Annotated in this window: 107 protein-coding genes and 1 tRNA gene (1 of these 108 only partly in view); 57 read left to right on the forward strand and 51 right to left on the reverse strand. The window is 70.6% G+C overall.

From position 1 onward, the window contains the following. Nucleotides 1-58 precede the first annotated feature (58 nt). A complete protein-coding gene (locus ACWFR3_RS16720) occupies nt 59-493 on the reverse strand; it encodes an SRPBCC family protein (protein WP_453735301.1) in 435 nt (144 codons plus the stop codon). Between the two features lie 133 nt (nt 494-626). Continuing rightward, entirely contained in the window at nt 627-1,373 is a 747-nt protein-coding gene (locus tag ACWFR3_RS16725) for a hypothetical protein (protein ID WP_453735302.1), read from the reverse strand. A 194-nt stretch (nt 1,374-1,567) separates the two neighbouring features. On the opposite strand from ACWFR3_RS16725, the gene ACWFR3_RS16730 reads away from it, so the two are divergent. Both ACWFR3_RS16730 and ACWFR3_RS16735 read left to right on the forward strand, forming a co-directional pair. Further along, nucleotides 1,568-3,613 carry a SpoIIE family protein phosphatase gene (locus ACWFR3_RS16730; RefSeq protein ID WP_453735303.1) on the forward strand — a complete coding sequence of 682 codons (2,046 nt, stop codon included), beginning with the start codon at nt 1,568-1,570 and terminating at the stop codon, nt 3,611-3,613. A 134-nt stretch (nt 3,614-3,747) separates the two neighbouring features. Continuing rightward, nucleotides 3,748-4,254, forward strand: coding sequence for a carboxymuconolactone decarboxylase family protein (locus ACWFR3_RS16735; protein WP_453735304.1), 507 nt, complete (start codon nt 3,748-3,750; stop codon nt 4,252-4,254). On the opposite strand, the gene ACWFR3_RS16740 is transcribed toward ACWFR3_RS16735, so the two are convergent. The 5 genes from ACWFR3_RS16740 to ACWFR3_RS16760 form a co-directional block, all read right to left on the reverse strand. Further along, complete coding sequence (locus tag ACWFR3_RS16740) at nt 4,235-5,230, reverse strand: MBL fold metallo-hydrolase (protein WP_453735305.1); 996 nt, start codon at nt 5,228-5,230, stop codon at nt 4,235-4,237. The two genes, ACWFR3_RS16735 and ACWFR3_RS16740, sit on opposite strands and share 20 nt — an antisense overlap. Nucleotides 5,231-5,480: 250 nt before the next feature. After that, entirely contained in the window at nt 5,481-7,001 is a 1,521-nt protein-coding gene (locus ACWFR3_RS16745) for a catalase (RefSeq protein ID WP_453735306.1), read from the reverse strand. A 278-nt stretch (nt 7,002-7,279) separates the two neighbouring features. Next, on the reverse strand, nt 7,280-9,010 hold the full coding sequence (locus ACWFR3_RS16750) for a thiamine pyrophosphate-dependent enzyme (protein WP_453735307.1): 1,731 nt from the start codon (nt 9,008-9,010) through the stop codon (nt 7,280-7,282). An 87-nt stretch (nt 9,011-9,097) separates the two neighbouring features. Beyond that, complete coding sequence (locus tag ACWFR3_RS16755) at nt 9,098-10,681, reverse strand: FMN-binding glutamate synthase family protein (protein ID WP_453735308.1); 1,584 nt, start codon at nt 10,679-10,681, stop codon at nt 9,098-9,100. Between the two features lie 91 nt (nt 10,682-10,772). Beyond that, the gene (locus ACWFR3_RS16760; protein ID WP_453735309.1) at nt 10,773-11,630 is read right to left on the reverse strand and encodes an alpha/beta fold hydrolase; all 858 of its coding nucleotides are present in this window, start codon (nt 11,628-11,630) and stop codon (nt 10,773-10,775) included. Between the two features lie 57 nt (nt 11,631-11,687). Between ACWFR3_RS16760 and ACWFR3_RS16765 the strand changes: the two genes are divergently transcribed. The 4 genes from ACWFR3_RS16765 (at nt 11,688) to ACWFR3_RS16780 (ending at nt 16,968) form a co-directional block, all read left to right on the forward strand. Further along, nucleotides 11,688-12,290 (forward strand): sigma-70 family RNA polymerase sigma factor, encoded by a 603-nt coding sequence (locus tag ACWFR3_RS16765; protein ID WP_453735310.1) that lies wholly within the window; start codon nt 11,688-11,690, stop codon nt 12,288-12,290. A 63-nt stretch (nt 12,291-12,353) separates the two neighbouring features. Continuing rightward, nucleotides 12,354-13,451 carry a barstar family protein gene (locus ACWFR3_RS16770; protein ID WP_453735311.1) on the forward strand — a complete coding sequence of 366 codons (1,098 nt, stop codon included), beginning with the start codon at nt 12,354-12,356 and terminating at the stop codon, nt 13,449-13,451. Nucleotides 13,452-13,936: 485 nt separating this feature from the next. Further along, nucleotides 13,937-15,901, forward strand: coding sequence for a ricin-type beta-trefoil lectin domain protein (locus ACWFR3_RS16775; RefSeq protein WP_453735312.1), 1,965 nt, complete (start codon nt 13,937-13,939; stop codon nt 15,899-15,901). A gap of 35 nt (nt 15,902-15,936) precedes the next feature. Then, nucleotides 15,937-16,968, forward strand: coding sequence for a hypothetical protein (locus ACWFR3_RS16780; protein ID WP_453735313.1), 1,032 nt, complete (start codon nt 15,937-15,939; stop codon nt 16,966-16,968). A gap of 31 nt (nt 16,969-16,999) precedes the next feature. Here the strand turns inward: ACWFR3_RS16780 and ACWFR3_RS16785 are convergent, their stop codons facing one another. Beyond that, the gene (locus ACWFR3_RS16785) at nt 17,000-17,515 is read right to left on the reverse strand and encodes a hypothetical protein (protein WP_453735314.1); all 516 of its coding nucleotides are present in this window, start codon (nt 17,513-17,515) and stop codon (nt 17,000-17,002) included. Nucleotides 17,516-17,601: 86 nt separating this feature from the next. Here ACWFR3_RS16785 and ACWFR3_RS16790 point away from each other — a divergent pair, with 86 nt between their 5' ends. The 3 genes from ACWFR3_RS16790 (at nt 17,602) to dgoD (ending at nt 20,284) form a co-directional block, all read left to right on the forward strand. Beyond that, nucleotides 17,602-18,102, forward strand: a complete 501-nt coding sequence (locus ACWFR3_RS16790; protein ID WP_453735315.1) for an N-acetyltransferase family protein — start codon at nt 17,602-17,604, stop codon at nt 18,100-18,102. Nucleotides 18,103-18,260: 158 nt separating this feature from the next. Continuing rightward, on the forward strand, nt 18,261-19,037 hold the full coding sequence (locus ACWFR3_RS16795; RefSeq protein ID WP_453735316.1) for an SDR family NAD(P)-dependent oxidoreductase: 777 nt from the start codon (nt 18,261-18,263) through the stop codon (nt 19,035-19,037). A gap of 101 nt (nt 19,038-19,138) precedes the next feature. Next, nucleotides 19,139-20,284, forward strand: coding sequence for a galactonate dehydratase (dgoD, locus tag ACWFR3_RS16800; RefSeq protein WP_453735317.1), 1,146 nt, complete (start codon nt 19,139-19,141; stop codon nt 20,282-20,284). Nucleotides 20,285-20,323: 39 nt separating this feature from the next. Here dgoD and ACWFR3_RS16805 read toward each other — a convergent pair whose 3' ends face one another. After that, complete coding sequence (locus tag ACWFR3_RS16805) at nt 20,324-20,776, reverse strand: Lrp/AsnC family transcriptional regulator (RefSeq protein WP_453735318.1); 453 nt, start codon at nt 20,774-20,776, stop codon at nt 20,324-20,326. Between the two features lie 111 nt (nt 20,777-20,887). Here ACWFR3_RS16805 and ACWFR3_RS16810 point away from each other — a divergent pair, with 111 nt between their 5' ends. Beyond that, entirely contained in the window at nt 20,888-21,508 is a 621-nt protein-coding gene (locus ACWFR3_RS16810; RefSeq protein WP_453735319.1) for a LysE family translocator, read from the forward strand. Between the two features lie 57 nt (nt 21,509-21,565). Here ACWFR3_RS16810 and ACWFR3_RS16815 read toward each other — a convergent pair whose 3' ends face one another. Then, nucleotides 21,566-22,123 carry a GNAT family N-acetyltransferase gene (locus ACWFR3_RS16815; RefSeq protein WP_453735320.1) on the reverse strand — a complete coding sequence of 186 codons (558 nt, stop codon included), beginning with the start codon at nt 22,121-22,123 and terminating at the stop codon, nt 21,566-21,568. Nucleotides 22,124-22,275: 152 nt separating this feature from the next. Here ACWFR3_RS16815 and ACWFR3_RS16820 point away from each other — a divergent pair, with 152 nt between their 5' ends. Further along, nucleotides 22,276-22,827 carry a TetR/AcrR family transcriptional regulator gene (locus ACWFR3_RS16820; protein WP_453735425.1) on the forward strand — a complete coding sequence of 184 codons (552 nt, stop codon included), beginning with the start codon at nt 22,276-22,278 and terminating at the stop codon, nt 22,825-22,827. A 31-nt stretch (nt 22,828-22,858) separates the two neighbouring features. Then, the gene (locus tag ACWFR3_RS16825) at nt 22,859-23,530 is read left to right on the forward strand and encodes an ankyrin repeat domain-containing protein (RefSeq protein WP_453735321.1); all 672 of its coding nucleotides are present in this window, start codon (nt 22,859-22,861) and stop codon (nt 23,528-23,530) included. A 24-nt stretch (nt 23,531-23,554) separates the two neighbouring features. Here ACWFR3_RS16825 and ACWFR3_RS16830 read toward each other — a convergent pair whose 3' ends face one another. Next, on the reverse strand, nt 23,555-24,157 hold the full coding sequence (locus ACWFR3_RS16830) for a response regulator transcription factor (protein WP_453735322.1): 603 nt from the start codon (nt 24,155-24,157) through the stop codon (nt 23,555-23,557). Further along, nucleotides 24,154-25,317, reverse strand: a complete 1,164-nt coding sequence (locus ACWFR3_RS16835; protein WP_453735323.1) for a sensor histidine kinase — start codon at nt 25,315-25,317, stop codon at nt 24,154-24,156. The genes ACWFR3_RS16830 and ACWFR3_RS16835 overlap by 4 nt, the downstream gene beginning before the upstream one ends. A 298-nt stretch (nt 25,318-25,615) precedes the next feature. Here ACWFR3_RS16835 and ACWFR3_RS16840 point away from each other — a divergent pair, with 298 nt between their 5' ends. The 3 genes from ACWFR3_RS16840 to ACWFR3_RS16850 all read left to right on the forward strand — a co-directional run bounded on the left by ACWFR3_RS16840 (nt 25,616) and on the right by ACWFR3_RS16850 (nt 29,293). Then, the gene (locus ACWFR3_RS16840; protein WP_453735324.1) at nt 25,616-26,500 is read left to right on the forward strand and encodes an ABC transporter ATP-binding protein; all 885 of its coding nucleotides are present in this window, start codon (nt 25,616-25,618) and stop codon (nt 26,498-26,500) included. 37 nt (nt 26,501-26,537) lie between these two features. Beyond that, nucleotides 26,538-27,257 (forward strand): ABC transporter permease, encoded by a 720-nt coding sequence (locus ACWFR3_RS16845; protein ID WP_453735325.1) that lies wholly within the window; start codon nt 26,538-26,540, stop codon nt 27,255-27,257. Nucleotides 27,258-27,331: 74 nt separating this feature from the next. Further along, complete coding sequence (locus tag ACWFR3_RS16850; RefSeq protein WP_453735326.1) at nt 27,332-29,293, forward strand: PE-PGRS family protein; 1,962 nt, start codon at nt 27,332-27,334, stop codon at nt 29,291-29,293. A gap of 32 nt (nt 29,294-29,325) precedes the next feature. Here ACWFR3_RS16850 and ACWFR3_RS16855 read toward each other — a convergent pair whose 3' ends face one another. After that, complete coding sequence (locus ACWFR3_RS16855; protein ID WP_453735327.1) at nt 29,326-30,105, reverse strand: NAD(P)H-dependent oxidoreductase; 780 nt, start codon at nt 30,103-30,105, stop codon at nt 29,326-29,328. Between the two features lie 194 nt (nt 30,106-30,299). Then, on the reverse strand, nt 30,300-30,842 hold the full coding sequence (locus ACWFR3_RS16860; protein WP_453735328.1) for a MarR family winged helix-turn-helix transcriptional regulator: 543 nt from the start codon (nt 30,840-30,842) through the stop codon (nt 30,300-30,302). Between the two features lie 118 nt (nt 30,843-30,960). Between ACWFR3_RS16860 and ACWFR3_RS16865 the strand changes: the two genes are divergently transcribed. After that, nucleotides 30,961-32,460 carry an MFS transporter gene (locus ACWFR3_RS16865; RefSeq protein ID WP_453735329.1) on the forward strand — a complete coding sequence of 500 codons (1,500 nt, stop codon included), beginning with the start codon at nt 30,961-30,963 and terminating at the stop codon, nt 32,458-32,460. 12 nt (nt 32,461-32,472) lie between these two features. On the opposite strand, the gene ACWFR3_RS16870 is transcribed toward ACWFR3_RS16865, so the two are convergent. Beyond that, nucleotides 32,473-33,489, reverse strand: coding sequence for a LacI family DNA-binding transcriptional regulator (locus tag ACWFR3_RS16870; protein ID WP_453735330.1), 1,017 nt, complete (start codon nt 33,487-33,489; stop codon nt 32,473-32,475). A 280-nt stretch (nt 33,490-33,769) separates the two neighbouring features. Here ACWFR3_RS16870 and ACWFR3_RS16875 point away from each other — a divergent pair, with 280 nt between their 5' ends. The 5 genes from ACWFR3_RS16875 (at nt 33,770) to ACWFR3_RS16895 (ending at nt 39,875) form a co-directional block, all read left to right on the forward strand. Beyond that, the gene (locus tag ACWFR3_RS16875) at nt 33,770-35,137 is read left to right on the forward strand and encodes an extracellular solute-binding protein (protein WP_453735331.1); all 1,368 of its coding nucleotides are present in this window, start codon (nt 33,770-33,772) and stop codon (nt 35,135-35,137) included. A 104-nt stretch (nt 35,138-35,241) separates the two neighbouring features. Then, nucleotides 35,242-36,150, forward strand: a complete 909-nt coding sequence (locus ACWFR3_RS16880) for a carbohydrate ABC transporter permease (protein ID WP_453735332.1) — start codon at nt 35,242-35,244, stop codon at nt 36,148-36,150. 2 nt (nt 36,151-36,152) lie between these two features. Then, nucleotides 36,153-37,040: a carbohydrate ABC transporter permease gene (locus tag ACWFR3_RS16885; RefSeq protein WP_453735333.1), complete on the forward strand. Its 888-nt coding sequence runs from the start codon at nt 36,153-36,155 to the stop codon at nt 37,038-37,040. A 65-nt stretch (nt 37,041-37,105) separates the two neighbouring features. Next, nucleotides 37,106-38,626, forward strand: a complete 1,521-nt coding sequence (arfA, locus tag ACWFR3_RS16890; RefSeq protein WP_453735334.1) for an arabinosylfuranosidase ArfA — start codon at nt 37,106-37,108, stop codon at nt 38,624-38,626. A 49-nt stretch (nt 38,627-38,675) separates the two neighbouring features. Then, entirely contained in the window at nt 38,676-39,875 is a 1,200-nt protein-coding gene (locus tag ACWFR3_RS16895) for a sialidase family protein (RefSeq protein WP_453735335.1), read from the forward strand. A 62-nt stretch (nt 39,876-39,937) separates the two neighbouring features. Here the strand turns inward: ACWFR3_RS16895 and ACWFR3_RS16900 are convergent, their stop codons facing one another. Continuing rightward, on the reverse strand, nt 39,938-41,515 hold the full coding sequence (locus tag ACWFR3_RS16900) for a carbohydrate-binding protein (protein ID WP_453735336.1): 1,578 nt from the start codon (nt 41,513-41,515) through the stop codon (nt 39,938-39,940). 259 nt (nt 41,516-41,774) lie between these two features. Between ACWFR3_RS16900 and ACWFR3_RS16905 the strand changes: the two genes are divergently transcribed. After that, the gene (locus ACWFR3_RS16905) at nt 41,775-42,212 is read left to right on the forward strand and encodes a hypothetical protein (RefSeq protein WP_453735337.1); all 438 of its coding nucleotides are present in this window, start codon (nt 41,775-41,777) and stop codon (nt 42,210-42,212) included. A 16-nt stretch (nt 42,213-42,228) separates the two neighbouring features. Beyond that, nucleotides 42,229-42,648, forward strand: a complete 420-nt coding sequence (locus ACWFR3_RS16910) for a hypothetical protein (protein WP_453735338.1) — start codon at nt 42,229-42,231, stop codon at nt 42,646-42,648. A 46-nt stretch (nt 42,649-42,694) separates the two neighbouring features. Here the strand turns inward: ACWFR3_RS16910 and ACWFR3_RS16915 are convergent, their stop codons facing one another. Continuing rightward, the gene (locus tag ACWFR3_RS16915; protein WP_453735426.1) at nt 42,695-43,189 is read right to left on the reverse strand and encodes a nucleotidyltransferase domain-containing protein; all 495 of its coding nucleotides are present in this window, start codon (nt 43,187-43,189) and stop codon (nt 42,695-42,697) included. A gap of 23 nt (nt 43,190-43,212) precedes the next feature. Beyond that, nucleotides 43,213-43,614, reverse strand: coding sequence for a winged helix-turn-helix transcriptional regulator (locus ACWFR3_RS16920; protein ID WP_453735339.1), 402 nt, complete (start codon nt 43,612-43,614; stop codon nt 43,213-43,215). A 123-nt stretch (nt 43,615-43,737) separates the two neighbouring features. Between ACWFR3_RS16920 and ACWFR3_RS16925 the strand changes: the two genes are divergently transcribed. Beyond that, entirely contained in the window at nt 43,738-44,577 is an 840-nt protein-coding gene (locus ACWFR3_RS16925) for an NAD(P)H-binding protein (RefSeq protein ID WP_453735340.1), read from the forward strand. Nucleotides 44,578-44,605: 28 nt separating this feature from the next. Here ACWFR3_RS16925 and ACWFR3_RS16930 read toward each other — a convergent pair whose 3' ends face one another. Further along, nucleotides 44,606-45,622: a helix-turn-helix transcriptional regulator gene (locus tag ACWFR3_RS16930; RefSeq protein ID WP_453735341.1), complete on the reverse strand. Its 1,017-nt coding sequence runs from the start codon at nt 45,620-45,622 to the stop codon at nt 44,606-44,608. A gap of 91 nt (nt 45,623-45,713) precedes the next feature. On the opposite strand from ACWFR3_RS16930, the gene ACWFR3_RS16935 reads away from it, so the two are divergent. After that, the gene (locus ACWFR3_RS16935) at nt 45,714-46,112 is read left to right on the forward strand and encodes a VOC family protein (RefSeq protein WP_453735342.1); all 399 of its coding nucleotides are present in this window, start codon (nt 45,714-45,716) and stop codon (nt 46,110-46,112) included. A 44-nt stretch (nt 46,113-46,156) separates the two neighbouring features. Here the strand turns inward: ACWFR3_RS16935 and ACWFR3_RS16940 are convergent, their stop codons facing one another. The 5 genes from ACWFR3_RS16940 to ACWFR3_RS16960 form a co-directional block, all read right to left on the reverse strand. Beyond that, the gene (locus ACWFR3_RS16940; RefSeq protein WP_453735343.1) at nt 46,157-46,906 is read right to left on the reverse strand and encodes a dienelactone hydrolase family protein; all 750 of its coding nucleotides are present in this window, start codon (nt 46,904-46,906) and stop codon (nt 46,157-46,159) included. Between the two features lie 81 nt (nt 46,907-46,987). Continuing rightward, entirely contained in the window at nt 46,988-47,878 is an 891-nt protein-coding gene (locus tag ACWFR3_RS16945; protein ID WP_453735344.1) for an RNA polymerase sigma-70 factor, read from the reverse strand. Then, a complete protein-coding gene (locus ACWFR3_RS16950) occupies nt 47,875-48,972 on the reverse strand; it encodes an NAD(P)/FAD-dependent oxidoreductase (protein ID WP_453735345.1) in 1,098 nt (365 codons plus the stop codon). The genes ACWFR3_RS16945 and ACWFR3_RS16950 overlap by 4 nt, the downstream gene beginning before the upstream one ends. A gap of 193 nt (nt 48,973-49,165) precedes the next feature. Then, nucleotides 49,166-50,050 carry a DUF2382 domain-containing protein gene (locus ACWFR3_RS16955; protein ID WP_453735346.1) on the reverse strand — a complete coding sequence of 295 codons (885 nt, stop codon included), beginning with the start codon at nt 50,048-50,050 and terminating at the stop codon, nt 49,166-49,168. A 272-nt stretch (nt 50,051-50,322) separates the two neighbouring features. Next, a complete protein-coding gene (locus tag ACWFR3_RS16960; RefSeq protein ID WP_453735347.1) occupies nt 50,323-51,255 on the reverse strand; it encodes a YihY/virulence factor BrkB family protein in 933 nt (310 codons plus the stop codon). A 317-nt stretch (nt 51,256-51,572) separates the two neighbouring features. Between ACWFR3_RS16960 and ACWFR3_RS16965 the strand changes: the two genes are divergently transcribed. The 4 genes from ACWFR3_RS16965 (at nt 51,573) to ACWFR3_RS16980 (ending at nt 56,246) form a co-directional block, all read left to right on the forward strand. Then, nucleotides 51,573-52,163, forward strand: coding sequence for a hypothetical protein (locus ACWFR3_RS16965; protein ID WP_453735348.1), 591 nt, complete (start codon nt 51,573-51,575; stop codon nt 52,161-52,163). Nucleotides 52,164-52,389: 226 nt separating this feature from the next. Beyond that, nucleotides 52,390-53,196 carry an ABC transporter ATP-binding protein gene (locus ACWFR3_RS16970; protein ID WP_453735349.1) on the forward strand — a complete coding sequence of 269 codons (807 nt, stop codon included), beginning with the start codon at nt 52,390-52,392 and terminating at the stop codon, nt 53,194-53,196. Continuing rightward, a complete protein-coding gene (locus tag ACWFR3_RS16975) occupies nt 53,193-54,173 on the forward strand; it encodes an ABC transporter substrate-binding protein (RefSeq protein WP_453735350.1) in 981 nt (326 codons plus the stop codon). Before ACWFR3_RS16970 ends, ACWFR3_RS16975 begins: the two co-directional genes overlap by 4 nt. Nucleotides 54,174-54,179: 6 nt before the next feature. Continuing rightward, on the forward strand, nt 54,180-56,246 hold the full coding sequence (locus ACWFR3_RS16980; RefSeq protein WP_453735351.1) for an iron ABC transporter permease: 2,067 nt from the start codon (nt 54,180-54,182) through the stop codon (nt 56,244-56,246). A 22-nt stretch (nt 56,247-56,268) separates the two neighbouring features. Here the strand turns inward: ACWFR3_RS16980 and ACWFR3_RS16985 are convergent, their stop codons facing one another. The 3 genes from ACWFR3_RS16985 to ACWFR3_RS16995 all read right to left on the reverse strand — a co-directional run bounded on the left by ACWFR3_RS16985 (nt 56,269) and on the right by ACWFR3_RS16995 (nt 59,208). Then, nucleotides 56,269-56,712: an NUDIX hydrolase gene (locus tag ACWFR3_RS16985; protein ID WP_453735352.1), complete on the reverse strand. Its 444-nt coding sequence runs from the start codon at nt 56,710-56,712 to the stop codon at nt 56,269-56,271. Nucleotides 56,713-56,946: 234 nt separating this feature from the next. After that, nucleotides 56,947-58,494, reverse strand: a complete 1,548-nt coding sequence (locus ACWFR3_RS16990) for a SulP family inorganic anion transporter (RefSeq protein ID WP_453735353.1) — start codon at nt 58,492-58,494, stop codon at nt 56,947-56,949. Between the two features lie 54 nt (nt 58,495-58,548). Next, on the reverse strand, nt 58,549-59,208 hold the full coding sequence (locus tag ACWFR3_RS16995; RefSeq protein WP_453735354.1) for a carbonic anhydrase: 660 nt from the start codon (nt 59,206-59,208) through the stop codon (nt 58,549-58,551). A 441-nt stretch (nt 59,209-59,649) separates the two neighbouring features. Here ACWFR3_RS16995 and ACWFR3_RS17000 point away from each other — a divergent pair, with 441 nt between their 5' ends. Then, nucleotides 59,650-60,180, forward strand: a complete 531-nt coding sequence (locus ACWFR3_RS17000) for an HAD domain-containing protein (RefSeq protein ID WP_453735355.1) — start codon at nt 59,650-59,652, stop codon at nt 60,178-60,180. On the opposite strand, the gene ACWFR3_RS17005 is transcribed toward ACWFR3_RS17000, so the two are convergent. After that, entirely contained in the window at nt 60,181-60,624 is a 444-nt protein-coding gene (locus ACWFR3_RS17005; protein WP_453735356.1) for a hypothetical protein, read from the reverse strand. It abuts the gene before it with no gap. A gap of 57 nt (nt 60,625-60,681) precedes the next feature. Continuing rightward, nucleotides 60,682-61,578 (reverse strand): NAD(P)H-binding protein, encoded by an 897-nt coding sequence (locus ACWFR3_RS17010; RefSeq protein ID WP_453735357.1) that lies wholly within the window; start codon nt 61,576-61,578, stop codon nt 60,682-60,684. A 156-nt stretch (nt 61,579-61,734) separates the two neighbouring features. Between ACWFR3_RS17010 and ACWFR3_RS17015 the strand changes: the two genes are divergently transcribed. Both ACWFR3_RS17015 and ACWFR3_RS17020 read left to right on the forward strand, forming a co-directional pair. Next, nucleotides 61,735-62,577 (forward strand): LysR family transcriptional regulator, encoded by an 843-nt coding sequence (locus ACWFR3_RS17015; RefSeq protein WP_453735427.1) that lies wholly within the window; start codon nt 61,735-61,737, stop codon nt 62,575-62,577. Continuing rightward, entirely contained in the window at nt 62,567-63,139 is a 573-nt protein-coding gene (locus ACWFR3_RS17020) for a GNAT family N-acetyltransferase (RefSeq protein WP_453735358.1), read from the forward strand. Before ACWFR3_RS17015 ends, ACWFR3_RS17020 begins: the two co-directional genes overlap by 11 nt. Before the next feature lie 16 nt (nt 63,140-63,155). Here ACWFR3_RS17020 and ACWFR3_RS17025 read toward each other — a convergent pair whose 3' ends face one another. Continuing rightward, nucleotides 63,156-63,641, reverse strand: a complete 486-nt coding sequence (locus ACWFR3_RS17025; RefSeq protein ID WP_453735428.1) for a DUF5709 domain-containing protein — start codon at nt 63,639-63,641, stop codon at nt 63,156-63,158. A gap of 132 nt (nt 63,642-63,773) precedes the next feature. Beyond that, nucleotides 63,774-65,033: a PP2C family protein-serine/threonine phosphatase gene (locus ACWFR3_RS17030; RefSeq protein WP_453735359.1), complete on the reverse strand. Its 1,260-nt coding sequence runs from the start codon at nt 65,031-65,033 to the stop codon at nt 63,774-63,776. Between the two features lie 252 nt (nt 65,034-65,285). Between ACWFR3_RS17030 and ACWFR3_RS17035 the strand changes: the two genes are divergently transcribed. Both ACWFR3_RS17035 and ACWFR3_RS17040 read left to right on the forward strand, forming a co-directional pair. Beyond that, nucleotides 65,286-65,465, forward strand: coding sequence for a hypothetical protein (locus tag ACWFR3_RS17035; protein WP_453735360.1), 180 nt, complete (start codon nt 65,286-65,288; stop codon nt 65,463-65,465). A 103-nt stretch (nt 65,466-65,568) separates the two neighbouring features. Continuing rightward, nucleotides 65,569-66,591: a PHP domain-containing protein gene (locus ACWFR3_RS17040; protein ID WP_453735361.1), complete on the forward strand. Its 1,023-nt coding sequence runs from the start codon at nt 65,569-65,571 to the stop codon at nt 66,589-66,591. A 24-nt stretch (nt 66,592-66,615) separates the two neighbouring features. On the opposite strand, the gene ACWFR3_RS17045 is transcribed toward ACWFR3_RS17040, so the two are convergent. The 3 genes from ACWFR3_RS17045 to ACWFR3_RS17055 are packed head-to-tail and all read right to left on the reverse strand — an operon-like array spanning nt 66,616 to nt 70,266. After that, a complete protein-coding gene (locus tag ACWFR3_RS17045) occupies nt 66,616-68,712 on the reverse strand; it encodes a xanthine dehydrogenase family protein molybdopterin-binding subunit (protein WP_453735362.1) in 2,097 nt (698 codons plus the stop codon). Between the two features lie 34 nt (nt 68,713-68,746). Further along, complete coding sequence (locus ACWFR3_RS17050; protein ID WP_453735363.1) at nt 68,747-69,736, reverse strand: FAD binding domain-containing protein; 990 nt, start codon at nt 69,734-69,736, stop codon at nt 68,747-68,749. Next, nucleotides 69,733-70,266 carry a 2Fe-2S iron-sulfur cluster-binding protein gene (locus ACWFR3_RS17055; RefSeq protein ID WP_453735364.1) on the reverse strand — a complete coding sequence of 178 codons (534 nt, stop codon included), beginning with the start codon at nt 70,264-70,266 and terminating at the stop codon, nt 69,733-69,735. Before ACWFR3_RS17055 ends, ACWFR3_RS17050 begins: the two co-directional genes overlap by 4 nt. Before the next feature lie 165 nt (nt 70,267-70,431). Here ACWFR3_RS17055 and ACWFR3_RS17060 point away from each other — a divergent pair, with 165 nt between their 5' ends. Next, nucleotides 70,432-70,776, forward strand: a complete 345-nt coding sequence (locus ACWFR3_RS17060) for a hypothetical protein (RefSeq protein WP_453735365.1) — start codon at nt 70,432-70,434, stop codon at nt 70,774-70,776. 98 nt (nt 70,777-70,874) lie between these two features. Here ACWFR3_RS17060 and ACWFR3_RS17065 read toward each other — a convergent pair whose 3' ends face one another. Both ACWFR3_RS17065 and ACWFR3_RS17070 read right to left on the reverse strand, forming a co-directional pair. Beyond that, nucleotides 70,875-71,837: a phosphotransferase family protein gene (locus ACWFR3_RS17065; protein WP_453735366.1), complete on the reverse strand. Its 963-nt coding sequence runs from the start codon at nt 71,835-71,837 to the stop codon at nt 70,875-70,877. Between the two features lie 225 nt (nt 71,838-72,062). Next, complete coding sequence (locus ACWFR3_RS17070; protein ID WP_453735367.1) at nt 72,063-72,878, reverse strand: SAM-dependent methyltransferase; 816 nt, start codon at nt 72,876-72,878, stop codon at nt 72,063-72,065. Nucleotides 72,879-73,110: 232 nt separating this feature from the next. Between ACWFR3_RS17070 and ACWFR3_RS17075 the strand changes: the two genes are divergently transcribed. The 3 genes from ACWFR3_RS17075 (at nt 73,111) to ACWFR3_RS17085 (ending at nt 75,626) form a co-directional block, all read left to right on the forward strand. Beyond that, a complete protein-coding gene (locus tag ACWFR3_RS17075; RefSeq protein WP_453735368.1) occupies nt 73,111-74,016 on the forward strand; it encodes a glycoside hydrolase family 16 protein in 906 nt (301 codons plus the stop codon). Between the two features lie 102 nt (nt 74,017-74,118). Beyond that, a complete protein-coding gene (locus ACWFR3_RS17080; RefSeq protein ID WP_453735369.1) occupies nt 74,119-75,084 on the forward strand; it encodes an LLM class F420-dependent oxidoreductase in 966 nt (321 codons plus the stop codon). A 119-nt stretch (nt 75,085-75,203) separates the two neighbouring features. Beyond that, nucleotides 75,204-75,626 (forward strand): hypothetical protein, encoded by a 423-nt coding sequence (locus tag ACWFR3_RS17085; RefSeq protein WP_453735370.1) that lies wholly within the window; start codon nt 75,204-75,206, stop codon nt 75,624-75,626. A 116-nt stretch (nt 75,627-75,742) separates the two neighbouring features. Here the strand turns inward: ACWFR3_RS17085 and ACWFR3_RS17090 are convergent, their stop codons facing one another. From ACWFR3_RS17090 to ACWFR3_RS17105, 4 genes are all read right to left on the reverse strand, one after another. After that, nucleotides 75,743-77,155 (reverse strand): NADP-dependent succinic semialdehyde dehydrogenase, encoded by a 1,413-nt coding sequence (locus ACWFR3_RS17090; RefSeq protein ID WP_453735371.1) that lies wholly within the window; start codon nt 77,153-77,155, stop codon nt 75,743-75,745. 315 nt (nt 77,156-77,470) lie between these two features. Continuing rightward, nucleotides 77,471-78,304, reverse strand: coding sequence for an aldo/keto reductase (locus tag ACWFR3_RS17095; RefSeq protein ID WP_453735372.1), 834 nt, complete (start codon nt 78,302-78,304; stop codon nt 77,471-77,473). Between the two features lie 140 nt (nt 78,305-78,444). Next, on the reverse strand, nt 78,445-79,032 hold the full coding sequence (locus ACWFR3_RS17100; RefSeq protein WP_453735373.1) for an HPP family protein: 588 nt from the start codon (nt 79,030-79,032) through the stop codon (nt 78,445-78,447). 266 nt (nt 79,033-79,298) lie between these two features. Continuing rightward, nucleotides 79,299-80,129 carry a class I SAM-dependent methyltransferase gene (locus ACWFR3_RS17105; RefSeq protein WP_453735374.1) on the reverse strand — a complete coding sequence of 277 codons (831 nt, stop codon included), beginning with the start codon at nt 80,127-80,129 and terminating at the stop codon, nt 79,299-79,301. Between the two features lie 73 nt (nt 80,130-80,202). Between ACWFR3_RS17105 and ACWFR3_RS17110 the strand changes: the two genes are divergently transcribed. Further along, nucleotides 80,203-80,805: a TetR/AcrR family transcriptional regulator gene (locus tag ACWFR3_RS17110; RefSeq protein ID WP_453735375.1), complete on the forward strand. Its 603-nt coding sequence runs from the start codon at nt 80,203-80,205 to the stop codon at nt 80,803-80,805. Here ACWFR3_RS17110 and ACWFR3_RS17115 read toward each other — a convergent pair. Next, nucleotides 80,802-82,376 (reverse strand): MFS transporter, encoded by a 1,575-nt coding sequence (locus ACWFR3_RS17115; protein WP_453735376.1) that lies wholly within the window; start codon nt 82,374-82,376, stop codon nt 80,802-80,804. The genes ACWFR3_RS17110 and ACWFR3_RS17115 overlap by 4 nt on opposite strands. A gap of 116 nt (nt 82,377-82,492) precedes the next feature. Between ACWFR3_RS17115 and ACWFR3_RS17120 the strand changes: the two genes are divergently transcribed. Next, complete coding sequence (locus tag ACWFR3_RS17120) at nt 82,493-83,446, forward strand: TetR/AcrR family transcriptional regulator C-terminal domain-containing protein (RefSeq protein WP_453735377.1); 954 nt, start codon at nt 82,493-82,495, stop codon at nt 83,444-83,446. 24 nt (nt 83,447-83,470) lie between these two features. On the opposite strand, the gene ACWFR3_RS17125 is transcribed toward ACWFR3_RS17120, so the two are convergent. The 3 genes from ACWFR3_RS17125 to ACWFR3_RS17135 form a co-directional block, all read right to left on the reverse strand. After that, a complete protein-coding gene (locus tag ACWFR3_RS17125; RefSeq protein WP_453735378.1) occupies nt 83,471-84,802 on the reverse strand; it encodes an enolase C-terminal domain-like protein in 1,332 nt (443 codons plus the stop codon). 49 nt (nt 84,803-84,851) lie between these two features. Next, the gene (locus ACWFR3_RS17130; RefSeq protein ID WP_453735379.1) at nt 84,852-86,189 is read right to left on the reverse strand and encodes a gluconate:H+ symporter; all 1,338 of its coding nucleotides are present in this window, start codon (nt 86,187-86,189) and stop codon (nt 84,852-84,854) included. Nucleotides 86,190-86,277: 88 nt separating this feature from the next. Beyond that, nucleotides 86,278-87,243: a 5-dehydro-4-deoxyglucarate dehydratase gene (locus ACWFR3_RS17135; RefSeq protein WP_453735429.1), complete on the reverse strand. Its 966-nt coding sequence runs from the start codon at nt 87,241-87,243 to the stop codon at nt 86,278-86,280. Between the two features lie 119 nt (nt 87,244-87,362). Between ACWFR3_RS17135 and ACWFR3_RS17140 the strand changes: the two genes are divergently transcribed. From ACWFR3_RS17140 to ACWFR3_RS17180, 9 genes are all read left to right on the forward strand, one after another. After that, entirely contained in the window at nt 87,363-88,178 is an 816-nt protein-coding gene (locus tag ACWFR3_RS17140) for an IclR family transcriptional regulator (protein ID WP_453735380.1), read from the forward strand. Nucleotides 88,179-88,271: 93 nt separating this feature from the next. Further along, nucleotides 88,272-88,565 (forward strand): ArsR/SmtB family transcription factor, encoded by a 294-nt coding sequence (locus tag ACWFR3_RS17145; protein ID WP_453735381.1) that lies wholly within the window; start codon nt 88,272-88,274, stop codon nt 88,563-88,565. Next, the gene (locus tag ACWFR3_RS17150; protein ID WP_453735382.1) at nt 88,562-88,954 is read left to right on the forward strand and encodes a VOC family protein; all 393 of its coding nucleotides are present in this window, start codon (nt 88,562-88,564) and stop codon (nt 88,952-88,954) included. Before ACWFR3_RS17145 ends, ACWFR3_RS17150 begins: the two co-directional genes overlap by 4 nt. 74 nt (nt 88,955-89,028) lie before the next feature. Next, complete coding sequence (locus tag ACWFR3_RS17155) at nt 89,029-89,589, forward strand: DinB family protein (RefSeq protein WP_453735383.1); 561 nt, start codon at nt 89,029-89,031, stop codon at nt 89,587-89,589. Nucleotides 89,590-89,845: 256 nt separating this feature from the next. Further along, nucleotides 89,846-91,147, forward strand: a complete 1,302-nt coding sequence (locus tag ACWFR3_RS17160) for a PP2C family protein-serine/threonine phosphatase (protein WP_453735384.1) — start codon at nt 89,846-89,848, stop codon at nt 91,145-91,147. A gap of 82 nt (nt 91,148-91,229) precedes the next feature. Further along, the gene (locus ACWFR3_RS17165; protein WP_453735430.1) at nt 91,230-92,771 is read left to right on the forward strand and encodes a sensor histidine kinase; all 1,542 of its coding nucleotides are present in this window, start codon (nt 91,230-91,232) and stop codon (nt 92,769-92,771) included. Continuing rightward, complete coding sequence (locus tag ACWFR3_RS17170) at nt 92,768-93,217, forward strand: response regulator (protein ID WP_453735385.1); 450 nt, start codon at nt 92,768-92,770, stop codon at nt 93,215-93,217. Before ACWFR3_RS17165 ends, ACWFR3_RS17170 begins: the two co-directional genes overlap by 4 nt. Before the next feature lie 127 nt (nt 93,218-93,344). Next, nucleotides 93,345-93,893, forward strand: a complete 549-nt coding sequence (locus ACWFR3_RS17175) for a SigE family RNA polymerase sigma factor (protein WP_453735386.1) — start codon at nt 93,345-93,347, stop codon at nt 93,891-93,893. Continuing rightward, nucleotides 93,890-95,245, forward strand: a complete 1,356-nt coding sequence (locus ACWFR3_RS17180; protein WP_453735387.1) for an outer membrane protein assembly factor BamB family protein — start codon at nt 93,890-93,892, stop codon at nt 95,243-95,245. The genes ACWFR3_RS17175 and ACWFR3_RS17180 overlap by 4 nt, the downstream gene beginning before the upstream one ends. Nucleotides 95,246-95,353: 108 nt before the next feature. Here ACWFR3_RS17180 and ACWFR3_RS17185 read toward each other — a convergent pair whose 3' ends face one another. Continuing rightward, on the reverse strand, nt 95,354-96,136 hold the full coding sequence (locus ACWFR3_RS17185; RefSeq protein ID WP_453735388.1) for a TSUP family transporter: 783 nt from the start codon (nt 96,134-96,136) through the stop codon (nt 95,354-95,356). Nucleotides 96,137-96,291: 155 nt separating this feature from the next. Between ACWFR3_RS17185 and ACWFR3_RS17190 the strand changes: the two genes are divergently transcribed. The 3 genes from ACWFR3_RS17190 to ACWFR3_RS17200 all read left to right on the forward strand — a co-directional run bounded on the left by ACWFR3_RS17190 (nt 96,292) and on the right by ACWFR3_RS17200 (nt 98,734). Continuing rightward, nucleotides 96,292-96,411, forward strand: a tRNA-OTHER gene (locus ACWFR3_RS17190). 57 nt (nt 96,412-96,468) lie between these two features. Beyond that, nucleotides 96,469-96,954, forward strand: coding sequence for a cupin domain-containing protein (locus ACWFR3_RS17195; protein WP_453735389.1), 486 nt, complete (start codon nt 96,469-96,471; stop codon nt 96,952-96,954). 64 nt (nt 96,955-97,018) lie between these two features. After that, the gene (locus ACWFR3_RS17200; protein ID WP_453735390.1) at nt 97,019-98,734 is read left to right on the forward strand and encodes an ABC-F family ATP-binding cassette domain-containing protein; all 1,716 of its coding nucleotides are present in this window, start codon (nt 97,019-97,021) and stop codon (nt 98,732-98,734) included. On the opposite strand, the gene ACWFR3_RS17205 is transcribed toward ACWFR3_RS17200, so the two are convergent. After that, the gene (locus tag ACWFR3_RS17205; RefSeq protein WP_453735391.1) at nt 98,731-99,441 is read right to left on the reverse strand and encodes a heparin lyase I family protein; all 711 of its coding nucleotides are present in this window, start codon (nt 99,439-99,441) and stop codon (nt 98,731-98,733) included. The two genes, ACWFR3_RS17200 and ACWFR3_RS17205, sit on opposite strands and share 4 nt — an antisense overlap. A 308-nt stretch (nt 99,442-99,749) precedes the next feature. Here ACWFR3_RS17205 and ACWFR3_RS17210 point away from each other — a divergent pair, with 308 nt between their 5' ends. Continuing rightward, nucleotides 99,750-101,525 carry an alpha-L-fucosidase gene (locus ACWFR3_RS17210; RefSeq protein WP_453735392.1) on the forward strand — a complete coding sequence of 592 codons (1,776 nt, stop codon included), beginning with the start codon at nt 99,750-99,752 and terminating at the stop codon, nt 101,523-101,525. Here ACWFR3_RS17210 and ACWFR3_RS17215 read toward each other — a convergent pair. Both ACWFR3_RS17215 and ACWFR3_RS17220 read right to left on the reverse strand, forming a co-directional pair. Beyond that, nucleotides 101,518-102,174, reverse strand: coding sequence for a maleylpyruvate isomerase N-terminal domain-containing protein (locus ACWFR3_RS17215; protein WP_453735393.1), 657 nt, complete (start codon nt 102,172-102,174; stop codon nt 101,518-101,520). The two genes, ACWFR3_RS17210 and ACWFR3_RS17215, sit on opposite strands and share 8 nt — an antisense overlap. Before the next feature lie 132 nt (nt 102,175-102,306). Further along, nucleotides 102,307-102,987, reverse strand: a complete 681-nt coding sequence (locus tag ACWFR3_RS17220) for a hypothetical protein (RefSeq protein WP_453735394.1) — start codon at nt 102,985-102,987, stop codon at nt 102,307-102,309. Between the two features lie 172 nt (nt 102,988-103,159). Here ACWFR3_RS17220 and cbiE point away from each other — a divergent pair, with 172 nt between their 5' ends. The 3 genes from cbiE (at nt 103,160) to ACWFR3_RS17235 (ending at nt 105,724) form a co-directional block, all read left to right on the forward strand. Beyond that, entirely contained in the window at nt 103,160-104,446 is a 1,287-nt protein-coding gene (gene cbiE / locus ACWFR3_RS17225; RefSeq protein ID WP_453735395.1) for a precorrin-6y C5,15-methyltransferase (decarboxylating) subunit CbiE, read from the forward strand. Then, on the forward strand, nt 104,443-105,192 hold the full coding sequence (cobM, locus tag ACWFR3_RS17230; RefSeq protein WP_453735396.1) for a precorrin-4 C(11)-methyltransferase: 750 nt from the start codon (nt 104,443-104,445) through the stop codon (nt 105,190-105,192). Before cbiE ends, cobM begins: the two co-directional genes overlap by 4 nt. A gap of 70 nt (nt 105,193-105,262) precedes the next feature. Then, nucleotides 105,263-105,724, forward strand: a complete 462-nt coding sequence (locus ACWFR3_RS17235; RefSeq protein ID WP_453735397.1) for a GNAT family N-acetyltransferase — start codon at nt 105,263-105,265, stop codon at nt 105,722-105,724. Nucleotides 105,725-105,744: 20 nt separating this feature from the next. Here ACWFR3_RS17235 and ACWFR3_RS17240 read toward each other — a convergent pair whose 3' ends face one another. Then, the gene (locus ACWFR3_RS17240; protein WP_453735398.1) at nt 105,745-106,860 is read right to left on the reverse strand and encodes a cobalt-precorrin-5B (C(1))-methyltransferase; all 1,116 of its coding nucleotides are present in this window, start codon (nt 106,858-106,860) and stop codon (nt 105,745-105,747) included. Nucleotides 106,861-106,871: 11 nt separating this feature from the next. Between ACWFR3_RS17240 and ACWFR3_RS17245 the strand changes: the two genes are divergently transcribed. Beyond that, complete coding sequence (locus ACWFR3_RS17245; protein ID WP_453735399.1) at nt 106,872-107,627, forward strand: cobalt-precorrin-6A reductase; 756 nt, start codon at nt 106,872-106,874, stop codon at nt 107,625-107,627. A gap of 13 nt (nt 107,628-107,640) precedes the next feature. Here ACWFR3_RS17245 and ACWFR3_RS17250 read toward each other — a convergent pair whose 3' ends face one another. Both ACWFR3_RS17250 and ACWFR3_RS17255 read right to left on the reverse strand, forming a co-directional pair. Beyond that, complete coding sequence (locus ACWFR3_RS17250; RefSeq protein WP_453735400.1) at nt 107,641-109,164, reverse strand: precorrin-2 C(20)-methyltransferase; 1,524 nt, start codon at nt 109,162-109,164, stop codon at nt 107,641-107,643. After that, a protein-coding gene (locus ACWFR3_RS17255) for a precorrin-8X methylmutase (protein ID WP_190079552.1) crosses the window boundary here: on the reverse strand, nt 109,161-109,572 show its 3' portion. The gene runs 215 nt beyond the window's last position; the window shows 412 of its 627 coding nt (coding positions 216-627); its start codon lies beyond the right edge, outside the window; the stop codon is at nt 109,161-109,163. Before ACWFR3_RS17255 ends, ACWFR3_RS17250 begins: the two co-directional genes overlap by 4 nt.

The raw sequence follows: 109,572 nt of genomic DNA on the forward strand, positions 1-109,572 counted from the left end.
CTGTGGAAGCGGGCGCGACGCCGTGGTGCGTTGTGTTTCTGGTCCCCCTTCTCAGGGTTCAGGAGAGGGCTTGCTGCGCCGTCTTCTCGGCGAGCTTCTGGAACTCACCCAGGTCGTAGTTGGCCAGGGTGGAGTCGAGATTGGTGAGCGCGCCGAGGTGCTCCACGAAGCCCTTGGGGTCGTACTCGATCTGGAGCGTCACCCGGCTGGCGGTGTCGCTGAGGCGGTGAAAGGTCACCACACCCGCGTGATCCACCCCCTCGACGGTGTGCCAGGCGATCCGGTTCCCGGGCAACACTTCGGTGAGCTCGGCGACGAAGTTCTTCTCCGCGCCGGGCAGTTCCAGCTGCCATGCGAATCGGCGCTCGTCCATCGGCTCGACAAGACGCACGTGACTGAGGAAGGAGGGCCACCGTGTCACGTCGCTCCACAACTCCCAGGCGACGGAAACCGGCGCCTTGATGTCGACGGACTCGAGCAGGGACGCGGACATACGCACCTCTTTCTGGACGGGGGAGTGGCCGCGGACTGTCCGGGCCGGTGCAACCTTCGGCGGAAGCTGACCTCCGCCTCCGGTACCCCTTCGCGCGCGGACCATGCGAAGGCGTCACAGCACTGCGCGGGCGTCAGGCCTTCGCACCGGCCGCGGCGAGCTTCTTGAGGTCGACGGTCTCGTCGGCCGCGGGCTCCTGCGGGCTGACCGACTTGCCGTAGTCGCTGAAGGTGGTGGTGTTGGGGGCCTTGCCGCCGGTCGTCTTCGACCGCAGGATGTACGGCTTGCCCTCGGTGGCGACGTACAGCGTCATGGTCTCGCCGCCGGACGTCTTCTTCGTCAGCCGGATCGCCTCGGTGCCGTCGACGGTCGCCGTCGAGCCCTTCTTCATGCCTTTGCGCTCGGACTTGTCCTTGTCCAATTCGGCCATGAGCGCCTGCTTGTCGCACATGTTCTTCGTCGTCGCGTCGTCAGCGGGTGCCTTCACCCACTTGTCCGCCACCTTCGGCACGATCTTGTCGCTGCCGGGCTGGCCCTTGAGCGCGGCCGTCCAGTACTTCTCGTCGCCCCGCAGATAGAACGTCCCCTTGGTGTTGCGCACATCGGCGGACGCACCCTCCGCCTCGATGGAGCCGTCACAGTTCTTGCTCTTGTCCACCGACAGGTCGATGGTCATCGGGGCACCCGACTGCTGCATGGTGCCCTTCATGTGCATCGAGTCGGCCGCCTTGGTCGCCTTGACCGCGTCAGCGGCGATCTGATCGGCGCTCTTGCCCTCGAACGGCTTGCTCTTGCCGTCCGAATCGTCGCCGCCGCACCCGGCCAGGGCCACTAATGCCATCCCGGCTACCGCGGCCGCCATGGTTCTGCTGCCCCTCACCACGTCTGCTCCTCTCCGGGGGCGCGCCTGCGCCCTCCGCTCGTTCCCCGGCCTTCCGGGCCGCGGAAACACCCGGTTACCCCTTTGCTCACACAGATCACCGGAACGCCGGTGCTCACTTTTTGTGCGAGTACGAGACCGCGCGCCCGGGACGCCTGGCGCTTATGGTGACCGAGCGGCATACGGAGACAGCCATGACGTCAGCCAAGAAGTCACACATCGACCTGGAACAGCGCCTGCTCCTGACCGGTATGGGCAGCTTCGACTGGGACCTGGACAGCGGTGAGCTCACTCTCGACGCCGGTGCTCTCGCGGTGCTCGACCTGCGCCCCGACGAGTTCCACGGCCTGGTGGCCTCACTGGATCGAAGCGTGCCTGCCGATGAGATGGTGCGCATCACCTACGCCGTCACGGAAGCGTGCACCACCGGTGCCGACCTCTACGGCGTCTACTTCCGTGTCCGCCACCGCGACAGGTCGATGCATCTCAGCCATGCGCGGGGGCACGTCCGACGCGACGACGCGGGCCGGCCCGTGCGCGTCGTGGGAATCATACGGACGGCCGCGAACGACGGGACGGAGCTGGCGGCCACCGATCCGCGAGAGGAGCGCCGGCAGGGCATCGCCCTCATGGTGCAGGGCACCACGGAAGCCCTCTCCCGGGCCGTCACGGTCGACGACGTGGTGGCCGTGCTGTCCGGCGCGAGCGGCCTGGACCGGTTCGCCGCCGACGGCCTTGTCCTCGGCCTGGTCGACGGGGAGGACCTGAAGCTGATCGCCCTGGTGGGCCAGACGATGCAGGCCCTCGACGAACTCAAGCTGCACAAGGTCGACGAAAAGCTGCCGCTGGCCGAGGCCGTCCTGACCCGGCAGCCCCGCTTCGTGGGCTCGCTGCCCGATCTCGGCAGCCGCTTCACCCGCCTGGGGCCCTACATCGAGCACATGAAGCTCGACTCGGCGGCTTTCCTGCCACTGGTCGCGCAGGACCGCGCCATTGGCGGGCTCGCGCTGTTCTACCGCGGCCGGAAGGAATTCACCGACGCGGACCGCAACCTGTGCATCGGTCTTTCCGGCATCGTCGCCCAGTCGCTGCAACGCGCCATGCTCTTCGACGAGGAACGCGACCTGGCCAAGAGTCTGCAGGCCACGATGTTGCCGCGGGGCATCCCCGACGTCGCGGACTCCGAGGTCGCCGTGCGCTATCACGCCGCCTGGGGCGGTCGTGAGGTCGGAGGCGACTTCTACGACGTCATCACCCTGCCCCGCGGGCGCATCGGCGTGGTCGTGGGCGACGTACAGGGACACGACACCCACGCCGCGGCCATCATGGGGCAGCTGCGCATCGCCCTGCGGGCCTTCGCCGGTGAGGGGCACGCGCCCGCGACGGTGCTCTCGCGCACCTCCCGTTTCCTGGCCGAGCTGGACACCGAGCGGTTCGCCACCTGCACCTACGCCCAGTTCGACCCCGCCACCGGCATCGTGCGCGCCGTACGGGCCGGACATCTGCCGCCGTTGGTACGGCATGTGGACGGCCGGGTGGGCGTGCCGCGGGTGCCCGGCGGCCTGCCGCTGGGTCTTGCCACCGAGTTCGGCATGGAGGACTACCCCGAGGTACGGCTCGATCTCGTGCCCGGCGAGACCCTGGTGCTGTGCACGGACGGCCTGGTGGAGGACGCAAGTCTCGATCTCGACACCGGGATCCAGAACCTCGCCGAGGTCCTTGCCGCAGGCCCCGAGGGGGCCGGGGAGCTGGCGGACCATCTCTCTCGCGCGCTGTGGGAGCGCTGGGGCAGCAGCGACGACGTGGCGCTCCTGGTCCTGCGCCGCCTGCCCGACCCCGGCACGCTCCAGGAGCCGCGCATCCATCGCTATGTCCACCAGGCCGACCCCGAAGGACTCGCCGACGCACGGGCGGCGCTGCGGGAACACCTCGCGTTGTGGGGCCTGGGGGCGGTCGCCGACGACGTCGAGGTGGCGGCGGGCGAACTCCTCGTCAATGCCCTGGTCCACACCGACGGGGGCGCCATCCTCACCCTGGAGGTGCTCACCGGACCGCCCCGCCGTGTCCGCCTCTGGGTGAAGGACCGCTCCAGTACCCGCCCCCGCAGGGGTTCCCCGGTGGAGACCGCCACCTCCGGACGCGGACTGCTCCTGGTGGAGGCGGTCACGACGCGCTGGGGAGTCGAGCCGCGCGGCGAGGGCAAGGCCGTCTGGTGCGAATTCGCTGCGCCTGAGGCGTGATCGAGGCCTTGGGTCGGCACGGATCGAGGCCTTGGGCCGGCAGGCCGGAAACCGCTGGGCCGCCCGCGGTCACATCTTCCCGTCGCGATCCGTCAGAGCAGTGACAGCATCACAAAAGCTCTGAGGAGACAGCAATGGAAACACGTTCGATCACGGCGCCGGTTCCGATGGGTCCGCGGATGAGCGAGGACCCCGCCGAGCTCGTTCCCGAGCTGGCAGCGGTGTCGGCGGCCCTGTTCAAGGTAACCGGCAACGGTTCGGTGCCCCGTTCCACGATCAGTCTGCTCCAGCTGCGGGCGGGCCAGATCGTCGCCAGCACCTACCTGACCGTTCTGCACACGGGCTTCCTGCGCAAGGCCGGGGAATCGGAGGAGCGCATCACGTCGGTGTCCTCATGGCAGGACTCTCCGTATTTCACCGAGGCCGAGCGTGCCGCGCTGGCGCTGACGGAGGCCGTCCTGCAGCCGTCCACACACGGCGAGAGGGTCTCCGACGAGCTGTACGCGCGGGCGGCGGAACACTATGAGCCCACGGCGCTGAGCACCCTGATGTTCGCGATCGGACAGGTCAGCTTCTTCATCGCCGTCGCGCTCATCGCCAAGCCGGTGCCCGGCCGCTCGTTCAGCGACCCGTGGAACTAGGACCGCTCGGCTGCCGGGCCGGCCACGCGCGAGGGTAGGGAACCCGCATTGATTCCGCCGTGACCGGGGTGTGTTCGGCGGCGGCGTGCAGGCGTCCCTCGCGCAGGACGACGGCGCGCTTGCGAAGCATCGTGTCGACCAGTTCGGCGGCGAGAGCCTCGGGTGTGCGGGCCAGGAGCCGTGCGGCGTCGGTCAGCCATGCCCGCGCGAGCAGGTAGGACTCGACCTCGCCGGCGGGCATGCCGCCGCGGATCATCAGGGCGAACGCGAAGATCCGCCGTGCGCCGTACCAGACGGCGCCGGCCGGATCCTCGACGAGGCGCCGGGCACGGCGGAAAGCCGTGTCGAAGGCCTCGCCGGGATCCGCGGGAACGGGGCCGTGCGAGGGGAGGATCACGCGCGGGGCGAGGTCGGCCATCCGCTTCAGGGACATCAGCGCGGTGGCCGCCGCGTCGGGTCCGTCGAGGGCGAGGTTCACCCAGCCGACGTCGTAGTCCGACAGCGCGTCCCCGACCACGAGCAGGCGCTCCTCCGGCTGCCACAGCGCGAGGTGGCCGGGGGTGTGGCCCGGCGTGCGGACGATCTCCCAGTCCGCGTCGCCGAGCCGCAGGATCTGCCCGTCGTCGAGCGGCACGTCGACCGCGTACGGCGCGACCGGCTGGTCGAGATACTCGGCCAGACAGCAGCCGGGATCCCTGCGCTCGATGGCCTCGGCTTCCGGAGCCCCGGCCGCGATGCCCGAACCACCCGCCTGCAGAAGGGCGTTGCCGCCCACGTGGTCGGAGTGCCAGTGGGTGTTCACGACCAGGTCGACGGAGCCGGCGTGCGCACGTGCCCAGTCGGCCGTCTGTGCGGCGTGGCCGACGAAACCGCTGTCGACCAGGGCCGGTCGGCGTCCGTGCAGCAGAAGCAGGTTGGCGTCGGGAAACGGCCGCTGCCGCCAGGTCAGCCAGGACGGCAGCGGCTGCGGGCTCAACTCGCGGCGCCGTTCACGCGGATGCGCTCCTGCGCTTCGGGGCTCGCCGGTTCGTACTGTGCCTGATCTGCCACGCGCTCTCCTTCGACGGCCCGCACGGTCGTTGGACGGTGGGATCAGCGTAGACACCACCGGGGCTGCCTTCGCAGGGGGCTGCGGGCGGCTGCGGCACGGCACGCCTGTCGGCCGCTGCCCTTGCGCGGGCGGCGGCCGACAGGTGGGGGTGGCTCAGGCCTTCAGGTGCGGGTGCTCAGGCCTTGTGCTGCATGCTGCTGCGGGCCGGGTTGGCCTGCTCGCCGGCCTTGGGGTCCTTCTCGCCCGCCTTGGCGCGCACTCCCTGCTGAATGCGCTCACCGATGGACTTGTCGACGTTGGACCAGTACTCGAAGGCCCTGACGAGCACGGGCTCGCTCACGTCGTTGAGCAGGTGTCCCACGACGTTGTCCACGAGACGGTCGCGCGCCGCGTCGTCGAGGACCTCGCGGACCATGGTGCCCGCCTGGCCCCAGTCGTCGTCCTCGGCGTGGTCGACGTAGGCGGCGCGGGTGATGTCACCGTCCGCGTACCAACTCGGCGGGGCATAGCGGCTGGTGTCGGCTGCCGGGCCGCCCTTGGAGTTCGGTGCGTAGACCGGATCCTCGGTCTTGTTGTAGGCCATGGCTCCGTCTTTGGAGTACGTGCGCAAGGGCGCGACGGGAGCGTTGACCGGCAGCTGCTGGTAGTTGCCGCCGATGCGGTGGCGGTGCGCGTCGGCGTAGGAGAACAGCCGCGCGAGGAGCATGCGGTCGGGGCTCGGGCCGATGCCGGGGACCAGGTTGTTCGGCTGGAACGCCGCCTGCTCGATCTCGGCGTGGTTGTCCGTGGGGTTGCGGTCCAGGGTCATCTTGCCGACCTCGATCAGCGGGTAGTCCGCATGCGGCCACACCTTGGTCAGGTCGAAGGGGTTGAAGCGGTAGGTCGCCGCATCGTCGTACGGCATGACCTGCACGTGCAGCGTCCAGCTGGGGTACTCCCCGTCACGGATGTGCTCGAAGAGATCCCGTGTGTGGTAGTCCGTGTCGGCCGCGGCCATCTGGTCACCCTCGTGCTGGGTGAAGTGCTCGACGCCCTGGTCGGTCTTGAAGTGGTACTTCACCCAGAACCGCTCGCCCTGTGCGTTGATCCACATGTACGTGTGCGAGGTGTAGCCGTTCATGTGGCGCCAGGAGCGCGGGATGCCCCGGTCGCCCATCAGCCAGGTGACCTGGTGCGCCGACTCGGGCGAGAGGGTCCAGAAGTCCCACTGCATGTCGTGGTCGCGGAGGTTGTTGTCCGCCCGGCGTTTCTGGGACCGGATGAAGTGCTGGAACTTCATGGGGTCCTTCACGAAGAAGACCGGGGTGTTGTTCCCGACCATGTCGTAGTTGCCCTCGGTGGTGTAGAACTTCACCGCGAATCCGCGCGGGTCGCGCCAGGTGTCCGGGCTGCCGCGCTCGCCGGCCACGGTGGAGAACCGTGCCACCAGGTCGGTCCGCGTACCCGGCTGGAAGAGGGCGGCTTTCGTGTACGCGCTGACGTCCTGTGTGACCTCGAAGTGGCCGAAGGCGCCGCTGCCTTTGGCGTGCGGCTGCCGCTCGGGAATCCGCTCCCGGTTGAACTGCGCCATCTGTTCGATCAGATAGGAGTCCTGCAGGAGGATCGGCCCACCGGCGCCGACGGTGAGCGAGTGTTCGTCGCTCTCGACCGGAGCACCGGCGTCCGTGGTGGTCGCCTTACCTGTCACGTCGCTCATGGTTTACGAGTGCCTTTCGGTGGGTGGTGTGCTCTGCGCCGCAAGGGGCTGGGCAGCGGTGGTCCGTCGCCGGCTCGGCGGATTCGGCGGCGTGCCGGTGTCGAGTCCATCTTGCGGCTTTTGTGCCAGTGTGGCCATTTGTTCGCACCCTTCCGCCCGCGTGGTCCTGCCGTCCGCGTCTGCCGTTTTTGTGCGGATCTTTCGCCGGACAGGCACCGGGTGCCCGACTTGGCGCCGTCAATACGTGGTGAGCGCTTCCGTTTCCTGCGCCCGGCCGCTCAGCGGCTGCCGGGACTGGTGAGGTTCTCGCGGATCTTGGCGATGGCGAATCCCCAGCCCTGCTGGACGGTCGGCTTGCCCGGCACGGCGATCTCCTCGGGGTTGGTGAGGACGTCAAGGAGGACGGGGCCCGGCGTGGCGAAGGCCTTGCCGACGCCCTCGGCGAGATCCTCCGCGCGGCTCACCCGAATGCCGGTGATGCCAAGGGCCTCGGCGACCGCGGCGAAATCCGGGTTGTCGAGTTCGGTGCCGAACTCCGGAAGGCCCGCTTGCTCCTGCTCCAGCTTGACCATCCCGAGCCGCTGGTTGTCGAAGACGACGAGCTTGACCGGCAGCTGCAGGCTGCGGATGGTCATCAGGTCGCCAAGGAGCATCCCGAGCCCGCCGTCGCCGCAGAAGGCGACGACCTGCCGGTCGGCGTCCAGAAGCTGCGCGCCGATCGCCTGCGGCATCGCGTTGGCCATCGAGCCCAGGTTGTACGAGCCGAGCAGCCGGCGTGAGCCGCGCATCTCGACGAAGCGCGAGAGCCACACGGTGGCCATGCCGGTGTCCGAGGTGAACACGGCATCGTCGGCCGCCAGGGCATCCACCGCCGCGGCCAGCGCTTCCGGACGTACCAGGTGATCGCGGTTGTCGAAGGCGGAGCGCACCTTGCCGATCAGGCCGCGGTCGTGCCCCGGCGCGGCAAGCCGCTGCTGCCCCTCCTGCCACTTGGTGAACTTCTCCCGCGCCTCGTCCAGATGCTTGCGCTCGGTCCGCCGCTCCAGACGTTCGAGGAGCCCGCGCACCGTGGGCCCGACGTCCGCGGCAAGGGGCACGTCGACCGGGACGCGCCGCCCGATGTGCTCGGCGACCCGGTCGACCTGGACGACCTTCTTGCCCTGCGGATACCACTCCCGGTAGGGAAAGTCGGTGCCGAGCAGCAGCAGCGTGTCGGCGTGGTCCATGGCGTGCGAGGCGGCCGGGTTGCCGATCAGGCCCGTCTGGCCGACCTGGTAGGGGTTGTCGCCCTCGAAGCCCTCCTTCGCCTTGAGCGTGAGCACCATGGGCGCGGCAAGGCGCTCCGCGAGGGCAAGGACCTCCTCGCGAGATCCGCGCGCCCCGCGCCCGACGAGCATGGTGACCTTGCCTCCGTCGGAGAGGGCGGTGGCCGCCTCGTCGAGGGCCGGGTCGTCGGGCCGGTTGGCCGAGCCGACGACGGAGAGCCGGGACGGCCGGTCGTCCGGCAGTTCCTTGCCGCCGATGTCGCCCGGGATCGTCAGGACGGCGACGCCGCGCCGCCCGATCGCGTTGCGTACGGCGATCTCGAGCAGGCCCGGCATCTGCTCCGGGGAAGTGACGGTGGCGCGGAAGACGGCGACGTCACGGAAGAGGAGGTCGTTGTCGACCTCCTGGAAGTAGTCGGTACCCACCTCGGCCAGCGGCACCTGGCCGGCGATGGCGAGCACCGGGGTTCCGCTCTTGGCGGCGTCGTACAACCCGTTGAGCAGGTGCACGGAGCCGGGCCCCACGGTGCCCATGCAGACCCCGAGGGTGTCGGTGAGCTGGGACTGGGCGCCGGCGGCGAAAGCCGCGGCCTCCTCGTGGCGGCAGCCCACCCATTCGACGGACTCGGTGTCGCGGATGGCGTCGGTGAGGGGGTTCAGCGCATCCCCCACCACGCCGAACACATGGCTCACTCCGAGTTCTTCCAGGCCGTCGATCACGACGCGGGCAACAGTGCGGGACATCAGGGGGTTCCTCTCGGAGGATCGGTGCGTACGGGAGTGTCTGTGCGTACGGGTTGTCTGTGCGTACGGAGGACAGGGGAGTGGCCGTCAGGGGGCGAAGGTGTCCGGATCGGCCGCATGCCAGTCGGCGGCCCAGCTGCCGGGCGGTGCGGCGAGCAGTTCGCCGGGGGAGAGCCACTCGTACAGCTCGGCGTAGGAGCGGAAGCGGCCGTGGTCCTCGCGGCGGCGCAGCAGACGCGGGCTGAGGTCCGCGGCGCTGCTTACGCCCATCGCGGCCAGGATCTGCAGCGCGCTCTGGACGGTGTTCCGCTGGAAGCGCTCGACGCGGGCGGCCTTGTCCACGACGTCCAGGGCACGGGCACGGTGCGGATCCTGGGTGGTGACGCCGGTCGGGCAGTGGTTGGTGTGGCAGCGCTGGGCCTGGATGCAGCCGACGGCGAACATCATCGCGCGGGCCGCATTGGTGTAGTCGGCGCCCATGACGAGGCGCTTGACGATGTCGGAGCCCGTCGCCACCTTGCCGCTCGCACCCAGGCGGATACGGTCGCGCAGCCCCGCGCCGGTCAGCGCACTGTGCACCATGATGAGTCCCTCGGTGAGCGGCATGCCCACGTGATCGGCGAACTCGAGCGGAGCCGCGCCCGTGCCGCCCTCCGCGCCGTCCACCACGATGAAGTCAGGGGTGACTCCTTCCGCCGCCATGGCCTTGCACACGGCAAGGAACTGGGTTCGGGAGCCGGGACACAGCTTGAAGCCCACCGGTTTGCCGTCCGCCAGTTCCCGCATCCGGGCCAGGAAGAGGACGAGCTCGCGAGGGGTGGAGAAGACGCGGTGGTAGGGGGGAGAGACGACCGTCTCGCCTTCGGGCACGCCTCGGACCGAGGCGATCTCGGCGTTGACCTTGCTGCCGGGCAGGACGCCTCCGATGCCCGGTTTCGCGCCCTGCGACAGCTTGAGCGACACACAGCGCACGGCGGGGTGGGCGGCCTTCTCGGCGAACTGCCGCGCGTCGAAATCCCCGTCACGGGTGCGGCAGCCGAAGTAGCCGGTGCCGATCTCCCAGATGAGGTCACCGCCGGGCCGCAGGTGGTACTCGGACAGGCCGCCCTCGCCGGTGTCATGGGCGAAGGCGCCGCGGGCCGCGCCCGTGTTCAGCGCCACGATGGCGTTGGAGGACAGCGCGCCGAAGCTCATCGCCGAGACGTTGAGGAGAGCCATGTCGTACGGCTTGGTGCAGTCGGGGCCGCCGATGCGGACGCGGGGCGGCTCCTCGGGCACTTTCGCCGGCGCCATGGACGGCACGAGGAACTCGTAGCCGCGTTCGTCCATGTCGCGTTCGCTGCCGAACGGCTCCTCGGCGGCGACGCCCTTGGCGCGTTCGTAGACGATGCTGCGGGTGTCGCGGTCGTAGGGCCTGCCGTCGTAGTTGCGCTCCACGAAGTACTGCTGCAGCTCCGGGCGCAGCTTTTCCATGAGGAACCGCAGATGGCCGAGCACGGGGTAGTTCCGCAATACGGAGTGCCGTCGCTGGACGAGGTCGTACGTGCCGGTCAGGGCCGCGGCCACGAAAGGAGCCCCGGCGAACCACCACCACGGGGACACCAGGAGGGCCAGAAGCACACTGCCCACTGCGCAGGCCATCAGCAGGCCGACCGCTGCGAAACGCGTCATGATCCCCATCTGACCCGAATTCAGCCGGTCACACATGCGCACGTCCGACGTATGGCCGGATGCGTCCGGGGGCGGGCCGCGACTGCGGGGCCTACCCCAGAAACGCCGCGGTGCTGGCCGTGAACCGTTCGGCGTCGTCGAGCCAGGGATAGTGGCCCGCTGCCGCCTGCACCACGCAGGTGGCGTCCGGGAAGAGCGCCGCGAACTCGGCCACCGGCTCAGGGGGACTGTTCACGTCGAACTCCCCGGTGTGCAGCAGCACGGGTACCTCACAGCGCGCGAGCCCGGCACGTGTGGCTGCCGGGTCGAAGGCGCCCTCTGCCGCGAAACCGGCGACGGCTTCCTCGTTGCCCGGCCGGCTCGCCGCACAGTGGCGGCGGGCAGCGGTGTCCCACCGGCCGTAGAAGAAGGGGCTTATGGCCTCCCAGTCCGTGCCGGTGCCCTCGGTTATCGCCTCCAGTGCGGCGAAGGCGGGCGGGAACCACGGCTCGTTCTTCCGCAACCGCACCAGCTCACGTCGCGTCTCACCGGTGATCTCGATACCGACGGCCCGGGTCCCGGGGCTGATCAGGGCGAGCTTGCTGACGCGGTGCGGGTGGCGAGCCGCGTACTGGGCCGCGATGTTCGCGCCGCCGGAGTGAGCGAGCAGGTCCATCCGGGGGAGTCCGAGGTGCCGGCGCAGGGTTTCGACGTCCTCGACGAGGCGGTCGCACCGGTAGGTGGCGGGGTCCGCGGGGATCGTGGACCGTCCGGTGCCGCGGGTGTCCGGGACGATCAGCCGCCGGTGCGCGGACAGGCCGCCGAGGTCGCCGAGGTAGCGGGAGTCCGCCGGGCCGCCGGGGATGCAGACGAGCGGGGCGCCGTCGCCGTGGAGGCGGTAGGAGAGTCGGGTTCCGTCAGATGCGGAGTACGTGCGGTAGGTGGGCATGCCCCGGATCCTGGCAGTCATAACCTGGTTATACAACCCGGTTATGACGACGGGAGTGCAGACCTGTATAACCGAGCCATGGCAGGTACAGAGGACACGCGCCAGAACTCCGGGGCACTGACCGAGGGGCAGGCCGCGCGGATGCTTGCCGGGATGAACGAGGTCATCCGCGCGGGCGAGGAGATGCGGAAGCTGCGCGCGGAAATGATCAAGCTGTTCGCCGGGTTCGGCTGGACGCAGGACAAGATCGCCGAACTGGCGGACATGAGCCAGCCGGCCGTGTCCAAGCAGATGACGAAGTACAAGGCGGTCGACCTGCCGCCGCCGATGGAGCTTCACCTCGACCAGCGGGACATCCCTTGGCTCGAAGGACGCCTGTGGGGCCTGGCCGAGATGGTCTCCGAGGCCCTGGACGGCAGCGCCCACTGCACCCGCTGCGTCGACGCCCTCAGCCGGGGAAGGAAGCGCTTCACCCCCCAGAACGCCGACGAGCTGCGGCGCCTGCTCGAAGAGGACTTCAGGCAGCATCAGGCACAACTGCCGGGCAGCTACCGGGGTGCGTACGACGAGATCAGCCGCCGCCTCGACATTCCCGCGAAGGTCAGCGTCACCGGTTCGGCCTCCGTGCGCCGCGCCCTCGCCCGTGAGATCCAGCGCGATCAGCTCGCGGGCGACGCCTGAGCCCAACAGCTCTGCGTACGGGCCCGTTGGAAAAGAGCTTCGCGGCGAAGGCCCGGGCCGGGCATGATTTCGGCCGTGCATGGGGACAGCGACTCTCGCGGGTACGGGCGGTACACGCTGACGGAAACGGAGCACGACCAGGTCCTGGGCGTGTGCGCCGAGGCGGACGGACTGTTCGGGGAGCCCCGGCGAGGGACGTACGAACTCTTCGGCTGGGTCCCGGAAGACGGCGCGGTGCAGGGCTGGGTCGGCAGCCGGGTGTGGCTCGTGCCGGACGACGAGCCGCTCGACGCCTGGCTCATCGAGGACGCGGAGAGCCCGGGGCGATCCCCCGGTGCGCACAGCCTCGTACTCACCGGCCTGGACGACTACGAAGGCCCGCCCGAGGGATACAGGGGTTCCGTACGAGTGCACGACGGCCACCGGTGGCTGGGCTCCTGCCGGGAGTTCACCCTCGTGCTGCCGTCCGAACGCAAGCCGCCCCCGCTCGTACTGCGTGGGCTCCTCCCCAGTGATCTGTTGCGGACGGCCCTGGCGAAGGGCACTCGACGGGCGCTGGACCTGGCGGAAGTGGCTCTCGAAATACGCGACGACCAGGGCGAGTTGCTTGCCGAACGGACCTTCTGGACCGAAGTCAGGGCCTGGCGACCCTCCGCCTACGGGAAGAACTTGATCGACCTGGAGCTCGGTGTGGAGCTCCACCCGCCCGTGCCCGATCACGCCCGTCCCCTCTGGGAGCGGTGGTTCGCCGGGCCGCCGGACAGCCCGGGCGCCTGGGCCGCCCTGGACGCCCGGCGCCGCGGAGCCTGGCTCGATCTCGTCCGCGAGCGCGGCTGCCGACGCCCTCGCCACGACCGGCCCGCCGGGCATGCCTACGAACTCGACGGCAGGCACATCACCGACGAACCGAGCCTCTACCTCGCGCTCGGCGAGGCGGTGAACGGGCCCGGCGGCTACTTCGGCGGCTGCCTGGCGGCCCTCGACGACTGCCTGCGCGGCACCTTCGGCTACACCGCCCCCGCGACCCTGCTCTGGCGGGACGCCGTGACCGTCCGCCGGCACCTGTCCCGCGGGCTGACGCCGGAGGGTGATGCCTACGACCTGTTCGCCGAAGTCCTCGATGTCCTGGCCGGGGGCGGCATGCGGGTCACCCTGGCGTGACCCGCGCCACGGCGAGCTCAACGGAGTCGCGTGTGCTGCTCGTTGAGGATGTGACGCGGTAGCTTTCGAAAGCGGGTGCGAGTACTGGCGGTAACGCCACGGTTCCTCCCCGGTGTCGAATGCAAGTCACTCGAACTTCTTGTTTCCTGTGAGTCGGCTGTGCCAGGGTGAGCTTCCTCGCGCCGAGGCAATGGTCAAGCCCGCTTTTCTTGTCCGGGATCTCGTCCGGTCGACCCACAAGGTCTTCCGCCGGTCGTATGCGGACAGTTCGCGGTTTGCTGATGCGTTTTTCCGCCCCGGCGAGTCCTAGGTATGCACCAATCAGTCGCCCGCTTTTCGGTGGGTGCGTTTTCCGTGTGCCGCCTTTCGGCTTGGAAGGAAAAGGATCCGTGCAATCCCCGCACCCCCCACGCCCGACCCACCCTCCTCATCCCGGTGCCGATCCCGCAGAATCCGATCTGAGTCTCGCCGCCCGACTGCGGGGCGTGCCGGAGGGGGAGCCGGGCCGGCCCGTCGCGCTCCTGCTCGCGCGGCACTGGCAGTCGACGCACGACTACGCGGCCATCTGCCTGGCCTCGCGGACGAGTTCGGCCTCGATGGTCGCCACGGCGTCCTTCCACCAGATGCTCGGACAGCTGGCGCGCGGCGAGCCGGGCGGTGCCCTTCGTCCGTACCTCCTTGTGACCGTCCGGGAGACGGTCAGGGGGTGGACCGTCGACGACCGCATATCCGCCTTCATGCCGGAACTCCGCAAACCGACCGGCGGTCGCGGCATGCGGGCGGCGACCTCCATGACGCCCGAAAAGCGGCAACTCGCCGCGCGCTCCTTCTGGGCGCTTCCGGCACTCGCCCAATGCCTGTTGTGGCACACCGAGGTCGAGGCCGAGCACATATCCATACCCGCCGGTTTGTCGGGCTTGAGCGCCGACGTCGCGGCCGACACCCTCGACCAGGCGCGTGAACAATTCCGGGCAGGCATCGTCCGCGCTCACCGGGAACTCGCGCCGACCAAAGAATGCTCTCTTTACAATCGGCTCCTCGATGTCGCGATGCGCCGTGGCGGTGGCTTGCTGCGCGACCTCCAGCAGCATCTGACGGAATGCCGCCACTGCCGAGACGTGGCCGACCAGCTCAGCCATTGCGAAAGCCGCCTCGGCACTCTTCTGGCCGAAGCGGTACTCGGCTGGGGCGTGCGTCGCTACCTGGAGTCGCGTCCGGGGCGCGGAGGTTCGGCGAAGCGTGGCGCAGGTCCCGCGAAGCGCGGCGGAGGAGCCGGACACGGCGGCAGACACTCGGGCGGCGGCGGACGCCACCGTCCCGCGTCGCACACCCCTCTGCCGGGCGCCGGTCCGCTCGCCTCCGCGCGGACGCGCTCACGGGCGCTGCGCACCGGAGCGGTCCTGGGGTCAGCCGCCCTGCTCGCGACCCTGCTCGTCATCACTCTCGCGCCGGGCGACGGCGGCGACGGCGGATCTGTGCCACCCACCGGCATGGCCGGAGGCCATCACGCGGGCCCGGGCGCGGATACCGATGAGCCGCCCGCGGGCTCTTCCCCTCCCACCGACACGGAATATCCCGGCAGTTCCGACCGGGGCAGGCTGCGCAACACGGCAGCGGACCTGTGCCTCGACGTCCGGGGCGGCAAGGTGAAGCCCGATGCCGGGACGAAGCTGGCCAAGTGTTCGGCCAAGGCGAGCCAGCAGTGGTCGTACGAGGAGAACGGGCTGCTGAGCAGCGTCACCCGCCCCGACCTCTGCCTGGATTCCGGCGCGGACGACGGCGTGCTCGCCCTCGGTGCGTGTGCGGCGCCCTCGGCCGCGCATGCCGATGAGGTGCGCTACGACCTGACCGTGCTGGGGGAGTTGCTCCCCCGATGGCACGAAGGACTGGCGGTCGTGCCCTCCTCCTTGCGCAAGGGTGCGGATGTGCTGGTCAAAGTCCGTGACGGAGCCGCGAAAGAGCGATGGATGCTCGACTCCCCGACCACGGCTCGCGGGCCCCGGTCGATCGACGGCAAGGGCGGCCCCTCCGCGAAGAGCGGCCCCGACTCCCCGCGCGGGGAGGGCGACGCCTGTACCGGCTCGGCCTGCGAGCCGTCATCGCCCAAGGAGCAGAGGCCGGGGCGCAGAGGAGAGGGCAACAAGGGTCAGGGCAACAAGGGCCAGGGCCGGCAGCCCGCGCCGGACTCGACCCGGAGCGGCGACATCGAAAAGCGGTACGCCGAGGTCGGCTGCTGCGACGGATCCGCCCCGGTGACGGCGAATCACCCCGGTGGTGGTCTCCGTACTCCCGCCGTACGGGAGAGGGTTGGGGACTCGGTGCCATCGCACGTGGACCTGACGGGGCGTGTGTTGCCCGCTGTCGCAGCGGACAACACCCTCGATGCCGGTCAGGGCTTCAGGGGCAAGGGGGCCCGGGGACAAGAGGGTACGGAGGCACAGGGGCGCTGAGCCGGTGACACCCCCTGATGTCTAGGGTCGACCCCATGACGAGGACCACACCGCCGCGGCCACTGGACGTCGAGTCACTCTTCCCCGAACTCGCCGCGTACCGGGGCACCACCACCCGACTGCACCCGAAGCCGGGAGCCCCGGACGTGACGGCCAGTTCCGTGGGCGGGCCGATGCTGTGGCCGGCGGACGAGCCGTGGCCGGTGTGCACCGAGGCCCACAAGCGCGGGAGCGGCCTGCGTCCTGCGGACATCCACCGCGCCCGACAGGTGCTGGCCGACGCGTGGGACCGGGCACCGCACTCGGGCCCCACGGAGGAAGAACGCCTGCTCCTGGACGAATTGCGCCGCAGACATCGCATCCCCGGTGTCTCCGACACCGATCCGCTCCCGATGATCGGCCTTGCGCAGCTCCACCGGCGGGACATCCCCGACCTGCCGGCCGGTCCGGTCGGCTCGGACCTGCTGCAGGTGTTCTGCTGCCCGTTCGACGCGCACGGGCGCTACAGGTGCGAACTGCTGCTTCACCTGCGCTGGCGCAGGTCGGCGGAGGTCGGCGAGGTGCTGGCCTCGCCGCCGCAGCCTCAGGTCGTCGGCGCGGAAGGTTACGTGCCCGAGCCCTGTGTGCTGCACCCGGAGCAGGTGGTCACCTACCCCTTCGCGGGGCTTCTGCCCGAGGACCTGTGCGAGCGGATCTACGCCAGGGAGGACGCCCATGACGAAGCGGCCGAGGAGCTGGAGGACGAGGACGCGGATGACCTGATCCGCTATCAGTACGACCTGTCGATCCCGCCCGGCTGGCGCGTCGGCGGCTTCGCCTCATGGCACACGACCGACCCGTCCGCCATGAACTGCCTGACCTGCGCCACCCCCATGGAGCTGCTGCTGACCATCGACAGCTGCGAGTGGGACGGCGGCAGCGGAAGCTGGAAACCGCTGGAACAAGCGGACTTGCACCCGCACCCGGCCGCCCTGCCCACCCGGGTCGTCGTGGGCCGCGCCGGCGAGATGAACATTTTCGCCTGCCCCGCCGAGCCCGGCCACCCGCACCGCTTGAGCGTTCAGTAGGCCGACCTGGCTTGTGCCGTGTGGGATGCCGTCAGTGATCCACATTCCATACGCCGGGCAGATCACCGCCGCAGAAGACACAGACGAAGTCGGCCTCGCGCACGATGTTGTGCTCCCGGCAGCCGGGACAACGCCGGAACACCACCTCGTGCGTAAAGCCGGACGGCCGTCCGAGCCCCGCACGGTCGAGGGCCCGGCACACCGACGGCCATGAGCTGACGTCCGGGCAGTAGCCGGTCGACTGGTTGCTGACGTCGTCCACGACCCAGCGGTCCGCCTCGCGGGTGAAGCCGATCTCGCCCGCGCTCAGGACCGACTCGCCCTCGGCGCAGGCCACATGCTCGCTCCGGCGCGGCGCCAGCCGCAGCACGCCATCAGTGCCGACGACAAAGGTGAAAGGCTCCGCCAGCTCCGCCGCGGACTGCTCGGCGACCCAGCCGCCGAAGTCAGCCGTCGAGCCGATCCGGCGGCCACCGCTGCCGGGCCGGATCGCGGCCTTCAGATCGGCCGGCCCCACATACCGATAGGTCCGCTCCCGAACGCTCACGTGAGCCAACGTAGAACACGCCCGATACTGGCCGGTACCGAGAATTGGCGTAGCGGCGTGGCCGGTCCCGATGACAGACTTCGCCGATGATCGACGACCTTCCCGGTGGACTGACGGCACGACACCTTGTCGAGGACGACCATCAGCGGGTGCTCGCGGTGACGGACACGTGGTGGGGCGGCCTGAAAGGACAGGCGGGCGCGTTGGAGCGTGCGCTACTCCTGCCCCGCCTCTACTTCCAGCACTTCACCACCACCAGCTATGTGATCGAGCGCGACGGAGGCCAGCTCTCGGCCTTCCTGGTCGGTTTCCTGTCGCAGAGCGAACCCGACGCCGCCTACGTGCACTTCGTCGGCGTCGACCCGCAACTGCACGGACAGGGCATCGGACGCTCCCTCTACCGGGCCTTCTTCGCCCTCGCCGAATCACACGGCCGCCGTTACGTGCACTGCATCACCAGCCCGCAGAACACCGCGTCGCGGTCCTTCCACACCCGTCTCGGTTTCACGGCCTCGGCGGTGAAGCCCGACTACGACGGCCCCGGACTCGACCGCGTGACGTTCACCATCGACCTCGCCGCGAGCTGAGGGCGGGGGACGCGACCTGAGGACGCGGCACGGACAGAGCCCCGCCCGACATGATTCGGGGGTGATCGGGTGTTGGCGGCGGCATGTCGGGTGATGGTTAATGGCGTGCGGGGGATGTCTGTTGCCGTGTGTGCCGGTAGCGAGGGCGGGAGTTGTCTGTGAGTGGTGAGTCGGTGGATTCCGGGCAGCGGTTCGGCGGGCGTTGTGTGGTGGTGAGCGGGGGAGCCCACGGGATCGGCGCGGCGACGGCCCGGCGGCTCGCGGCCGAAGGCGCCGGGGTGGTGATCGCCGATGTGGACGCCGAAGAGGGCGAGCGCACCGCGGAGGCCATCCGTCAGGACGGCGGGCGTGCGGTGTTCGAGGTGTGTGATGTGGTTGAAGAGGAAGCATGGGCGCGGACGGTGGAGGTCGCCCGCGACCGCTTCGGGCCGGTCTCCGGGTTGCTCAGCAACGCCTACACCGTGCGCGGCGGCGCGGCCGACGCCATCCAGCCGGAGGACTGGAACCGGCAGCTGTCGGTCATGCTCACCGGTGCGTTCCTCGGCGTACGGGCCTGCCTGGACGACCTGCGCGCCACGCGGGGCGCGGTGGTCCTGGTCTCGTCCGTGCACGCCGTCATGGGTCTGCCGGGCCGTCCCGCCTACGCGGCGGCGAAAGCGGGCCTGACCGGCCTGGCACGCCAGCTCGCGGTGGAGTACGCGCCCGGCGTACGGGTCAACGCGCTCCTGCCGGGGCCCGTCCTGACCCGTGCCTGGGACGATATCGGCGCGGACGACCGGGCGCGCAGCATCGAACAGACCCCGGCGGGCCGGCTCGGGCGCCCGGAGGAGGTCGCGGCGAGCGCGGCGTTCCTGCTCAGTGACGAGGCGTCCTTCGTCACCGGGGCCAGCCTCGTGGTGGACGGCGGGTGGAGCGTGTACAAGACGTCCGCCTGAGCCGGGACAGCCCCCCGACGCCGCCCCGAGATCTCCGCCGCCCGCAAGCCCTCATCGCCCCCAAGCCCTCATCTGCCGTGCCGCTCAAGGAGGTTCACGCCATGAAGGTCACCCGTGTCGAGACGTTCTCGGTGCCGCCCCGCTGGCTGCTGTGCCGCGTGGAGACCGACGAGGGAGTGGTCGGCTGGGGTGAGCCGGTGGTCGAGGGGCGCGCGGCCACCGTCCGTACGGCCGTCGAGGAGCTGTCCGAACTCCTCATCGGCAAGGACCCCTCCGGCATCGAGGACCACTGGCAGGTGATGACCAAGGGATCCTTCTACCGGGGCGGCCCGGTCCTCTCCAGCGCGGTGGCCGGCCTCGACCAGGCGCTGTGGGACATCGCGGGCAAGCGGCTCGGGGTGCCGGTGCACGTGCTTCTGGGCGGCCCGGTCCGCGAGCGGGTACGCGCCTACAGCTGGGTGGGCGGTGACAGCCCCGCACACATCACCGAGCAGGTGACCGCCCAGGTCGAGGCGGGCTTCACCGCGGTCAAGATGAACGCGAGCGGCCGCATGAACCGCCTTGCCACCGTCGCCGACATCGACGAGATCGTCACCCGCGCCACCGCGGCCCGCGAAGTCCTCGGCTCCGGGCGGGACTTCGCGCTGGACTTCCACGGCCGTTTCCACGCCGCGAACGCCCGCCAGTTGCTGCCCCACCTGGCGCCGCTCGCCCCCATGTTCGTCGAGGAACCGATCCTTCCGGAGTACGGTCACCTGCTGCCGGGCCTGGTGGCCTCCTCGCCCGTGCCGATCGCCACCGGCGAGCGCCTCTTCTCGCGGCAGGACGTGCTGCCCGCCCTGCAGGCCGGGGTCGCGGTCCTGCAGCCCGACCTGTCCCACGCGGGCGGCATCTCCGAGGTCCGCCGCATCGCCTCGCTCGCCGAGACCTTCGACACCCTCATCGCCCCGCACTGCCCCCTGGGCCCCGTCTCCCTGGCCGCCAGCCTGCAGATCGCCGTCAGCGTGCCCAACTTCCTCATCCAGGAGCAGTCGATCGGCATCCACTACAACACCGGCGCCGACGTCCTGTCCTACCTCGCGGACACCGAGGTCTTCCGCTTCCACCAGGGCCATCTGCTGCGCCCCACCGGACCGGGGCTCGGCATCGAGATCGACGAGAAAGCGGTGCGCGCGGCCGACGACAGCCAGGCGGACTGGCACAACCCGGTGTGGCGGCACGAGGACGGCTCGTTCGCCGAGTGGTGACCTCTCGGCATCTTCGACCCCGTGGAACACCGCCGGCATTCACAGCGGCAGGGCGCGCTCGTTCACCACGTGCTTCATGACGAGCGTGGAGCTCAGCCGCTGCACGCCCGGCAGCGTGGCGAGCTTGTCGTCGTAGAGCCGCTGGAAGGCGGGCAGATCCTTGCTGACGATACGTACGAGATAGTCGGGATCCCCGAAGAGGCGCTCGGCCTGCAGGATCTCGGGGATCTCCGCGAGGGCGTGCTCGAAGGAGGCGACGGTGTCGCGGTCCTCCTGGCGCATGGTGACGAAGACGAGCGCCTCGAAGCTCAGGCCCACGGCGGCCGCGTCCAGGATCGCGCGGTAGCCGCGGATGGCACCGCTGCGTTCGAGTTCGCGCAGCCGACGGTGGCAGGGCGAGAGGCTGAGCCGCACGCGGGCCGCCAGTTCCGTCACCGTCAGACGGCCGTCGTCCTGGAGCTCGGCAAGAATCTTCCGGTCCACATCATCCATGGGGTAGATCCTGCCACCAGAGCGGTCGTAATGGGCAATACTTGGAAACACCTTCGGGCATATCGCAACTAATCTCCTCCTCAGAACCTGTTTGAGAGGGAGAAGCACGTCGTGGCCGTCAGTTCCATAACCGCCTTCTGGGCGGTCTCAGTCCTGCTCATCCTCGTGCCGGGAGCGGACTGGGCCTACGCGATCAACGCAGGGCTCCGCGACCGGTCCGTGGTGCCCGCCGTCAGCGGCCTGCTGCTCGGCTACCTCGCCCTGACCGCCGTGGTCGCCGCCGGAGTGGCGGCCGTCGTGGCGCGCACCCCGTCCGTCCTGACCGCCCTGACGGTCCTGGGCGCCCTTTACCTGGTGTGGCTCGGCGCCACGACACTGGCCAGGCCCGCCGTCGCCGGGACCGGAGCGCAGGACGCCGAGAGCGGGCCGGTGGGGGCCAGGGTCCTCAAGGGGGTGGGGATCAGCGGCCTCAATCCCAAGGCGCTCCTGCTCTTCCTGGCCCTGCTGCCGCAGTTCACCGCCCCGCACGGCGGCTGGCCCCTTGCCGCGCAGATCGGCACGCTCGGCCTGGTCCACACGCTCAGCTGCGCCGCGATCTACCTGTGCGTGGGCGTGCTTGCCCGCACCATCCTGCGGGCGCGCCCCGCGGCCGCGCGCGCCGTCACCCGCGTCTCGGGCGCCGCCATGATCGTGATCGGCGTACTGCTGCTCGTCGAACGCCTCGCGGCCTGAGACGGGTGCCTCACGGCGGTCTGAGACGGGTACCTGATGCCGTCTGCGACGGTTACCTCACGCGGCGTCCGGCTCGCCCTGCCACTCGTGTGCCAGCAGCGACCAGACCTCCATGTCGTGGCGGACCCCCCGGTACAGGGACTGCTCGCGCAGGGTGGCGTCCAGGTGCATGCCCATCCGCTGGGCGACGGCCCGGCTGCGGGTGTTGCCGGCGCTGTTCCACCACTCGACGCGGTGCATGCCGCGCTCACCGAAGGCGTACGCGATCAGGTGCCGGACCGAGGCGCTGATCAGGCCGCGCCCCTCACCCGCGGGCTCGGCCCAGACGCCGATCTCGCAGTTGCCGGTCTTGGCGTCGAACTGCACGAACATCACGCCGCCGATCAGCGTGCCGTCCCGCCAGATCCCGTAGATGCGCCCGGCATCGGCGGCCTGCTTGTCCGCGTAGTTCTGCAGGGTGGCGCGGGCGGACTCCAGATCGGTGGAGCGCGTCGCCCAGGGGATCCACGGGTCGGTGTGGGCGCGGGCCCGGTCGATGTGGGCCAGGAACTCGGCGTCCTGCCAGGGCTCAAGGGTGCGGAGCTCGGCATCGTCGGTCAGCGGTATGGCGTACATGGCTCGTCCTCGGCGGTGGTCCGGCTGGGCGCGCGCGGTGTCGGGCCCAGCGCATCCAGGTACGTAACGAACGTTGGGTATGTACTCTAACCGCTATGACGCCGCCAGCCAGGACCGACCATGACGCCCGCCGGACCGAGGTCTCGCAGGCCGTGTGGCGAGTCCTTGCCGCCCACGGCTTCGGCGGCCTCACCCTGCGCGCGGTTGCCGCGGAGATGGGCGCCACCACCGGCCTGCTCACGCATTACTTCCCCAGCAAGCGCGCCCTCCTGAGACACGCCCTGGAGGTCCTGGACCGGCGCTCGGCCGACCGCCCGCGCCCCGCGGCCGAGCGCGCCGGTCAGGCAGCCGGCCTGGTGATGCTGCGGGCGACGCTGCTCGACATCCTCCCGCTGGACGACGGGAGCGCGGCGAGCAACCGGATCTGGGTGGCCTCCTGGGACGTGGCCCTCGCCGACCCGGAGCTGGCACAGGAGCACGCCGAGCGCTACCGCCGCGCCCGCGAGCGGATGGCCGGGCACGTCGCGGAGGCCGAGCGCCTGGGCGAACTGCCGCCCGGCACACGGACCGAGGACGTCGCAGCGGCGGCCCAGAGCTTTGTCCTGGGGCTGGTCGTCCAGGCACTGTTCGCGCCCCGGGAGTTTCCCGCCGAGCGCCAGATCACCCTTGTCGACGACTACTTGGCGGGTCTGGGGCACCAGTGAGCGGCAGACGGGCCTCGGTTGGCGTGGTCGGATGATCTACGCGGAGCGGATGGAGTGGGACGGCCTCACCGACCACGAGGGGTACAACGACTGGTACCGCAAGGAGCGGGACCTGGTGTCGGACCTGGCCAGGGACGGCAACTGGAACGGCCTGTTCGAGGAGATGAGCAAGGCTCCGGAACGGGTCAACCTCCCGCGGATCGGGTTCCGCAGCGGCTTCGCCCCACTGCACCAAGCGGCCTGGCACGGCGCGGACTTCGCCGTCGTCTCCCGCCTTATCGCGTTCGGCGCCTGGCGCACGATGCGCGCCCGTGACGGGCGGCGCCCCGTGGACATCGCGCGCGACCAGGGCCACACGCATCTCCTTGAGCTTCTGGAGCCGGTCGCGGTGCGGCAGCTCTCCGCTCCGGCGGACGTGCTGGACCGGCACTTCCACGCGTTGCTGCGGGAGAGCACCGGCAACTACTTCGACGAGGTCGAGCACGTGCTGCCGCCGGTCTCCCCCCTGACGGAGCGACCGGCCATGGAGATCTACTTCCGGGTGGTCGGGATGATGGGCGGCTTCGGCTACTGGCTCGACGAGGACGTCCTGCGGGTGAACGCCCGCTCGCGGATGGACGGCGACGACGGGAGCCACTACCGCGTGACCCCCGAGGGCTGGTCCAAGATCGAACGCTACCGAACCCCGCCGCCTCCGGCCTGACGGCGCAGGCCCGGCCGACCGCCGCTAAAGCCAGTCGTGCTCGCGCGCGTAACGCGCCGCATCGTGCCGGGTGCGCGTCTGGGTCTTCTGCATGGCGTTCGAGAGGTAGTTGCGTACGGTGCCCTGCGCCAGGCGCAGGCGAGTGGCGATCTCGGCGACGGAGTAGCCGTCGCCGGTCACGCGCAGCACGTCGATCTCCCGGTCGGTGAGCGGGCAGTCGTCGACCACGGCGAGCGCCGAGACGTCCGGGTCGATCCAGCGCTTGCCCTGGTGCAGGGTGCTGATCACCGACGTGATGTGCGCGGGCTCCGCCGACTTGCTGACGAAACCCTGGACGCCGAGCTTCAGGGCCTTGCGGAGCACCCCCGGTCGGGCATGGCGGGTCAGCATGAGGATCACCTGGTCCGGCTGCGCGCGGCGGATCTCCGCGACGGCGCCGAGGCCGTCCACGCCGGGCATCTCCAGGTCGATGACCAGTACGTCCGGCCGGTGTCGCAGCGTGGCCTCGATCGCCGATGCGCCGTCGTGCGCCTCGGCGAGCACGATGATGTCGCCCTCGAGCGGCAGCAGCGCCGCCAGCGCCTTGCGGAGCAGGGCCTCGTCGTCGGCGAGTACCACGCTGGTCATCGTTCGTCCTCCCGCGCCGCGGCGGGCGGCGAAGTCGTCGACCGGAGTGAGCGGAGTGGGTGGAGCGAGGGGAGCGAGGGGAACTCCGCGGCCGTGAGGAAGCGCCCGTCCTTCTGCTCCACCGTGAGTTCGCCTCCGCTGTCGCCCACCCGTTCCTTGAGGGTGGCAAGGCCGCCGAGCGGGGGAAGGGGCGCCGCCCCCGCGCCGTCGTTGACGATGGAGATGCCCGACTCCGAGAGAGTGATCCGCACCCGCGTGGCCTGCGCGTGGCGCAGGATGTTGGTCGTCGTCTCGCGCAGCACCTGGCCGAACAGCGCGTTGACCTTCTCGTCGGGGTCGGCCTCGCGGTTGACGCGTACGCGGATGCCGGCGGCCTCGAAGAGGTTCTTCGCGTTCTCCAGCTCCGCGGAGAGGTTGAGCCGCCGCTGCGCGTAGGCGAGCTCCTTGGTCTGGGTGATGGTGTCGCTGACCAGAGCGCGCACTTCTCGCAGTTCCTCCTCCACGCGCTCGATGTCGCTGTGCAGCAGCTTCTCGGCCAGTGTGACCTTCAATTTCACCACGTGCAGTGTGTGGCCCTGGATGTCGTGCAGGTCGCTGGCGAAGCGGATGCGTTCGCGGTAGACGGCCAGCTCCGCCTCACGTTCCCGTGACTGCTCGATGGCCTTGTAGAAACGCTGGTTGGCGAACATGAGGACGGTCGCCACGGCAGTGACGCCGGTGGGCAGGAGAACGTACTGGCCGAGCACGCCGGACACGTTGTCCGGTGTCTCCAGGAGTTTCGCCGCGCCCACTGCCGCGATGAAGGAACACAGGGCCAGGGCCGCCACGCCTCGGTGGCGCGGCAGCTGAGAGATGAAGTACGGGCCCACGATCGTGATGCCGTAGCACGCCGTGCGGCTGTCGGTCACCAGCACTCCGACCACCCACACGGCAGCGGTGACGATCAGGCAGGGAAGCACGAAGCGGGCCGTGTCACCCGCCGTCCACCGCTCGACGACCAGCAGGCCCGCCACCACCCCCAGGGTCAGGACGACAGCCTCCCACCAGCTCTCCGTGTCGATCACCACCAGGAGCGCGCCCACGAGGGCGAGCGGCGGGAGGAACGTGGTGAGGTTGACGCCGCGCAGCCGTCCCTGCGTCGTAAGGGCATGCTCGGACATCTCGCGCGTCGCTCGCAGGACCGGCCTCACCGGGCGGGACCCGGCTGCGGGGTGTGCGGGCTGACCATGCGGTCAGCGTAGAGGCCCATGGCGCCGCCTGCCGTCCGCGGCCTGCGTGGAGCATTGGTGTCCATGGGTGTTCTCCGGGATCGGACAGCAGAGTCTCCCCGCAGTATTCGTCCTGCTCCGAGGGCGTCACCAGTGACACCGTGTCATGCCTGCACCCCGAGAAATGTCACGGTGCGGTGGTGACACCACGCCCCTGCCGGGTGAGCGTCCCGGCGGCTGGAATCGATGTATGACCTCGACACCAGTCATCGACGTTGAACGCCTGAACATCAGCTACGGCGACTTCCACGCAGTGAAAGACCTGACCTTCCAGGTGAACAAAGGGGAGCTGTACGCGCTGCTCGGCACGAACGGGGCCGGCAAGACCTCGACCCTGGAGATCATCGAAGGCCACCGCACGGCCACCTCGGGCACCGTGCGGGTCTTCGGGCGCAGCCCGCGCGACCGGCACGCCGTGCGGCACCGGATGGGCATCATGCTGCAGGAGAGCGGCTTCTCCCCGGATCTGACGGTCAAGGAATCGGTCCGGCTGATCGGGAAACTCTCCCGGCGCGCGGACAGGGTCGACCGCGTGCTGAGCATCGTCGACCTCACGCACAAGTCCGGCACCCGGGTCTCCCAGCTCTCCGGAGGCGAGAAGCGCCGTCTGGACTTCGCCACCGCCGTGTACGGCAGCCCCGAGCTGGTCTTCCTGGACGAGCCCACCACCGGCTTGGACATCCAGTCCCGCGATGCTCTGTGGGACGCCGTGGACAAGCTGCGCGAGGACGGTTCCACCGTCGTGCTCACCACGCACTACCTGGAGGAGGCCCAGCAGCGCGCCGATCGGATCGGGCTCATGCACATGGGCGCCTTCCACCAGCAAGGGACCGTCGCCGAGCTGACGCGGACGCTGCCGGCCGCCATCCGCTTCTTCCTTCCGGCCGACGCTCCGGCGCTGCCGCTGCAGGCCACGCGCGAGACGGACGGGGCGTTCCTCATCAAGACCTTCGGCCTGCAGAAGGACCTCCACATCCTGCTCGGCTGGGCGCATGCCAACGCCGTGGAACTGGGGGAACTCCAGGCCGGACCGACGCGGTTGGACGACGTCTTCCGCGCCATCGGCACCGCGTAGCCCCCGTCCGGACCTCCCCAAGCAGAGGACCCTCACGATGCTCTCCATCGCTCTGAGCGAGCTCACCCAGATCTTCCGGAACCGGTTGGTTCTGCTGAACAGTTTCCTCATCCCCGTGGCGGTCTGCGCCTTCTTCGTCTTCAAGCACGAAGCCTTTGCCGACCTGCGCAGCCTCGGATACATCGCGGCCGTGGTGTTGTTCACCGTGACCGCGTTCGGGCTCTACGCCACCGTCGTGACCACGCTGGCCTCGCGCCGCCAGACCCTCTTCCTCAAGCGGCTGCGCTCCACTCCGGCGAGCGACGCCGGCATCCTCTCCGGTCTGGTGCTTCCGGTCACCGTTCTCGGCCTGGTCCAGGTGGCCGCGATCCTCGCCGTGCTCGCCGCGGTCGCGGGAAGGCCGGACAACGTCCTCCTCCTGGCGGCGGCGATCATCTCGACGGTGGTCATGATGCTCGCCCTGGGTCTCGCCACCGCGGGCCTGACGAACTCCCCCGAACACGCCCAGGTGACCACGCTGCCCGTCAGCCTCGGCGCCATCGCCGTGACCAACTGGGTGGCCATCACCGGCACCGAGGAACTCACCCTGCTCAAGCGACTGCTGCCCGGCGGCTCGGCCACCGAACTGGTCCTCAACGCCTGGAACGGCGGCGTCCCCGTGACCGAGTCCCTGCCCCTGCTGCTGCCCACACTGAGCTGGGTCGTCATCTCGGTGGCCCTGGCCTCCCACCTCTTCCGCTGGGAGCCGCGCCGCTGAGCTCCTCGTCTAGGGTGCCGGGGCCGAAGTGCCGCATGGTGAGTGAACGTGCCGTTGCGGCAGGATGTGTCTCCATGACGGGTGGGAGAGACGAGCTCGCGGAGTTGTTGTGCCGTGCCGGGTTCGAAGTTGTGGGGGACTGTCGGGGCGAGAACGTGCTGCCGCCCCGGGCCGCGTGGCGGTGGATCGGGGCAGGTGGAGTCGGGACTGCTGCTGTCGTACGCGGGGACCGGCCCGACCTGAGCGCCGAGGTCGATGCCCAGTGGTATCGGCTCGCCGTGGGCCTCGGGATCCCGGGCGAGGACGGCGTGTTCCTGATCGATGTCGCCGGGGACTGGACGGGCTGCACGCCCCGGCGTTGGACGCGGGTACGACTCGGCGCCGACTGGGGCCTTGCCGGGCTGCCGGGCGAGTTCGTCGCGCTCTCGATGGACGGGGACGCACTGTTCGGGATTGCCGCCCGGGGTTCGGATGTTGCGCTCATAGCCGTGGACCGAGTGCGGGAGAGGCAGGAAGCAGCCGCCGAGGCGCAGGCCGAGGAGACCCCGCAGGAGCGGGCTGCAGCCTGGGCCTCCCTGTTCGAAGGCGCGACGCCCTCGGCAGAAGTGCGCGGCGCGTGGGCACACGGACTGGCGCGCAATCCCGCCGCCCCTGATGACGTACGGGCCGGTCTGCTGGGCCTTTCCCACCACCTGCTGTGGCAACGGGTGCCGAACGCGGTCGTCGAGGCGGCCATGGCGCATCCCGACTGGAAGGTGCGGTCACTGCTGGCCGAAGTCCACCCCTACCTGACGACCGATCAGTGGAGCCGTCTGATCATGGCCGAGCCGGACACCCGGCGGCGGTGGCTCCTCACCCTGATCGCGGCGGACCGGCGCGCCGAACTCAGCGACTCCGCGTACCGACAGCTCGCCGCCGAACCGTCCGCCCAGATCCGCGAAGAGGCAGCTCGCCTTCCCGCACTGCCCGACCAGCTCCTGGCCGCCCTGGCGGCCGATCCCGAACCGCGTGTACGAGCCGCTGTCTGCAGTGCTGCGTGGCCCCGCCTGAACAGCCCCGCGCGGCAGGCACTCCTCGACGACCCGGACCGCAAGATCCGCACCACCGCGCTGCTGTGGCACCACCGCGAACTCCCGCTTTCCCGGGCCGTCTTCGATGCCGGGGAACTCACCGACGGTGCGGCCGAGACCTGCCGCCTGGAGCGCGACCTCGCCGAACACCTGGCACGACGCGGCGAATTGGGCCAACGCCGCTTCCTCGCACGCAACCCCCACCTGGACCCGGACCTGGTCGCCCTGCTCGCCCGCGACCCCGAGGAGTGCGTCCGCTACGAGGTGGCCCTGCGCCCCGACCTCACCGAGGAGCAGCGCGCGGCCATCCCCATCACCTTCGATCGGGGTGTCCGCGCCCATGCCCTCAGCTGGGTCGAGGAGCTGCATCACGACCCCGCCGCCATGCGCCGTCTGGCCGCCTCCACCCACCCCCTCGTACGCAGAAGCGTGGCGCGCGCCCGGCACCTCCCGCCGGACGTCGTCGAACGCCTCGCCGGGGACGAGGACCGCGTCGTACAGCTCTTCCTCGCCGAATCCTGCGACGACGCACCCGCCGAGATGCTCCTGAGGGTGTGGGAGTGGTGGACCGGCAGCCTGACGGTCCCCGATCGTCCTCACGGCCACCCGAATTTCCCCCGCAGTGATCTCCTGCGCTACGCCGACGACGCGAACCCCCGCATGCGCCGACTGGCGATGGACGACCCGGAGTCGAAGCCCGAGCTGGTGGAGCGGCTCAGCCGGGACCCCAGCGAGGAAGTGCGCTACCGGGCGGTGACCGACCCGCGGCTGACGATCGCGTCGGCGATACGACTGCTCGACGACGCGCACGAGTACGTACGTGGTGCCGCCGCCAGGCACCCGGAGCTGCCCGCGCGGGTGCTGGTCCGGCTTCTGGGGGAGCGGGACACCGCACAAGACGCGGCCCGGCATCCGGCGCTGCCCGTCGGCGTCATGCGGCAGATGCTCCGGCAACTCCAGGGCTGAGGGGCCCGCGTCAGTAGGGCTGAGGTGCCGCGTCAGCGTGCTGCGGCCCGTGTCCGGTGCGCCGCGACGCCCGTGAGGCCGGGTTCGATCTGCGGATGCAGGACGAGCGCGTCGTCGTAGTCGCCGCGGTGCTCGTGGCGATAGGGGAGTGGCTCGGTGAGCGGCAGTGTGCGCAGCCGCTCGCGGAGTTCGGCCGCGCGGGCGCGGTAGCCGGCGGCGTCGAGGCGGTCGGCGCCGTAGACGACGTACGGCGGGAGTGCGTCCATCCCCGTATACCAGAAGGTGCCGTGCAGCAGCGGGAAAAGGACCTCGTCCAGCTGCCCGTGGATCCCGCGCGGACCGAAGCCCGACTCCCGCGCGCCGACGCTGGTGATGACCATGGCGCGTTTGCCGGCCAGACCGCCGTCGCCGTAGCGCAGGGTGCGTCCCGTGTGGTCCTGGAGCCCGAAGGCGAAGCCCTGTACGAGCACCCGGTCGAACCACCCCTTGAGAATGGCGGGCGGGCCGAACCACCACAGCGGGAACTGGAACACCAGCGTGTCGGCCCAGGCGATCTTCTCCTGCTCGGCGCTGATGTCGTCCGTCAACTTGTCCGCGCTGTAGGCGTGTTCCTGCTCGGCGCCGACCAGGAGCCGGTCGGCGCTCTCGCGGTGGAAGTCGCCGGCGTCCACCACGGGTTTCCAGTCCATGGCGTAGAGATCGGACTCGCGGACCTCGTGTCCGAGGCCGCGCAGTTCCCGTATTCCGTCGTCACGCAGGGAGCCGTTGAGGGACTGCGGTTCGGGGTGGGCGAATATCCAGAGAATCTTCATGTCATCGATCCTCCGCCGCGGCCCGGCGGCCGACGAGTGGCCAGATGGCCATGGAGTGCAAGGATCTGGCCACTGCGGGTGGGTGGCCGTGGCTATGGCTACCAGCTGACCGGAAGCTGGTGGATCCCGTGGATGCGGGGCGGGTGCCTGTGCGCCGTCGCGGTCGGCGCCGCGCCGTTTCGGAACCGCGCGGTTCAGGAAGTCCGGTCGCCGGGGGTGCTGGGAGTACTTGGAGTGCCGGGGGAGCCGGACGCCGCCGTGTCCTGTTCCGCGAGGTGGGTGTCCATGGCGGAGTTCAGGTCGGCCATGAACGTCTCGAACTGCTCCAGGAGCCGGGGCGGGTAGTGCGACATCGTGCTGTCGAGGCGGTGGGCGAGCGGGCCGAAGAATTCGTCCGCCCGTTCCTGGATGTGCGCGCCGCTGCGCAGGGTGACGATGCGCCGGTCGGAGTGTTCGCGGGCCCGGGTGATGTGCCCGGCGGCTTCCAGGCGGTTCAGGAGTGCGGTGGTGGCCCCGGTGGACAGCGGGATGCGCTCGCTCAGCCGCGCCGGTGACAGCGGGGTGCCGCGTTCTTCGGCGGCGGCGATCTCCAGGACCGCGGTCGCGTCGGTGGAGTGCAGGCCCAGCCAGGCGGCGAAACGCCGGCTGAGCTCGGCGTAGTGGCCGCCATAGATCCGCAGCGATTCCATCAGCCGCTTACGCTGCGCCGCGACGCCGTCGTGCTCCGCTTCCTTCATGGAGGCCCCTCCGCCTTTCCTTCTCCTGCCGTGCGGTCCGTGCCGACGGCCGCTTTGACAACCTACCGTCCGCACTTTACCTTCACCATAGAATTACTTCACCGTGGAGGTATTGAGCGTGCGTGACCCGTCCCCTGCCCCTGACAAGACCGCCGAGCCCTACCGGTGGCGGTGGCTGATCCTGGTGGTGATGCTCGTCGCGGAGATCATGGATCTCCTGGACGCCTCGATCGTCAACGTCGCCGGTCCCGATCTGGAGCGGTCCCTGGGTGCCTCATCCGCCGGCCTGCAATGGGTGATCGGCGGCTACGCCCTGACCCTGGGTGCCGGACTCGTGCTCGGCGGCCGGCTCGGGGACCGCTACGGGCGGCGCCGGATGTTCCTGATCGGCCTGACCGCCTTCACGCTCACCTCGCTGCTGTGCGCGATCGCGCCGAACATCGAATCGCTGATCGTCTTCCGTCTGCTGCAGGGCACTGCCGGGGCGCTGCTGCTTCCGCAGGGCCTTGGCCTGCTGCGGGAGAACTTCTCCGGGCCGGAGCTCACCAAAGTCTTCGCGATCTTCGGTCCCGTTCTCGGCCTCGGCGGCATCATCGGTCCCGTCCTGGGCGGCTTCCTCATCGAGGGCGACTTCTTCGGCCTGGGCTGGCGCTCGGTGTTCCTGGTCAACCTGCCCATCGGCCTCGCGGCGCTGATCACGGCCGCGAAGTTCGTGCCCAAGAAGGCGGGCGATCGCGCGGTGCGGGTCGACATGGCAGGCGCGGCCCTGGTCGTGGCCTCCTGTGCCCTGCTGGTCCTGCCGCTGAACCAGGGGCAGGAGAACGGCTGGCCGTTGTGGACGTGGCTCTGCATGGCCGCATCGGCGGCCGGGTTCGCCCTGTTCGCCGTGCAGCAGCGCCGTACGGCCGCAGCAGGCCGTGAACCGCTGGTGACCCCGGGGCTGCTGCGCAAGCCCGCCTTCACCGTCGGACTCGGCGGCATCGCCCTGTTCTTCGGCGGGCTGATCGGCACCCAACTCGTGCTGACCCTCTACCTCCAGATCGGCCGGCATTTCACGGCCGGTGACGCGGGACTCGGCAACCTGCCCCTCGCGGTGGGCACCGCGATCGGCGGGGCCATCAGCGGCGCATTCCTCGCGGACAAGATCGGCCGCAGGGTGCTGCAGATCGGTCCGCTGGTCCAACTGCTCGGCGCCGCCGTGCTGTGGTTCGAACTCGACGGCCTCGACGCCGCCTCGTTCTCGATCTGGGACATCGCTCCGGGCGTGGCGGTCGCGGGCGTCGGCGCGGGCATGGTGATCGCCGCCCTGTTCAGCTTCATCCTGGCCGCGGTCGACGACGACGAGATCGGCTCCGCCTCCGGCGTCCTGTCGGCGGTCCAGGCGGTCGGCGGGTCCATCGGCGTCGCGGTCTTCGGCTCGGTGTTCTTCGACCGGGCCGAAACCGGTGACTTCACCGGCGGTTTCCACCGCGCGCTGATCGTCCAGACGTGCCTGCTGGTGGCCTTCTTCGCCATCACCTTCCTGCTGCCCAAGAAGGGCCGCCCCGAGGAGGAGCAGCACGGCGGCGCTCCCCGGGCCGCCGGTGACTCCGGCGCCGAGCGGCAGCTCACCGTGTGACAGCCGGCCGGCTCAGCCGGTCGCGCGCGTGCTCTCCCGCACGACCAGGTCGTACCCCGCGGTCAGCCGGGTGTGCGGTGCCATCGCCCCGGCGTCGATCCTGCGCAGCAGCGCGTCCACGGCCAGTTCCGCGATGCCCCGCTTGTCGGGGGCGATGGTGGTCAGGCTCGGCACGCTGAAGCGGGACTCCTCCACGTCGTCGAAGCCGACCACGGCCAGGTCGCGCGGGACCCGCAGGCCGTGTTCGTGCGCCACCCGCAGCGCACCGGAGGCCAGCAGATCGTTGAAGCAGAAGACGGCGTCCGGCGGGTCCTGGAGGGCCAGCAGCGCGCGCATCGCGGCTGCCCCCTCGGCGCGGGTGAACGCCCTTGTGTCCGGAGCCAGTTGGGGATCGTGGGGAACGCCTGCCGCGTGCAGCGCGGTCAGGTAGCCGTGCATGCGCTGGACCGTGGTGGCGTGCGCGGGGCCCGAGGGCTGGCCGATGACGGCGACGCGGCGCCGGCCCAGGGACAGCAGGTGGTCGGTGGCCTCGCGGGCCGCCGCCGAGTTGTCGATCAGCACGTGGTCGGCCGGGATCTCGTACGACTGCTCGCCCAGGAGCACGAGCGGTACGCGGCCCTCGCGGGCGGCGAGGACCTGCTCGTCGAGCCGCAGCGGGCTGAGCAGAACGCCGTCGATGAGCGGATCGCTCAGCCCGCAGGCGATCCGCAGTTCCTCGTCCGCGCTGCCCCCGGTGTCCTCGATGAGCACGGTGCAGCCGCGCTTCTTGGCGGCCGCGATGACCTCGGCGGCCAGCTCGGCGAAGTACGGCGCGACGAGTTCGGGTACGGCGAGCGCGATGATGCCGCTGCGCCCGGTGCGCAGATGGCGTGCCGAGGCGTTGGGCTGGTAGTCGAGGTCCGCGATGGCGCGCAGGACGCGTTCACGGGTCCGGTCGGCGACTCTGGCCTCGCCGCGGACGACGTTCGACACCGTTTTGATCGATACTCCGGCGCGCTCCGCGACGTCCTTCAGGCGGGTCCCTGCCACGTGTTTCTCCCTCCCCCGACAGCAGCAGCGTACGTCATGGTCCAACGTTGTAACCGGCAGGGTCCGGGGAGGGTTCCGGAAGGTACGTGAACAGGTAATGCATGCCTAGGTGTTGACGCCGTATTGCCAGCTGAGTACAACGTTGTAAACACAGCGAGCGGCCACGAGTCGAGGTTGTCTCCGCTGCGTATTCCAACGTTGTACTCCGTGCGGCTCTGTTTGCTTTATTCGCTTTGTTCGTCGTGTTCGTTCTGTTCGCCCCGTGGAAGGACGCATGCCCATGCGGGACCGCATACCGACCCCGTCGCCGCCCGCCCCGTCCCGCCGCCGTGTGCTGCGCGGCGGACTCGCACTCGGTGCGACCGGCGCCGCCGCGCTCACCGCCACGGGCTGCGGCAGCACCCTGGCCCAGGGATTCACCGGCGGCGCGCCCTCGCCGTCGCGGCTGAACTTCTGGAACCCCTTCACCGGCGGCGACGGCGAGCGGATGCTGGCGATGCAGGACGCCTACCGCGCCTCGCACCGCTCGGTGGACCTGAAGTCGGCGACGTTCCTGTGGGGCAACCCGTACTACACGAAGCTCACCCTGGCCACGCTCGGCGACCGGCCCCCGCAGGCCGCGGTGATCCACCTGTCGAAGCTGCCGACCCTCGCCGAGGCAGGCCTGCTCGGCGAGTTGCACCCCGAGGACCTGGCCCGGCACGGCCTGACCGAGGACAAGTTCGACGCACGGCCCTGGCGCAAGTCCCAGTTCAACGGCAAGCCGCACGCCGTGCCGCTGGACACGCACCCCTTCGTGCTCTACTTCCGCACGGACATCGCCGAGAAGGCCGGACTGCTCGACGGCAAGGGCCAGTTGACGGACGTCGACGGACCCGACGCGTTCATCGACGCGCTGCGTGCGGCGAAGGAGGTCACCGGCGCCTGGGGCGGTTCGATCGCCTCGGTGAAGGACGCCTCTATGCAGTTCCGCATCTTCTGGTCGCTCTACCGGCAGATCGGCGGCGGGGACCTCGTCGCCGACCAGGGCAAGAAGGTGGTCATCGACGAGGCAGCCGCGGCAGAGGCGCTCGCCTACATCCGCCGCCTCAGCGAGGAGAAGGTGATCCCCGCCAACACCGACGGCAAGGGCGCCATCACGCTGCTGACCACCGGCAAGGCCGGCTTCCTGATGGACGGGGTCTGGCAGGCGCTCGCGGTCCAGTCGGCGAAGGTGAAGTTCGACATGCGGCCCCTGCCGCGCATCTTCAAGGACGCGCCCTACGCCTGCGCCGCCGACTCGCACGCCCTGGTGCTGCCCAAGGCCCCCTCCGCGAAGGCCCAACGCGTCGACCTGTCACTGGGGTTCGCCGCGTCGATGCTGCACTCCAGCAAGCTGTGGGCCGAGGGCGGCCATGTGCCGGCCTGGCTGCCGACACAGCGTTCACGCGCGTACAAGGAACTCGTCCCGCAGTCGCACTACGCCGATGCCGCCGACGGAGCCGTCTACGACCCGGCCGCCTGGTACGGCGGCGCGGGAGGCACCATGCAGACCGTGGTGGGCGACGTGGTGACCACCGTGTTCACCGGCGACGCGAGCCCCACCGCGGGCGCCGCCCGGCTGCGCCGCGAGCTGCAGACCCTGGCCTCGCGCCCCGCTCCCGTATGAGCCCCGCTCCCGTATGAGCGGCGCGGCCCGCTGACGACTTCCGCCCAACCCCCCTCGTTCCACCCTCCCTCGGATCCCGTACGCCTTGACCGAAAGGCCGAACCGTGGCCACGACGACCGCTCCCTCCCCGACGTCCAGCAGAGGCGACCGCTGGGCAGGACCGGGGATGCTGCTGCCCTTCGCCCTCTTTTATCTGGTGTTCCTGGTGGGGCCGCTGATCTACACCGTGGTCGCCGGGTTCTTCGACACGAGCCTGCTCAGGAGCGGCCTCGGTGAGTTCACGGGCCTTTCCAACTACAAGGCCGTGCTCGGCGACGCGGAGTTCTGGCGCACCCTGGGCAACACGCTGTGGTTCACGGTCCTGACGACCGTGCCCCTGGTCGTGCTCAGCCTGGTCCTGGCCCTGCTCGCCGACCGGTTCGTACGCGGCCGCTGGTTCTTCCGCTTCGCCTTCTTCGCGCCGTTCGTGCTGCCGTCCGCGGTCGTCTCGCTGCTCTTCATGTTCATCTACGCCGACCAGCTGGGCCTGGCCCAGGAGGCGGTGAAGTGGTTCGGCGTCGACACCCCGCCGTCCTGGCTCGGCGACCCGGACTGGGCGATGCTCTCCATCGCGGCGGCCACGGTGTGGTGGACCGTCGGCTTCAACTTCGTGCTCTACCTGGCCGGTCTGCAGGACGTGCCCCGCGAGGTGCACGAGGCGGCCGCCATCGACGGGGCCGGGCCCTGGCAGCGCATCCGCCACGTGGTCGTGCCGATGCTGGGCCGTACGACGACGCTCGTGACGGTGTTGCAGGTCATCGCCTCGCTGAAGGTCTTCGACCAGATCTACATGATGACCAACGGCGGCCCCGACGGCAGCACACGGCCCTCCCTCCAGCTCATCTACGACACCGGGTTCGTCGAGGGCCGCGTGGGCTACGCCTCGACCGTGTCGCTGCTCCTGTTCGTGGTGATCCTGTTCGTCTCCCTCGTCTGGTTCGCCCTCGTACGCCGTGCCGAGAAGGAGAACTGACCATGACCGCGATCGCCACGCGCCCCGAGACCGAACAGCGCGGCACCAGCGCCCCGCCGGCCCGCAGACGCGACTCCGAGCGCCTCTTCAACCGGGTGGCACTGGGCACGCTCATCGCCCTGGCCGTGCTCTGGCTGGTGCCGCTTGCCTGGGCGCTCGCCACCTCGGTACGGCCCGCCCAGGAAGTCGTCACCAACCCGACCGGATGGTTCACCGCGCACCCGACCCTGAAGGCGTACGGGGAGATCTTCGACGCGGGCAAGCTGCCCTATTGGTACGCCAACAGCTTCATCACCTCGATCCTCACCACCGTCCTCACGGTGATCATGGCGTCGTTGGCCGCGTTCGCCCTGTCGCAGACCCGCTTCCGGGCGCGCCGGGCCGCGTTCGTGATGCTGCTGGCCGGCATCATGATCCCCGGCCAGGTCCTGATGATCCCGCAGTTCCTCGCGCTCCAGTCGGCGGGCCTGCTGAACACTTACTGGGGCGTGGTCCTGCCCCAAGTCCCCAATGTCGTCGCCGTGTTCGTCTTCAAGCAGTTCTTCGACGGCATCCCGCGCGAGCTGATCGACGCGGCGCGTGCGGACGGCGCGGGCTGGCTGCGCACCTACTGGCAGATCGTGATGCCGATCTCCCGCCCGGCCGTCTCCGCCGTCACGATCTTCGTGTTCGTCGGTGTCTGGAACAACTTCCTGTGGCCCCTGCTCGTGGTCACCGACCCCGAGATGATGACGCTGCCCGTCGGACTCACCTCCGTCCAGGACGTGTTCGGCGTGCCCTACGCCCAGCTCATGGCCTCCGCCGTGCTCGGCGCGATCCCGCTGCTCGCCGTCTTCGCGCTCTTCCAGCGCCGCATCGTCGAGGGCATCGCAGGCACCGGCCTCAAGTAACCGGCCCGACGCAACCCACCAACTGCCCGACCCGAAAACCGCACCATAGAGAGAGGCACCAGAACATGCCGCACACCGCACGGTTCGTCATCGACCCCGAGTTCAGCGTCGGCGACGTCGACCCGCGCCTGTACGGAACCTTCGTCGAGCACATGGGACGCTGCGTCTACACCGGCATCCACGACCCCGAGCACCCCACCGCCGACGCCGCCGGATTCCGCGGTGACGTCGCCGACCTCGTACGCGAACTGGGCACCGGCCTCGTGCGCTACCCCGGCGGCAACTTCGTCTCCGGCTACCACTGGGAGGACGGCGTCGGCCCGGTCTCCGAGCGCCCCCGCAGGCTCGACCTGGCCTGGCGCTCCATCGAGACCAACCACGTCGGCACCAACGAGTTCCTGGGCTGGGCCAAGCAGCTGGGCCTCGACCCGATGATGGCCGTCAACCTCGGCACGCGCGGCATCGACGCCGCCCGCGCCCTGGTCGAGTACTGCAACCACCCCGGCGGCACTGCCTGGTCGGACCTGCGCATCAAGCACGGCGTGAGCGACCCGCACGGCGTCAAGCTGTGGTGCCTGGGCAACGAGATGGACGGGCCCTGGCAGACGGGCCACAAGTCGGCCAACGAGTACGGGCGGCTCGCCGCCGAGGCCGGCAAGGCGATGCGCCAGGTCGACCCCTCCATCGAGCTCGTCGCGTGCGGCAGCTCCAACTCGCGGATGCCCACCTTCGGCACCTGGGAGCGCGAGGTCCTCGAGCAGACCTACGACGAGGTCGACTACCTCTCCCTGCACGCCTACTACGAGGAGTTCGACGGCGACCGCGCCAGCTTCCTCGCCTCGGGCGCACACATGGACCAGTACATCCGCGACGTGGTGTCCACCGCCGACCACGTCCGGGCGGTGCGCGGCTCCAAGAAGCACATCAAGCTCTCCTTCGACGAGTGGAACGTCTGGTACGCCGCCCGCTTCGTGGGTGAGCGCAACCTGGAGACGGCCGAGACGCCCCGCCTCATCGAGGACACCTACAGCGTCACCGACGCCGCCGTGGTCGGCTCGCTGCTCATCACGCTGCTGCGCAACGCCGACCGGGTGGCCGTCGCCTGCCTCGCCCAGCTGGTCAACGTCATCGCCCCCATCCGCACCGAGCCCGGCGGCGCCAGCTGGCGCCAGACCATCTTCCACCCCTTCGCCCAGGCGGCCCGCTTCGCCAACGGCCGCGTCCTGCGCACCGACGTCACCGGACCCCGCATCGAAACGCCGCAGTACGGCGACGTGTCCGCCCTCGACACCGTCGTGACGCACGACGAGGAGACCGGAACGCTCACCGTCCTGGCCGTCAACCGCGACCAGGAGCAGCCGCTGCACATCGAGGCCGCCCTGCGCGGGGACGCCGCCGGATACCGCGTAGTGGAGCACCTGGTCCTCGCCGACGAGGACCACGACGCGGTCAACACCGAGGCTGAGCCCGACCGTGTCGTGCCGCGCCAGGCGTCCGGCACACACGTCACCGCCGAGGGCGCGCTCGCGGCCGAGCTGCCGCCGGTCTCCTGGAACGTCATCCGCCTCGCACCTCAGGGCGCCTAGGCACACATCGCTCCCTTCACCCAACCCACCGCAGAGTCAGGAGAGGCCCATGTCAGCGCACGACCCCGCACGACCACGTCTCCTCCGTCCCATCGTCCTGTTCCCGGTGCTGCTCGCCTTCCTGGCGGCACTGTTCGTCTCGCAGTCGGGCTCGTCGGCCGACGCCGCGACCGGCACGCTGCTGCGTGACGGCACCGGTCTTTATCCGCGCGCCGTCAGACTCGCCCACAGCGGCGACGCGAACGGCCGGGTCCTGGCCTCCGTGGTCACGTTCGAGGGCAACAACGGACTCGGCGCCATCCACGAGAGCACGGACGGCGGTGCGTCGTTCCGCCAGGTCGGCACGGTGCGCGACCCCGAGGCGGCGGGTGGGCAGGGGCTGTGCTGCTCGACGCTGTACGAACTGCCGCGGCGCATCGGCAAACTGCCCGCGGGCACGCTGCTGTGGGCGGCGTCGGTCGGGCAGGACGAGCCGAACCGGCGCATGGCGCTTCGGGTCTTCAAGAGCACTGACGTGGGCCGCAGCTGGAGCTATCTGTCCACCATCGCCACGGCCCCGAACGACAAGGGGCTGTGGGAGCCGGAGTTCTCCGTCGACGCCTCGGGCCAACTCGTCGCGCACTACTCCGACGAGACCGACGGCGTACACAGTCAGAAGTTGGTGGCCGCCCGCAGCGCGAACGGAGTGAACTGGACCGGCCACCACGACACCGTCGCCAGCACCCTCGCCTCGGACCGGCCCGGCATGGCGGTGGTGCGCAAGATGGGCGACGGCACCTACTTCATGTCGTTCGAGATCTGCGCGGCCGCGGGCCAGTTCCAGTGCGTCGTGCACTACCGCACCTCGTCCGACGGCTGGAACTGGGGCGCCGTCACCTCCCTGGGCATCCGCCCGGAGACCGCCGACGGCAAGTACTTCAAGCATGCGCCGAACCTGGCGTGGGCGCCCGAGGCGGGCAACCCCAAGGGCAGGCTCTTCCTCGTGGGCCAGGTCATGTACAACCGCGACGGCAGCAAGGCGGCCGGCAGCGGACGCACCGTCTGGGTCAACAGCCAGGGCGGCGCGGGCAAGTGGCGGGAGATCGCCGCGCCGGTCGCCGTCGAGTCGACGACCGTCGACTACTGCCCCAACTACAGCTCCAGCCTGCTGCCGTCGGCGGACGGCCACCGGCTCCTGGAGATCGCCACGGACTGGTCAGGCTCGGTCTGCAAGCCGTACTTCGCCACCGGTTCGGTGCCCGGCGCCTGAACATGTGGGTGCCCCGTGTGTGTGCGATGCCCATCGCACACACACGGGGCATCCGTCCGTCGTTACGGGGTTATCGCGTTGCCGCCGTAGGTCACGACGAGGCGCCCGTCCGTCGCGTAGGACCACTTCAGGGCCCCGGTGTAGGAGGAGCAGCGTGAGCCGTTCGAACCGGTCCAGAACTGGTTCGAGCTGTCGGAGTTGCCGGTGATCTTGTCGTTCGTGCCGCTGCCGCTGCGGCACGAGGTGTTGTTGCGGAAGACCGATGTGCCGCCGTCGAACGAGTAGTTGCGCTCGTCGTTGTCGATGCTGACGTTGTCCGACACCGACATCGTCCCGAGGTTCCTGTTGTACGTGAATCCGTGCTTGCCGTTGTTGTAGGCGATGTTGCGCCGGATGATGTGGTTGACCCCGATGTCCTCGCCGCCGAGCTTGTAGCCGTTGCGGTCGCCGTTGCCGGCCTGGGAGCCGTCGCTGAGGGTGCCGTTGCCCAGGGCGAGGGAGTCCTCGATGGTCACCGCGCCGATGGGGCCGGTGTCGGACTTGGTGTACAGGTCCCAGCCGTCGTCGATGTTGTTGTGGGACACGGCGTAGCGGAAGACGTTGCCGGGCCCGGAGGTGAGCTTGGCGGCGAAGCCGTCGGCGTCCTCGCCGTCGGAGTCGGCGTTGTCGTGCGACTCCGCGCTCAGGATGAGGTTGTTGGACGGCCACTGGCTGCTGGGAGTGCTGGAGAGCATGCGCGAGAGCTGCAGGCCGGTGTCGCGGTTGTAGCGCGTCACCGTGCGCTCGAAGACGTTGTTGCTGCCGCCGACGAAGATGCCGTTGTCACCTGCACGCTCGACGACGATGCCCTTGACGTGCCAGTACGAGCCGTTGACGGCGAGCCCGCGGTTCGCCGGGTCCTCGCTCTGGGCCGAGAAGTTCAGCACCGGGGTCTCGCCGGGGTAGGCGGCAAGCTCGGTGCGGTCGCTCGCTGTGCCGTTGTTGCCCTGCGGGATGGTGACCGTCTGCGAGTAGCGGTAGGTCCCGCCGCGCAGGTAGATCGTTCCGCCGGGAGTGATGCGGGCGATCGCCGAGGCGAGCGTCGTGGGGGCCGATTCCGTCCCGGCCGCGCCGTCGGTCCCGCCCGGCGCCACGTACAGGGCGGAGGCAGCGGGCGGCGTCGTGGTGTCGCCGCTCACCTCGGCGTCGAGATAGTCGATGTTGGGCAGGCCGGCCGAGGCGGTGGGAGTGAGCCGGATGGTGTTGCTGCCCGCCTTCACCGGCACGGTGAGCGTCTTCGTGGCCCACGTGCCCCACGCGCCGGTGCCCTCGAACGACGCCGTCGTGGCCGTCGAGCCGTTCACCGTTACGTCCGCGGGCCGTGCGGCGGAGGTTCCGTTGGCGAAGCGGACCTTCAGCGTCGCGGTGCCCGCGGTGGCGGCATTCACGGTGAATTGCGCGTAGGCGCCCGTCGCGTTGGTGGCGTTGCAGAATCCGCTGCCCGAATACCCGGACCAGTCCGATTCGATGGCGCCGGTGCAGACCGCCGGGGAGGTCTCGGCCTCGTAGAGGGTGGAGGCGGCCTGCGCGGTGTTGCCGGACAGCGCGACGATCGTGCCGGCCAGTAAGCCGACGCACGCGGTGACGGGTCTTGTTCGCATTGAGGGTCTCCAGGTTGATGGGGTCGGTCGACCAGGCATTCGCCGGGGTGAATGAACTGCGGAACCGTTCCTTGCATGCGCGAGGAGAAAGCGCTTTCCTGGAAGCTATTGCCGCGTCGTGGACACGTCAATGGTCATGTACATGATTCTTATTCACAGACACGAACGAGTGGTGTTTCGTGGCCCTGTGTACAGCTACACGGGGGAGCCCGCAGCGAGCCTGCGTTGACCGGGCGTCAGCAGCAGCTACCGAGAGATCATGACCTACGACCCTCTCGACGTGATGTTCCGGCGGATCGACCTGACGCAGGCCATGGAAGCGCAGTTCGGCACCTCCCGGGCGTGGCCGCTGCACCTGCGCGCCGCCCACGCCCAGCTCGAGCAACTGCGCGGACTGATCGGGGATGCCTGCTACGAGACGTTCACCGACTGCGCCGTCGAAGCCGTCCGGCGCCGCGAGGACGGCCAGGGCCAGGGGGAGCTGCACAGCCACTACCTCGGGCGCGAGCTCCACAAGCAGGGACTGGCGCTCGGCGAAGGCGCCGCACAGGTCGCCTGGGGGATCGCCTGCGGGCTCACCGTCCTCCTCGACGACGACCAGTACGAGAAGGTCGTCACCGCCGCCGCGGTGGCGTGCCGGACCTGCGCGGCCGACGTCCCGCTGCCATCGAGGGCTACTGGCGCCACGTCGAAGTGATCCACACAATGGGCGTATGACGAAGCCCGCACCCGCGCCGAACGCAGAGGGCGAGGGTGGGTGTGAGTGTGACGGCGACGCGGTGCCGCACGCCGGCGGCCCCGAACCCGGCTCCTGCCGCTGCGTGTGCGACACCCATCCCGAGTTCCCCGGATCGTGCCGCGGTTACGCCGAACCGGGTCTCACGGCGGCTTTCGACGCACCGGGCGCCGGTCCGCAGCAGGTGCCGCTGTGCCGCAACTGCCATGACATCCGCATGGGTCTGGCCCCCCAGCGCGACTCCGGTCTGGAAGCGGTCACCGACACCTGCACCTGCCACTGCCGGGCCAATCACCCCGCCCGGCCCGGCATCTGCGAAGCCGCGTCCGACGGCAGGACGACGATCGACGGTGAGCCGGTCTGCCTCGAATGCGCGGACGCCGGTCGCGGCTACTGACTCGCTTGCTGACTTGGTTACTGACTCATCCTGCCCGGCGTTTGAGTCAGAAGTGCGTGGCGATCCCGAAGACGCGGCGGAGCTGCGCCATGTCGTGCCGGTCGCGGTCCGACGGTTCATATCCCTGGTGGAAGTAGACCTGCTGTTCGGCGGACAAACACGGGACCGGCGTGCCCTGGACGGTGCCCGTCACGAAGCACGCGGCGGGATAGACGAAAGGCCGCTGCGGGTCGGGGGAGGCCTGCACCGCCGATCCGTCGTCGGAGAAGACCAGCGGATGCAGATCGATCTCCCGCCCGTCCGGAGCCGTCACGACGAACCGGATCGGCCGCCAGTCCACGCTTTCGACGAAACCTTCCGCGGACAGGGCCGCCAGTACGGCGCCTTCCTGCTCCTGGCGGTGCATCAGATCCAGGTCGCGGTGGTCGCGGGTCCGCTCGCCGATCAGGGCGTCGATTCCCCATCCGCCGCCGACCCAGACATCTGTGTTCGCCCGTCGCAGCACGTCCAGCACGAACACCACGTCATCGGCTGTCATCATCGGGCCCATGCCAGTGACCTGAGTCATCGACGGGGCAATGACGGGTGACCGTCCTGCCCCGAGCCGCGCGGGGGCAACCGCCGTGTGATCCGGTCGAACAGGTCCGTCAGCGGCTCGCTGACCTCCTGCCCGAACTCGCTCAGTCCGTAGGTGACTTGGGGCGGTGTCGTCGGCTCCACCTCCCGCCAGACCAGATTGTCCCTGACGAGTGCGCGCAGGGTCTGCGCGAGCATCTTCTCGCTGATGCCCTGGATGCTGTCGCGCAGCTCGTAGAACCGAAGGTCGTTGCTCCGCAGGGAGATGAGCACCCAGATGCCCCACCTGCTGGTCACGTGGTCGACCATGTCGCGTGCGGGGCAGTCGGTGTGAAACACCTCATACCGGGGGCCCGCCTCGGCCGGCTTCAGCTGCGCGCCTTCCTTCATGTCGGGAGCTTACCTCCAGGTATGTTCTTACGAAAAGTAAGCCCGGCTCCTAGCGTCGCTGCCGTAGTCCACAACGGACACAGTCCACAACGGACGCAATGCACAACGGACTTGGAGCTGAACATGATCGTGGTGACCGGGGCTACCGGAAATGTGGGACGGCCTTTGACGCAGGCCCTGGCCGAGGCGGGCGAGCAGGTGACGGCGGTGTCGCGACGCGCCGCGGCGGTGCCGGACGGGGTCCGGCATGTGGCGGCCGACCTGGCCGATCCGGCAAGCCTCACCCGCGTGTTGGACGGGGCGAAGGCGCTGTTCCTCCTGCTGTCCGGCGACCTGCACGCCCCTGAGGCCAGACCGGCCGACATCATCGACCTGGCCGTGGCCGGCGGGGTCCGCCGGGTCGTCCTGCTGTCCTCGCAGGGCGTGGCGACCAGGCCGCTCGGCCCGACGCGGGTCGCGATGCGCGCACTGGAGGACGCGTTGCGGGAGTTGGGCATGGACTGGGCCGTGCTGCGACCGGGCGGCTTCGCCTCCAACGCCCTGGCCTGGGCGGAGTCCGTCCGTACGCAAGGGACGATCGCCGCGCCCTTCGGTGACGTAGGGGTGCCGGTCATCGATCCGGCGGACATCGCCGAGGTCGCGGCGGCCTGCCTGCTGGACGACCGGCACACCGGCGGGGTGTACGAACTGACCGGGCCGGAGGTGATCACCCCGCGTCAGCAGGCGGAGGCGATCGCCGCCGCGCTCGGCTCGCCCGTACGGTTCGACGAACTCACCCGCGATGAAGCCAAGGCCGCGATGGCCCGGTTCGTGCCGGCGGAACTCGCCGACGACACCCTGGACATCATCTCCGCCCCCACTCCGTCCGAGCTGCGGATCAGTCCGGACGTGGAACGAGTCCTCGGCCGCGCCCCGCGCCCCTTCGAGAGCTGGGTGGATCGCAACATCGCCGTTTTCCGCTGAGGCACATCACGGGCTCAGGCGGCCGGGATCACTCGGCACGGGCCGAATGCGTGAGCCGTTCGGCGAGGGCTTCGACGAGGCCGCGGAGCTCGTCCGGGCGCTCGATGACGAACGGCCGGTCCAGCGATGCCAGCACGGCAGGCAGCCAGTCGAGCCGGTCCACGCGCATCTCGACGCGGGACCAGGGCTCGCTCTGCGGGCCCGCGCTGTCCGGGATCTGCGGGGGCTGCGGGGATTCCGGGGCCGGCAGTTCCTCCATGAGCGCGACGCTCGGCGGAAGCCGGGTGTGGATGTGCTCGGCCGTGCCCCGGACGCGCAGGGTCACCTCATGCCGGTACGGAGCGGTGGCGAGCCCGGTCAGGACGCGCTCGGCCGGGTCGAGGTCAGCGGGTGGTTCGAACGAGCCCGGCAGAGTCCGCACGCCGGTGATGCGGTCGAGACGGAACGTGCGGTCCTGGCCGGTCGAGAGGTCCGCACCCGTCACGTACCACTTGCCCGAGTGAGCGACGAGGCCGTAAGGGTGCAGCGTGCGTTCGCTGCGGCGGCCGTCGGCGCTGGTGTACCGGATCGAGATGGGCCGGTGGTGGTTCACCGCGTCGGCGACCGGCAGCAGGACCCCCGATTCCGGGGCGGCTGTTCCGCCGGGCGGAGCGGTGAAGGCAAGAGAGCGGAGCACGGCGTCGAGTCTGAGCCGCAACCGCTCCGGCAGCACGCGGCGGATCTTGGCCGTGGCCGTCTCACTCGCCGTGCCCGTGCTGGTCGTCAGGCCTGCTCGCTGACCTGCGAGCAGGCCGAGCAGTACGGCGAGCGCCTCGTCGTCGCTCAGCATCAGCGGAGGCATCCGGTAGCCGGGGGAGAGGCGGTAGCCGCCGTAGCGGCCGCGTACCGCTTCGACGGGCACATCGAGGTCGACGAGGTGGCTGACGTAGTGGCGCACCGTGCGTTCGTCGACGTCGAGGCGGTCGGCGAGCTCGGCCGCGGTTCTGGTGCCGCCCGACTGCAGGAGCTCCAGCAGGGTGAGCACGCGGGCGATGGGACGAGGCATGTTCAGAAGTCTCCCCGATATACCGGGCGGGTTCCGCCCGGTATTGGTCATAGCCTCTGGTCAGAACCACGGAACGACCAGGAGAAAACCCATGAACTTCGTCTCTGTCCGCATCATCACGAGTGACGTCGCCCGCCTCGTCGACTTCTACGAGCGCGCCACCGGGGTAGCCGCCGACTGGTCCAACGAGGACTTCGCCGAGCTCAGGGTCGCCTCGGCCACCCTCGCGATCGGCAGCACCCGTACGGTCCCGCTGTTCTCGCCCGGCTCCGCCCGCCCGGCCGACAACCACAGCGTCATCCTCGAATTCCTCGTCGAGGACGTGGACGGCGTTTACAAGAACCTGACCGGCTTCGTGCAGGACTTCGTGAACGAGCCCACCACGCTGCCCTGGGGCAACCGCTCGCTCCTGTTCCGCGACCCCGACGGCAACCTGGTCAACTTCTTCACCCCCGTCACACCGGCGGCCATCGAGAAGTTCGGCCGCTGAGACCGGAGCTGCCGGTCCCAGCGCCACAACCTCAGCCGCCGGTCTCAGCTGCTGGTCAGAGTGCGGTCGAGCAGGGGGAGCAGACGGTCCCAGTGGTGCTGGAGCGCGCCGGCGTCGAACGCGTCGGTGTCGGACATCGTGAAGCCGTGGACGGTGCCGGGGTAGAGCTCGATGGTGTGGGCCACGCCCGCGGCGTCCAGGGACTGGTTCAGTTCGTCGATCGCCTCGGACGTCAGATCGCCCTCCGCGAGGCCGAGATGGACTTCGGCGGTGAGCTTCGGGGCGAGGCGGTGCGGGCTGTCGGGAGCGTCGGTGACCAGGAAGCCGGGGTGGAATCCGGCGACGGCGGCCACCTGGCCGGGGTGGGCCGTCGCGGTGCGCATCGCCAGGGCGGCGCCCAGGCAGTAGCCGATCGTGGCGACGGGACCGGCGCCGACCTCGGGCTGGGCGGTGAGGAACCTGAGGTAGGCGTCGGCGTCGCTCAGGATGCGTTCGGTGGTGTGGGCCTCGATCAGGGGCATCACCCGGGCGAAGACCGCGGGCCGGTCCTCTTCTCCGATGTGCTCGGGTAGTTCGATCACCGGGGACGGGCCGTGCCGGTAGTAGAGGTTGGGGACGAGCACGTAATACCCGTGCTCGGCCAGTTCACGGGCCTTCGCCTTCAATTCGGGCCGCACGCCGAAGGCGTCGGGGTACAGCAGGACTCCCGGGTGCCGCTCGCCGCCGTCGGGGAAGGCGGCGAAGGCGTCGGCCTGGCCGTCCGGGGTGGGAATTTGCAGTGTCTTGGTGGGCAAGGTCTTCCTTCCTGTGGCTGATGCCGGTGCACAGCCTTCGTGTTCGTCCTGGCGCCTCCGGCCGGGAGGCCTTCGGCGTCGTCACACCTTGATCGAGTTGAGCTTCTCCGGGTTGCGGACGCAGTAGACGGCCGTCACGACACCGCCGCGGATCTCGACCGAGGTCATCTGGTCGAGTCTGCCGTCGATGAGCACCACGACAGAATGCATCCCGTTGTAGGTGCCGACGCGGATGTCGAGTTCGCCCATGCGGGCGCCCTTGTCCAGGAGCCCCAGCAGCAGTCGGGCCACCTTGTCGGGCCCGACCACGGGCTGCCGTACCGCGGTCACGTTCCCGCCGCCGTCGGCCAGGAACACCACATCGGGTGCGAGCAGGTCCATGAGGCCCTGCACGTCGCCGGTCGATGCCGCCGTCATGAACCGCTCGGCGATCGGCCGGGCCTCGGCAGGGCTGGCGACCGCCGTGTGCCGTTTCGCGCGCACGCTGTTGCGGGCGCGCTGGTTCAACTGCCGTACCGCGTCCTCGCTCTTGTCCACCGCCGCTGCGATCTCCGAGTAGTCGAAGCCGAAGACCTCGCGCAGCACGAACACCGCGCGCTGGGTCGGCGTCAGGGACTCCAGGACCAGCAGCATCGCGGTGGTCACGGCCTCGCCGGTGAGGACGTGGTCCATGCCGCCGGGTGCCTCCGCGGCTGACGAGGTCAACAGCGGCTCGGGCAGCCAGGGCCCGACGTACTGCTCCCGGCGGCGCACGGCCGAGCGCAGCACGCCGAGCGCCTGCCGGGTGACGATCTGCGCCAGATAGGCCCGCGCGTTCTCCACCGAGGTGTGGTTCACCGAACGCCAGCGCAAGTAGCTGTCCTGCAGGACATCTTCGGCGTCGGCCACCGAGCCGAGGATCTCGTAGGCGATCGAGAACAGCAGGGCCCGGTGTGCGGTGAACTCGTCCGCGGGGTCGGGCCGGTCGGTCACTTCGGTCCCCGCAGCCAGGCGTACGTGGCGGTGCGGGCGCCGAACTTCGCGTAGCGGCAGACGCGGTCCTTGATGGCGGCCGCGGTGCGCCCGGCGAAGTGGATCCGCAGCGCGGTGTCGTTCCTGCGGCCGGCCTGCAGCAGTCCGTCGCGCCGGCCCAGGCTCACCGCCTGACCGGTGTACCCCATGGAGTAGGGCTTGGGAGCACGGTTCTGGATCATCCGCGCCAGCGTATCCGCCGCGTGTGCGCCCTGAGGCATGGCCGTCGCGCAGGCCGCCCGGGAGCCGGGAACCGCCGCGCAGTCACCGACGACAAAGATCCGCGGGTCGGTCACACTGCGCAGAAACTCGTCGACCACCGCGCGCCCTTCGGCGTCCACCGCGAGTCCGCTGCGGGCGGCCAGGTCGGGAATGCTCCCGATGATCGCCCACAGCGTGAGGTCGGAGGTGATCCGGGGGCGGGACCGCAGACGCACCAAGTCGCCGCCTCCCTCCCCGGCACCGGCCTCGACGCGCGCGACGAGGTCCTGCACGACCTCCACGTCCAAGCGGGCCAGGACCGCACGCACACGCTTTTGAGCTCCCGCCGACAGGCTTGGGGCGATCGTCTCTCCCACGATCCGCACGCGGAGATCGGGTCGGCCGGAGGCGATCTCGGCTGCCGTCTCGACGCCTGTGAGACCGCCGCCGATGACGGTGACGGTCCTGCCGCCGGGCAGCGCGGCCAGAGCGGCCCGTGCCTCTTGCGCGCCCTCCCAGGTCCCCACCGCGACGGTGCCCGGCAGCGGTGCGACCGTGCTGCCCACCGCGAGGAACAGGTAATCGAAGTCGAGGCTCGCCCCGCCTTCGAGGGTGACCTGACCGTAGCCGATCTTGTCCACGGTGCCTATGCGCGTCGTGACGCCGTCGCCGAGCATCGATGCCAGCGGGGTCGCGGCGGCCCCGGTTCCGGCGATCTGTTCGTGCAGCCGTACCCGCTCGACGAAGTCCGGACGGGGATTGATCACCGTGATCTCGGCGCCCTCGACCTTCTTGGCCAGCCGGTTCGCCGCGATCGTCCCCGCGTAACCGGCTCCCACCACCACGCCCTTCATATGTGCCTCCCGTTGTGCAGTCCGTTTCGCACACGGGATGGAGCAGGGCTCGCGTCTGTGACGGGCAGGGGGAGTGACCTGCGTCACGCCGGAACGTGAGCGTGCACGCGCGCGTGGAGGGAGGGAGCACTCCTGCCGGGTGCTCCCTCCCTCCACCGTCAGCTGCCCTTGGCCAGGGCGCCCTGAAGGGGCGTCAGTGGCTCGGGCCCTGCTTCCGGTCACGCCAGTTCTCGCCCTTGGCGCCGCGCTCGCCCTTCATGCCGCGCTCGCCCTTGGCGTCGTCGAACTCGATCTGCTCCTTGCGCACCGTGTCGGAGACCTCCTGGGTCTCGGTGACCTTCTCGGTCTCCAGGCGCACACGCTCGACCGGCACGGACTCCTTGCTGACCACCGCCCGCTCGGCGTGCAGGGTCACCTCGGTCTGCTCCTCACCGATGTTCGCCCGGGTGCGGTCGCCCTCACGGATGGGCTCGCGCACGACGCGGACTTCCTCGTGGGAGAGGGGGACGGAGGCCTTCACTTCCTCGCTGACGACCACCTTGCGCAGCCGCGCGTGTCCGACCTCCTGCTCCTCGGTGCCGACGTGCAGCTGCTCCTCGGAGCGGATCATCTCGCCCTTGTGGTCGTCGCGTGCACCGGAGCGGCTCGCCATCTCGCGCTCGCCGGCCATGCCCATGCCGGCTCCGGCACCGGCTCCGGCCATGCCCGCGGCGCCGGCACGGCCACCTGTCGCCGGTGCGGTACGCGACTGCGTGGGCCGGGTGAGGCCGTAGTGCGCGTAGAGGTCCTGCTCCTCGCTCTGGTCGAGGTGCTGGTCGGCGTCCACGCGCGGGGCGTCCTTGACGGCCTCCTTCGTGGCCGTCACGTGCAGCTCGTCCTGCTGGCGGCGGGCCCCGGCGAGCGGCACGAAGCTCTGCTTCATGCCGAAGAGACCGGTCTTGACGGTCACCCACTCGGGACGCCCAGTTCGGTCGTCGAGATACACCTGCTCGACGCTGCCGATCTTTTCGCCGGTCCGGTCATAGGCCGTCAGGCCCGCGAGCCCGTCGGCGCTGGTGAAGGCCTCGCCCTGAGTCATGGGTGATCACTCCCTCGCAGCGCGCGACGGGCAGAATCGAATCTCGCCACGGACGTCGCACGCGTCCCCTCCATCGCGCGCCAGACCGGTGCGCGACGCAACCAGGAGAGTCACCGAGCGTGTGCGGATCGTGCGGCGAAGGCCCCCGGGCGGGCTGTTTGCGGCGTTCGAGCCGATCTGGTCCACCGCACCCCCTCTTAGCCCATTCGAGTGAGCGTCCGCCCTGTGATGACGTACGGAAGCCCTGGCGGAGCCGACGTGCCGCGCCCGCCTCACTGCACGGCAGGGGCGCGCGCCATCTCCGCCGTGAACTGCGCTCCGGCCAGCAGTGCCAGGTTGGAGACCCAGAGCCACACCAGGAAGACGACTACTCCCGCCAGTGAGCCGTAGAGCTTGCCGTATGTGCCGAACCCCGTGGCGTACAGGGTGAACAGGCCCGATGACGCGAGCCACAGCACCGCCGCAAGGAGGCCGCCAGGCAGGCTGCGACGCCAACTGCGCTCCGAAGGCGGCGCGTTGCGGAAGAGTACGAGCACGAGCAGGACCACCAGGCAGACCAGAGCGGGCCATTTCATGACATTCCACACCGTCTGGCCTGCGTCGCCGACGCCGATGCGCCGCCCCACGAACTGGACGAGCGAACCGCTCAGGACGAGTACGAGCGCGCTGGCGGCCAGGAGCGCGAGCAGCGAGACGGCGGTCATGAGCACGCGGTGCGCCTTGCGGAGCGCGGGGCGCGTGTCCGGTACGCCGTACATGGCGTGCAGCGCCCGACGGAAGACGGCCGCGTAGCTGGACGCGGACCACAGGGCGCTGACGCCTCCTGCGACCACGACCGTCACCGCGGCCGAACGCGCGCCCGCCATTTCGGTGAGCGCCTCGTTCAAGGCGCTGCCCGACTGCGCGGGTGCCCAGTCGGTGACCTCGGCTATGAGCGTCTGCGTCGTGCCGGGGCTGACCAGACTGATCAGGCTGACCGTGACCAGGAGGGCGGGCAGCAGGGCGAGGATCGCGTAGTACGTCAGGGCCGCGGCCCAGTCCGACACGTCGTCGTTCCACATCGCCACCGGGGTGCGGCGCAGCGCGGCACCCCGCTGTGCCCACGGGGAGGGGACCCCGGACCGCCCTGAAGGAGCGGGCAGTGCGTCCGGCCCGTCCGAGACGCGGGCGGACCCCGCACGCGCAGGCGTCGCGGAACTGTCCATGGGGCTACTCCTCGTTGTCTCTTGCAGGCGGCGCACCGCGCCGCCTTCCCGGCTCGACCCCTTGGACACGCGCCGCGCGGTTCCGTCACGCGATTGCGGGCGGAAAGTAATCTTCCCCTTCCCGTCGCCCGTGGGTTAAAGCGGGTCTGCGCACGTCAACCGTTAGCGGAAGTTGCCGTTCTATGACATCCCGGACAGGGCTGTGACGCGGGTGAGGGCAACGGGTGCAGGGTGTCGCGGGTCGTACGTGGTGTGGGAGTCAGCAACAGGCAAGCTGGCCGCACCGAAACGGGGAGTTGACGATCATGAGCGTTCGTATGAGCCGAGGACTGTGTGTTCTGGGGGCCGCGGTGGCCGTGGCGGGTGTCGTGGCCAGTACGGGTCCGGCGGCAGCCGCCGGCTCGCCGCGGTTCCTTGCTCCGTCCGAACTGCCGCCGCACGCGTCCTCGGCGTGGACCGCGGGGCCGGTGACCGCGGGGCAGCCCGACCCGCTGCCGATGTGCGTGGGGGAGGCGCTGCCCTCGACCTCCGTGCACCGCGCCTACCGCACGGACCTCGACACCGGCGCCCTCCAGGTGACGGTCGTCGAGCGCAGCGAGCAGCGCGCCAAGGACTTCGCGGCCCTGCTGCGCAAGAACCTCGACGGCTGCGCGGAGAAACTGCAGCAGGATCCCGAGATCACCGCGAAGCAGAAGTACTACGGGAAGCTGAATGTCGAGGAGGGTGCGCACGTGTACGGCGTCCACACCGAGGCCTCGTGGGGAGCCAACGACATCAACATGTTCTCGGTCGGCCGGGACGGCACCACGGTGACGCTCGTCCAGTGGGGGCAGATGGGCAACTTCGCCAACGCGCAGGTGGCCGACTTCAAGGCCACGACCGTCAAGGCGGTCAACAAGCTGTACTGACACCGCACTTCATTGGTGCCGTCCATCGATTCCTTCGGTGGGCGGCACCGTTGCGCAGGGGGTTCCTCCGGCCGTGGGTCCTGTGGTGTCACTCGCGTGCTTCGCCCGGATTCTGACCCCCTACTTCCAGCCAGACTAAGGCTAGGCTAACCTTCACGCCGTGAGATCAGGTGAACGCGCAGGTAGCGCTACACGTCCGCGCGGTCACGAATTGTCCGCCGAGCACATGACCGTGTCGTACGACGGCGTCGACGTCGTCCATGACGCGGCCATCCAGCTCAGGCCCGGCGAAGTGACCGCTCTCGTCGGCCCGAACGGAAGCGGCAAGTCGACGCTGCTGCGCACCGTCGCCCGACTGCAGGGCGCCCGGCACGGCACGCTGACCCTCGATTCCGGTACGGACGATGCCGCCGACGGCTTCGACCTCACCGCCCGCCAGTTCGCCCGTCATGTCGCGCTCCTGACCCAAGGCCGCCCCACGCCCGGCGGTCTGACCGTCCGTGACGTCGTGGAGTTCGGCCGCTACCCCTACCGGGGCCGCTGGGGACAGGCTGATCCCGGCGGCGCCGACGTGGTGGACCGGGTGCTCGTCATGACCGGCGTCGACGGCTTCGCCGACCGTGCCGTCGACCAGCTCTCCGGCGGGCAGTTGCAGCGGGTGTGGCTCGCCAGCTGCCTGGCCCAGGAGACCGGCGTGCTCCTGCTCGACGAGCCGACCACCTACCTCGACCTGCGCTACCAGATCGAACTCCTCGACCTGATGCGCGACCTCGCGGACGACGGCGGCATCGCCGTCGGCGTCGTCCTGCACGACCTCGACCAGGCGGCCGCCGTCGCCGACCGCATCGCGCTCCTGGACTCCGGGCGCATCGTCGCCGACGGCGCCCCCGAGGACGTACTGCGGCCCGAGCGGCTTTCCCAGACGTACGGCATCCGCATCGAGGTCGACACAGACCCCCTCACCGGCCGGCTGCGCACCCGCGCGATAGGCCGCCACCACAGCAGAAGCGAAAGGCTCCACACCTCCTCATGAGACGCACCCTCGTCGCCGCGGCCGCCGCCGCGGCCGCAGCCCTCGTTCTGTCCGGTTGCGGCACCTCCGAGCCCGCCGAGACCAGCTCGGAGAAGAAGTCCGAACCGATCACTCTCACCGACGCGGGCGGCGCGCAGGTGAAGCTCGACGGCCCGGCCAAGAAGGTCGTCGGCACCGAGTGGAACGTCGTCGAGTCCCTGGTCACGCTCGGTGTGGACCCCGTCGGCGTCGCCGACGTCAAGGGCTACAAGGCGTGGGACTCCGCCGTCCCGCTCAAGAACGACCCCAAGGACATCGGCACCCGCGGCGAGCCGAGCATGGACACCCTCGCCGGCCTCACCCCCGACCTCATCGTCACCACCACCGACATGTCGGCCTCCGCGGTGAAGCAGATGAAGAAGGTCGGCCCCGTCCTCCAGGTCAAGGCCGCCGACGGCGCCGACCAGGTCGGCCAGATGTTTGACACGCTCGACGTCATCGCCAAGGCCACCGGCACGACCGACGAGGCCAAGAAGGCCAAGGAGTCCTACGAGGCCAAGGTCGCCGAGGGCAAGAAGGCGCTGAAGGAGGCCAAGCTCGACGGTTCGAAGATCGCCTTCGCCGACGGCTACGCCGCCTCCAACCAGGTCTCCGTGCGCGGCTACACGAGCAACTCCCTGCTCGGCGCCGTCAACGAGGACCTCGGTCTGAAGAACGACTGGAAGATCAAGGGCGACAAGGACTACGGGCTCGCCACCACCGACGTCGAGGGCCTCACGAAGCTCGGCCAGGACGTGAAGTTCGTCTACATCGGCAACAAGGACGACGGCAGCTCCGACGTGTTCACCGACGAACTCGCCGACAACGCCGTGTGGAAGTCGCTGCCGTTCGTCAAGGACGACGAGGTCCACCGGCTGCCCGACGGCATCTGGATGTTCGGCGGCCCGCAGGCGATGGAGGCGTACATCGACGCCCTCGTCGACACCCTGAAGAAGTAGGAGACCGTGGCCGTCACCGCAACGCCCTCCACCACGCCCGAGCGCGCGGTCGCATCCCCCACGGGCGCGGTCGCGGTGACGGCCGGTCTTGTACTTCTGGTCGCCGTCCTCGCCGTCATCGACATCACGCAGGGCACCGCGTCCGTCGGCCCCGGCCAGGTGTGGAACGCCCTGACCGGTCAGGCCGAGGCGGGCGACTCCTCCGTGGTCATCGCCTCGCGCATGCCGCGCATGGTCGCCGGGATACTCGTCGGCGTCGCGCTCGGCGCGGCGGGCGCCGCCCTGCAGGCCGTCAGCCGCAATGTGCTCGCCGCACCGGACACCCTTGCCGTCAACGCCGGTTCGTACCTTGCCCTGACCGCTCTGGTCGCCAGCGGTGCGACGGCTCCGCTGCTCGCCTCCTCGGGAGTGGCGTTCGTCGGCGGCCTAGCGGCTGCCGCCGTCGTCCTCACCCTCGCGGGACGGAGCGCCGGAACGGTTCGCCTCGTCCTGGCCGGCAGCGCGCTCGCCCTCGGCCTCAACGCCGTCACCGATGCGTTGTTGCTGCTGTATCCCGAACGGACCGAAGGCCTCTACCAGTGGGGCCAGGGGAGCATCAGCCAGAACGGGTTCGACGGCGTGGCCCAGATGGCGCCCGTCATCGTGGCCGCCCTCGTGGGCCTCCTGCTGATCGCCCGCCGCATCGACGCACTGGCCCTCGGCGACGACGCGGCGCACGGGCTCGGCATCCCGGTCCGCGGCACGCGCGTCACCTCCGTCGTCCTGGCCTCGCTGCTCGCCGCCGCGACGGTGACCCTGGCGGGACCGATCGCCTTCGTGGGCCTGTGCGCACCGGCCCTGGTACGTCCCCTGGCCGGCCGCTTCCGTGCGCTGGTGCGCCACCGCACCCGTATCCCCGTCGCGGGTCTCGTGGGCGCGGCCCTCGTCCTTGGTTCGGACGTACTCCTGCGTGCCGTCACGTCCTCCCAGACCGCGGTCACCGTGCCCACCGGCGTCATCACGAGCGTCGTCGGCGCCGTGTTCCTGGTCGTCATGGCGATGCGCACCCGCGACAGCGGCAATGCCGCCGCGCCGGACCGGCTGCGCATCCCCGGCAGGACGGCCTACCTCGTCACCCTGGTGCTGTTCGTGGGCGCGCTGATCGGCGTCACGATCGCCGCGGTGCTCGTCGGGGACAGCACCTTCCTGCTCGGCGACGTCGTCAACTGGGTGCGGGGCCAGTCGGGTCAGGCCATCACCTTCGTCCTGGACACCCGCGTGCCGCGCGTGGCCGCCGCGCTGTGTGCGGGCGCCGCGCTCGCCCTGTCCGGCACCCTCGTGCAGTCCGTGACCCGCAATCCGCTCGCGGAACCCGGTGTCCTCGGCGTCTCCGGCGGGGCGGCGCTCGGCGCCATCATCCTCGTCACCTCCGCGCCGGGTGCCGGAGCGTGGAGCATCACGGGCGCGGCGTTCGCCGGCGCCGCCGTCAGCTCCGTGGTCGTCTTCGGGCTCGCGGCGAAGGGCGGCTTCCAGAACAGTAGGCTCGTCCTCGTCGGCATCGGCGTGTCCTCGGGGACGATGGCGCTCATCAGCCTGCTCATCGTGCTCACCGACCGGTTCAGCGCGACCAAGGCGCTGATCTGGCTCTCGGGTTCCACCTACGGGCGGTCCTTCACCGACATCCTGCCGGTCGCGGCCGTGCTCGTGGTCGCGACCGTCGTGGCCGTCGCCCGCCGCAAGGAACTCGACCTCGTGTCGCTCGACGAGGACACCCCCCGCCTCCTGGGCCTGAACCTGGCTCGCGGACGCCTCGGCTTCCTTGTCGTGGCCGTGCTGCTCAGCGCCACCGCGGTGGCCGCGGCGGGCACGATCGGCTTCGTGGGTCTCGTGGCGCCGCACGCGGCCCGCGCGCTGGTGGGGCGTCGGCACGGGCGGGTCGTCCCGGTCGCGCTGCTCCTCGGCGCGACCCTGGTCTGCCTCGCTGACCTGCTGGGCCGCACCGTGATCGCCCCGGCCCAGATGGGCGCGGGGCTCATGACGGCCGTCGTCGGGACGCCCTACTTCGTGTACTTGCTGGTGCGCAGCCGCCGGTAGCCAGCGGCTGCTGTCTGCCCGGCTACGCCGCCATGGCTCCGCGCTGCCGGAGCAGCGGCAGCACGTGGTTCCTGACCGCGGGAGCGAGCCGCACATCCTGTTCGTGTCCCGATACCCACCGCAGGGCGGCAAGCTCCGCGGCGGGCTCGGGCACCTGGCTGATGCGTGCCTCGAAGACCGCCAGCTTCATGGGCGACCGCTCCAGGGCCGCCATGGCCTCGACATCGGCCAGGAACCGCGGCTCCAGGGGCTCCACGCCGAGTTCTTCGTCCAGTTCGCGGACCAGGGTCTCCAGCTGGGCCTCACCCGCGTCCGGCTTACCGCCCGGCAGATAGAAGACATCGGGAGCCGCCTGCTTGCTGACCACCAGCAGGCGCCCCTCCTGAACGATCGCGGCGGCCACCACGGCCAGCGGGCTCTGCTCGTCGAGGTCGTGGGCGGTGTGCGTTCCCCTGTCGTCTCTCATGCGGACCATGTTCCCGGGAACACCGGCAGCATCCTTCTCGTACGAGGGTGGCGGGAGCGCAGACGGCCCCGCCGCGACGGGGGGACGCGGCGGGGCCAATTAAGCGAGTGCCCGGCGAACCGGGGTTCACGCCTGCTGCGGCCGATCGATTTCGGCGGCGTACGAAAACACCGCGCCGCCTGCCACCGGGGCGGGTGGCAGGTGGCGCGGCGGGTCATGAAGGGGCGGCTGGTGTCAGCGCCGCATCGGTGCCTCCGCGGTCTTCTCGACGCCGGAGCCGTCCTCCGGGAACGTCTTCATCCGCACGGCTTCCGTGCCGCTGTCGTTGTGGCGCAGCGCCCAGTTCTCCAGGGTCGTACGGCAGGCGTGGTCCAGGTGGCGCACCGCGGTCAGATCCAGCTCGATGGGCCGGTCCTTGGGCAGGGCCTCCAGCGTCTCCAGGATGCGCGGAAGGCGCAGGAACGTGGCGTTGCCGGTGAGGGTGACGACCATCCGGCCGCCCGTCAGTTCGCGTACGTCCAGGTTCACGTGGGAGGTGTCCCAGGCGGACTTGACCACCGCGAGCACCAGGCCGAGCACCACGCCCTCGAACATGTTGGTCACCACGATGGCGATCGCGGTGGTGGCCAGGACCAGGGCCTCGCCCCGGTGGGCGCGGGCCAGCGGGACGATCGCCTTGACGGGGATCAGCTTGAAGCCCGCGTGGACCAGGACACCGGCGAGCGCCGCCAGCGGGATGATGCCGAGGGCGGCCGGAAGCAGCACGGCGAACAGGAGCAGCCACGCGCCGTGCAGGATGCGCGAGAGCGGGGTGCGGGCGCCGGCCTCGACGTTGGCCGAACTGCGCACGATGACCGCCGTCATGGGCAGCGCGCCCAGCACGCCGCACACCGTGTTGCCGACGCCCTGGGCGACGAGTTCCTTGTCGTACTGCGTGCGCGGTCCGTCGTGCATGCGGTCCACGGCTGCGGCGCTGAACAGCGATTCGGCGGAGGCGATCAGGGTGAACGCCAGGACGGTGCCGAGTACGGCCACGCTGCCGAGGTTGGCCAGGTCGCCGAATCCCGGCGGCTGGATGGCGTCGAACAGACCGCTCACCGTCACGTTCGCCACGTCCAGGCTCAGCCCGGCGGACACGGCGGTGGCCAGCGCCACGGCGGCCAGCGGGGCGGGCACCACGCGGACGGACGCGGGAAGCTTCGGCCACAGGACGAGCACGGCGACGGTGCCGAGGCCCACGGCCGCAGCGGTCAGGGCCGCGGTGTCGCCGAGGACGTCGACCAGGAGGCCGGGAAGTCCGGTGATCTTCTCTATCCCGGAGCGCGGCTGTTCGGCCCCGGCCATGGTGTAGAGCTGGCCGAGGATCAGTACGAGTCCGATGCCCGCGAGCATGCCCTGGACGACGGAGACGGAGATGGCGCGGAACCACCGGCCGCAGCGCAGAAGCCCGAGGATGATCTGCAGGGCGCCGGTGAGCAGCACGATGGCGCCGAGCATGCCGAGCCCGAACTCCTGCACGGCCTCGAAGACGAGCACGGTGAGTCCGGCGGCGGGCCCGCTGACCTGCAGGGCGCTGCCCGGCAGGATGCCGACGACCAGACCGCCGACGATGCCGGTGACAAGGCCGAGTTCGGCGGGTACGCCGGAGGCGACCGCCACGCCGACGCACAGCGGCAGGGCGACCAGGAAGACGACGAGTGAGGCGAGGAAGTCCTTGCGCTTGACGCCGGGTTCACGCAGCGGGCGGAAGGGGGAGCGGAGTGTGGAGAGGATGTCGGACATGAGGGTGGGGGGTCCTGTCGTGAGAGCGGGCCGGTCGGTGGGGCGCGGCGGTTCTCACAACGGACCGAACGCCGGCCGGTCGTCGAAGGACGATTGCTGGGCGGTGACGTTGCCGGTGTGCACTTCGTAGTACCAGGCGTGCAGGGTCAGTGACCCGTCGGCGATCCGCTCTCTGACGCAGGGGTAGGCGCGCAGCCGCTCCACCTGCGCGAGCACGTGCGTCTGCACGGCTTCCGCGACGTCCGGGGAGGCCGGGACGAGGGAGCGCAGGGCGGCGTCCGGGGCGACGGAGTGGTCGAGCCAGTCGCGCACGGCCGGTACGGCCGACAGGTCTTCGCCCCGTACCAGGGCGCCCACGGCGCCGCAGTGCGAGTGTCCGCAGACGACGATGTCGCGGACTCCGAGCACGCACACCGCGTACTCGATGGTGGCCGCCTCGCTCACGGGACGGCCGTCCCGGCTGACGTCGTCGGCGTCGTCCGCGTCGTCGCGGGAGGGGTAGTGCGGTACGACGTTGCCCGCCGTACGGAGTTCGAAGAGTTCACCGGGGCGTGCGCCGGTGATCAGGGCCGGTACGACGCGTGAGTCGGAGCACGTGACGAACAGGGCCTGTGGCGCTTGCCCGGCCTCCAGGGCCTGGAAGGCCGCGGCGTTCTCGGGGGCCGCGACGTGCGTCGCGGCGAAGGAACGAGCGTTGTCGATAAGGGACTTCATGCTGGCCTGCCTCCTGCGTCTCTGTGGCTGAGCCTGGACGCGGTGTGGTCGGGTCGATGGTGACAGTGAGGCGCGCGGGCCGCTGAGTGCACAGCGGGGACCGTGTCGCCCCAGAGACAGCCTGTATGGCAGCTGTGACTCTCACTTTGCCATCGCATTAACCTTTGATGACAGAGCAAAAATTTGCCAAAGATTGAGTAATAAACGCCCCTGAACAGGGAGTTGGTCGAACTCTCAACCGTTGGGCAAGGGTTCATGTGGAGATCATGTGGAGCCCATGGGGGCGTTACGTTTACGCCACCTTGCAGTCGCGACGTTTCGGACGGTTGCAGGGGGAGGGGGCGGAGGGGCGGCGCGCTCGGGAGCCGGTCTCACGCGCACGCGCTCGGCGCCGGGCTCAAACCGCTGCCGCGCCAGCCCGCACGCCGCTACCGTGCAGCCGTGATCGGTTCTGCGCAGCCCCTTCTCTTCCTCGACGTCGACGGGCCCCTCATCCCCTTCGGAGCGACCCGCGAGCAACTCCCGGACGGCTACCCGACCTACGAGACCGGCCGCACGCCACCGGAACCCGACGCCAACCCGCTGATCACCCGCATCAACCCCGCCCACGGGCCCCGGCTGATGGCGCTGCCCTGTGATCTGGTGTGGGCCACGACCTGGATGTCCGATGCCAACGAATGCGTCGCGCCGTGGCTCGGCCTGCCGCGGCTGCCCCTGGTGGCGTGGCCGGAATCAGCCGACGAGGACGAGAGATACGGCCTGCACTGGAAGACCCGCCCGCTCATCAGCTGGGCCGCCGGGCGCCCGTTCGCCTGGGTCGACGACGAGATCACCGACACGGACGGTGCCTGGGCGGAGGCGCATCACCCGGGACCGGCCCTGCTGTGCCGCGTCGATCCCCGGCGGGGCATCACGGACGAGGACTATGCCTCGCTCGGCACCTGGCTGCGGATGCAGCACGGGCGCACCTGATCACGCGTCGGACGCCCGGCCGGTGATCGGCTGGTCCTGCGGCGCCTCTCCCCGTCCGTGCCCTTGCGCCGCCCGCCGGTTGGCCTGGACGAAAGCGCCGGCCGTGAAGCCGACCGTGCTCGCGAAGGACGCCGCGAGGGCAGGGTTGAGCCAGGAAGGAACGACCGGGGCGGCAAACGCCCCGCCGTCGGTGGTACGGCACATCACGTGCAGCGGCAGCAATCGCACTTCATGCTTCGACACCTGTGCGCCGGACGGAAGATGAGTCGTATCGAGGCACTCGCGCAGGGTCGTGGAATCCGCACCCTCCCCAACCTCGCTGACGGCCAGCCCGACGGCCGCGAGGCCAAGGAGGTAAAGGGCGGCGGTGGCGATCGCGGAAAAGATCGCCATGCCCCGCACGAACGTCGAGTCGGAGCCGGTGCCACCGGAAGATTCACCCATGGGGCAAACCTATCGGTGCAGTTCGGCGATGGGGCGCGGGCTGTCGGTGCCGGGCGCCTAGGCCGCCGCGGCCGGACGGAGGACCTCCCGGCACCACTGGCGGAAGCCGGTGGGCGCGGTCTCGGGAGTGCTGGGTGCGGTGGCGCCGTAGAAGCCCTGGGTGTTCAGGGCCTGCGCCATGTCGGCAAGTCCCTGTGCCCAGGCCTCGCTCGCCCCGAAGCGCAGCATCGTCGCCTTGTACTGCGCGCAGTTGGTCCGTTGCACGCGCACCGGGCGGTCGAGGACCTCGGAGATGACCTGTGCCATGCCCTCGGGGGAGAGGTCGTCGGGGCCGACCAGCGGGACCTCCTGCTGCCCGCTCCAAGAGCCGTCCAGGAGCAGCCGGGCCGCCGTGGCGGCGATGTCGCCGGTCGCGCAGGTGCGCAGAACGCGGTCATCCGCCAGCGCAAGGGAGAACGCGCCCGCCTCGCGCATCGACTCGGCCTGGCCCAGCAAGTTCTCCATCAGGAAGGGCGGACACAGCGCCCGGTAGTGCACCTCCATGTCCGCGATCGCCTCGTCCATGGCCAGTGACGCCGAGATCTGCCCGGCGTTCTTCGCCACGGAGCGGCCCAGCGAGGAGACGCCGACGAGCCGCCGGATGCCCTGGTCGCCGACCACCGCGCGCAGCGGCTCGGTGAAGTCGCGGAAATGGCCCTCGACGCTCTCGGCCCGAGGGGACGGCGGCACCAGCCAGAACAGGCGGTCGGCGCCCTCGCACGCCTCCTTCAGAACGGCGGGATCGGCGTGCGATCCCCGTACGACCTCGACCTGTGCGCGCACCCGCTCGGACAGGCGGGCCGGATCGCGGACGATCACCCGGATCCCGGTCCGGGCAGCGGCGTCCGGGGTATCGAGGAGGTGGTCGAGGACTTCCCGGCCGATCTGGCCGGTGGGGGTGGTGACGACGATCATGAATAACTCCCGGAAGGTATCTGTCGGATGCCGTCGAGCCTGCTGCGCCGCGCGCCCGAACTGAAGGATCGATCCGCTCCCGCTTGTTACCCTCAGGGCAATACCGCGGAGAACCGGGAAGAGCGGGAAGAGAAGGGCAGGAGCGGAGTGGAAAGCCTGGAGTCCCGCCCGTTGCGCTACTTCCTCGCCGTCGCCGAGGAACTCAACTTCGCCCGCGCCGCCGAGCGACTCGGCATCTCCCCGCCGCCGCTGTCCCGCGCGATCCGCGCGCTGGAGACGGAACTCGGCGTCACCCTCTTCGAGCGCACCACCCACAGCGTGGCGCTGACCCCGGCCGGAACGGTGCTCCGCGCGGAGGCGAGGATCGCCCTGGACGCTCTGCGGGCCGCCGGCCGGCGGGCCCAGCGCGCGGCCGCCGCCGATCCCAAGCTGGTCCTTGCGGTGAAGGCCGACGGGGACGCGGGACTTCTCGAGCCGATCCTGGCGCGCTTCGCGGCGGAGCCGGCCGCCCTGCCGGTGACCGTCCGGCTGTGCGGCTGGCGCGAACAGCCGCGGCTGCTGCTCCTGGGCGAAGCGGATGCGGCCCTGGTCCACGAGCCGTTCGACCGCACCGGCCTGGACACCGAGACGCTGATCACCGAACCGCGCGTCGCGGCCGTGGCCGCCGCCCACCGGCTCGCCGCCCGGGACCACATCTCCCTCGCCGACCTCGACCTGCGCCCCGGCGACCTGGACCGCTACCTCGACGACATCGGCGGCGAGAGCCGCGACCTGGCCCAACTCCTCACGCACGTCGGCCTCGAAGGCGTGATCCCGCTGCTGCCCGCCTCCGTCGCCGCCCGCTATCCGCGCCCGGGCGTCGTCTACCGGCCGGTCCCGGACGCACCGCCCGTGGTCCTCGCCGTCGCCTGGCCGCAGCAGTCCCGTTCGACGGCCACGGCGGCCCTGGTCCGCGCCGCCGCGTCGGTGGCCGAGGAAGTACGCGACCATGCCCCTTGAGGTGCGCCCGGCCTCGGTCTTCGAGGATGTCCGCGCCGTGGTCGGCCCCAAGTCGCCCGGTGCCAACGTCTGCTGGTGCCTGAGCTACCGGATCCCTTCCAAGCTCAACAACGAACTCCGCGGACCGGCCCGCGGAGAGTACGTCGCCGAGTTGTGCCGCGCGGACCCCCCTCCGGGGGTGCTCGCCTACGACGGCGGCGAGCCGGTGGGCTGGGCAGCCGTGGCGCCGCGCTCGCAGACGTCCTTCGCACGCAACCGGAAGATCCCGCACGTGGACGATTCTCCGGTCTGGTCCCTGTGGTGCGTCCGCGTACGCCCCGGCCACCGCAAGCAGGGCATCTCGCACGCCCTGATCGCCGGCGCGGTGGAGTTCGCCCGCTCCCACGGCGCACCGGCGATCGAGGCGTACCCGCTCGACAACGGCGACGCCGGAGTCGACCTGACGATGGCCTACGCCGGGATCCGCAAGAACTTCGAACGCGCGGGATTCACCCACGCCGCCGACACGACCTCCGTGCTTGCCGGTCATCCCCGGATCCTGATGCGGCTAGACCTCCGCTGAGCCCGGGACGGCCAGGTCAGCGCGCGTCGTCGGAGTCCTCGTCGATGAGGTGCACCGCGGCCTCCTCGGCGGAGGCCGCCCCGCCGTCGATGCCCATGTCCTCGCCGATCATGTCCTGTTCGGCGTCGTCCTCCGCGTCCCCGTTGGCGCCGTCGTCCGGGGCGAACAGGCGCCCGGCACGGGCGTCACCCACCTCGGCCTCGTCGATCGGTTCGCCGTCGGTGTCGGTCGTGTCGCCGATGCCGTCGTCGTCATCGGCGGCACCCGGAACTTCGAGCGCGGGGTCGGGCCGCTCCTCGGAGAGCCGCTCGGTCAGGCTCTCGCCGTCCTGCTGCTCCCGGGCGGTGGTGCCGGTGTGAGCCACTCCGAGGGGCCGCTCGGGAGGCGACCAGCCCTCGTCGTAGGGATCCGCCCCACGGTCGTTGAGCGTGTCCTCCGCGTCGAGGATGCCTTCGTCCTCGCGGACCTCCTCCGCGTCGGGCTGGTAGACCTCGTCGCCCATGACCTCGTCGTTTCCCACGGTGCTCGTCCTCCTTCATGCGCGACTGATGCTGGTTTCCTGCCGTGTATCCACCCTGATCCAGAACACACGTTCCGGCATGCCGGGGCGGGGATATGGCGGCGGGCCGGCGGGTCACCGTGCCTTGGGCGGGCGCCACTCCAGGAGCAACAGCGTCGCGTCGTCGCGCAGTTGGTTGTCCTGCCGGTCGAGGATGGAGTGAATGAGCTGGCGCAACGCCTCCGGCGCGAGTTCGCCCGCGGCGGTGGCGCGGATGATGCTGTCCGTGAAGCGCTCAAGTCCGAACTCCGCGCCGCCGCCGGTCCGCAGCTCGGTGACGCCGTCGGTGTACATCAGCACCCGGTCGCCCGGCTCCAGCGCCTCCTCGTGGACCTCCCACGTCACGTCGGCCAGCGAGGCGGGCGTGCCCATGGGCGGCTGGGCCGGGCGCTCGAGGGCACGGTCGAGGACGCGGTGATCCCGGATCAGCAGGGGCGGCGGATGGCCGCAGTTGCACCACCGCAGGACCCCCTCGGCCAGGTCGAGCTGGGCGAGGATCCCCGTGCAGAACTGCTCGGGCAGCCATCCGGCCAGCGCATGCTGAATGGTCTCGACGAGCTGGGGCAGCTCGGCCTCGGCCCGCCGGGCGTTGCGGCAGCCGGCCATGGCCACGGCGGTCGTCAGACCCGACGCGAGGTTGTGGCCCATGGCGTCCAGGATCGCCACGTGCAGGGTCGAAGGGGTCAGGGAGTGGTCGAAGGCGTCGCCGCCGATCTCGTACGCCGGTTCGAGCACGGCGGTGGAGATCACATCGGAGTTGCCGATCGTCCGGGGCGGCAGGAAGGCCCGCAGCATCTCGGCGGGCAGCTGCATGTTCTCGCACCGCGTCCGGCGCGCGAAACTGTCGCTCGACGCCCGCTTCGAGGTGATCGTCATGGCCAGGACGGAGGCCAGCATGCGGCAGCGCCGCAGCAGCGCGACATCGATGACCGAGGCCGTGGCACCGATCACGCCCAGGCGCTCGGCGCCGTCGATCAGCGGCAGCCAGGCGACGATCCTGCCGTGGACCAGCTCCTCGACGCGCAGCGCGTGCGCCCGGTAGGCCGAACCGGCGACGGTGGTGTCCACATCCAGGGTGAGCGGCCCGTCCGCCAGCGGCACCAGCAGCCGCTGCTGGAGGTCCACGAGGTACACGTCGATCCGGTCGAGCCCGACCGCGTCGGCGAACCGCTGCGCCAGGTCGGGAAGCTCCATCGGTGCCGCCGCGTGCGCCGAGGCGAGCAGCTGCTCGAACAGCTGTTCGCCGGGGCCCGGCTGCCGGGGTCCCGGCTTGCCGGGACGGGGGCTCCCGGGTCCGGCCCGTTCGCGGCCGGGCTCCCTGGGGTGGCTCGACATTCTGTGATCACCGCCTCATCAGCAGTCTCACATCGGGGCCAGGATCCCGCCCGGCCTCGGGCGTGCGGGGCGCGCATTTCGCCTACAGCCGCCGGAATCCCGGTGTACGCGGGCTCTCGCCGGTACACCCGGTCGGCCGTCTCAGCCGTTGACCCCGGCCCCCGGAGGCCCGCGAGCACAGCGTAAGGTCGCGGACCGGCCGCATGCGGCCGAACCGATCCATACAGTCAGCCGAACAAGGAGCCGCTGGTCATGCCAGCCAATGACGCCGCTCAGGCGCCGATCTACGACACCCTCGTCCAGGAGCACGGCGACGTCCTCGCGACAGCACGCCAGGCCGCCGAGGAGACCCAGCAGAGAGCCGAGGCGGTGCTGGACTTCAGGGGGCCGATCACGGTCGTTCCGGACGCCCCGGTCGCCGAGTCCGCCTAGGCGACACCGGCGGGCCCGCGATCCCTTCGCGTGCCCCGCGGCCCGTGATGGGCGACGCTGGAAGCACACGTACGCCGTCACAGTCCGACGGCCGGAGGTGCCGATGGAGCCCGTGGAGGCGCTGGAACGGATCGCCTTTCTGCTGGAGCGCGGCCGCGCCCCGACCTACCGGGTGCGCGCCTTTCGCACCGCGGCCGCGGTGGTCGGCGAACTGGCCGACGGCGAGACCGCGCGGCGCGTCGCCGACGGATCCCTGGAGTCCCTCAAGGGCATCGGTCCCAAGACCGCAGGAGTGATCCGCGAGGCGCTGGCCGGGGACGTGCCGGGATATCTGGAGCGGCTGGAGGGCGAAGCCGACGCACCGCTCGCCGAGGGCGGAAGCAAGTTGCGGGCGCTGCTGCGCGGCGACTGCCACGTGCACTCCGACTGGTCCGACGGCGGCAGCCCGATCGAGGAGATGGGCCGCGCGGCCCGCGACATCGGCCATGAGTGGGCCGTGCTCACCGACCACTCGCCGCGGCTGACCATCGCGCGCGGCCTGTCGCCGGAGCGGCTGCGCGAGCAGCTGGCGGTGGTGGCCGATCTCAACGAGCGATGGGCGCCCTTCCGGCTGCTCACCGGCATCGAGTGCGACATCCTCGACGACGGGTCGCTCGACCAGGAGCCCGAGCTCCTCGACCGGCTCGACGTGGTGGTCGTCTCCGTGCACTCCAAGCTGCGCATGGACGCCGCCGCCATGACCCGCCGCATGGTCGCCGCCGTCAGCAATCCGCGGGCCGACGTGCTCGGTCACTGCACCGGCCGGCTGGTCACCGGGCGCGGCAGGCCCGAATCGCAGTTCGACGCCGACGCGGTGTTCGCCGCGTGCGCGGCCGCGGGCACGGCGGTGGAGATCAACAGCAGGCCGGAGCGGCTCGACCCGCCGCGCAGACTCCTGCGCAAGGCCGTGGACGCCGGAGTGCTCTTCTCCGTGGACACCGACGCGCACGCGCCGGGGCAGCTGGACTGGCAGGTGATCGGGTGCGCGCGGGCCGAGGAGTGCGGGGTGCCCGCCGAGCGGGTGGTGACGACCTGGACGGCGGAGAAGCTGCTGGCCTGGACGCGGGAGAGCCGGGCCGCTGCTTGACGACGACACGGCCGTCCGGAAGGTTCAGAGACCGCCCGTCAGGACCCGGTCCGGCGTGAGGGGCAGCTCGCGCAGCCTGCGTCCCGTCGCGTGGTGCACGGCGTTGCCGATGGCCGCGGCCGTCCCGACGATGCCGATCTCTCCGATGCCCTTGCTGCCCATGGGGTTGAGGTGGGGGTCGTCCTCGTCGATCCAGTGCGCCTCGATCGCGGGTACGTCCGCGTGCGCCGGTACGTGGTAGGCGGCGAGGTCGGCCTCCGTGAAGTCGCCGAAGGCCGCGTCCATCGTGCTGCCCTCGGTCAGCGCCATGCCCAGGCCCATCGTCATCGCGCCGATGAACTGCGAGCGCGCCGTGCGGGAGTTGAGGATGCGCCCGGCGGCGTAGACGCCGAGCAGCCGGCGCACCCGGACCTCGCCGGATACGGTGTCGACGCCGACCTCGGCGAAGTGGGCGCCGAAGGCGTGGCGGGCGTAGTCGCTGTCCGCGTCGGCCTTGCCCTTCGTGTCGGCCGTGGCGCCGACGCCCTCGGGGGGCAGCTGCTGGCCCTGCTGTCCCGCCAGGCGCGAGGCCAGTTGCGTACAGGCCTCGTGGACGGCCCAGCCCCAGGAGGCGGTCCCGGAGGAGCCGCCCGCCAGCGGTGCGTTGGGCAGGTCGCTGCTGCCGATGTCGGTGCGCACGGACTCCAGGGGGACGCCGAGCGCGTCGGCGGCGACCTGGGCGAGCACGGTGCGGGCACCCTGGCCGATGTCGGTGGCGTTGATCCGGACCACGAAGCTGCCGTCCGGGTAGGCGTGGGCGCTCGCCCGGGACGGCGCGACGACCACCGGGTACGTCGCCGACGCGACCCCGCTGCCCACCAGTACGGGCCCCTCGGAGCGTGAGCGGGGGCGCGGGTCGCGCTCGGACCAGCCGAAGAGCCGGGCGCCCTCGCGCAGGCACTCGACGAGGTGGCGGCTGCTGAAGGGCTTGGAGCTGTCGGGCTCCGTGCCGGTGTCGTTGCGCAGCCGCAACTCGACGGGGTCGATGCCCAGGGTCACGGCGAGTTCGTCCATCGCCGACTCCAGGGCGTACATGCCGGGCGCCTCACCCGGTGCCCGCATCCAGGAGGGGCTGGGCACGTCGAGCGGGACCACCCGGTGGGTGGTGCGGGCGTGCGGCGAGGGATACATGACGCGCGTGGCGGCGGCGGCCGTCTCGACGAACTCCTTGACGCGCGAGGTGTGCGCGGTCACCTCGTGGATCACGGAGGTCAGCGTGCCGTCCTCCTTGGCTCCGAGCCGCACCCGGTGCAGGGTCGGCGAGCGGTGGCCCACCACGGCCGGCAACTGGCGCCGCGGAAGGACGAGCTTGACGGGCCGCCCGGCCATACGGGCGGCCATCGCGGCGAGCACCACCTGCGGCCGGGGCGTGCCCTTGGAGCCGAAGCCGCCGCCGACGTGCTCGGAGACGACCGTGACCTGCTCCTTGGGCAGCGAGAACAGGCCCGCCAGGACGTCGCGGACGGTGGTGGCGCCCTGGCTGCTGTCATGGACGGTCAGATGGTCGTCCTGCCAGTGGGCGGTCGCCGCGTGCGGCTCCATGGGGTGGTTGTGCAGCGGCGGCACCCGGTAGGCGACATCGACGCGGGCGGGCGCGGCGGCGAAGGCGTCCTCCGCGTCGCCGCGCGTGTGCTCGCCCGAGGTGCCGTCCTCGTCCTGTGGCACATAGGCGTCGGGGTGATCGGCCTTCAGGGTGACGTCGTGCCGTTCCCCGGCGTAGGTGACCTCGACGGCCGCGGCGCCTTCGCGTGCCGCCTCCAGACTCTCGGCGACGACGAGCGCGACGTACCAGCCCCGGTGCGGAACGCGCGCGTCCTGCAGCACGGCGAGCGTCCCGTCGTCCGGCTTCTCCAGGCGCGGCGCGTTCAGATGGGTGAGGACTTCGAGCACGCCGGGCAGTTCCAGGGCCGCGGTGGCGTCGACGGCGCTGACCGTGCCGCGGGCGATTGTGGCGGGGACCGGCCAGGCGTAGGCGCACCCCTCGGGAGTGTGCTCGGCGGCGTATCGGGCGGTCCCGGTCACCTTCTGGGGACCCTCCCTGCGCTCGGCGGGCGCTCCGATGGCGCTGGCGGTGTCCGGCATGGGGTTCTCCCTGGAGGCGGGGACAGCGGTGGGGTCAGGAGGCGGGGCCGGCGAGGCGCCGCAGGACGTCGCACGCCAGATTGCGGGCGAGACGCACCTTGAACGAGTTGTCGCGCAGCGGCTCGGCCGCGGCGAGCTCGGCGTCCATGGCCTGCAGGAACGCCTCGTCGCTCGGCGCACCGCCCTGCAGCGCACGCTCGGCGTGCCGGGCGCGCCAGGGGCGGTGGGCCAGTCCGCCGAACGCGATACGCGCCTGGCGTACGACGGAGTCCTCGACGTCCAGGACCACGGCCACCGAGGCGAGGGCGAAGGCGTACGAGGCGCGGTCGCGGGCCTTGCGGTAGGCCGATGGCAGCCCCGCGGCCGAGGGCGGCAGCAGCACACCGGTGATGAGTTCGCCGGGTTCGATCTCGGTGTCCACGTCCGGCCGGTCGCCCGGCAGACGGTGGAACTCGGTGACGGGCAGGGTGCGCTGTCCCCGCACCCCCTGCAGCTCGACCCGGGCGTCGAGCGCGGCGAGCGCGACAGCCATGTCGGAGGGGTGCGTGGCGATGCACAGCCGCGAGTGGCCGAGGATCGCGTGGTCACGGTGGACGCCGTCGCGTGCGCCGCACCCGGTGCCGGGCTCCCGCTTGTTGCACGGCTTGCTCAGGTCCTGGAAGTAGGGGCAGCGGGTGCGCTGGAGCAGGTTGCCACCGGTGGTGGCCACGTTGCGCAGCTGGCCCGATGCCCCCGCGAGCAGTGCCTGGGCCAGGACGGGGTAGCGGTCGCGCACCAGCGGGTGGGCGGCCAGGTCGCTGTTGCGCACGGTCGCGCCCGCGCGCACGGATCCGTCGGGCAGCTCTTCCACCTCGTCCAGCGGCAGTCTGCTGACGTCGATGAGCCGTCCGGGGCGCTCCACGCCCAGTTTCATCAGGTCGACGAGATTGGTGCCGCCGCCCAGGTATCGGGAGCTCGCGCGGCCGGCGTGGGCCGCGGTCGCCTCTTCGACGCTGTAGGCGCGTACATACCGGAAGGGCTTCACCGGGTCACGTCCTCGACGGCCTCGACGATGTGCGGATAGGCGCCGCAGCGGCACAGGTTGCCGCTGAGCCGCTCACGGATCTCTTCCCTGGTCAGCTCCACGGGGGCGCCGGTGTCGGCGTCCGGGTCCGTCACGTGCGAGGCGTTGCCCGCCGCGGCTTCGGCAAGGGCGCCGACCGTCGAGCAGATCTGGCCCGGGGTGCAGTAGCCGCACTGGAAGGCGTCGCGTTCCAGGAAGGCCCGCTGTACGGGATGCAGCTCCACGCCGTCGTCGGCGTGCAGCCCCTCGACGGTCGTGATCTCGCATCCCTCGTGGGCGACGGCCAGGAGCAGGCAGCTGTTCGCGCGGCGCCCGTCCACCAGCACGGTGCAGGCACCGCACTGACCGTGATCACAGCCCTTCTTGGCGCCGGTGAGTCCCATCTGTTCGCGCAGGACGTCAAGCAGCGTGGAACGGTGGTCGACGGTGGGGCGGCAGGGATTGCCGTTCACCGTCAGGGGCACTTCCGAGCGGAACACATCGGTTCCCATGGCGCTCTGCTCCCTCGTCGAAGCGTGGTCTGCGGTGTGACCGCGTAACCAGACTGAGCCAGGACACACATTCCGGCATGCCGGGCGCGTGCAGGCGGCGCATCGGCTCACCTGGGCGGGCGGTCCCGCCGGGCGCGCCGGATAGCCTTTCGACCGTGCCCGCCGATGACCGACAGTTCCCCCGTGCACTCGCCGCTGCCGTGGCGGCCCTTGACCCGCCCGGACCGGGCGCCGGCGGACCAGCCCGTGGTCTTCCTCGGGTCCGAGGGCGAGACCGGGGTGATCGCGCGCGACCTGGACGACTTCTTGTGGCTCCTGGCCGGGGGACTCGGCCCTCGGGAAGCCGCCACCTCACACACGAGTGGCCAGGTCCCGCACCCTCATGAGCAGCTGACGGCCGTCGCGGAACGCTGCGCGCCCGGCCGCCGCCGACCTGCCGCTGATGTGGCTAGGCTGGCCGCGCACGAGTTCCCCGACTTCGAGGGCACGATCACGGAGCTCTGCCGCTGAATCGGCCCCGGCGGCGGACGCACGCGGTGGACGCACACGGTGACTCACGCCGTGGACCATGAGCGCGAGGCCCCGCCCCCGCCCCCGCCCGCCTTTGCTCAGCCGAGTGCGTCCATCAGGGCGGTGACATAGGCATCCAGCCGCTCCTCCACGGCGCGCGTCGTCAGTTCGGGCCTCCCCGCCTCCCGCCATGGCTTGGCCACCCACTGCAGTTCTTCCGAGCTCGCCAGCGCGTCCCGCACCTGCCAGTACAGCCGCTCGCCCGTGGCCGCGGCCAGCACCCCGCCGGCTTCCTCGTACGCCTTGGTGAACCGCAGGCCCCACGCCGGGCCGTGCAGCAGCGCGAGAGTGGTGGAGCAGTGCGACACATCGAGATCCGCGGGGCCACGGGAGGCCCCCGCCCAGTCGACGACGCCGGTGATCCGGGTGCCGTCCGGCCCTTCGGGCGGCACGTCGAACAGCACGTTGCCGGGTTGGAAGTCCCGGTGCAGGAAGCGCCCTTCATAGGGCGGTGCGGGCTTGCGGATCACCTCGATCGCCGCGGCCCATGCTGCCGCGTCGGCCCCCTTCGGGGTCACGACGGTGTCGGCGGTGGTCAACGCCACATACTCCGGGGGCCGTTCGGCGGGGCGCAGCGCGTGGATCGTCACGAGCTGCCGGGCCAGCAGCGGAACGCGCGTCTCCAACCCCTCGTCGGCGATGACCGTCCGGCCCGCAAGATGGGTCATCAGGAGCGACGGATACTCGCAGTGCGCGGCGGTCGGATCGACCGCGATCAGGCCGGGAGCCGAAACGCCGGTCTCCGTGAGCAGGGCCAGCGCGCCGGCCTCCCGCTTCAGCGAGTCCTCGGCCTGCTCCACATAGAACGGGTCGACGAAGCTGCGCAGCACCAGTTCGCGGGTGCCTCCGCCGCGCGCGGCGATGGTCAGTCTCCGCATTTCGGCGGAGATGCCGCCGTGCAGAGCCCTGGTCCTGACGATCCGTTCACCGACATCCAGGTGCCGGTTCACCCAGGCCAGGGTCAACGGTCTGACAGCCGCCGCTTCATCACGATTGGTCACCGCGCCACCTCATCATTGCGGGGGCGGCAGGCGCGAAGTCTTTTTGCCCCCGCCGAACGTCGTCAGCATGATGACGCCTGCCGCTGTCGCGCCGAGAGCCGGGCCGTCTTTCCCGGCCCCTGCCGTCGCCTCGTCATCGGGACGGGCGGGCACGTGATCGGGATGCGGCGCCTCCTGGCGCGAATCCGCCGCCGGTCCGAGTAGCGCGTGCTTACGGCTTACGGCTTACGGCTTGCGGGCGAGGCCGCCGTGTTCGCCGATGGGTTCCGCGGTGGGGGAGTCGGGGGACGGGCGCCAGAAGGGGACCGAGACGACTCCGGGGTCCAGGAGCTCCAGGCCGTCGAAGAACGCGGCGATCTGGTCGACGGGGCGCAGGAAGTAGGGGACGGCGCCGGTTTCGTTGTAGGCGTCCTGGGCCTGTTCGTAGTCGGTGTCGGTGCCCCGTGAGCCGTCGTTGATCGAGAGGTAGCTGCCGGAGGGCAGGCCCTCCATCAGGCGGCTGACGATGGTGCGCGCCTGTTCGTAGTCGCCGATGTGGCCCAGGATGTTGCTGAGGATCAGGGCGGTGGGCCGGGTGAGGTCGAGCGTCTCGGCCGCGGCCGCCAGGATGCGGTCGGGGTCGGACAGATCGGCGTCGACGTACGCGGTCGCTCCCTCCGGGGTGGAGGTGAGCAGGGCGCGGGCGTGCGCGAGGACCATCGGGTCGTGGTCGACGTACACGATCCTGGTACGGGGATCGAGCCGCTGGGCGACCTCGTGGGTGTTGTCCACGGTCGGCAGGCCGGTGCCGATGTCCAGGAACTGGTCGATGCCCGCCTCGTTGACCAGGTAGGTGATGTTGCGGCGCAGGAAGGCGCGGCTGCTGCGGGCGATGGTGACGATGCCGGGGAAGACGGCGCTGTAGGCGTCGCCTGCCCCCTCGTCGACGGGGTAGTTGTCCTTCCCGCCCAGCCAGTAGTTCCAGATCCGGGCCGAGTGCGGCACCGAGGTGTCGATGTGCTGCTGCGCCGCGGAGTCGGGCGTCGTCGCGGGGTCGGTCATGGGTAGCGTCCGTCTTTCCACCGGGGGCGAACCGTTCAACGCACAACCTACGTCCCAACGGTACTGACGCGTAGACCAGTTCACCGTTCGGCGGGTTGGAGCGGTCGGCGGCATGTGGCGCAGGGTTCGACGGTATGGCGGGACGGGGCGTGCTCCGCGAGGATGACCCCCTTCGCGCGGGGCGTCCGGCGGGATCGGTGGGGCGCGTGCGGCCGGGAGGAAGGGCATCGCGATGGGATCACACGCGGCGGCGAGACGGCGCAGACCGTTCGTGCTCGCGGCGCTCGGCACCACACTGCTCGCCGCACTGCTCTCCATTCCGCGTGCCGGGGGAGCGCCGCAGTCGGCCGATGCCTGCGGCGACGTGGGCACCGAGCTGCCGCGCGGCGACTGCGGGCCGTTCTGGCAGGTCGTGGCCGAGGACTTCAACGGCGACCGGGTGCCGCTGGGCGCGTTCAGCGACTGCGACCATCACGCCGACACGTCCGCCGCGTACTGCGGCGGCCTCGAAGGCGACTACCGCGCCAACTGGTGGGCCTACCCGACCGGTTGGCGCGACACGGCCAACGACCGGGGCCGTGACGTCGTGGGTGTCTACCACCCGGAGGACACCGTGAGTGTCGGTCCTGCGCAGAACGGCGACGGCCGTATGCGTGTGCGGATGTGGCGGCCCGACGACGGAGGCCCGGTCCATGCCGCTGCCGTCGTACCGCGTGCCGTCATGCAGATGAAGTACGGCAAGTACAGCGCCCGCATCAAAGTGACCAAGCCGGCCCCCGGATACAAGTCGGCCTGGCTGCACTACGGCGGCGGCTGCGAGATGGACCATCCCGAGGGCAACTGGGCCGGCTCGCTCACCGCCTTCCACCATCCGTGCGGCGGCGGCGAACAGGGCACCTTCGAGGGCGCCGACGAGTGGACCGAATGGCACACGGTGTCGACCGAATGGACCCCCGGACGCGTGCGGTTCTTCGTGGACGGCCAGGAGACGGGAGAGGACACCCGCGGCGTTCCCGACCAGCCGCTGTCCTGGGTCATGCAGAACGAGAGCGCTCTTGAGGGGCCGACTGCGGCGCCCGGCAGCAGCGCGCAGCTGGAGATCACCTGGGTCGCCGCGTACGCGTACGACTGGAAGTAGGGCCGGAGGGGACTCGAATAGCCGCGTGGCGCATGGGCAGCAGCCTGCTGTGCCCGCTGCGGGGGATGTTTCAGCGGGGGCAGTTCGGCAAACCGTACCAATATGGTTCAAATCGGCTATACGATGATGACCGAGCAGGCGGGTCCCCGTGCCCTCGTCGACGATCTGGTCGCGGCGGAGCAGGCCGGGTTCGACTTCTCGGTCACCTCTGACCACTACTTCCCCTGGCTCGAGTCGCAGGGGCACGCGCCCTACGCGTGGAGCGTGCTCGGCGCGGCGGCGCAGGCGACCTCACGGATCCCGCTCATGACGTACGTGACCTGCCCGACGGTGCGCTATCACCCCGCCGTGGTGGCGCAGAAGGCCGCGACGATGCAGTTGCTCTCCGAGGGGCGCTTCAGGCTCGGCCTCGGCTCGGGCGAGAGCCTCAACGAGCACGTGGTCGGTGCGGGCTGGCCGTCGCCGCAGGTCCGCCTGGAGATGCTCGAGGAAGCGGTCGACGTCATCCGCGCGCTGTTCACCGGCGACAACGTCAACCACCAGGGCACCCACTTCGACGTGGCCAATGCTCGCCTGTGGGACGTGCCCGACGAGCTGCCCCCCATTGGAGTGGCGGTCTCCGGCGGCCGCTCCTGCGCCCTTGCCGGGCGTGTCGCCGACCTGGTCATCGCGACGGAACCCAAGGCCAAGCTGATCGAGTCCTTCGACCGGCACGGCGGCAGCGGCAAGCCGCGCGTCGGCCAGCTGCCCGTCTGCTACGACACCGACAAGGACGCGGCCGTCGCCCGCGCGCACGACCAGTTCCGCTGGTTCGCCGGCGGCTGGCCCGTCAACTCCGAGTTGCCCGGGCCTTCCGGCTTCGCGGGCGCCACGCAGTTCGTCACCCGGCAGGACGTCGCCGAGCAGATCCCGTGCGGCGACGACGTCGATGCCTTCGTCGAGGCCGTGCGCCCCTACGCCGACGCGGGCTTCACGGAGATCGCCCTCGTCCAGGTCGGCGGCGAGCACCAACGCCCCTTCATCGACTGGGCCGAGAAGAAACTGCTGCCCGCCCTGCGCGAGCTCTGAGCCCGCCGGACACCGCTGCCGGTCATCGCGGCAGGTGCCGGCCGCCCCATCAGATACCTGCCCTCACATCGGGTACCCGTGATCACACATCAGGTACCCGCAACCCTCTGGAGCACAGCGTGAACGACACACCCGACCCGGCTGCCCCCATCGCGCAGTCCGACTCCCCGGACCTGGTGCAGGTGGTACTCGGCGAATGCTCGGCGGCCGACGCGGACGCCGTCTTCGGCGTGCTGCGCACCCACTTCCCCTCCGACCGCGGCGACGAGGCCCCGCACCGCACGGAGCAGTCCCGGCCCGCGGTCTGGACCGGCGGCTTCCTCGCCTCCGCGAGCCCGGGACCCGTGCGGGGCGTACTCCTCGCAGGTTCGGTCACCGCCGACCTGCAGGGCAGCCCGGTAGCCGTGGACAGGCTGCGGGACACCCTCGATTCGGCGTTCGTCGTCTCGACCACCGGCACCGAATCAGGCGACCAGGAAGTGCAGATGCAGCTGCGCCTGACGGGTGCCGAGCACGGGGAGCCGCCGCTCCCCGGCCACTGAACGGCCGCCCGCCCCGCCGTCCGTGGTCCGCGAAACGGACCGGGCGGCGGGGCGAGCCGTCTGCTGCCGACCCTCTGCCGACCCTCTGTCGGCCCTCGGAGTCCGGCCGTCAGCCCTCAGCCCTCGGAGTCCGGGTCCGACGGGCCGTACCAGACCGTCGTGGCGTTGCAGAACTCACGGATACCGTGCCCCGCCAGCTCACGTCCGTAGCCGGAGCGCTTGACGCCGCCGAAGGGCAGGCCCGGGTGCGAGGCGGTCATGCCGTTGAAGAAGACACCGCCCGCCTGCAGATCCAGTACGCAGCGCTCGACGTCCGCGTCATCGCGCGTCCACACGTTCGAGCTCAGCCCGAACGGCGTGTCGTTGGCCAGGGCCACGGCCTCGTCCAGGTCCGCCACGCGGTAGAGCGTGGCCACCGGTCCGAACGCCTCCTCCTTGTGGATGCGCATCTGCGGGGTGACGTCGGCCAGGACGGTGGGGGAGTAGTACCAGCCCCGCTCCTGCTCCTTGGGACGCTGGCCGCCGCACAGCGCGGTGGCACCGTGGGCGAGCGCGTCGTCGACCAGTTCCTCCAGATCGGTGCGGCCCTGTTCGGTGGAGAGCGGGCCGACGTCGGTGTCCTCGCTCGCCGGGTCGCCGACGGTCAACTCCCGCATGCCCGCGACGAATCGCTCGCGGAAGGCGTCGTAGACGTCGGCGTGCACGATGAAGCGCTTGGCGGCGATGCAGGACTGCCCGTTGTTCTGCACCCGGGCGGTCACCGCGGTCGCGGCGGCACGTTCGACGTCGGCACTGGGCAGTACGAGATACGGGTCGCTGCCGCCCAGTTCCAGGACGGTCTTCTTGATCTCGTCGCCGGCGGTGGAGGCCACCGAGCGTCCTGCCGGTTCGCTGCCGGTGAGCGTCGCCGCGGCCACCCGCTCGTCGCGCAGGATGCCCTCGACGGCGCCCGAGCCGACGAGCAGCGTCTGGAAGCAGCCCTCGGGGAACCCGGCACGCTTGAAGAGGTCCTCCAGATAGAGGGCGGTCTGGGGCACGTTCGAGGCGTGCTTGAGCAGACCGACGTTGCCCGCCATGAGGGCGGGGGCCGCGAACCTGACGACCTGCCAGAGCGGGAAGTTCCACGGCATCACGGCAAGCACGACGCCGAGCGGACGGTAGCGGACGATCGCCCTGCCCGCGCCGGAGTCCTCCACGTCGGCCTGCGCGGGGTGCTCGTCCGCCAGCAGGCCCTCGGCCCGCTCGGCGTACCAGCGCATGGCCTTGACGCACTTGGCCGCCTCGGCCCTGGCCGCCTTGACGGGCTTTCCCATCTCCGCGGTCATGGTCTTGGCGATGGCAGCGTTGTCCTCCTCCAGGAGGTCGGCGGCCCGGTTCAGGAGCCGGGCCCGCTCGCTGAAGGTGCTGGTGCGGTGCCGGCCGAACGCGGTGTGGGCGGCCGCGAGGCGGCGTTCCACTTCCGCGTCGTCGAGCGGCTCGAAGGTCTTGAGCGTCTCGCCGGTGGCGGGATCGACCGTGGCGATGGGCATGCCGTTCCTCCTCGGAACGCCTGGCGCGACTTGGGAGGCTCCTTCTCGGGGCTTCCCGGGAATCCGCGCGCGGCTGGGGCTCCTGTGGTGGGTTGGGGCGTCGGGCGGCTTGTCGCCGTCCGAAGTGGTGTCTCCTGGAGGGCTCAAAGCCTGTGGCTCCGGGCGTTGCGGGCCCCGGGATTCACCCTAGAGCGACATGCTGGGGGAAGCATGCGCAGCGACGTGACGGGTGCCCGGACATGCGGAGCGCACACTTCCGATGCCGGTCGGATCCCTCGGGAAGGTCTCTCGGGACGGTCTCCCGGGCGGAGCCCTTCAGAGGATCTCCAGGGGCTCCTTGCGGACCGGCGCGGGGAAGGCGGCATCCAGCGCCTTGAGATCCTCGTCGGTCAGGCTGAGGTCGAGGGCGGCGTGGTTCTGCTCCACGTGCGCCGCGGTGGAGGCCTTGGGAATGGCGATGACGTCGTCGTGCCGCAGCACCCAGGCGAGCGCCACCTGGAGCGGGCTGCTCCCGTGCGCCGCCGCCACCGACTCCAGGGCCTGGTGGCCGAGCAGCCGCCCCTGCTCCAGCGGGGAGTAGGCCATCAGAGGCACCGCGCGTTCGCGGCACCAGGGGAACAGGTCGTACTCGGGGCCGCGGCGGGTGAGGTTGTAGAGCACCTGGTCGGTCTGCGGGACGGCGCCCTCGGGGAGTTCGGCCAGATCGTCGACATCGAGGTTGCTCACGCCCCAGGCGCCGATGCTGCCGCTGCTCACCAGACCCTCGAGAGCCTCGACGGTCTCGGCGAGCGGCACACCGCCGCGCCAGTGCAGCAGGTACAGATCGATCCGGTCGGTGCCCAGGCGGCGCAGGCTGGCGTGACAGGCCTCTACGGTGCCGCGCGCGTCGGCGTTGGACGGCAGCACCTTGCTCACCAGGAACACGTCGTCGCGGTGCCCGCGGATCGCCTCGCCGACCAGCTCTTCCGAGGCGCCGCTGCCGTACATCTCCGCCGTGTCGATCAGCGTCATGCCCAGCTCGACGCCCCTGCGGAGGGCGGCGATCTCTTCGGAGCGGCGCGAGGAATCGTCGCCCATGCGCCAGGTGCCCTGGCCCAGGGCGGGCACGCTCACACCGGAGGGGAAGGTCACTGTCCGAGCCGCTGCCATCGCGAGTCCCTTCTCGTATCTCTGTATGCGCAGGTTCTCTGTATGCGCAGGCTCTGTGTCCTGCGTTCCGCACGACAGCGCAGGTGCCCGGGTTCACCCGGCTCCATGCCCGGCCGTCAGGCCAAGAACATCACAACTGATCACCACCAGTACGCGGGATAGCGCGGCGCGCAGGGACGTGCGCACGAGGCGGCCCAGCCCGCCAGTACGACCACCAGGACGGCCCCGGCGAGCAGGGGTACGAAGGTCAGGGGCCGGGGCTGGTGCAGGACGATGACCACGGCGGTGGCACAGGCCGGTGAGTGCGGGGTGCGTGCCGCGGTCATCACGGCAAGGCCGACGCCCGCGGCCAGCGCCGCGGCCCAGGGGGCGCTGCCCAGGGCGGCGAGGACCGCGTACCCGACTCCGGCACAGAGCAGATGGCCCGCGATCACGCTGCGCGGCTGGGCCAGCGGCAGCCGGGGGACGCTGTGCACGATCGCGGCGGACGCCGCCAGCGGGGGTATGAGGACCGGCTCGTGAAGGACGGATCCGAGGGCGACCAGGGCCAGCAGAACGGCGGTGACGGCACTGATGTTGTGCAGGGCGGTGCCCGCGGGCGGCGGGGCGGGGGCCCGGCCCGCGAGGCGCGGCAGGATGCGCGGACGCGTGCGCGTCGGCGTTTCGGGCGTGAAGGGACGCGGGTGGGCAGGCGCGGACGGCGCCTCGATGATTTCGTCGGTGCTCAAGAGAAGGACGTTCCGGACTTCAGCCGGCGGGAAACCCGGCCGGCGGGGTGACAAAGGGCAGGAGTCGCCGCGGCCGCCCCTGCGGTCGGCAGGGGGCGCGGCAGCATCGGCGGCCCTGGGTCGGGGCGTCCGCATACTCACCCAAGATCTTACGAAGCCCTGTCGCGCGACCTGCGGCCAGGTCCGACGAACCACCCTGTTGACCAGGCCCGATAAGGCGAGCAGGCTTCTGATCGCCGCCATGCTGGGCGGCGGCGACGCCTGGCTCAGGAGGTGGTGGCGGCGCGTACGGCGGTCGTGGCCAGGGTGGTGTAGTGCATCGTGAAGCGTCCCCCGAGGGAGTCGATGGCGCCCCCGACGGCATCCAGTACCTCGGCCAGCTGATCCGGACGGAGTCGGGTGAGACCGCCGGTGGTGGGCAGCAGGTCCAGCCACTGGTCGCGGGTGTAGGACTGCTCCCAGTCGAAGCGCCACTGCTCGGGAGCATCGAACTGCCCGGTCTCGCGGATCTGGTCGGCGAATTTCGCGTATGCCGCCTGGTAGAGGCCGAGCGGACGTCGGGCCGGCTGTCCGCTGAGCGGGGAGTCGGGTGCCGCGCGCCGGAAGGCGGCGGCGAACGGTTCGGCCACCTCGGGCGGCGGCTCGTACGCGTGCCCGAAGATCGCAAGGCGTCCCCCGGGACGCAGGACACGTGCCGCCTTCGCGGCGCCGGCGGCCGGATCCACCCAGTGCCACGACTGGGCGGCGATGACCGCGTCGAACGTCCGGTCGGCCGGCTCCCAGGTCTCGAAGGTCGCCACCTCCACCCGCAGGCCACGGGCTCGCGCGAAGTCGGCCATCCGCGCATCGGGCTCGACGCCGAGCACGGCGCAGCCCGCGGCCTGGAACTGGCGGGCCGCGATGCCGGTGCCGCAGCCGGCGTCGAGCACATCGGGCCCGGGGCTTCCGGCGGCGATCCGCGACACCAGCGCATCGGGGTAGCCGGGCCGGGCCTGGTCGTAGCGTTCTGCGTCCGCGCCGAACGACTCGGCCATCCGCCGGGCCTCATGGGACGTCACAGGGGTCTGTTCCGGCTGCTCTCGCGGTAAGGTGGGCATGCGCCCACCTTAGTGGGCGCATGCCCACTCGACAATGGATGCCGAGCGGGCCGATGCACGAGAGGACTTGCGGATGCCGACCGGGGTGCACCTTCGCGACGCGCGGCAGCAACTGTTCGACGCCGCCGAACGCGTGCTGCTGCGGGACGGACCGAACGGCCTGACCAGCCGCGCCGTCACCGACGAGGCGGGCTGCGCCAAGGGCGTCCTGCACCGGCACTTCTCCGACTTCGACGCCTTCCTCGCCGACCTCGTACTCGACCGGGCCGCGCAACTCGAGACGCAGGCCGGTGCGCTGCGCGAGTCCGCGGGCACCGGCACCGTGGCCGACAACCTCACCGGCGCGCTGACCGCCTTGTTCGGACCGGTTCCGGTGGCGATCATCCCGCTCATCACCTTCCGGGACGAGCTGCGCGCACGGCTGCGGCAGGCCAGGGCCGGAGGCGGCATCGCGATCCTGGCCCAGGTCACGACCGCGGTTTCCGCCTATCTGGCCGAGGAGCGTGAACTGGGCCGTATCGCGGCCGACGCCGACATCGACTCGCTCACCCTCTCCCTGGTCGGTGGCGGGCATCTGCTGTTCGCGGACCGCGACCCCGGCCCGCCGACCACGGCAGTCGTCAGCAAGCTCGTGACGGCGGTCATCGCCGACGCCGTGCAACGACGTCCGGTCTAGAGGCCTCTGACTGCCGGTTGTGCGGGGGCAGGTCCGGGAAGTGGCGGCGCGGCCGGGGGCGTGGTGCTTCCTGCTCCTCGGAGCCGGACGACGGAGAAGAGGCCCGCCGCGGCCATCACGATCGCCGCGCCCAGCGCGGCGAAGCCCATCCCGTGGGTGAAGGCCTCCCGCGCGGCCGTCAGCACGGTGTCCGCCGTACGGGAGGGGAGTTGCGCGGCCACTGTTGTCGCGCCGCCCAGCGTTTCGCGTACCGCGTCGGCGTGCGGAACGCCTGCCGGGAGGGCGTCGGCCATGTCGCGGCTGTAGACCGCCGCGCCGATCGAGCCGAGGATCGCCATGCCGAGTGCCCCGCCCAGCTCCTGGCCCGACTCCAGGACGGCCGCGGCCGAGCCCGCGCGCTCCGGCGGCGCGGCTCCGATGGCCAGTTCGTTCGCGAGCGTCATGGCGGCGATCAGACCGCCCGCATAGACCGCACCGGCGGTCAGCGTGGTCCACAGGGCCGAGTCGGTGTGCACCTGGGTCAGCCAGAGGAAGCCGAGGGCGGAGAGGAGGAATCCCCCGCCCATGACATACGCCCGGTCGATGCGCTGGGCGAGCACCGCTGAGGCCGGTGCCATGACGATCAGGCTCGCTCCCGGCACCAGACTCCACAGGGCGGCCTCGAACGGGCTCTTGCCGAGGACGGACTGCAGGTACTGGGTGAGGAAGACCGCCATGCCCACGGTGGCGAACATGGCGAGCATATTGGCGAACAGGGGGCCACCGAAGGTGCGTTGGCGCAGCAGGCCGAGGTCGGTCATCGGGTGCGCCGAGCGCTTCTGGCGGCGTACGAAGGCGTAGCCGAGCACCAGTCCCGAGGTGATGCCGAGTGCGGGCAGTGGTTCGTAACCGTGCTGGGCCAGTTCCTTGATTCCGTAGATGACCGGGAGCAGGGCGGCGAGGGAGAGTGCCGCGCTCAGCAGGTCGAAGCGGCCCTGCTGGGGTGCCTTGAAGTCCGGGACCAGGAAAGGGACCAGGGCGAGCAGCAGCACCATCGCGGGCAGATTGATCAGGAAGACCGAACCCCACCAGAAGTGTTCCAGGAGCAGACCGCTGACCACCGGGCCGAGGGAGATCCCCGCGGTCATCACGGTCGTCCACACGGTCACGGCCTTGGCGCGCTGCTTCGCGTCGAGGAAGAGGTTGCGGATCAGGGCGAGCGTCGAGGGCATCAGGGCTGCGCCGCCGAGTCCCAGCAACGCCCGTACGGCGATGAGCAGTTCGGCCGAGTGCGCGTACGCGGCGGCGACCGAGGCCGCGCCGAAGACCGTGGCACCCGCGAGCACCATCGTGCGCCGGCCGATCCGGTCGCCGAGTGCGCCCATGGTGATGAGCAGGCCGGCCAGGACGAAGCCGTACATGTCGAGGATCCACAGCTGCTGCGTGGCGCTCGGTGCAAGGTCCTGGCTGATGTAGGGGATGGCGAAGTAGAGGACCGAGACGTCCATCGAGACGAGCATCAGGGGCAACATCAGGACGCAGAGGGCGGACCATTCCTTGCGGCCCGCGCGGGGGCCGGGTGTGTTCTCCATGCCCGGTACGGAACCGGGTTCGGAGCGTACGCCGCAAACACAGAGCTAGTGCACCCTCCCATGTGTGCGCTGTGAACTGCAGATTCAGGGGAACAGTGCACTAGTACACTGGGTCCATGGCTGCAGATCCGCCCTACCTCCGTATCGCGGGGGACATCCGCCGCCGGATCGACTCCGGCGATCTCGCCCCCGGCGACGCGGTGCCCTCGACCAGGCGCATCACGCAGGAGTGGGGCGTCGCGATGGCGACCGCGACCAAGGCGCTGGCCGCGCTGAACCAGGAGGGTCTTGTGCGTGCCGTGCCCGGTGTCGGCACGGTGGTCGCGGAGCCGGGCCGGGAGCGGCGGGTGGCTCCCGGCCAGGGCCTGACCCGCGAGCGCATCATCCGCACCGCGATCGCGTTCGCGGACGAGGAGGGCCTTGCGGCACTGTCCATGCGGCGCCTGGCGGCCGAATTCGGCACGTCGACCATGGCCCTGTACCGACATGTGCCGAGCAAGGGCGAACTCGTACGGCTGATGTCGGAGGTGGTGTTCAGCGAGGAGCCGCCGGGGCCCCGGCAGCGCGGCTGGCGCGGTCAACTGGCCCATGAGGCACGCTGGTTGTGGCGTCTGTACGAGCGTCATCCCTGGCTGGGGCGGGCCATGGCCGGATTGACCCGGCCGATGGCCTCGCCCCATGCGATGCGGTACACGGAGCGGGTGCTTGCCGCCCTGAACGGCCTGGGGCTCACGCCGTACCAGATGATCCATGTCCACCTCGCGGTCCTCGGCTATGCCCAGGGCGTCGCCCTGGCCATCGAGCTGGAGTCCAGGGCGCGGCAGGACACCGGCATGACGCCCGAGGAGTGGATGGCGTCCAACGAGCCGCGCATGGACGCCATCCAGACCGCCGGGGCGTATCCCGTCCTGTCCACGCTCTTCGGCGACGAGGACTTCGACCTCGAACTCGGCACGCTCTTCGAGTTCGGCCTCGAACGGTTCCTGGACGGTGTCGAGACCCTCATCGAGAGCCCGCGGAAAGCTCCCCGGCCGTCCGCGGCCGGAAGCACTCCGGCAGCAGATCGCTGACCCGCCGCGGACTCTCGCGTGGCGTCAACGGACCAGGCAGGGGCGCTTGTTGTCGAACTGCCAGTCGGGGATCAGGTAGCGCATGCCGGTGGCGTCGTCGCGTGCGCCCAGGGCCTTCTCCTTGTAGAGCTCGTGCGCCGCGAGGAGGCGGTCCGTGTCGAGTTCGATGCCCAGGCCGGGGGCATCGGGCACGGCGATCTCGCCGTCGACGATGCGCGGCGGGGCAGTGGTGAGGCGCTCCAGGCCCTCCTGCCAGATCCAGTGCGTGTCCAGGGCGTTGTAGTCGCCCGGGGCCGCGGCTCCGCAGTGGGTGACCATGGCCAGGGAGATGTCGAAGTGGTTGTTGGAGTGACACCCCCAGGTGAGCCCCATCGCGTTGCACAGCTGCGCCACACGTACGGAACCCTGCATGGTCCAGAAGTGCGGGTCCGCGAGGGGGATGGAGACCGACTGCAGGGCCAGGGCGTGGGTCATCTGCCGCCAGTCGGTGGCGACCATGTTGGTGGCGGTCGGCAGTCCCGTGGCCCGGCGGAACTCGGCAAGGACCTCGCGGCCCGAGTAGCCGTCCTCTGCGCCGCAGGGGTCCTCGGCGTAGGCCAGGACGTCGGTCAGCGGCGTGCACAGTTCGATCGCCTCGCGCAGGGACCAGGCGCCGTTGGGGTCGAGGGTGATGCGGGCCTGCGGGAAGCGGTCCTTCAGTGCTCGTACGGCCGCTACTTCTTCCGCGCCCCGAAGGACGCCGCCCTTGAGCTTGAAGTCCCGGAATCCGTAGCGGTCGTAGGCGGCTTCGGCCTGGCGGACGATCGCTTCGGGCGACAGGGCCTGCTCGTGCCGGATGCGATGCCAGTCGACGGGCGATTCGGGCTCGCGGACGTAGTCGAGATCGGTGCGGTCGGGGTCGCCGACGTAGAAGAGGTAGCCGAGGACGCGCACGGAGTCGCGCTGCTGTCCGTCGCCCAGGAGCGCCGCGACGGGTATCTCCAGGTGCTGGCCCAGCAGGTCGAGCAGCGCAGATTCGACGGCGGTGACGGCGTGTACCGCGGTGCGCAGGTCGAAGGTCTGGGCGCCGCGTCCGCCGGAGTCACGGTCGGCGAAACGGTCGCCGATCTCGCGCAGGACGCGCTTGTAGTCACCGACGCGGGCCCCGACGACGAGGGACTCGGCGTCGCGCAGGGTCTGGGTGATCTTTTCGCCGCCCGGTACCTCGCCCAGGCCCGTGCGGCCCTCGGAGTCCTTCAGGACCACGATGTTGCGGGTGAAGTAGGGGCCGTGGGCGCCGGAGAGGTTCAGCTCCATGCAGTCCCGGCCCGCGACCGGGTAGACGCTGAAAGCGGTGACGGTCGGCTGCCTGTTCATGATCAAGAAATACCTCGGGGTGTGGGATGCGGGCAGGGGAGACGGCGGGTCAGAGGCTGAGGACGTCCAGGGCCCACTCGACCGCCAGGACGCCGCCGAGGCCGAGGATCGCGAGCACCGTCGTATAGGTGGTGCGGACCTTGATCGCCTCGATGACGGAGAGGTTGAAGTACTCCTTGAACAGCCAGAATCCGGGGTCGTTGACGTGCGAGAAGGCGATCGATCCGCAGGAGACGGCGAGGACGAGCATCTCGGGGTGGACGCCGCTGCCCGCCAGGAGCGGCAGCACGACGCCGGAGGCGGTGACGACGGCGACGGTGGCGGAGCCGAGGGCGATGCGCAGGATCACCGCGATGAGCCACGCGAGGATGAGCGGCGAGATGGCCCAGCCGTGGGTGGTGTCCTTGATGTGGTCGGAGATGCCTCCTTCGACCAGGACGTTCTTGAAGGCGCCGCCCGCGCCGATCACAAGCAGGATCATGGCCATGGCCTGCGCCGCCGACGTACAGGAAGCGCTGACGTCGGCCAGGCTGCGTCCGATGCGCGGGCCGAACGCCCAGATTGCCAGCAGGAGGGTCAGGAGCAGCGCGATCGGTGCCGAGCCGATGAAGGTGACGAAGTGGAGGAAGGGGCTCTCGCCGGAGGCGGCCATCTCGGTCACCGATGCACCGGCGATCAGTACGACGGGGAAGAGCGCCACGGCCAGTGCCCAGCCCAGGCCCGGCATCTCCTCGTCGGTGAACTCGCGCTCGCTGACCAGGCCCTTGGGGATGGAGGGGTTCATCGCCCTGATGAACGGAAGCCGCGGCCACACGAGGGCGATCAGCGCGCCGGCGGGTATCGCTATGAACAGGCCGTAGACCAGGGTCAGTCCGACGGAGGCGTCGAAGGTCGCGGCCACGGCGGTGGGGCCGGGGTGCGGCGGCAGGAAGCTGTGCATCGTGGAGAGCGTGATGGACATCGGCAGGCCGATCCACAGCAGCTTCGCCCCCGTGACGCGTACCAGCGTGAACGCGATGGGCACGATGATGATGAAGGCGACCTCGTAGAACATGGTGACGCCGATGAGCATCGACGTGACCACCATGGCCACTTGGACCCACCGCGGCCCGAAGGCGTCGAGCATCTTGTTCGCGATGCGCTGTGCGGCGCCGGAGTCCCCCATGACGCGGCCGACCATGGCGCCGAGCCCGATGACCAGCATCGTGTCGCCGATCTGGCCGCCGATGCCCTCCGAGAGGACGTCCGGGATGGTGGCCACCGGTATCCCCTGGACGAGTGCGACGCCGACCGCGACGAACAGGAGGGCGGCGAAACCGTTCAGTTTCAACCGGGTCATGAGGAACAGCAGGATCAGGACGCTGACCCCGACTACGACGAGCGGCATTTCAGTTCCCCTTTGAACTGTGGATCAAGTCGCGTGCAGACGGCGGTGTGGGGAGGGGCGGGGTGTCGGGACAGGAAGGTGCGGGGGATCAGGCCCCGGGCCGCCGTGCGGCCGAGACCAGTTCAAGACCTGCGTCGAGGACCTTCTCCAGGTCGGCGACGTCGTCCGGGCCGGGATCGGTGAGCGGCGCGCGTACCGGGCCGACCGGCAGGCCGCGCAGCCGGGCGGCGGCCTTGACCAGCGAGACGGCGTATCCCGGTGCCCGGTCGCGCAGTTCGACCAGCGGGATGTAGAACTCCCGGAGCAGCCGGTCCACCGCGGTGTCGTCCTGCTCCCGCAGCGCGCCGAAGAAGGCGTCGGCGATCTCGGGGGCGAAGGCGTGCACGGCGGAGGAGTAGGCCGGGACGCCGACGGTGGCGTAGGCGCGGGCCTGGATCTCCGCGGTGGCGGCGCCGTTGAAGAAGAGGAAACCGTCGGGGGCGGCGAGGGTGAGGCGCTGGAGCCGGTCGAGGTCGCTGTGCCCGTCCTTGAGGCCGATGAGGGTGGGGATCCCGGCGATCCTGCGCAGGGCCGCGGCGTCGAAGGTGACCTGACCGCGCTGGTAGGCGATGAGGGGCAGCCCGGTCCCCGCCGAGATGCGGCGCAGCTGTTCCACCAGGCCGTCCTGTGAGGCCTCGACCAGGTAGTGGGGCAGCACGAGGAGGGCGTCGGCGCCCTCCTCCTCCGCGATCCGGGCGAACCGCAGCGACTGGGCCCAGCCGTATCCGGTGCCCGCCACCACCGGCATACGGCCGTCGGCGACCTCGACGGTGACCTTGACGACCGCGCGGTACTCCTCCTCGTCGAGCGAGAAGAACTCGCCGGTTCCGCATGCGGGGAACACCGCGCCGGGTCGCGTGTCCAACTGGGCGGTCAGATAGGAGCGGTAGGACTCCAGGTCCAGGCTGCCGTCGCTGCCCATGCTGGTGAGGGGGAAGGACAGCACGCCGCGCGCCATGCCTTCCCGCAGCCGCCGGACCACGTCCCGGTGCGTCGCACTGAGCTTGCTGTTCATGCTGAGCGTGTTCACGAATCTCATCTCTATATGCAGATGGCGTCCACGTATGAGAATGGAGGCTAGAGTCATGAACGATCGGGGTCAATGGCCGGACACCGCGGATCTACGATGTCCGCATGGCGGAAAGCAGAGCGGGCCGCGGGGCCGGTCCGGGCCCGGGTGTCCGCGGGGTGAAGTCGGCGCTGCGCACCGTGGCGGTGCTCGAACTGCTCGCCGAGCGCGCCGACCGGCCGGCCCGCCTCGATGAACTCGCCGAAGAGCTGGGCGTACCGCGCAGCAGCATGTACCAACTGCTGCAGACGCTGGTCGACTGCGGCTGGGTGCGCACGGACACCACCGGATCCCTCTACGGCATCGGGATCCGCACGCTGCTCACCGGCACGAGCTACCTCGACAGCGACGAGCGGGTGCGCGCCATCCGCCCCTACCTCGACGAGGCCTCGGAAGCCCTGGGCGAGACGATCCACCTGGCGCGGCTCGACGGCCCGCACGTCGTGTACCTCGCGACCCGCGAGTCCCACGAGTACCTGCGCACCATCAGCCGGGTCGGCCGCCGCGTCCCCGCGCATGCCGGAGCCCTCGGCAAGGCGCTGCTCGCCGAGCGCCCCGACGCCGAACTCCCGCTCCCCGAGGGTCCGTTGACCGCCTTCACGGAGAGTACGCACACCGACCGTGCCGCCCTGCTCGCCGACCTCGGACGGGTGCGTGAGCGCGGCTATGCCATCGACCGCGAGGAGACGGTGACCGGCATCGCGGGCTTCGGCTTCGCCCTGCGCTACGGCGTGCCGGCCGTCGACGCCATCAGCTGCTCGGTGCCCGTGGCCCGGCTCACCGACGAACACCAGAGCCGCGTCGTGTCCGTGATGCGGGAGATCCAGACAAAGATCGAGAGCCTTCTGTCGCTCGTCTCGGGCGCTCCCGACTGGCGCTGACGGCCGGGCGCGGGGCGGGCCCGCGCCGAGGCGTCGCGGTGGTGGAGCATCCCCGCTTGATAGGTAAGCCGCGACTTGCCTATGGTGGGAGGCATGGCGGAAGATGTTTTCAAGGCGCTGGCCGACCCCACCCGTCGGCACATCCTTGACGAGCTGGTGGAACGGGACGGCCAGACCCTGTTCGAGATATGCGCCAGGCTGATGAACAAGCACGGCCTCGGACTGTCCCGCCAGGCGATCAGCCAGCACCTGGCCGTGCTGGAATCCGCCGGCCTGGTCCATTCGCGGCGCGAGGGCCGCTACAAGTTCCACGACCTGAACACCGAACCTCTTGAGCTCATCGCGACCCGATGGCTCAGGCCCCAAGCACCGGAGAACACCCCATGAAGATCCACCTGACCAGCGTCTTCGTCGACGACCAGGAGAAGGCCGCCCGGTTCTACACCGATGTACTCGGCTTCGTGAAGAAGCACGACATCTCGATGGGCGAGGGCGAGGACCGGTGGCTGACCGTCGTCTCCCCGGAAGACCCCGACGGCCCCGAACTGCTCCTTGAGCCCTCCGGCCACCCCGCCGTGCAGCCGTACAAGACGGCGCTCGTCGAGGACGGCATCCCGGCCACCGCCTTCGCCGTGAACGACGTGGAGGCCGAGTTCAAGCGACTGCGCGAGCTCGGGGTGTTCTTCACCCAGGAGCCGCTGGAGATGGGCCCGGTCACCACCGCGGTCCTGGACGACACCTGCGGCAACCTGATCCAGATCGAGCACACCAAGTGAGCGGGTACGACGAGTAGGGGTCCGGCGCGAAAAGTGGGTAGCGCGCAAGGTCGCCACCGGCGACCATGGCGCCCATGAGCGACCAACCTGATCGATGGAGCCGGGCCACCACCTACCCCGACATGTGGGCCGACCCGGACGACGACCCCCGCAACAGCGACGGCGTCAGTCCGGACGGCGAACTGGCGACGCTGCAGGACTTCCTGACCAACTACCGCCTGACCCTGCGCATGAAGTGCGAGGGCCTGGACGCGGAGCAACTGGCCCGCCGCTCGGTACCGCCGTCGACGATGTCGCTGCTCGGCCTGCTCCGGCACCTCGCCGAGGTGGAGCGCGACTGGCGCAACTGGATCGGCGACGGCGACCCGCTGCCCAAGCTGTACGGCAAGCGCGACGCGGACTTCGACGGAGCCGTCGGCGAGCAGGCCGTGGTCGATGCCGCCTACGCCGATCTGGCGCGCGAGCAGGCCGCGACGGATGCCGCGCTGGCCGACCACCCCGACCTGGGGGAACGTCTGGGCAAGGACGGGTTCGCCGTACGGGAGCTGCTGGTGCACCGCATCGAGGAGTACGCCCGGCACTGCGGGCAGGCCGACCTGTTGCGCGAGTGCATCGACGGCCGCGTGGGCCAGTAGCGAAAGCGGGGGGTGATTGCTTCCGCCGCCGGAGGGGCATGCAGTATTGAGGTGGACGCCCCTGCGGCTCGAACCCCGCGATAGGTTCGCTACCGAGCGATGTGCGCATTGTGCGAAGATCCGGAGACCGTCACACGGCGCTGCGGGCAGACTCGCCGTAGCGGCCGTCTTTCGGCAACGGCCGAACGGCCAGGCGGACTTACCGGGTGGGGAAGGCGGGAGCAGAACGGTGGCGTCACAGCCATGGACTTCCGGCATGCGTTCAGCCGCCGACAGCGACACCGCCGCGGCCCGGCAGCTGTCGCAGCCGTCGGTGCTGCTGGTCGAGGACGACCCCGGCGACGCGCTCCTGGTCGAGGAGCTTGTCGCCGACAGTGCGTTGAAGATGCGTCTGCAGTGGGTGCGGTCCATGTCCGAGGCGCGTGAGGCACTGGCCCGCGAAATGCCGGACTGCGTGCTGCTCGACCTGCATCTGCCCGACGCGCACGGGCTGGAAGCCGTCTCCATGGTCCGCTCCCTGGCCGACCGGGTCGCGGTCGTCGTGCTCACCGGCCTGGCCGAGGAGGAGACCGGCCTGGCCGCCGTGACAGCGGGGGCCCAGGACTACCTCGTCAAGGGCCGCGTCGAACCGGAGCTGTTCGGCCGGGCCGTGCGCTACGCGATCCAGCGCAAGCAGGCCGAGCAGGCGGCCGTCGCCCTGCAGGCCAGCCGCTTGCAGGCACAGGAGAACGCCCGCCTGGAGCGGGGACTGCTGCCCCGGCCGCTGCTCAGCGACGCGGGCGTGGACGTCGTGGCCCGCTACCGGCCCGGCCGCGCCCAGGCCCTGTTGGGCGGCGACTTCTACGACATCGTCCAGAGCGCGGACGGCACCGTGCACGCGCTGATAGGCGACGTATCGGGCCATGGTCCCGACGAGGCGGCCCTGGGCGTGGCCCTGCGCATCGCCTGGCGCACACTGGTGCTCAGCGGCGTCACCGGCCCCGAACAGGTGGGCAGGCTCGAGGAGATCATGCTCGCCGAGCGGGTCAAGCCCTACGTCTTCGCCACCCTGACAAGTCTCTCGGTCCCGGCGGGGGCACGGCATGCGCGGCTGACGCGCGCCGGCCATCCCGGGATCCTGCTGCGCACCGCGAGCGGCGGTGTCGAATGGGTGGAGGTTGCCGGCGGGCCGGCCCTGGGCGTCGCGCCGGGCGGGCGGCTCTGGCCGGTCGAGGAGGTGCCCCTCCAGGCGGGCTCGGCACTGGTGCTCTTCACCGACGGCCTCTTCGAAGGGCATGTCGGCAACGGCCGCGAGCGTCTCGGTGAACAGGGACTGCTGGCCCTGGCCCGCGAGATGGGCGCCCTGAGGCCGGCGGCATTCGTCGACACGCTGATCCAGCGGGCCGAGGATCTCGCCGAGGAGCAGGGCGGCCTGGCCGACGACGTGGCCGTGGTGCACCTGCACTGGCGGGGAGACGAAGGAAGAGACGGGGACCAAGCAGTGACAGAGGGCGAATCGGCCAGTGCCGCGGCCGGAGGCCGCCACCGGAGCAGCATCGGAGAGCAACGCCGTGGTTGAGACGCCGAGCAGTGTGCCGAGCAGTGCGAGGATCGGCGGCCGGCTGACGGTGCAGGGCTGGATCCAGCTGGTGCTGGCTCTGATGGTGCTCCTGGTCCTGGCGGGCGCCGTGGTCGGTGCCCGCCTCCTCGGCCAGACCGCGGACGTGACCGACCAGTTGACCGACCGCCTGCAGCCCGCGCAGACGCAGACATACCGCCTCCAGGCCGCCCTGGTGAACCAGGAGACCGGCGTCCGGGGCTACGCCATCACCGCCGACCGCCAGTTCCTTGATCCCTACACCCGGGGCAAGAAGGACGAGGCCCGCGCCGCCGCCCGGCTGCGCGACCTCATCGGGGACCGGCCCCAGCTGATGGCGGACCTCAAGGCGGTCCAGCGGGAGGCCGCGGACTGGCGGCGGGCGTACGCCGAACCCCTGGTGTCCAAGGTCACTCCCGGTGAGCCGAGCGCCGTCGCCGAGACGAACGCCGAGCGCGGCAAGGAGGTCTTCGACCAGATCCGTACGGTGTGGGCCGCACAGAACACCGACCTGACCCGTGCCGTCGAGGACGGCAAGGCCGAGTTGGACAGCTCCCGTACGGTGCGCACGGTGATCCTGGGGTCCCTGGTCGGGGTCTTCCTGCTGGCCGGAATCGCCTTGGCTTTCCTGGTGCGCAGGCTGGTGGCCCGGCCCCTGGACGCGCTGCGCGTCTCGTCGCGGCAGGTGGCGCGCGGCGATTTCGACCACGTCATCACGATCGACGGCCCCGCGGACCTCCGAGCGGTGGCGAAAGACGTGGAAGACATGCGCCAGCAGATCGTGGAGGAACTGGGAGCCTCCCGCCGCCGGCGGGACGCGCTGACCCAGCAGGCGGCCGAACTGGACGCCCAGGCGGTGGAACTGCGGCGCTCCAACGCCGAACTGGAGCAGTTCGCCTACGTCGCCTCCCACGACCTTCAGGAGCCCCTGCGCAAGGTCGCCTCCTTCTGCCAGCTCCTGGAGAAGCGGTACGGAGACACGCTCGACGACCGTGGCAAGCAGTACATCGACTTCGCTGTCGACGGCGCCAAGCGCATGCAGATCCTCATCAACGACCTGCTCACCTTCTCCCGCGTCGGGCGGCTCAACGACGCACAGGTACCCGTCGATCTCGACCAGGCACTCACCAAGGCGCTTGCCAACCTGGACACCTCGGTCCGGGACACCGACGCGCTCATCGAACGCCCCGGGCACCTGCCCGAGATCGTCGGCGACCCGACGCTCCTGACCATGCTCTGGCAGAATCTCGTCGGCAACGCCGTCAAGTTCCACCACCCCGAACGCACCCCGCGGATCGAGATCACCTGCGAGGAGGACGAGAGTTCCGGCGCCTGGAACTTCTGCGTCACCGACAACGGCATCGGCATCCCCGAGGAGTTCGCGGAGAAGGTCTTCGTCATCTTCCAGCGGCTGCACGGCCGTGACGCCTACGGCGGCACCGGCATCGGCCTTGCCCTGTGCAAGAAGATCGTCGAGCATCACGGCGGTCACATCTGGATCGACAGCGGGCACACCGACGGAACCCGCATCTGCTTCACCCTGCCCTCCGACGCCGGCCCCGCGGAGGACACCGAAACCCGCACCGAGGAAGAGGCCCTGACATGACCACCCCTTCTCCCGCGCCCGTCGACGTGCTCCTCGTGGAGGACGACCCGGGCGACGAGCTGATGACGCGCGAGGCGTTCGAGGACAACAAGATCCGCAACAACCTGCACGTGGTCCGGGACGGCGAGGAGGCCCTCGACTTCCTCTACCGGCGCGGTGAGCACGTAGGAGTGCCGCGCCCCGACCTCATCCTGCTCGACCTCAACCTGCCCAAGTACGACGGACGCCAGGTCCTGGAGAAGATCAAGTCGGACCCGGACCTGCAGGACATCCCGGTGGTGGTGCTCACCACGTCGGCAGCGGAGGAGGACATCCTGCGCAGCTACAAACTGCACGCGAACGCCTACGTCACCAAGCCGGTCGACCTCGACCAGTTCATCGCCGCGGTACGCCAGATCGACGACTTCTTCGTCCAGGTGGTACGCCTGCCGCGCCGCCAGGCCTGATCCCCGGAACTCCACATTCCGCAACCCCTCTTGGCCCCCTCTTGGTGTGAACACACAATTTCGCGCGCCGATGGATAGCCGCGGGCGCCCCGTCACGTCGTGAGGGTTGCCAAGAAGGGGAGGGTCGATGGAGGCCTCAAATCACGACGAGTTCCGCGAGTTCGTAGCGATGCGCTCCACCGCGCTGCTGCGACTCGCGGTACTGCTGACCGGCGGTGACCGGCACGCGGCGGAGGATCTGCTGCAGATCGCGCTGATGAAGGCCTACGGACGCTGGGCGCGCATCGAGCAGCCCGAGGCGTACGTCCGCCAGATCATGTACCGCCAGCAGGTCAACCGCTGGCGGCTGCGCAGACATCGCGCCGAGACGACGGTGCCCGTACTGCCCGAGACCGGCGTGCGGGGCGCCGAGGCGGATTCCGAGCTGAGGATCTCGCTGTGGGCGGCGCTCGGCCGTCTCACGAAGCGGCAGCGGGCCGTGGTCGTGCTGCGCTATTTCGAGGATCTGCCGGAGGCCGAGGTCGCGGCGCTGCTGAGATGCCCGGTCGGCACGGTGCGCAGTACGGCGCACCGGTCGCTCGCCAAGCTCCGGGCCCTGGTCCCCGAGCTCGGGCCCGAAGGCCCAGCGGGACAGGTGCAGCCGCTCAGCTACTCGCCGAAGGAGATGCAGGGATGACGACGGAGCGCGTGGAGGAGAAGGTCCGCGAGACGCTGCACGCGGTCGCCCTGGACCGGGTGCGGGCGCCGGGAGATCTGGCCGAGCAGGTGGTACGGCGGCGCAGCCGACGCCGTTTCTCGCAAGCCGCCGGGGCGGTTGTGGCCGTTGCCGCGATCACCGTGGGTGCGGTGTTCGGCCTCGGGGGCGGCGGTGGGGACGGGCAGGACCGGCCCGTGCGCCCCGCGGTATCGCCGAACGGCTGGAAGCCTTGGCAGAACAGCGCCGCGGGCGCCACCGAGCGGGGCTGCATGGCGGACGGTTCCGCGCTGTACTGCGCCGGGTCCAAGTACGACGCCGCGAAGTTCGACGCCAATACGGGCGAGCGGCTGTGGACCGTCAAGGTCAATCGCGAAGGCGACGGGATGGACCACCCGTTCGCCGTGCGCGACGGCGTGATCTACGCCTACCGCAACCACACCGCGAAGAACCTGCCGGACGGGGACTATATGGCAGGTACCGATCTGATGGCGGTGGACGCCGACAGCGGCGACGTGCTGTGGAAGAAGAAGATGCCGCAGGACGACCGTACCGACCAGGCCGCCATGCCCATCAACGGCGCGGTCTTCGCGAACACTCCGTCACTCCGCACGATGTCGGCCCTCGACCCGCGGACCGGCGAGGAGAAGTGGCACTACACCTGGGACAAGGGCATCGCGTGCCAGCGCGCGGTGCTGAGCGGCGTGCCCCATCTGCTGTGCACGAAGGACACGGAGAAGCCGCACGACACCAACGTCTTCCGTCTCAACGCCGCTACCGGAGCCGCCGAGAAGGTCACGACCCTCCCCGGCAGGCAGCAGCTCATCGGGACGACGGGGGACCGGATGGTCCTGACGGACCAGAAGGCACCGACGGACAAGGACCTGCGGCTGACCACCGTCAACGGCTCCGGAGGACAGACCTCGCACTCCTACCGGGGCCCGGACAAGGTGGCCAGCACGGATGTCGTCGGAGACCGGCTGATCTCCGTGACGTGGGAGGGCAAGGTCTCGGCCTACTCCCTGACCACGGGGAAGCCCCTGTGGACCGCCCCTGTCGGCGTCAAGATGCCCGACCAACAGAGGCCCGGGGGCCTCACGTCCCCCGTGGTGTCGGAGAGGCAGGGAGTCGTGTACTTCCTCAGCCGGACCGGAGAACTGTCCGGCCTCGACCTGCGCACCGGCAAGAAGGTCTGGCACGACCGCATCGACATCGCCAAACCGGGCAAGAGGCCCGACTGGGCATCCGATCCCCGGCTCCTGCTCTACGAGGATGTGCTGGTCGCCATGAAGGGAAGCAAGACGGTCTCCCTCCTGCCGCGCATCGGTGGCTGACCCGGCATCGGTGACTGACCCCAAGGAACGCGGGCCGGGGCGGGTGGCATTCCCGCCCCGGCTTGCCCCTGCTGCCTGCCCGGCCGGTACGCCGGGTTCATCAGCAGCTCAGGAGAGGCCCTGAACGGCGTACAGCGCGCCGAGGACGGCAGCAAGGGTGCCGAGCAGCAGCCGGAGCGCGGTCTCGGGCACATGTGGCTGGAGCCGTGCGCCGAGGTAGCCGCCGATCAGGCCGCCGAGACCACAGGCCAGGCCAAGACCCCAGTCGGGCGCCACGGGCCCCTCGCTCGCCGTGGCAAGCACCGCGTACGCGGCGGCCCCGGCGAGCGAGGTGGTGAAGGTCGCGGCGAGCGTGGCGGGCGCGATGCGGGCCATGGGCATGCCGCGCGCGGCGAGGACGGGCCCCAGGAGGGAGCCGCCGCCGATCCCGTAGATCCCGCCCACCACCCCGACGGTCAGGGCCAGGGCGGCCAGCGCGGGCGCCGACGGCTCGGCCGCGTCGGATCGTTGCGGGGACGGGCGCAGGGTGCGCAGGCACAGCCAGGTGCCGAGCGGCAGCAACAGGGCGGCGACCAGGATCCGGAAGACGCCGGGGCCGGGCAGGGCGAAGACACGGATGGCGGCACCCGCGATCACGCCGGGCAGCGTCCAGGTGACCAGGCGCCGGGCCAGGCCGCCGCGCAGAGCGCCGTCGCGGCGGTAACGCCACAGGGCGCCCGGCCCGGCCACCACGTTGAACAACAGGTTCGTCGGCGTGACGGCGGGGCTCGGCACACCAAGAACACTGAGCTGCACCGGAAGGAGAAAGACCGCCCCGGACACGCCCACCGGCGCGGTCACCGTCGCGATCAGCAGCCCGGCCGCGAACCCCGCCCAGATCGTCCACTCCACCGCTGCCCCGCCGTTTCTCGATCGTCCGGTGCCGGTCAGTATCCGTGGACCGGGCTGCGCGCCGAGCGTGCGGGTCGCGGCGATAATCAACTCGCCCCCCGCCGGGTGCTGTCCTTATCCTCACCGGAGCGGGATCGCGCGGTCCCGCAGGTTGCGGTGCCGTGGCAGAGCGGCCCATTGCGATCGGCGTGCGGGAAGCCCCTCGCACGCCGACTGACGGGAGCCGGGCGGGCCTTGCCCTTCCCTGTCCGCGGGTTCGAATCCCGCCGGCGCCGCAGCCGACCGGCACGACAGCCGTACGTCGCCGCCCGTCCGCACCGACTGGAGTTCGCATGAACGCCCCCGCCCCCGCCGCTCCGGTGTTCGTCGGACCGGAACAGACCGCAGCCGTCGGGCGAGGCCAGGTCAGTGTCTTGTGGTCGCTCGGCGACCGTACGAGGGATCTGGACGCCGACGTCGTCCGGCTCGCTCCGGGCGCGAGCACCGGCGAGCACACGGAGGAGGAGTTCGGCGTCCTGCTCACCGTGCTGACCGGCTCCGGTGAACTCCGCACCCCGGACGTGACCTGGCAGCTCGTGCCCGGCGCCCTCGCCTGGCTCCCCGCGGGCCCGGGCCGCTGCGTGGACGCGGGGGAGGAGGGTCTTGTCTATACGACCGCCCACCGCCGTCGCCCGGCCCCCGGCACCGATCCGCACGGCTGCCCGGACGCCGGTGAGCCGGTCTGCCTGCTCGATCGCGTCTGCCCCGAGTGCGGCGGTTTCGCCGCCGAACGGGACGCCCGCTACTGCGCCCGCTGCGGAACACCCCTGGCCGACTGACCGGCAACAGCTCTCCAGCGGCATTCAGCCGGCGATTCCCGGCGTACGACAGGAGTTACTCACGATGTCCGACACGAATGCGGCCCGTCCCGGCGGCGCGCAGGACGTGCTCTCCGGTGACCACCGCTCCGCGCACCTCCTCGCCGAGAACGTGCACTGCGTGCTCGGAGACCGCCTCGTGCTGCGTGATGTCTCGCTGAAGGTGTCACGGGGCGAGCGGGTCGGTCTGATCGGCGAGAACGGGCGGGGCAAGTCGACGTTGCTGCGCGCCCTCGCCGGTGAACTGCCGCTGCAACGGGGTCAGGTCGTACGGGCGGTCGCGGGCCAGGTCGGCTTCCTGCCGCAGGAGCCCGGCTTCCCTGCCGGTGCGACCATCGAGACCGTACTGGCGCGGGCGACGGCCGAGTTCGGTGAAATGGCCGAACGCATGCGTGCCGCCGAGGAGTTGATGTCGTCCGGCAAAGAAGACCTGAGCGAGGTGCTCGGTGAGTACGGGCGGCTCCAGGACGAGTTCGCCCGGCGCGGCGGCTGGGAACTCGACGCCCGCATCGGCGAGGTACTGGACGTCTTCAGTCTCGGGGGCCTGGATCGGCTTCGGCCGACCAAGACCCTCTCGGGCGGCGAGCGCTCCCGCCTGGCGCTCGCCGAACTGGTCCTCGCCGAACCCGCCGGGCTGCTCCTCGACGAACCGACGAACCACCTCGACGACCGTGCGGTGGACTGGCTCGTCCCGTGGCTGGCCCGGTATCAGGGCCCGTGCCTCATCGCCTCGCACGACCGGGTGCTCCTTGACACCGCCGTCACCGCCATCGTCGACCTGGACGGCTCCCGCGGCACCACCGTGCGCTACGGCGGCGGCTACCGCGACTACCTCGACGAACGCGCCGCGGCACAAGCACGCTGGTGGCAGCAGTACCGCGACTGGCGCCAGGAACTGGCCGAGACCCGGCGGCGGCTCGACAGGGCGGCCAGATCCGGCCGCACCTTCGGCGCGAGGGGGGACGGCGACAAACTCTCCTACAACCTCAACGGAGGCGCCGCCCAGGCCGCCGCCGCCCGCGCGACGCGTGCGGCCAGGCAGCAACTGGGGCGGCTGCTCGACGAGGAGGTGCACCGCCCGCCGGAGCCGCTGGCCTTCCAGGCACCGGAGATCGCCTCGGAGAGCAGCGAGAGTGCGGAACGGCCCGGCGGCGAGGTGTTGCTCCGGGCCGATGGCCTGGTCGTGGGCGACGTGCTGCGGGGCGTGGACCTTGAGCTCGCCCCGGGTTCGCTGTACGTGATCACCGGGCCGAACGGCGCGGGCAAGTCCACGCTCCTGTCCGTCTTGGCGGGCCTCAGGACACCCGACGCAGGAGGGGTCGTAGGTGAACCAGGGCTGCGCATCGGTTACTTGCCGCAGGAGAGCCACTTCGCCAGGGAGCAGCGCGGCGTCCTGGAGACCTTCGCCGCACACCGCGCGGCCTACATCGACGACGCGGCACGCGAGTTGACCCGATTCGGCCTGTTCGCGAGCGCCGACTTCGACGTTCCGGTGAACCGCCTCTCGGTGGGGCAGCTGCGGCGCCTCGAACTCGCGCTGCTGTTCTCGCGGCGCCCGAACCTGCTGCTGCTCGACGAGCCGAGCAATCACCTCAGCCTGGCGCTGGTCGAGCAACTACAGTCCGCAGTCGAGCAGTTCACCGGCCCGGTCGTGATGGTCACCCACGACCGGGCCCTGCGCGAACACCACCGCGACAGCTTGCTTGAGCTGGTCGACGGACGGCTGGTGCGGCCGGTCTAGTTGTCCACGTCTCCGTACGTCGTGCCGACCTTGAGCCCGTCGATCCAGTTGATGACCCGCTTGTCCTTGACCTCGGAGCCGTAGGAGCCGAACCGGGTGTCGTTGCCCAGGTCGTCCCAGGTGCGGCCGGAGAACTCGGCGACCTTGGTGCCGTTGTAGAAGGCCGAGACCCACCCGGCGGAGGCGTCGGACGAGGTGTGGATGCCGAGCACGATGCGCTTGTAGGTGCTGGTCGTGACGGGCGTCGACCACTTCAGGGTCCACTTCTCGCCGGCCTCGATGTGGAACAGCTTGAGCTCGCCGCCCTCGACCTTCATCAGCACCGGGTAGTTCTGCTGGTGCTGGTCGTTGGTGCCGTACGACTTCCACTGGAAGATCGTGCCCGCGTCCGGGGTGTTGGTGGAGGTGTCCCAGCCGATCCAGTACGTCGAGTTGTTCTTGAACGTGTACCGCGAGCCGCCGACGCTGATCCCGTGGGCCTCGCAACGCTCCAGGCCGAGCGGCTTGTTGAACTTGAAGACCTGGCCGCGGCCGTCGCCGTTGTCCTGCGCGGTGACGCTGCCGGGGCTGTCGCAGAGGGTGGAGGAGAAGACTCCGGTGCCTGCGGAGGCGTCGCCGTTCCAGATGACGGAGGCGTCGGCGGGTGCCGCGGTGAGCAGGATCAGTGAAGAAGCGGCGGCCGTGAGGGTGCCGGTTCGCTTGCGCATGGGGGCTCCTTGCGAGTGGGGGGATGGGGTCGCGTGACGTAGACCATCCGTGCGCCGGGTGGAAAGTAACCGGTTTCTAGCATGGGTATGGGTGAACACTCAATGGACAGGCGTCAGTTGCGCGTCTCCGGATAGAAAACGGTATCTGCCGCAACCTGGTCCGTCGGGGGTGGTGACGCCACGCCTTCGCGCCCTTAACATCCGATGTACGCGCCCCCATGCCTCCCTCGTGACACGTAGCGCATCTGTATGGGCTCCTAACATCGGATGACTCGACGACCTTGGGACAGTTGTAGAGGAGATTCGCGATGCGCAAGGTGCTCGGCGTCATGCTCGCGCTCCTGCTCGCCGTCGGAGCAGCAGTGGCAAGCCCTCCCGCAGCCGTCGCCACGCAGGCCGACCGGGCCGGAGGACCCCGCACGCAAGGCATCCCCGGCGAGATCGGGACCAGCGACGACAAGGACCTCGCGGCCTGGCAGCGGCTCCAGTTCGGGATGTTCATCCACTGGGGGCTGTTCTCCGAACTGGGCGGCGTGTGGAAGGGGAAGCCGGTCACCGAGGGCTACAGCGAACAGATCCAGATGTGGGCCGACATCTCCGAGGAGGAGTACCTCGAAGTCGCCCGGCGGTTCAAGCCCGACCGGTTCGACCCCGCGGAGATCTGTTCCCTCGCCAAGCGGGCGGGGATGCGGTACGTGGTCATCACCGGCAAGCACCACGACGGCTTCTCCATGTTCGACACCGACACCACCGGCTACGACGTCGTCGACGCGACCCCGTACAAGAAGGACCCGCTCAAGGCGCTCGCGGACGAATGCCGCAGCCAGGGGCTGAAGTTCGGCTTCTACTTCTCGCTGGTCGACTGGCACCAGGGCCATGACTTCGACGGCAACAACAACAATCCGATCCCCGCGTCGATGGAGCCGGTCATCGAGGGGCAGCTGCGCGAACTGATGACGAACTACGGGGACATCGCCGAGGTGTGGTTCGACATGTCATCGCCCACCGCCGAGCAGAGCCGCACATTCGCCGGGATCGTCCGCGAACTCCAGCCGAAGGCGGCGATCAACAGCCGGGTGTGGAACAACCAGGGCGACTTCCGTACCCTCGGCGACAACGAGATTCCCGCGGTGGCGCTCGACGGGGCCTGGCAGACTCCCGCGTCGATCTACCACGAGACCTGGGGCTACCGCAGCTGGCAGAAGCGGGAAGACCTGCCCGGCAAGATCAAGGATCTCGTGGGCGGCCTCACCGGCGTGCGGGCCCGCGGCGGCAACTACCTGCTCAACATCGGCCCGCGCGGCGACGGCTCGGTCGTGGATTTCGAGGCCGACGTCCTGCGCGGCATGGGCGACTGGCTGAACCGTCACCCCGGCGCCGTGCTCGGCGCCTCGGCCACCCGCTTCGGCGGCCGTCCCTGGGGCGAGGTCACCGTCAACGACCGTGACCTGTTCCTGCACGTGACCCAGTGGCCCGAGTCCGGTGAACTCCGGCTGCCGGGCCTGGCCACCTCCGTACGCAACGTCCGCGAGGACGGCTCGAAGGACCGGCTCGACTGGCGCTGGGACGGCGACGACCTCATCGTGACGCTGCCCGAGCGGCCGCGTGACCAGGTGCTGCCCGTCGTGAAGGTCGAACTCGGCGGCAAGCTCCGGATCATCCCGCAGCACACGGTCGCCCTCGGTCCGGACAAGACCGCCGTCCTGGAGGGCGCCGACATCGAGCACGGCTACAGCTACGCCGACGACGGCAGCTACTACAGCACGAAGCGGACCACGGTGCGCCACACCGCCCACATCACCGCCGACCGACCCGCGAAGCTGTCGGTGGCGGTCCGCGGGAAGGCGCGGGCGGATGCGCTCTACCGGGTGCAGGTCGGCAAGCACTCCCGGCTCGTGACAGGCGCGGACCTCACCCGGGGCGCCGTCGGCTCCTTCTCCGTACCGCGCGGGAAGGTGACCCCCGTGACGATCACTCTCGCGGCGCCGGAGCACGCAGGGGAGGAACTGGGCCTGAGCCTTGACTCGTTGCGGGTCGCACCCGCCGGAAAGCTCGCGGTCAGGGGGCGGCCGGGTGTCAGTTGAGGACGAAGGGGAGTTTCGCCGCCAGCTCGCCCAGTTCGGCCTGCTCCGCATCGGTCGGCGCCCGCCGACCGGTGCCGATCAGGAGGGCCTCCGTGTCGGAGAACGTCTTGGGGAACGCGGTTCCGGCGATCTCCTCCAGCATCTCGCGGCTGCGGGCGAGCCCCTCATCGGGCGGTCCGGCCACGTGCGGGAGGTGGGCGATCAGGTCGAGGTGGTGCAGGGTCCATTCCATGACGTACGTCATGAGGTAGTCGCCCACGGTGAGGACCTCGTCGCGGGTGCCCACCCGGCTTTCGGGGTCGGCGAGTTCGGCGGCGCGACCGGCGGCCGAGCCGACGTCATCGAGGTGGAACTTGAGGAGCCAGGGCTCTCCGTAGGCAGCCGCGAGGCGGACGGTCAGCGCATCGAGGGGGTCCTCGCCGTTCGGCGGCGCCGAGGTGACGTCCCAGTAGGAGAGCGCGTCGTGGGTCGGTTCCGCTTCGGCCGGGGTCACGAGGGTGATCAGGACGTCCTGGGCATCGACGATCAGATGGCAGGCCAGGTCCCGCACGAGCCAGCCGGTGCAGCCGGAGGGACGCGCGAAATCCTCGTCCGGGAGATCGGCGACGGCCGCGCGCAATGCTGCCCAGGAGTTCGAGAAGAGATCCACGGCGCAAAGGTAGTGCTGTGCCGCAAAGCCGGACAAGCGTATTCGGGTGGTCGGCACATGCCCGTGGCACGGGACGGAGCTGGGCGCCCGGTGGCCGAGCGCCCAGCTCCGTCCCGTGTCGGGCGCGAGTGTTCAGCGCCGGGCGATGGCCTGCGCCAGCCACGTCTCCAGGCCTCGCTGCGCGCCCCGTAGCACCTCGCCCCGGGACAGCTCGTCGGCGCGCTCGACCACGGCGAGCCTCCACCCTTCGCGGCGGACCGCGCCGAGTGTCACCGCACGCTCGCGCAGCAGGTACCGCGCCGCCGACGCGACGTCGGTCACCGGAGGGGTCACCTCGTAGCGGGAGAGCTTGGCGACGTACCAGTCGAGCCAGCCCTCGCCTTCCCTCGTCGCGGCGCGGGGCAGCGCGGTCCCGGCGTTCCCGTCGAGGAAGACCATGACCGGGCTGACGGGCGCGAGCACCTTGGTGAGGTCGGCCATGAACGAGTCGATCGTTTCCGTGTCGTGTCCCATGGCAAGCAGTGTCGGCACGAACGGCACCAGGGCATCGGCGATCACCACGTCGTCGCCGCTCGCCACGACCGCGTCGACGAACTCCGCGGTGGCCGCCAGCAACGTCTCCGGGCCGACCCGGCCGCTCGTCCCGAACTCCTCCGCCACCGCGGCGAACTGGGGCCGGGTCAGGATCTCCTCCTCGCGGAAATGATCCACCCGCAGTCCCGCATCATCGGCCAGCCACCGGCTCAGTCCACCGCACAGCGTCGACTTGCCCACGCCCGGGGACGCCCCGCACACCGTGATCAGTACCGTCATGCCCGCCGAGCCTACGCCGACGGTCCCGTAGGCCCCCGGGAGCCACCTGGCCGGTGGCCGGAAGCGGCCGGACAGTAGAGTTCGGGTGCGCCAGCCCCCGAGCACCGAGGTACCGTCCGTGACCCCCGCATCCGCCGCACACCCCCTCCCGCCTGCAGTGTTGCCTCCTGCCGTGAGCGTGGTGGGTATCGGGGCCGACGGGTGGGGCGGACTTCCTGACGCGGCGCGTACGGCACTCGGCGAGGCGCAGGTGCTGATCGGCGGGCAGCGTCAGCTGGACCTGCTGCCGCCGGAGTGCGCGGGGCTGCGCGTGCCGTGGCCCTCGCCGTTGCGGCCGGCCGTGCCCGGTCTGCTCGCCGCGCACGCGGGGAACAGGATCGCCGTCCTGGCCAGCGGGGACCCGATGTTCTACGGCATCGGCCGGGCGCTCACCGAGGTCCTTGGCTCCGACGGGCTGCGCATCCTGCCCCACCCGTCGTCCGTCTCCTATGCCTGCGCCCGCGTCGGCTGGCCGCTGGAGGACACCGAAGTCGTCACCCTGGTCGGGCGGCCGGCTGCCCGCCTTGCCGCCCCCCTGCACGACGGGCGCCGGGTCCTTGTGCTCAGCGCGGACGCCACCACGCCCGCCGTGGTCGCCGCGCTGCTGCGGGAGCAGGGCTTCGGGCCGAGCCCCGTCCGCGTCCTCGAACAGCTCGGCGGGGAGGCCGAGTCGTGTGTCGAGGGAATCGCGGACACCTGGGCGCACCCGCCGGGCGACCCGCTGAACGTCATAGCGATCGAATGCCGGCGCGACCCCGACGCGCTGCGTCTCGGCGCCGTCCCCGGACTGCCCGACGCGGCCTACGAACACGACGGCCAGCTCACCAAGCGCCACGTCCGCGCCGCCACCCTCGGAGTGCTCGCGCCCGCCCCCGGCGAGCTGCTGTGGGACATCGGCGGCGGCTCGGGGTCCGTGGCGATCGAGTGGATGCGCACCCACCCCTCCTGCCGGGCGATCACCGTGGAGCGCGATCCGGTACGGGCGCAGCGCATCGAGCGCAACGCCGCACACCTGGGCGTGCCCGCCCTGCGTGTGATCACCGGCCGGGCCCCCGACAGCCTGAGCGAACTGCCCGCGCCCGACGCCGTGTTCATCGGGGGCGGGCTGACCGTGCCCGGCCTGCTCGATGCCTGCTGGGATGCGCTGCCCGCGGGCGGCCGCCTGGTCGCCAACACGGTCACGCTGGAGTCCGAGGCGCTGCTCACCGAGCGATACCGCAGGCACGGCGGTGAGCTCGTCCGCCTCTCCGTCGCGCACGCCGTGCCCGTCGGCGGCTTCACCGGCTGGCGCCAGGCGATGCCGGTCACTCAGTGGTCCGTGCGCAAACCTTCCTCGACCCCCGTTGCGGAACCCTCAGCAGAAGCTCCCGCAGAAGCCCCCGCAAAACCCTCGGCAGAACCCTCAGGAGACAACCAATGACCGTGTACTTCATCGGCGCGGGGCCCGGTGCGGCCGACCTGATCACGGTGCGCGGCGCGCGCACGCTCGCCGCCTGCGGGGTGTGCCTGTACGCGGGCAGTCTGGTGCCCCGTGAACTGCTCGCCGAGTGTCCAAAGGACGCCCGTCTGATCGACACCGCGCAGCTGGACATCGACCAGATCACCGCCGAACTCGTCGCCGCCCACCAGCAGGGGCACGACGTGGCACGCCTGCACTCGGGCGACCCGTCCGTCTTCAGCGCCGTCAACGAGCAGATGCGGCGCCTGGACGAGGCGGGCGTGCCCTACGAGGTGGTGCCGGGCGTGCCCGCGTTCGCTGCCGCGGCTGCGGCGCTCAAGCGGGAGCTGACCGTCCCGACCGTCGGCCAGACCGTCATCCTCACCCGGATCGCCAACCGGGCCACCGCGATGCCCGAGGGCGAGGACCTGGCCACGCTGGGCCGCAGCGGCGCCCTGATCGTGCTCCACCTGGCCGCCAAGTACGTGGACCGTGTGGTCGAGGAACTCCTGCCGCACTACGGAGCCGACTGCCCCACGGCCGTCGTGGCACTGGCCTCACGCCCGGACGAACTCATCCTGCGCGGCCCCCTCGACGAGATCGCGGCGCAGGTGAAGGCGGCGGGCGTGATCCGTACCGCCGTCATCATGGTGGGCCGCACCCTGGGCGCCGAACAGTTCCGCGACAGCCACCTCTACTCACCGGAACGCGACCGGCACGTCTGCTGAGAGCCGTTCGGGGGCGGTCGGCCTGATTTATTCCGGTGCCGACGTCAGGGCGGCCCGATAGCTTCCTGGTATGTCTGAGCCGCCTTTCGTCCCCGTCGACTTCGCCGTTCCGCTGAGTCTTGCCGCCGAAGAGTTCCGTCTGGAGCCCCTCGGACCGCAGCACAACGACGCCGATCACGACGCCTGGATGTCGAGCATCGAACACATCCGTGCCACAGCGGATTTTCACGGGCGGGGGTGGCCGCCTCCCGCCGGAATGAGCCGGGCCGACAATCTGCGGGACCTGGAAAGCCACGCGAGCGACTTCGAGAAGCGCGTCGGTTTCACGTACACGGTTCTCGACGACGCCGCCGATGGGGTCATCGGGTGTGTCTACATCTATCCCTCGCCTGCGACCGCACACGTGGCAGAGGTGCGCTCGTGGGTACGCGCGTCCCGTGCTGATCTGGACGGTCCGCTGCACGAGGCGGTGGCCGGCTGGCTTGCGTCGGACTGGCCGTTCGGGGAGGTCCGGTACCGGACAGGTGCGTAGGAGGGCTCCCGTGCGGTCTCTCAGCGAACGCTGCTGCGGCCCACGACCGTGCCCGCCCGGTCGATGCAGATGACGTCCACGGCCACCGGCGCGCCCCGCAGGACCGACAGCGCCTCGTCGCGTGCCGCCACGGCCACCAGGTCGCCGAGGGGGACGCCCCGTGCCTGGCACAACTGCAGTGCGGCCAGGCCCGTGTTGGCGACTTCCACCTCGGCCGCCAGTGCTTCGTCCGCGCCGCCCTGGCGGGCCAGTGCGGCAAGGAAGGGCTTGTCGACCTGGGAGCGGGCGGAGTGCAGGTCCAGGTGGCCCGCAGCGAGCTTCGAGAGTTTGGCGAATCCGCCGCAGATCGTGAGGCGGTCCACGGGGTGCCGGCGCACGTACTTGAGCACCGCGCCCGCGAAGTCCCCCATGTCGAGGAGGGCGATCTCGGGCAGGCCGTACTCGGCGACCACCGTCTTCTCCGAGGTCGAGCCCGTACAGCCCGCCACGTGCGTGTGTCCCGCGGCGCGTGCCACGTCCACGCCGCGGCGGATCGAGTCGATCCACGCCGAGCAGGAGTAGGGCACCACGATGCCGGTCGTGCCCAGGATCGACAGGCCGCCCAGGATGCCCAGGCGGGGGTTCCAGGTGGAGCGGGCGATCTCCTCGCCGTGGTCCACGGAGACCGTGATCTCGACGTCCCCCGAGCCCCGGTGCTCGGCGGCGACCCGGGCGATGTGGTCGCGGATCATCTGGCGCGGCACGGGATTGACCGCGGGCTCACCGACGTCGAGCGGCAGGCCGGGCAGCGTGACCGTGCCCACGCCGGGCCCCGCCTTGAAGACCACACCCGAGCCCGGCGGCAGCCGCCGCGCGGTGGCCCGTACGAGCGCGCCGTGCGTCACGTCGGGGTCGTCGCCGGCGTCCTTGACCACTCCCGCCGTCGCCCGCCCCTCGGTCAGTTCCTCGACGGCCAGGGCGAAGGCCGGTGTCTGGCCCTTGGGCAGGGTGATGGTCACCGGATCGGGGAAGTCGCCGCTGAGGAGGGCCGTGTAGGCGGCCGTGGCCGCCGCCGTGGCGCAGGCACCGGTCGTCCAGCCGGGCCGCAGGCCGGTGTGCTTGAGTTGGGCGCTGCGCCCGCCTTTCGCCTCACCCATGGATGGATCCGATGCACGTTTTGGTACTGGGGGGGACGACGGAGGCCCGCCGCCTCGCGGGGATGCTGGTGGAGACGCTGCCCGCCGAAGCGCGGGTGACCAGCTCGTTGGCCGGACGGGTGGCGAGCCCGAAGCTGCCGCCGGGCGAGGTGCGTGTGGGCGGCTTCGGCGGAGCCGAAGGAATGGCCGCATGGCTGCGGACGCACCGGGTGAGCGCGCTCATCGATGCCACCCATCCTTTCGCCGAGACGATCAGTTTCAACGCGGCCGCTGCCGCCGCTGCCGCCCATGTTCCCCTGCTCGCGCTGCGCCGGCCCGGCTGGGTGCCGGGCCGGGGCGACACCTGGCACCCGGTCGGCTCCCTGGCGGAAGCGGCCGATGCGCTGCCCGCCCTGGGCGAGCGTGTCTTCCTCACCACGGGGCGCATGGGACTTGCCGCCTTCGCCGGTCTGGACCGGCTGTGGTTCCTGATGCGTTCGGTGGACGCTCCGGACGCACCGCACCCCGCGCGGATGGAGGTGCTGCTCGACCGCGGCCCGTTCACCTTGGAGGGGGAGCGCGAGCTGATCCGCCGCCATCGCATCGACGTCGTCGTCACGAAGGACAGCGGCGGCGCCGCCACCGCCCCCAAACTGACCGCGGCCCGCGAGGCAGGCATCCCGGTGGTCGTGGTGCGCCGCCCGCCGGTGCCCGGGGGCGTGAGCGTGGCCGGCACCCCGCAGGAGGCCCTGGCCTGGCTGCGCGCGCTCGGCGGCGGCCAGGCCTAGCAGCACCGCGGGCTCAGTCCTCCGGATAGCGCCGCGGCGTCCACACGATCTGCTGTCCGTCGCCCCGCTGCTCCCAGCGGGTCTGCGAGGACCCGACGAGCAGGATCGTGCGCATGTCCACATCGGCCGGATCGAGATCGGCGAGCCGCACGGTGCGCACGCTCTCGGCCGGTCCGCCGACATCGCGGCCGAGCACCACGGGCGTGTCCGGCGAGCGGTGTTCGAGCAGCAGGTCACGCGCCTTGCCGACCTGCCAGGTCCGGCTGCGGGAGCCGGGGTTGTACAGCGCGAGCACCAGATCGGCCGAGGCCGCGGCGCGCAGCCGCTCCGCGATGACCTCCCACGGCTTGAGCCGGTCGGAGAGCGAGATCGTGGCGTAGTCGTGGCCCAGCGGGGCGCCCGCGCGGGCGGCGGCCGCGTTGGCCGCAGTCACCCCCGGAAGCACCCGTACCGGCAGGTCCGCGTACTGCTTCTGCGAGGCGACCTCGAGGACGGCCGTCGCCATGGCGAAGACGCCCGGATCGCCCCCGGAGACCACGGCCACCCGACGGCCGCGCCGAGCGAGATCCAGGGCGAACTCGGCGCGCTCGGACTCGACCTTGTTGTCGGAGCCGTGGCGCTCCTGCCCCGGATGGACCGGCACCCGGTCCAGGTAGGTGGTGTAGCCGACCACGTCGTCGGCGGCGGCAAGGACCCCGCGGGTCTCGGGCGTCAGCCACAGCGGCCCGGCGGGACCGGTGCCGACCACGGCCACCTCGCCGGAGTCCGGGGCGCGCTCGGGCCGGGGTGCGTCGATCCGGCTGGGCAGGACCGCCACCGCGAAGTACGGCACGGAGTCGGCGTCGACCGCGGCCAGCTTGTCGATGCGCTCACCGGCCATCGTGGCGCGCTCGACGTAGTGGGCCTCGGGCAGCCGCCCGGAGGTCTCGAAGGCGCGGCGCACCGCGGGGAACGTACGGCCCAGCTTCATCACCACCGCGGCGTCGGTGGCGGCCAGACGCGCGGTCAGCTCCTCCTCCGGCAGGGTGCCGGGCAGGATGGTCAGTACCTCTTCGCCCTCGGCGAGCGGGGTGCCGAGCCGGGCCGCGGCCGCGCTGACGGAGGTCACACCGGGGATCACCTCGGTGGCATAGCGGTCGGCGAGCCGCTTGTGCATGTGCATGTACGAGCCGTAGAAGAGCGGGTCGCCCTCCGCGAGGACGGCGACCGTGCGCCCTGCGTCGAGGTGCACCGCCAGGCGGGCCGCCGCTTCGGTGTAGAAGTCCTCCATCGCACCCCGGTAGCCGCCGGGGTGGTCGGTGGTCTCCGTGGTGACGGGGTAGACCAGCGCTTCCTCGATGTGGTCGGCGCGCAGGTGCTTGGCCGCGATGGACCGGGCGATGGACCGTCCGTGCCGGGCGCTGTGATAGGCGATGACATCGGCCTCGCCGATGACTTCCACCGCCCGCAGGGTCATCAGGGACGGATCGCCGGGGCCGAGGCCCACGCCGTACAGACGGCCTGTGTTGTGCTCGCTCACGTGCTCGCTCACGCTCATTCTTCCTCGCTGGCGATCGCGTTGAGTGCGGCGGCCGCGATGGCGCTGCCGCCCCGCCGGCCCCGCACGATCATGTGTTCCAGGCCGGAGGGGTGCGCGGCCAGGGCGTCCTTGGACTCCATGGCGCCGACGAAGCCGACGGGCACACCGATGACGGCGGCGGGGCGCGGGGCGCCCTCCTCGATCATTTCGAGCAGCCGGAACAGGGCCGTGGGTGCGTTGCCGACGGCTATGACCGCGCCTTCCATCCGGTCGCGCCACAGCTCGAGGGCGGCGGCGCTGCGGGTGGTGCCGAGCTTGGCCGCCAGATCGGGCACCGCCGGGTCGGACAGGGTGCACACGACGTCGTTGTCCGCGGGCAGCCGCTTGCGGGTGACACCGCTCGCGACCATGGCCACGTCGCACAGG

It is taken from the genome of Streptomyces sp. NPDC055189 (genome assembly GCF_053606765.1).

What these genes read in the sequence shown, in the direction of transcription:
- ACWFR3_RS17220 (WP_453735394.1), bottom strand. Translation starts at nt 102,987, where the DNA reads ATGACGGTACTGATCACGGTGTGCGGGGCGTCCCCGGGCGTGGGCAAG.
- ACWFR3_RS16920 (WP_453735339.1), bottom strand. Translation starts at nt 43,614, where the DNA reads ATGAAGGAAGGCGCGCAGCTGAAGCCGGCCGAGGCGGGCCCCCGGTAT.
- ACWFR3_RS17110 (WP_453735375.1), top strand. Translation starts at nt 80,203, where the DNA reads ATGCCGACCGGGGTGCACCTTCGCGACGCGCGGCAGCAACTGTTCGAC.
- ACWFR3_RS16825 (WP_453735321.1), top strand. Translation starts at nt 22,859, where the DNA reads ATGATCTACGCGGAGCGGATGGAGTGGGACGGCCTCACCGACCACGAG.
- ACWFR3_RS17205 (WP_453735391.1), bottom strand. Translation starts at nt 99,441, where the DNA reads ATGCGCAAGCGAACCGGCACCCTCACGGCCGCCGCTTCTTCACTGATC.
- ACWFR3_RS17170 (WP_453735385.1), top strand. Translation starts at nt 92,768, where the DNA reads ATGACCACCCCTTCTCCCGCGCCCGTCGACGTGCTCCTCGTGGAGGAC.
- ACWFR3_RS16790 (WP_453735315.1), top strand. Translation starts at nt 17,602, where the DNA reads ATGATCGACGACCTTCCCGGTGGACTGACGGCACGACACCTTGTCGAG.
- ACWFR3_RS16875 (WP_453735331.1), top strand. Translation starts at nt 33,770, where the DNA reads ATGCGGGACCGCATACCGACCCCGTCGCCGCCCGCCCCGTCCCGCCGC.
- ACWFR3_RS16745 (WP_453735306.1), bottom strand. Translation starts at nt 7,001, where the DNA reads ATGAGCGACGTGACAGGTAAGGCGACCACCACGGACGCCGGTGCTCCG.
- ACWFR3_RS16950 (WP_453735345.1), bottom strand. Translation starts at nt 48,972, where the DNA reads ATGAAGGGCGTGGTGGTGGGAGCCGGTTACGCGGGGACGATCGCGGCG.
- ACWFR3_RS16770 (WP_453735311.1), top strand. Translation starts at nt 12,354, where the DNA reads ATGATTTCGGCCGTGCATGGGGACAGCGACTCTCGCGGGTACGGGCGG.
- ACWFR3_RS17240 (WP_453735398.1), bottom strand. Translation starts at nt 106,860, where the DNA reads ATGGGTGAGGCGAAAGGCGGGCGCAGCGCCCAACTCAAGCACACCGGC.
- ACWFR3_RS17010 (WP_453735357.1), bottom strand. Translation starts at nt 61,578, where the DNA reads ATGATCGTCGTCACCACCCCCACCGGCCAGATCGGCCGGGAAGTCCTC.
- ACWFR3_RS17245 (WP_453735399.1), top strand. Translation starts at nt 106,872, where the DNA reads ATGCACGTTTTGGTACTGGGGGGGACGACGGAGGCCCGCCGCCTCGCG.
- ACWFR3_RS17120 (WP_453735377.1), top strand. Translation starts at nt 82,493, where the DNA reads ATGGCTGCAGATCCGCCCTACCTCCGTATCGCGGGGGACATCCGCCGC.
- ACWFR3_RS16765 (WP_453735310.1), top strand. Translation starts at nt 11,688, where the DNA reads ATGGCAGGTACAGAGGACACGCGCCAGAACTCCGGGGCACTGACCGAG.
- ACWFR3_RS16845 (WP_453735325.1), top strand. Translation starts at nt 26,538, where the DNA reads ATGCTCTCCATCGCTCTGAGCGAGCTCACCCAGATCTTCCGGAACCGG.
- arfA (WP_453735334.1), top strand. Translation starts at nt 37,106, where the DNA reads ATGCCGCACACCGCACGGTTCGTCATCGACCCCGAGTTCAGCGTCGGC.
- ACWFR3_RS16960 (WP_453735347.1), bottom strand. Translation starts at nt 51,255, where the DNA reads ATGGACAGTTCCGCGACGCCTGCGCGTGCGGGGTCCGCCCGCGTCTCG.
- ACWFR3_RS17035 (WP_453735360.1), top strand. Translation starts at nt 65,286, where the DNA reads ATGCCAGCCAATGACGCCGCTCAGGCGCCGATCTACGACACCCTCGTC.
- dgoD (WP_453735317.1), top strand. Translation starts at nt 19,139, where the DNA reads ATGAAGGTCACCCGTGTCGAGACGTTCTCGGTGCCGCCCCGCTGGCTG.
- ACWFR3_RS17250 (WP_453735400.1), bottom strand. Translation starts at nt 109,164, where the DNA reads ATGAGCGTGAGCGAGCACGTGAGCGAGCACAACACAGGCCGTCTGTAC.
- ACWFR3_RS16805 (WP_453735318.1), bottom strand. Translation starts at nt 20,776, where the DNA reads ATGGATGATGTGGACCGGAAGATTCTTGCCGAGCTCCAGGACGACGGC.
- ACWFR3_RS17115 (WP_453735376.1), bottom strand. Translation starts at nt 82,376, where the DNA reads ATGGAGAACACACCCGGCCCCCGCGCGGGCCGCAAGGAATGGTCCGCC.
- ACWFR3_RS16955 (WP_453735346.1), bottom strand. Translation starts at nt 50,050, where the DNA reads ATGACTCAGGGCGAGGCCTTCACCAGCGCCGACGGGCTCGCGGGCCTG.
- ACWFR3_RS17105 (WP_453735374.1), bottom strand. Translation starts at nt 80,129, where the DNA reads ATGCCCACCTTACCGCGAGAGCAGCCGGAACAGACCCCTGTGACGTCC.
- ACWFR3_RS16900 (WP_453735336.1), bottom strand. Translation starts at nt 41,515, where the DNA reads ATGCGAACAAGACCCGTCACCGCGTGCGTCGGCTTACTGGCCGGCACG.
- ACWFR3_RS16860 (WP_453735328.1), bottom strand. Translation starts at nt 30,842, where the DNA reads ATGAAGGAAGCGGAGCACGACGGCGTCGCGGCGCAGCGTAAGCGGCTG.
- ACWFR3_RS16925 (WP_453735340.1), top strand. Translation starts at nt 43,738, where the DNA reads ATGATCGTGGTGACCGGGGCTACCGGAAATGTGGGACGGCCTTTGACG.
- ACWFR3_RS17180 (WP_453735387.1), top strand. Translation starts at nt 93,890, where the DNA reads ATGACGACGGAGCGCGTGGAGGAGAAGGTCCGCGAGACGCTGCACGCG.
- ACWFR3_RS16835 (WP_453735323.1), bottom strand. Translation starts at nt 25,317, where the DNA reads ATGTCCGAGCATGCCCTTACGACGCAGGGACGGCTGCGCGGCGTCAAC.
- ACWFR3_RS17055 (WP_453735364.1), bottom strand. Translation starts at nt 70,266, where the DNA reads ATGGGAACCGATGTGTTCCGCTCGGAAGTGCCCCTGACGGTGAACGGC.
- ACWFR3_RS16965 (WP_453735348.1), top strand. Translation starts at nt 51,573, where the DNA reads ATGAGCCGAGGACTGTGTGTTCTGGGGGCCGCGGTGGCCGTGGCGGGT.
- ACWFR3_RS16975 (WP_453735350.1), top strand. Translation starts at nt 53,193, where the DNA reads ATGAGACGCACCCTCGTCGCCGCGGCCGCCGCCGCGGCCGCAGCCCTC.
- ACWFR3_RS17195 (WP_453735389.1), top strand. Translation starts at nt 96,469, where the DNA reads ATGAACGCCCCCGCCCCCGCCGCTCCGGTGTTCGTCGGACCGGAACAG.
- ACWFR3_RS17025 (WP_453735428.1), bottom strand. Translation starts at nt 63,641, where the DNA reads ATGGGCGACGAGGTCTACCAGCCCGACGCGGAGGAGGTCCGCGAGGAC.
- ACWFR3_RS16970 (WP_453735349.1), top strand. Translation starts at nt 52,390, where the DNA reads ATGACCGTGTCGTACGACGGCGTCGACGTCGTCCATGACGCGGCCATC.
- ACWFR3_RS16915 (WP_453735426.1), bottom strand. Translation starts at nt 43,189, where the DNA reads ATGATGACAGCCGATGACGTGGTGTTCGTGCTGGACGTGCTGCGACGG.
- ACWFR3_RS17140 (WP_453735380.1), top strand. Translation starts at nt 87,363, where the DNA reads ATGGCGGAAAGCAGAGCGGGCCGCGGGGCCGGTCCGGGCCCGGGTGTC.
- ACWFR3_RS16735 (WP_453735304.1), top strand. Translation starts at nt 3,748, where the DNA reads ATGGAAACACGTTCGATCACGGCGCCGGTTCCGATGGGTCCGCGGATG.
- ACWFR3_RS16910 (WP_453735338.1), top strand. Translation starts at nt 42,229, where the DNA reads ATGACGAAGCCCGCACCCGCGCCGAACGCAGAGGGCGAGGGTGGGTGT.
- ACWFR3_RS16905 (WP_453735337.1), top strand. Translation starts at nt 41,775, where the DNA reads ATGACCTACGACCCTCTCGACGTGATGTTCCGGCGGATCGACCTGACG.
- ACWFR3_RS17005 (WP_453735356.1), bottom strand. Translation starts at nt 60,624, where the DNA reads ATGGGTGAATCTTCCGGTGGCACCGGCTCCGACTCGACGTTCGTGCGG.
- ACWFR3_RS17150 (WP_453735382.1), top strand. Translation starts at nt 88,562, where the DNA reads ATGAAGATCCACCTGACCAGCGTCTTCGTCGACGACCAGGAGAAGGCC.
- ACWFR3_RS17040 (WP_453735361.1), top strand. Translation starts at nt 65,569, where the DNA reads ATGGAGCCCGTGGAGGCGCTGGAACGGATCGCCTTTCTGCTGGAGCGC.
- ACWFR3_RS17210 (WP_453735392.1), top strand. Translation starts at nt 99,750, where the DNA reads ATGCGCAAGGTGCTCGGCGTCATGCTCGCGCTCCTGCTCGCCGTCGGA.
- ACWFR3_RS17060 (WP_453735365.1), top strand. Translation starts at nt 70,432, where the DNA reads ATGACCGACAGTTCCCCCGTGCACTCGCCGCTGCCGTGGCGGCCCTTG.
- ACWFR3_RS17080 (WP_453735369.1), top strand. Translation starts at nt 74,119, where the DNA reads ATGGTTCAAATCGGCTATACGATGATGACCGAGCAGGCGGGTCCCCGT.
- ACWFR3_RS17200 (WP_453735390.1), top strand. Translation starts at nt 97,019, where the DNA reads ATGTCCGACACGAATGCGGCCCGTCCCGGCGGCGCGCAGGACGTGCTC.
- cobM (WP_453735396.1), top strand. Translation starts at nt 104,443, where the DNA reads ATGACCGTGTACTTCATCGGCGCGGGGCCCGGTGCGGCCGACCTGATC.
- ACWFR3_RS16985 (WP_453735352.1), bottom strand. Translation starts at nt 56,712, where the DNA reads ATGAGAGACGACAGGGGAACGCACACCGCCCACGACCTCGACGAGCAG.
- ACWFR3_RS16760 (WP_453735309.1), bottom strand. Translation starts at nt 11,630, where the DNA reads ATGACTGCCAGGATCCGGGGCATGCCCACCTACCGCACGTACTCCGCA.
- ACWFR3_RS16730 (WP_453735303.1), top strand. Translation starts at nt 1,568, where the DNA reads ATGACGTCAGCCAAGAAGTCACACATCGACCTGGAACAGCGCCTGCTC.
- ACWFR3_RS16720 (WP_453735301.1), bottom strand. Translation starts at nt 493, where the DNA reads ATGTCCGCGTCCCTGCTCGAGTCCGTCGACATCAAGGCGCCGGTTTCC.
- ACWFR3_RS17235 (WP_453735397.1), top strand. Translation starts at nt 105,263, where the DNA reads ATGTCTGAGCCGCCTTTCGTCCCCGTCGACTTCGCCGTTCCGCTGAGT.
- ACWFR3_RS17160 (WP_453735384.1), top strand. Translation starts at nt 89,846, where the DNA reads ATGCGTTCAGCCGCCGACAGCGACACCGCCGCGGCCCGGCAGCTGTCG.
- ACWFR3_RS16930 (WP_453735341.1), bottom strand. Translation starts at nt 45,622, where the DNA reads ATGCCTCGTCCCATCGCCCGCGTGCTCACCCTGCTGGAGCTCCTGCAG.
- ACWFR3_RS17095 (WP_453735372.1), bottom strand. Translation starts at nt 78,304, where the DNA reads ATGGCAGCGGCTCGGACAGTGACCTTCCCCTCCGGTGTGAGCGTGCCC.
- ACWFR3_RS16885 (WP_453735333.1), top strand. Translation starts at nt 36,153, where the DNA reads ATGACCGCGATCGCCACGCGCCCCGAGACCGAACAGCGCGGCACCAGC.
- ACWFR3_RS17020 (WP_453735358.1), top strand. Translation starts at nt 62,567, where the DNA reads ATGCCCCTTGAGGTGCGCCCGGCCTCGGTCTTCGAGGATGTCCGCGCC.
- ACWFR3_RS16995 (WP_453735354.1), bottom strand. Translation starts at nt 59,208, where the DNA reads ATGAAGTCCCTTATCGACAACGCTCGTTCCTTCGCCGCGACGCACGTC.
- ACWFR3_RS17165 (WP_453735430.1), top strand. Translation starts at nt 91,230, where the DNA reads ATGGTGCTCCTGGTCCTGGCGGGCGCCGTGGTCGGTGCCCGCCTCCTC.
- ACWFR3_RS17130 (WP_453735379.1), bottom strand. Translation starts at nt 86,189, where the DNA reads ATGCCGCTCGTCGTAGTCGGGGTCAGCGTCCTGATCCTGCTGTTCCTC.
- ACWFR3_RS16815 (WP_453735320.1), bottom strand. Translation starts at nt 22,123, where the DNA reads ATGTACGCCATACCGCTGACCGACGATGCCGAGCTCCGCACCCTTGAG.
- ACWFR3_RS16755 (WP_453735308.1), bottom strand. Translation starts at nt 10,681, where the DNA reads ATGACGCGTTTCGCAGCGGTCGGCCTGCTGATGGCCTGCGCAGTGGGC.
- ACWFR3_RS16830 (WP_453735322.1), bottom strand. Translation starts at nt 24,157, where the DNA reads ATGACCAGCGTGGTACTCGCCGACGACGAGGCCCTGCTCCGCAAGGCG.
- ACWFR3_RS16850 (WP_453735326.1), top strand. Translation starts at nt 27,332, where the DNA reads ATGACGGGTGGGAGAGACGAGCTCGCGGAGTTGTTGTGCCGTGCCGGG.
- ACWFR3_RS16840 (WP_453735324.1), top strand. Translation starts at nt 25,616, where the DNA reads ATGACCTCGACACCAGTCATCGACGTTGAACGCCTGAACATCAGCTAC.
- ACWFR3_RS16895 (WP_453735335.1), top strand. Translation starts at nt 38,676, where the DNA reads ATGTCAGCGCACGACCCCGCACGACCACGTCTCCTCCGTCCCATCGTC.
- ACWFR3_RS17075 (WP_453735368.1), top strand. Translation starts at nt 73,111, where the DNA reads ATGGGATCACACGCGGCGGCGAGACGGCGCAGACCGTTCGTGCTCGCG.
- ACWFR3_RS16750 (WP_453735307.1), bottom strand. Translation starts at nt 9,010, where the DNA reads ATGTCCCGCACTGTTGCCCGCGTCGTGATCGACGGCCTGGAAGAACTC.
- ACWFR3_RS17045 (WP_453735362.1), bottom strand. Translation starts at nt 68,712, where the DNA reads ATGCCGGACACCGCCAGCGCCATCGGAGCGCCCGCCGAGCGCAGGGAG.
- ACWFR3_RS16855 (WP_453735327.1), bottom strand. Translation starts at nt 30,105, where the DNA reads ATGAAGATTCTCTGGATATTCGCCCACCCCGAACCGCAGTCCCTCAAC.
- ACWFR3_RS17070 (WP_453735367.1), bottom strand. Translation starts at nt 72,878, where the DNA reads ATGACCGACCCCGCGACGACGCCCGACTCCGCGGCGCAGCAGCACATC.
- ACWFR3_RS16780 (WP_453735313.1), top strand. Translation starts at nt 15,937, where the DNA reads ATGACGAGGACCACACCGCCGCGGCCACTGGACGTCGAGTCACTCTTC.
- ACWFR3_RS17030 (WP_453735359.1), bottom strand. Translation starts at nt 65,033, where the DNA reads ATGTCGAGCCACCCCAGGGAGCCCGGCCGCGAACGGGCCGGACCCGGG.
- ACWFR3_RS16990 (WP_453735353.1), bottom strand. Translation starts at nt 58,494, where the DNA reads ATGTCCGACATCCTCTCCACACTCCGCTCCCCCTTCCGCCCGCTGCGT.
- ACWFR3_RS17090 (WP_453735371.1), bottom strand. Translation starts at nt 77,155, where the DNA reads ATGCCCATCGCCACGGTCGATCCCGCCACCGGCGAGACGCTCAAGACC.
- ACWFR3_RS16935 (WP_453735342.1), top strand. Translation starts at nt 45,714, where the DNA reads ATGAACTTCGTCTCTGTCCGCATCATCACGAGTGACGTCGCCCGCCTC.
- ACWFR3_RS17145 (WP_453735381.1), top strand. Translation starts at nt 88,272, where the DNA reads ATGGCGGAAGATGTTTTCAAGGCGCTGGCCGACCCCACCCGTCGGCAC.
- ACWFR3_RS17125 (WP_453735378.1), bottom strand. Translation starts at nt 84,802, where the DNA reads ATGAACAGGCAGCCGACCGTCACCGCTTTCAGCGTCTACCCGGTCGCG.
- ACWFR3_RS17175 (WP_453735386.1), top strand. Translation starts at nt 93,345, where the DNA reads ATGGAGGCCTCAAATCACGACGAGTTCCGCGAGTTCGTAGCGATGCGC.
- ACWFR3_RS17135 (WP_453735429.1), bottom strand. Translation starts at nt 87,243, where the DNA reads ATGAACAGCAAGCTCAGTGCGACGCACCGGGACGTGGTCCGGCGGCTG.
- ACWFR3_RS17155 (WP_453735383.1), top strand. Translation starts at nt 89,029, where the DNA reads ATGAGCGACCAACCTGATCGATGGAGCCGGGCCACCACCTACCCCGAC.